The sequence below is a fragment of the Salinibacter grassmerensis genome (assembly GCF_947077765.1).
GTDB classification, from domain to species: Bacteria; Bacteroidota; Rhodothermia; order Rhodothermales; family Salinibacteraceae; genus Salinibacter; species Salinibacter grassmerensis.
In genome coordinates, this window is the sequence record NZ_CAMTTF010000003.1 from 57,672 (window position 1) to 173,014 (window position 115,343).

Below are 115,343 nucleotides of genomic sequence, written 5' to 3' on the forward strand. Positions count from 1 at the left end.
AGGAGACACTGCTCAGCCGCGAGCCCGGCGTCCTCTAGCAGTGACGGGACCGTGGCAAGGGAGTCGAAATGAACGGTGTAGCTCCGCTCATCAAGGTCAACAAAAACGGCCATGGACGCGAGAGTTGTTGGTGTGGGTCTCTCTTCTCTTCACGGACCGGCGGGGCGTGAGATTCCTTCTCCCTCCGGAATTTGATGAGTCTGGTCGTGTGTCTCCGGAGCGTTTCCGGTTCCGGGTCGATCGTGCATTCTGCCACGCAACAATTCCTCCTCCATCTGTATGGTGATCCCGTCGATCTTGGAGCACGCGCACACCCTCGCTGGGCGAGCAGTGGAGGAAGGCGGGGTTGCAGTAGACGCCACGGTTGGCAACGGACACGACACGGCGTTCCTGGCCCGGGCGGTCGGCCCGGACGGGTCTGTTGTGGGATTCGACGTACAGGAGAAGGCCCTCGCCGAAGCCCGAGAGTGCTTGGAGGCGGAGGCCCCCGCCGCATCTGTTCGGCTGGTGCACGCGGGGCATCAGACCCTCGCCCGACACTTAGATGAGGCGAAGCAGGGCCGGGTCGGCGCCATCATGTTCAACCTGGGCTATCTGCCCGGCGGGGACCACTCGATCACGACGCGTCCCGAGACGACCCGTCAGGCCCTGAAAGCCAGTGCGGAGGTGCTCCGGCCTGGCGGTGTCATCACGACGGTGGCCTACACAGGGCACGAGGGCGGGAAGGCAGAGGCCGAAGCGGTCGAGACCTGGGTGTCGGCGCTTCCACAAGAGCAGTTTCGGGCCCTGTCCTACCGATTTCCGAATTGGAGCAACGACCCGCCGCGTCTGTTTGCAGTGGAGAAGCGACGTGACGCGTAGACGTTGGCCGGGTTCGCTGCACCGGCGCCTGCTTCTTCCCTTACTCATACGACGGCCGCGCCATGTGCCTGATTCTCTTCGCAAACGACGTGCATCCGGAGTACCCTCTCATCTTCGCGGGGAACCGGGATGAGTTTTACGACCGGCCGACGGCCCCCGCCGCGTTCTGGGACGACGCGCCCCACGTGCTGGCCGGGCGAGACCGGAAGGCGGGAGGGACGTGGCTCGGCATCACGCGCCGGGGGCACTGGGCGACGGTGACCAACGTCCGGGACGAGCGGCCCCATCGGGAGGACGCGCCGTCGCGAGGGCGTCTCGTGGCGGACTACTTGCGGGACGAGCCCGCGCCGGATGCGTACCTCGAAGACGTTGAAGCGGAGGCGGATCAGTACAACGGGTTTAATCTGCTCGTGGGGACGGCCGAGAGCACATTCTACTACTCCAATCGGGACGGCACCCCGCGGCCCGTACAGTCCGGAATCCACGGCATGAGCAATGCGCAGCTCGACGATCCGTGGCCCAAAGTGGAGCGAGGCACTTCCCGTCTAGACACGCTCTGTAACGAAGACGAGCCTTCTGTGGAGGCTTTCTTCGATGTCCTCGACGATCGCCGACCGGCCCCGGACGAGAACCTTCCCCAAACCGGGGTGGGGCGTGAGACCGAGCGGATGCTCTCGCCGCCGTTCATCGATGGTGACGAGGCGTACGGGACCCGCGCCTCCACCGTTTTTCTTGTCCACCGCAGCGGGCACGTGACGTTTGCCGAGCGGAGTTTTGACGGCGGAATCTCGACGGAGACCCGGGACTTTACATTCGACGTGACCTCCCGCGTGGCGTCTTAGTTTCCATCTCCAGTGTGCATTCGCAGTAGGACTTTTTTCGTTTATGTCCGAAAAACTTCGATTTGAAAACGCGAATGGGAATACCCTGGCCGCACGGCTCGACCGTCCCGATGGCGAGTCGCCCTGCGCATTCGCGCTCTTTGCGCACTGCTTCACCTGCTCCAAGGATTTGCGGGCCGCCGGGGCCATCAGTCGGGCGCTGACCCGGCATGGCATCGCCGTGCTTCGATTCGACTTTACCGGGCTCGGGGAAAGCGAGGGAGAGTTCGCGGACACCAATTTCTCGTCCAACGTCGAGGATCTGATCGCGGCGGCCGATCATCTCGCCGAGCACCACGAGGCGCCTCGCATTTTGGTGGGCCACTCGTTGGGGGGCGCCGCGGTGCTCCAGGCCGCTCAGCGGCTCGATTCCGTGCAGGCGGTGTCAACCATCGGAGCCCCGTACGACCCCGAGCACGTCACCCGGCACCTCGAAGATGCGGTAGCGGACATCAAAGAAAACGGGGAGGCCCGCGTCCGCCTGGCCGGGCGTACCTTTACTATCCGGAAGCAATTCCTCGACGATCTGGCGGCGACGAAGATGGAAGACACCATCCGAACGCTCGACCGGGCGCTCCTGATCTTTCACTCGCCGGTGGATCAGACCGTCGGGGTGAACAACGCCGCCAAGATTTTTCAGGCCGCCAAGCACCCGAAGAGCTTCGTCTCACTCGACGATGCCGATCATCTCCTCACGGATCGGTCGGACGCAGAATATCTGGGGGTGGTCCTGGGAGCCTGGGCTGAAAAGTACGTCGACCGGTCCGCCTCCGAACCCGAAACACCGGACGGCGACGTGGTGACGCGTACCGAAGGGGCCTACCGCACCGAGATCCAGGCCGGTCGGCACTCTCTGGTTGGAGACGAGCCCGAAGGGGTGGGGGGCGACGACGAGGGCCCCACACCATATGGCTTTCTGCTGTCGGCACTCGGCAGTTGTACGGGGATGACCCTTCGCATGTACGCCGATCGCAAAGAGTGGCCCCTCGACGAGATCGTCGTCCGTCTATCCCACGAAAAAGTTCACGCAGAGGACTGCGAAAAGTGCGACACGGATCAAGGACAGGTGGACTGCATCGAGCGAGAAATTGAAGTCCGGGGCGACCTCAGTGATGCCCAGCGTGAGCGGCTTTTCGAAATCGCCAACAAGTGTCCTGTCCATCGCACCCTCCTCAGTGAAGTCGACGTTTCTTCTTCACTCCGAACCCGATCCGACACGCAGTAGCCGTTTCGGTGCGGCCGCCAATCAGCACGCCTTCGTCGAGAACTCATAAGAATCGAGCCCCGATTTGACCCCGATGGTCCGAACCCGCGGTGGCCTGCATCATATTAGGTCTTGCAATTAAAAACGGGACGTGGCGCAGCTCGGTAGCGCACATGTATGGGGTACATGAGGTCGCCGGTTCAAATCCGGCCGTCCCGACTTCTTGGGCCTTGAGGCCGTTTCTCCGGATCTTGCCGGCGGAACGGCCTTTTCTTTTGCGGGTTTGCCGACTGGCTCCGCCGGTGAGCCCCCGTTCAGTCAGAGAGTAACGCCGGGTTCGGGACCTCCCACCGACTCTTCTCGTCGCCATGCCCGATGATTTGGACACTCCCGCTCTGCGGCGGTTCGCGCGCGACCTGAGCCGGATCCGTGAAGACCGGGGTGTATCTCGTGCAGCAATTCAGGAGGAAACCCAGGTACACGCCTCGCACCTGAAGTCCTTCGAGGAGGGCGTTCTCCACGAAGAGGAGAGAATGAATGGCGTCTACCTGAAAGCGTTCGTCCGTGCCTACGCCGAGGCGATTGGGCTTTCCACGGAGACAGTCGTGGATCACCTGGAATCTGCGCTCTCCGGCACCTACGACGATCAGCTTGCTGCCGCATTTGTCAGTGTGCCACCGGCGGAAGACGAACCGGATGATCCTGAGACCTCCGCGCCCAAGTCCTCGGCGGAGGAAGAACAGGAGGCCGCCCCATCGCCGGGCCCGGTCGATGAGCCTGAAGATGCTTCCGAGGCCGCAGGCGGCGTCTCTCAGGGGGCGGCGTCCGAGCCGACCCAGGCGCCCCCTCAAGATGAGTCTCCAGCAGCCCACCCCCAGGCCCCAAACAGCTCAGGTGCGTCTGCTTCCTCGACGGACAGCGACCGTTCGTCCGGAGACTCACAGGAGGGGAAGCATTTTTCGGACCTGACTGAAGAGGAAGAGGCGAAGACAAGACGTAATCAATCCTCAATGTCCGAGCCCCCTCCGGCACGTCGCGCCTCCCGGACAGACTCATTTTCCGGGGACGTGCAGGAGTTTTTCGCGGATCATCGCGGCAAAGTTCTTTTGGCTGTTGGGGTTGCCCTCGTGCTCGCACTGGTGGGGGGACTGGGAATCTACCTCACGGGGGAGGACGCGACTTCTGAGGCATCATCGGAGGGCGAGACCCTAGAGGCTTCTCCTGCTGCTGAGGCCGGCCCGTCGGGGACCGAAGCCGCTGGCGATACGAGTACATCGCCGCCGCAACCCCCTCGGCAGCCCCCGGCCGACATCACGCTTGGCGACACCCTTCACGTCACGGTTCGTGCAACCGCGGACGTTCGGGAACTCCGGGTTCAGCAAGATGACAACCTCCGGCGGCCGTACTGGATCGAGGCGGGCGAGGCCCGCGTCTTTCCGTTTGCCGAACGGGTGACGCTCCAGAATCAGCTTGATAGCCTGGAGGTTCTTCTCGAAGGGTACCGGTACCCCATCACCTCGACCGACGAGCAAGGGCGGGTCATCATTCGCCGGGACACGGCCGAGCAGTTTGCAGATACCCTCCGTGGCCCCCCTCTCTCCATCCCGGAATCCCCCGACACGATCCGGGGCCAAGACTCGTTTCCAGATCCAGATACTACGTCCTCGGGGAGGGCTGGCGCGGAGTCCTGAGTGCTCGTGCGGATGCCCGAAAGGATCCTCTTTGTCCCTGTACGCATTCGGATTGTCCTTGGCATCACGTCACGGCCCGTCCCTCTGAACGTCGAGGGACGACGGTCTTCGTCATTGGTTGCACGGTCCACTATGGGACTTCTCGAGTTGCTCGGTTGGAGCCGGCGGACGCCTCAACCCGTGGGGCATGACCTCGAAACCGGGGACGGGTCCGAAGACCCTGAGGCCTGGAAGCGGTGGGCCCTGCGCGGAGGACTCTTTTTGGGCCTTGTGGCCCTCACTGTCGCGGCGTTCCCACGGGGCGATTTTTACGAGTATACGGTCGAGGTGGGCGACACGTGGCGACAGTCTACACTCAGCGCCCCCTTTAACTTCCCCGTGTACCTCGATCAAGAGCGTGTAGAGGCCCGGCGTGACACCGTTCGAGAGAATACGCCTCCGTATTTTCGCGAGGTGCAGGGGGCGTCACAGAAACTCACGCAAAACCGCGACACCCTGCGTGGCCAATTGGATCGTATTCTGGAGGCCTACGCGAGTTACCGCTACCATCAACAACAGGGAGAACGGGAGGCCGCCCGTCAAGACTCCCTGGACTACGTCCGGCGTCGCCGGAATGCTCAGGTCACGCTTAGCGCTTCGCAGTGGGAGTACCTAGCAGCCGAGTACGCGGAGGACGTGCAGAACCTTCGCTCCCCCTCTCGCCAGTCTGCCGACCAGCCGTCATCCCGTCTGCACGGACGCCTGCTTGACGCGGCGTTCGAGGTGGGCGGACAGCTCTTGAGTCTCGGGGTTATGAACCGGCCGCGCGATTCTGTGTTAACCGACGAGATTCTGGTCCGGAACCAACAGGACCAGACACAACGCAGGGTCCAAAAAGACAACCTTTATGGTCTCAACGAGGCGTTCGAGTACGCCGAGCGCCAGCTCCGCGAGAGGTTTTCTGCGAACCGGGAGCACTCCCGCGTCGCAGCCTCCTTCTTCCGGGCGATCTTCGTGCCGTCGCTCCAGTATCTCCGCGAAAATACGATGGAGGAGCGCGAACGGCGCGCCAAAAAAGTAACTGCTATCCAGGGAGGGGTGGAGGAAGGGGAACCAATCGTACGGACGGGCCAGCGAGTCACCCAGGAAATCAAACGCAAACTCACCTCCCTCGAACGGGCGAAGAGTGATCAGCTTGGGTCCAACATCGTCGTGAAACAGTTGAGTGGGGAGGTTCTCTTCACCCTTCTTGGCTTTGGGTTCTTCTTCTTTTACCTGTATCTCCTCCGGCCCGAGATTTGGTCCAAAAACCGGGACCTAATTCTGATATCGGTGGTTCTTGCGTTCATCACTGCCCTCTACGGGATCGCGATTCGGACCCCTTGGTCCCTGTACGTGGTGCCCGTGCCGCTCGCGTCGGTGCTGCTCACCATCGTCTTTAATTCTCGCATCGCCCTCATTGGGACCCTGGTGCTGGCCCTGACCGGGGGGCAGATGTTGGGCCTCGACCTCGAGTACACAATCGCCACCTTCTTTGCCGGCGCGTTCGGGATCTTCAGCGTCCGGGACATAAAAAATCGAGGCCAGTTTTTCGTGAGTGGCGGACTGGCATTCGCCGGGTATGCGCTCGTGCTCTTTGCCACCTGGCTGTACCTCGACCTCCCCTTTGGACGTGTGGCGCCCGACCTGGCCTACGCGGCGATCGCCTCCGTCATTACGATCACGGCGTCGCTGTTTTTGTGGGCCCTGGAGCGCACCTTCGACATCACCACGGACCTGACTCTGCTTGAGCTGTCGGACACGAACCGTCCGTTGCTTAAAGAGCTGAGTCTGCGGGCGCCCGGATCGTTCAATCATACGCTTCAGGTTGCCAACCTGGCCGAAGCCGCCGCCGACCGGATCGGGGCCCACGCGTTGCTGACTCGGGTGGGGGCGCTCTACCACGACATCGGCAAAATGAAGAAGCCGGAGTATTTCGTGGAGAACCAGCGCACGATGTCCAACCCCCACGACGAGCTGAAGCCTCGGATGAGCGCCCTCATTATCGCAAGCCACGTGAAAGAGGGGGTCGAAATGGGGCAGGACGACGGGCTGCCCGAGCAGGTGCACAAGTTTATCCCCATGCACCACGGGACGGCACGAATCGAGTATTTCTACCAGAAGGCCCTCAGCCGAGCCGAGGACGGGGACCAATCCGTTCCGGAATCAGAGTTTCGCTATCCGGGGCCCAAGCCCGACTCGAAGGAAACCGGCATCCTGATGCTAGCCGATTCCGTAGAGGCCGCGAGTCGGAGTCTTGATGATCCGTCCCCCCGTCGCCTCGAGAACCTCATCGATCTTCTCTTCAGTGAGCGGATTGATGACGGGCAGCTCGACAACACGGACCTCACGTTCCGTGATCTCCGGTTGATTAAGGACACGTTCCTGAAGATGCTGCTTGGCATCTACCACGTGCGGGTCAAGTACCCGAACCAAGAAGAAGAATCCGCTGAGCCGGACTTCGAGGTGGTGTCCCTGCGGGCGGATCGGCCGTATGTCAACGTCTCCGTGGCCTACAGTCAGGACGCATGGGGAAACTGGATCGAGCCCGAACCGTCCTCGCCGGAGCGTTCGCGCAAAGAGCCGCGCCCTCAACTCGCAGACGCGTCTCCTCACTCCTCCGCCTACCCGGACGCGGAGGGGATGCCGGCAGATCAGAACGGGAGGGAGGAGCCTCCAGTGACGGAGGAGACGGCCGGGACGGAATCTGGGGACGAGGAGGCGCCCCCACAGGAAGGATAGTGGACCGTTACGCCGGCACGGCGTCGGCAATGGCCTCAATCGAGTCCTTGCTGACCAGCAGCTTCAGTTCTTCGACATCGTGGAGGGACTCGTCTAGGTAAGGGCGAAGGCGGCGCTGACTCGCCGGGGTCGCGAGCAACAGGTCCGTCTCTTGGACAAAGCTCTGCAGGTGGTCCGCTTTGCGATCGATCGACGCGGCAATGACCTGCCCATCGTAGGCTGTGTGGGACCGGAGCTCTTCCGACAAGGGGGGGATGGTATCTTGGTAGCGCGACACCAGTCCGAGCGTCTCCCGGTCGCGAAGTCGAGCCACCGTTTCAAGAACGGGGGGAGGAAGGTGAGTCGAAAACCCCATCGTGTCCGTCCTTGAGAGTGTTTCCAAGATCTCCGCGAGGCAAGGGTACGGTGAGAAGGCAAAGTCCGCGTCCTTGTGGCGCTCAATTTGAGAGAGTGAGACCGGCAAAACGGTTTTTTGGAGAGCAGTGCTCAGCTGGTCTGCACACATCCGATTCAACTCGTCATGAGGGCCTACGGCAATAAGCTTGCGCTCCAGTCCCGCGTGGTCCAGCAGTGTGGCCTGTTCTTGGAAGAGGGACTCGATCTCTGTGTCACTAAGCCCCAATCCGACCAGTTGCTGTAGTGTGTCGTTGACGACTTTTGCCCCGCGTTCCATCCGTTCGCTCTTGGCCAGGGGCGTCCGCTCTCTGACGGTGTACCCACTTCCGACCTGAGAACTGAGAAGCCCCTCGTCTTCGAGCTCCTGATACGCCTTTCGAACCGTGTGAAATGAGATGTCGAGTTGATCGCCCAACGAACGAGTTGAGGGAAGCGTGTCGTTAACATTGTAATGCCCGGACGCGATGAGGTATCGGAGTTGATTGACGAGCTGCTCTCGGACCGACACGTTCGCGTCGGGGTCAATGTCTAAAGTCGACATGTCCGTTAACTCCGTTATTGCAAAGTAAAATAGGTTGCTCTTGTCCCAACGGCGCTTGGACGTAGGTGTATCGTTCACCTACGTGTGCGACGACGCCTCCTGGGGCCGAAACGACTCGCGCGCAGCGTCGCGGAGCGCCTCAAACCCCGGCCACTGAGTTGGCTGGAGTAGATATGTCGTGCGTCCCACCGCAAGTTCGACGTCGAATGATGTCGTGCGCACGTTGAAGACGGGCTTCCACTCTCGGGGGCGACCGACCAGCACGTCGTAGACACTCCGGATGGCCGCCTGGCCGGGGCGAAAGCTCACCTCGGCAGGGGTTCGGCTCAGGGAGAAGTGCGTCCACACCGTCGCTAGGGCGATGGCAGCGGGGAGCCCCCAGACGAGATACGCCCAAATGGGCTGTTCGAGGAGAGCCGAGGTGGTGGCGCCCACCATCAGCGGGACGGTACACACCCCGAGAGGAGGGCCCAAGAACCGTGTATAGACCAGTCCCCACGAGTCTTCTCCGGGATGGTGAGTGCTCTCAAAAACGGTGGCCACATCCATCGGGGCGGTACCATGAGGGATAGAATGTCGGTCCCTGGTCTTCTCGTCGACCCGGTCCTCCCGTTCCTACGCGACCGCACCGTCCCCGGCTTCTCGAGGGGCTTCTGTCGTCTCCGCAGCGTCGGGTTGATTCCAGGCGTATCCGTAGTGGGTGGGCGGGTTCAGGTTCTCTTTGATGGCGCGAGGGGAGACCCATCGCATGAGGTTGGAGGCAGATCCGGCCTTGTCGTTGGTTCCCGACCGTCGAGCTCCACCGAAGGGTTGCTCCCCGACCACCGCGCCGGTCGGCTTGTCGTTGATGTAAAAGTTGCCGGCGGCCTGTTCGAGAACGTCACTCGCCAACTTGATGGCCGCACGATCGCGCGCGAAGATCGCGCCGGTGAGTCCGTACGGGGAGGTCTCATCCACCAGGGTGAGGGTAGAAGCAAATTCTTCGTCCGGATACACGTAGACCGTCGTCACGGGCCCGAAGATTTCCTCGCACATGGTCGTTTCTTTCGGGGCGTGAGCGCGGATGATCGTCGGCTCGATGAAGTACCCGGTTGAGTCGTCATAGTCTCCCCCGTAGATAACCTCGGCGTCGTCGGACTCACGGGCCTGCTCGATGTAGCCCACAATCTTGTCAAACGCCCGCTGGTCGATGACCGCATTCAGGAAGTTGGTAAAGTCTTCTGGCGGGCCGACGTTGACTTCGTCCAACTGGGTCGTGAGTTCGTGCCGAACATCCGGCCAGATCGACTCGGGCATGTAGAGCCGGGAGGCGGCGGAGCACTTCTGCCCCTGATATTCGAATGAGCCGCGCAAAATAGCAGTTGCCAGCTGCTCGACGTGGGCTGAAGGGTGCCCGACGATGAAGTCTTTGCCCCCCGTTTCCCCGACAATGGTCGGGTAGGTCCGGTACGTGTCCAGGTTGTCGCCAATCGTGGACCAGAGGTGGTCAAACGTCCCGACCGATCCCGTGAAGTGGAGGCCCGCAAAATGTTCAGACTGCAGTGCGGGTGTGCCCACTGCCGCGCCGTCGTCGGCCGGCAGCATGTTGATCACGCCGGGGGGAAGGCCTGCCTCCTCTAGGATCTTGTAGAAGAAAAACGCCGAGTACACGGATCGAGAGGCCGGCTTCCACAGCACCGTGTTGCCCATCAGGGCAGGGGCCGTCGGAAGATTGCCCTGGATGGCAGTGAAGTTGAAGGGCGTGACGGCGAGCACGAAGCCTTCGAGCGGCCGGTACTGCATCTGATTCCAGATGCCCTGCGAGTCATTCGGCTGGTCGCGGTAAATCTGTTCCGCGTAGTGGACATTAAACCGGAGGAAGTCGATGAGCTCGCAGGCCGCGTCGATCTCGGCCTGGTGGATGCTTTTCCCCTGTCCCAACATCGTCGCCGCGTTGAGGGTATCCCGGTAGGGCCCGGCAATCAGGTCGGCGGCGCGAAGGAAAATGGCAGCTCGATCCGAAAAGTCCATCGCGGCCCATTCGGCCTTCGCCTCCATGGCCGCGTTGATCGCGTCGTCGACGGCGTCGCCCCCAGACTGGTGCACCTCCCCAAGCACGTGCTGGTGATCATGAGGGGGAACGACCTCGGAGGTCGAGCCCGGATACACAGGGGTTCCCCCAATGAAGGCAGGGATTTCGATGGTCTGGTTTTTCAGTTCCCTGAGTCGCTCCTGAACGGACCGACGGTCTTCTGATCCGGGTGCATAGGAGCGAACCGGTTCGTTCTCTGGGGAGGGCGCTTCGGGATATGCGTTCTTCATGGGAGAGGGGTAAGAGCAATGGACTGTTCGAGAAACGTAATCTATGCCTGAAATACGGGAGGGAGACTGTTCATGTTCGTCCCCGGTGGGGCTGGATCTTCTTTCCGGCAATCCTGTAGCGGAAACGGATTTGAACTGCTACTTCGCGTCTGCTCCCCACACCGGTTCATTCTGGTTCGTGCCCGTTCGCTTTGAGCGCTTTATGTCCCTCCGGTACCTCTGGGGGGCTGAGGGACGAGAAGAGGGGCGGAGCTTTCTGCGATTTATTATTTATGTGGCTGTCGGGGGGGTCACGCTGGGGGTGGCCGCGCTCCTCCTTGCCCTCGCAATCGTTCGTGGGTTCAGCGAAGAGATTGAAGAGAAAATCGTGGGGTTCGGAGCGCACATTCAGGTATCCAGCTACGTCCAGGACGAGCCGCTGGACCAAGGTGAGTCGCTTCGGAGCCAGCTTCGTCAGATGAAGGGCATCTCTGCGGTCTCTCCGGTGGTTGAACAGCCGGTGCTGCTCCGCCGCTCGGAGGATGCAATCGATGGGGTGGTGCTACTGGGAATGGACCGGCTTCCCTCGTACCTGGAGCGACGGGTTGAGGTCGGGGATTTTGACGTTGACGCCGAGGGGGGAGACGAGCCAGGCCTCGTCGTGGGACGGGAGATGGCCACCCGACTCGGCCTATCGGTTGGGGACCGTGTAACCGCGTTTTCCCTGCAGCAGGGGGAGAGTGGTATGTCAATGAGGGAACAGCGCCCCCGCGTCAAGCAGTTTCGGATCCGCGGCATTTACGACACGTCGCTGCAAGACATCGACGATGTATATGTCTTCAGCAATACCTCTGTCGCCCGGCGCCTGGGAAACGTGACCGCTCCGTCCGTCAGCCGGTTTAACGTTACAGTGACCGACCCATCCCGCATTGATTCGCTGGCGGCGCAGATTGAGAACCGGTTCGGCTTTCCGGTGTCCGCTCGCACTATTTATCAGCAATACGCAGGGCTCTTCGCCTGGGTTGACCTGCAACAGAGCATCATCCCGCTTGTGATTGGGGTCATTGTCATCGTTGCCGCCTTCAACATCGTTGGGACGCTCTTGATGCTGATCCTCGAAAAAACCCGTGAGATTGGCATTCTCAAAGGCCTAGGCACCTCGGGCCGCACGCTGAAGCGACTCTTCCTTGTTTTGGGCCTCTTAATTGGCACCGTCGGGACGAGTCTCGGAACGGTCCTGGCGCTCACCTTCGCGCTTCTGCAACAGCACTTCGGATTGATCTCGCTCCCCGCCGAGGCATACTACATGACTACAGCGCCGATTGGTCTGAACCCACTCGACTTTCTGGTGGTGGCGGTCGTGACCATCTTCCTATGCGGGGCGGCTGCCTACATCCCTGCACGAGTGGCCGCACGGGTTGAACCCGTGAAGGCCATCCGCTTCGAATAAACAGACGCACCCAGCTTTACTCGACTCTTCTTCAACGATCCGATCCTCCACATGAGCACGACTCACCCGCTTTCCAAGGGAGACCGCGCCCCGAACTTTACGCTCTACACGGACGAGGCACAGCCGTGGGAACTGTCCGATCATCTCGATCAGCCCGTCGTCCTTCTGTTCTTCCCCGGCGCGTTCACCAGTGTGTGCACGACGGAGTTGAATGCCGTAAACAATGACCTCGGCTCATTCGACCCGGCACACGTCGTTGGCATCTCGACGGACTCTCCGGCCGTTCTTTCGGAGTTCCGATCCACGCAGCAGTTTGACTTTCCTCTCCTTAGCGACCACGACGCGGAAGTCTGTGCAGAGTACGGGGCGAAGTACGATCAGAATTTCACCGATATGGAACTGGACCGCGTCGCCAAACGGTCGGCCTTTATTGTTGACGAGGCAGGCACGATCCAGTACGCCGAAATCCTTGATGATGCGGGTCAGCACCCGGACTTCGATGCCCTGAAGGAGACCGTTCAGCGATTACATGAGTAGGGCACCGGCTGGAGACCTTAACGTCTGTTATTGCATGACGCCATGTGCGAACAACAGTGCCAACAGGCCTTGATCTCACCCAGTTGGACCACTACACTAAAAGACATCCACTCTTCCTTCACTGCTCATGAGGGAACTGGAGAGACGGTGTCCTCTGTGGCCTGCGCCGTTGAAATGGGCTGGAGGGTCCAGGGCGCAGGCCCGTTGAGGCATCGGTCCGTATGTCCCTGTCCTAGTGTCTAGTGCCCGTGAGAGCTGCCTATCTCCAATTTGCCCCGGCGTATCTTGAGGTGGATCAGAACCTTGCCGCGGTCGAGTCGCTACTTCGTTCCGTGGAAGCAGATCTGATTGTTCTGCCCGAGTTGTTTACGTCCGGGTACTTCTTTCAGTCAAAAGACGATTTGGAAAAGGTTGCCGAGCCGATCCCGAACGGGCAGTCCGTGGCTGCGCTGCGGTCTTGGGCCGACGCGCTCGGGGCAACGCTCGTGGCGGGGCTGGCGGAGCGGGACGGAGACAATTTTTACAACAGCGCGGTGATTGTTCGGCCCGACGGTCGGGTAGACACGTACCGCAAGGTTCACCTCTTCTACGAGGAGACGACCCTGTTCGAGCCCGGGGACCTGGGCTTTCGGGTCTTTGAGGTGGACTCCTCAGCGGGGACATCGTACCGTCTCGGGGTCATGGTCTGCTTCGACTGGTATTTTCCCGAGGCAGCCCGCACGCTTGCTCTCAGAGGGGCAGACGTGATTGCACATCCCTCGAACCTGGTCCTTCCACACTGTCCCGATTCCATGCCGGTTCGGGCCCGTGAGAACCACGTGTTCACCATTACGGCCAACCGGCACGGACGAGAAGAAAAGGAGGGGGAGTCCCTCCGCTTTATTGGGATGAGCGAAGTGTGTGGCCCCTCGGGCACCATTTTGACGCGGGCCGAAGAGTCGGCGAACGTGGTGGGGATTGTTGAGGTTGATCCACACGAGGCCCGGGACCGTGGCATCAATGCCCACAACGACGTGCTTGGGGACCGTCGCCCCGATACGTACGCCACAGATCCGATGGGGGCGACGGTAACGCCGAGCGGTTAGTGTGACCCTTGAACGACGTAATCCCCAAGAGCCGAATGAATGCGGTCTTTGGGGGCGGAATGGGTGTCTGGCTCGAAGGTCTGGCCCGTGACCTTCTCAAACAGTTCCACGTAGCGCCTTGTCACCTTTGCCCGGAATGCATCCGGGAGGGTGGGCATCTCGTCGTCGGCCCGGCCCTGGAACTCATGATCCATGAGCCATTCCCGGACGAATTCCTTTGAGAGTTGTCTCTGCGGACGGCCTTCAGCGAGCCGGTCCTCGTAGCCATCTGCGTAGTAGTACCGGGAGGAGTCGGGCGTGTGCACTTCATCGATTAGCGCGAGATCTCCGTCGGGCGTGCGTCCGAACTCGTACTTCGTGTCGACAAGAAGGAGGCCCTGCTCCGTGGCCATCTCGTGTCCGCGTCGGTACAACGCAAGGGCCCACTCTGCGAGCTGGTCGTAGGTTGCCGGATCAAGGCCGGTGTCCGAGAGCGCCTCTTCTCGGGTCACGTCCTGGTCATGGCCCTCCTCGGCCTTGGTAGTGGGGGTAAGGATTGGTTCGGGCAGCCGCTCGCTCTCGCGCAGTCCATCCGGCAAGCTCTGCCCGCAAAGGGTCCGCGTACCCCGGTCGTATTCTCGCCAGGCGTGTCCGGCCAGGTACCCCCGAACAACAAACTCGATGGGGATGGGAGTGCACTCTTTCGCGACAGTTACGTTGGGGTCCGGAACGGAGAGGACGTGGTTGGGGACAAGGTCCTTCGTGGCCTCGAAAAAGTAGGCAGCCGTCTGATTCAAGATTTGCCCCTTGAATGGAATGGTCTGAGGGAGGATGTGATCAAAGGCAGAGATCCGGTCGGTCGTGACCAGAATGCGCCGATCCCCCTGCTGGTAGTTGTCGCGGACCTTTCCGTGGTAGGTCTCTCCGAGGTCGTCAAAATCGGTCCGTTCGATCGTATGGTCTAACTGGTCTTCGATGAGTTGGTCGTCCATGGGGTGCTCCGCCACAGTTAAAGAGTGAGATGTAGGTGAGAGAAGGACTGCTCGTGTCCCGCCGCGAGATTCGCGCCGGTGTGTCGACGAGACATATTTTCAGAGGAGGAAGCTAGCTGGGACGCTGGCTCGATTTCCGAACGTGGAGTTCCGGCTCTACCAAGCGGGAGGTGTACTGCTCAGGACCTCGTTTTTCCAATCGGTCCAGGAGAAGATCGGTGCCCTCGTTCCCGACATTGTGCATGTTTTGGGCGACGCTACTCAGCCCGATGAACCGGCTTACCTTGATGTCGTCGTACCCGACAAAGGCAAAGTCGTCGGGCACTTCAAACCCTTCTTCCCGGAGTGCCTGCCATGCGCCGATTGCCTGGACATCGCTGCTGGCAAAGGCGGCCTCGACGGGTTCGTCGAGGGCCAGGAGATCCTGCATCGCCTCGTAGCCGGATTCCTCGCTGAACCCGTCGTGCTTGCTGGTGTGACCGTGCACCACAAGGTCTGAATTGAACTCGATCCCCGCGTTTTCCAGTGCCTGGCGGTACCCAGCGATCCGTTCGTTGCGGACATAGGTATCGTGGGGGGTCGTGATGGCGCCGATCCGGGTGTACTCCTGGTCGATGAGGTGGTTGACCGCAAGCTCGGCACCGGGCTGTTCCTCCCAGTAGAAGGAATCAAAGCCGTCCAATTCAGCCCCGACGAGCACCACCGGGCCTCCGAGCATCCGCAACTCGTCGGCGAGTTCCTCGTCCGGCGTGACGCCCACAAGCAAGAGCCCATCCATGGCCCCGCCCTCGAGGAAGCTCCGCAGGGAGTGCTTGGGGGCTTCCCATTCCAGGTCGCAGAGCAGCAGGTCCACGTCCTCCTCGTCGAGCCGATCACGCACCCCCTTCAGAAGCTCATTGTGAAAGGGCGTCGTGAAGGTGGGAAGCGCCACGGCGATTGTTCGCGTGGAGCGTTGGGCAAGAGACTTCGCAGTCCGGTTTGGGCGGAACTGAAGCTCCTGAATGGCCCGCATCACCTTATCGCGGGTCTGCTCGGCCACATCCTCCGAATCGTTTAGCACTCGCGAGACGGTTGAGATGGCCACGCCAGCATGATCGGCGACATCGTAGATTGTGGCCTTCGACTGACTCGGATCGTCCTTTGCGTCCTTGGGCATGAGAGTGGTACCGTGTTTGAAAGGGAGGAGGGGCCGAGGGGAGTTAGTCTTGTACCTCAGCCATCGTTGGTTCCTCTTCTAGGGTCTTAAAAAAGGTGGCGTCTGGGTTGTCCCCTTCGTCCTGCTGGCGAGCCCGGAGGGCTTCGGAGACGCGGCCCTTGGCCTTCTGCAACGCTGGTTCTAACTCCATGCCGGCCTGGAGGTTGTGGAGAAACGGTAGCAAAAGCCCGCTTGATGCTCCGTGGTGAGACTCAAGGTTGTCAAGATATGGGGCCTCAAAGAGGGCAAAGTCGTCCCCGTCGAAGAATAGGTCTAGCGCGTAGTCTGGGGCAGACCCTTCCTGTTCGTAGAAGTGCGTAGGAAGCTTTCCACAACGAATCAGAACGTGTTCGGCTCCTTGCTGGGCGATTCGCTGGGCAGCTACCTGAGCATCATCTAGACTGGGAATTTCCATGCCGGCAACCAGGGCGGCATCTGTACGCCGGATCGTCACCAAGTCTGGTTCACTGAGGCGTTCGACGATCGCCTCTAGTCCTTCCTGTTCTACGACGTCCTCGCCACTGGGACCGCTCACCGTGAGGTCGTAGACGACCGGTCCCTCTAGAGAATGAAGATGGTCGAAGACCCGGTCTACTGTTGGAGTGGCGCCGATAATGCCTACCTTGGCACTGGTCGGATTTCGGGTTTCGAATAGGTGCTCCAGCTGTGCGGACACTGTGTCCGTCGGGACGTCGAGCACGTCAGTAACTACGCCGTCCCCGGCGACGACATGTGAGGTGCAAACCGGATACGCGGTACCAGAAAGTGCCTGCGCGGCAAGGAGATCGGCGCTCAGGCCACGAGTAATACTGGGGTACGAAGCCCCAACGACAATTGGGTGGAAGCGCATGGACGGTTCTGTATGTCTGAAGGCGCAATTACAAACCACGTCTACACTCAAAAGGGCTTTTCTCTACCATCGGCAACCCCGAACGTTTGGGATGCACTCCCTGAAACCCCCGAGGCCGTCGAGTAAAACCATGCCTTCGATCATAATTCACGCCCTCCTTGAGCTGTTCGTCAGGTTTTGTTATTGCAATTGGAGATAAATTTTGAAATCGGCAGCAGGGCCCACCTTGCCCCGTAACAGTCTCTCCAAAACCGTGCGTCGCGGAACCGGTTGATCTAGAGTCGAATTCCAATGACCCTTCCGAACAGAGGCTTGCTGGTTCACGCAAGCCGAAAGCAATTCCCCTCACTCCTGTCTCGGTTCACCCACTCCCGATATGGAAATACCTTCCGTCGATCGGTTGACGAGTGCCCGCATTCCCACTGTAGATGGTGAGTTTTCGCTCTCCCTATACGAAAACAGTAAGGACGACAAAGATCACTTGGCACTCGCGTGCGGGGACGTAGAGAATGGCGAGGACGTTCTAGTGCGCGTACACTCTGAATGCTTCACCGGAGACGTTCTTGGGTCCCTGCGCTGCGACTGTGGGGAGCAGCTTGACGCATCGATGCGACGGATTGCGAAGAACGGCCAAGGGATCCTTATCTACCTCCGCCAGGAGGGACGTGGAATTGGCCTCCTCAGCAAGCTTCGCGCCTACAATCTCCAGGACGATGGGTACGACACCGTCGAGGCGAACCGAATCCTTGGGCACGGGGCCGATGAGCGTGACTACGCCATCGCTGCGCGAATCCTTGATGACCTGGGAGTGTCGTCCACTCAGATCTTGACCAACAACCCGCAGAAGATCGAGAGCCTCGCGGAACATGGGGTTGAAATCACAGAACGGATTTCGCTTGAGCCCCATGTGAACCGGCACAATGCGGAGTATCTCCGGACGAAGGTGAACCGGATGCGTCACATCTTGGACCTGGGGCCCGCGAACGGGCACGCCCAAGGCAACGCCCACGGGACTTCTCTTCGTGACTTGAAGCAACGGATTGATCGGCACTTCGCAGAGGAGGGTCAGCCGTTCGTGACGGTGACGTACGCGCAGAGCCTGGACGGATCGATCGCTTCCGAGTCGGGCACACCACTTCCCATCAGCAGTGAACAGGCCCTTCAGTTCACACACCAGCTCCGTGCGCTTCACGACGGCATTCTTGTCGGTATCGGAACCGTGCTCTCCGATGACCCGCGCCTCACTGTTCGGCGGAACGACGGGACACATCCGGTTCCGATCGTGCTGGATTCGTCGCTTCGCTTCCCGCTCGATGCGCAGCTTCTTACGGGTGACGGCCCGGATCCGCTTATTGTGACGAGTCCCGAGGCCGACGCGGACCGCAAAGAGCGACTTGAGGCGCGCGGGGGCACCGTCATTGAACTGTCCTGTGGACCCGAGGGGGGGATCTGCGTCAAAACGCTTCTACGCACCCTTGGCGACCGAGACTTTTCCAGTGTGATGGTGGAAGGGGGGACGAGCATTCTCACCTCTTTCCTGCGGCGTCGGTGTGCTCAGCGCGTGATTGTGACCATGGCCCCGATGTTTGTGGGCGGAACGCCGGCCCTCTCGTCTCTCTCCCCCGAAGACCAGGACACACACGCTCGGTCTGACTTTCCCCGGCTGGACAACATCCAGCAGCGGTGGTATGGAGAGGATTTGGTTTTGGAGGGCGACCCTGTGTGGCCCGTCGCATCTGAATGAACGGTCTTCCCCGACGCTTTCCCAACGCAGTTAGGAAGAGATCCAGTCCATGGCAGATGCGACCCGCCAGCGGGTTCAGTTCACAGCACCGGGGGAGGTTGAGGTCGTGACTGAGTCCGTTCCGGATCCTGCGCCCGACGAGGTGGTCGTGCGTACGAAGTGCTCGGCCGTGAGTCCCGGCACCGAGCGGCTTGTGTACGAGGGACACGTTCCGGAAGACCTCGCGGCCGATACCACGATTGAGGCGTTCGAGGGTGCCGATTTTTCCTACCCGATTTCTTACGGATATGCCTGCGTCGGGAAGGTCGAGACTGTAGGCAGCGATGTCGACAGCGAGTGGGAGGGATGTACTGTCTTTTCGTTCCAGCCCCACGTGTCGCGGTTCGTAACGTCCCCAGACACCCTCATCCGCGTGCCTGACTCTGTGTCCGTCGCGGACGCTGCACTGATCCCGTCCGTGGAGACGGCCGTGAATTTAGTCATGGATGGGCGGCCCATGGTCGGGGAGCAGGTTATCGTGCTCGGTCAGGGCGTCGTGGGACTGCTCACCACCCAGCTATTGTCTCGGCATCCGCTCGGTGCACTCTGGGCCGTCGAGCCGTCGGCTCCGCGACGGGCCCTATCGGCATCGTTGGGGGCGACGGCCGTGGCGTCTTCGTCGGAGCTGGAGCTGGATCCGCAGACCGACACCCCCAGCTCGGACGCCTCGCGTGCCGACCTGATGTTTGAGCTGACGGGGCAGCCATCCGTGCTGAACGATGCGGTTCAGGGTACGGCATTTAGCGGGCGCATCGTGGTGGGGTCCTGGTACGGCACCAAAACGGCCCCCCTTGACCTCGGGCGTCACTTCCACCGTTCCCGGATACAGATCATTTCCAGTCAAGTTAGCACCATCGCTCCGTCGCTCCGGGGCCGATGGACAAAAGACCGACGCATGTCCGTGGTGCTCGACCTGTTGCCCACCCTTACTCCGAGCGACCTCATTTCACAGGCGTTTTCCCTCGACGAGGCCCCTGCAGCATACGAGCAGCTCTCGACTGATCCCTCGATGCTCCAGCCCGTATTCGAGTACGACTAAACCGTTTTCTCCTCACTCCTACGGCATTGCCATGTACGAACTGATGGTTCGCCGCGACTTCGTGGCGCAGCACTATCTCACCGTCCCCAACTGTGGCCCCGAAAACGAGTGGCATTCGCACCACTTTGACGTTGAGGTCGCGCTGGAGGGAGGCACCCTCAACGAACACGGATACCTTGTCGACATCGTGGAGGTGGAAGAGGTCCTTGAGTCTCTCGTGGACCGGTATGAAGACGCCACCCTGAACGACCTGCCCGAGTTCGAGGGACTGAACCCGAGCATCGAGCATTTTTCCCGCATTTTCTGTACGGCACTGACGGAGCAACTGGACACGACACAACTGGAGACCGTCACCGTGAAAATCTGGGAGGACGATACTGCGTGGGCCTCTTACACGGCGTAACCTTTTCCACCTACCACTTCTGTCTGTGACTGCTCCGGACGCGTACCGCCTGTCCCGGTATCTGAAGGCGAAGAAATCCATTGACGGCCGTGCCCTCAATCGTCGAGTATGGTCCCGTTTCATAGAGGAGCTTGACGGTGCCTCGTCGCTTCACATTTTGGAGGTCGGGGCCGGCGTCGGGGCCACTGTGGAGCGCATCGTCAATGCCCTGGACGTGCACACCGAACAGACGCTGCGGTATACGCTCGTAGACCGGAATCCGGCGGTGCTTGAGACAGCGTCGTCTGAACTGCGGACGTGGGCGGAGCAGCACGGATTCGAGGTTTCTGGCCGCTCTCCACAGGTCTGGTCGGCGGACGGCGAATCCGTTGTTCTCGAGCTGGTGACGGCGGACCTATTTGACTTCGCCGAGGCGCACGACGGAGACCGGTTCGACGCAATTGTCGGGCAGGCCCTGTTCGACCTGCTGAGAATCACCGACGCGATTCAGACGCTGCGGCCGCTGCTCCACGAGGGCGGCCTGTGGTATCTGCCAATCCATTTCGATGGCGTGACGGCCTTCGAGCCCCCGCACGACTCTGGCCTGGACAGACGCGTTGAAACCCTGTACCACGAGAGCATGACGACCGATCAAGACGACGGCCGAGCGGGGGACCAGTCGGGGCGTCGCCTCTTGACGCACCTCCAGGATGCAGGAGCATCCCTTTTGGAGGTCGGAGGGTCGGACTGGATTATCTGGCCTCAAGACGGGGAGTACCCGGCGGATGAGGCGTACTTCCTCCACCACATTCTGCATTTCATCGAGAACGAGCTCCGCGGGCACCCGGCACTCGACGATGACGCGTTTGCGAACTGGCTGTCAGACCGCCGCCGGCAGGTTGAAGACGGACAGCTGACGTATATCGCCCACCAACTGGATGTGCTTGCCCGGAAAGGGTAGACATCGCTACCCGTTGAAGTCCGGCGCTTCGTCCACGTAGTAGGAGGAGGACTTGCCCGGCTGGGCGTGGAGATACGTCTTCGTCGTCTCGATGCTCTCGTGGCCCAGCGTGTCGCGGACGAGCTCCAGATCGGCTCCCTTCTGCAGCGCGTGAGACGCGTGGGCGTGTCGGAACCAGTGGGGGGACACCTCAGAGGTCATGATTGCCTCTCCGTCCTCGTCGCGCTTCACGGCGCCACTCGGCCCCGTCTTCTCGGTGAGCTTGACGCCGGCCCGCACGGCTGCCTTCTTCACGATTCGCCAGATTTGGGATCGCGAGAGGCACCCGCCTTTCTGTGATCGGAAGACGGGATCGTCCGTGGCTCCGTAGCCCTCAGATTTCTCGTTTTCGCGCAGACGAATGATTAGGCTCCACACCTTGTTGTACAAGGTGACGGCGCGGGTCTTACCGCCCTTTCCGAAGAATGTGACCTGTCCGCCCGGCCGTGCGTCCGGCCCGTTCAGGTCCGGTCGGTCCTTCAGGTCGCGCCAGCGTAGGTCCTCGACGTCCGAGATGCGCCCGCCGGAGGCGTAGAACAGGCGGAGCAGCACGTGATTGCGCAGGTCGCGCTCGTCGCGCAGGAGGGCCCACAGGTCCGCCTCCGACAAAATCCGCTCGGCGCGGTCGTTTCGGACGGATGGCGTGGAGAGGGCGGCCCCGACGTTGTGGGCGAAGTACCGGAGCTTCGTTCCAAACGTGAAGAGACTCTTGACGGCCGACAACTTTCGCTTCTGCGAGGACCGGGCGTATCCGTCTTCTTTGAGGCGCTCACGGTACTCCTGCAGGTGGCCGAGCGTCACGTACCGGAGAGGAAGGTCTACAAACTCGACGAATTGTTCGAGGTCGCGGGCGTATCCTTCCTGAGTCCGGGCGCTTTTCTCGGCGAGCCAGCGCTGCACGAGCACCTCGTCGGACTCAATCGAGCACTGGGCATCGGACGGGGCATTGTACGGACGATTCTCGTTGCCTCGCTGAGAGACATTTTGAAGCGAATCCTCCGCGTCAGTGTCCTGCGTGAGTTGAGGGTCTGAGTTCTGTCTCGAATCGGACATGTTGCAGGCGATGGTTCACGAGGATAGAGGCAGGAAGAAGGATCGGACGCTCACGTCCGAGAGGCGCCGGCCCGTGTCTAGATCCAGATGATTGACCCCAGGCAGAAGCATCCGCCGAGCACGGTCAACATGAGACCGGAGATCAGGTCCGGCACGTGGGTCATCAAAACGCTGTCTTCGCTGGTCCTCGAGTCTCCAGTGAGTCCCTTTCTCAATAGGTCGACTCCGAAGAAGAGCCAAACTCCACCGATGGTGTTCATACACAAGAAGACAACTGGATGCTCCACGAATTCATCACCGCCGACTTGGCTGTCTGAGGCCATCGGAGAGGTCATTACGCCGAACAATGTAGGAGGGCGCAGTCGCTTTTGCACATGGGCCGTTCAGTGATCTGCATTGACCACATCAGCAACTCGTGCAATGCACAGCAGCAACATAGACCGATGGCCGCAAAAACGCAACATAACGCTTATTATGTACCGTTATTACAGAGGAGCACTTTGAGACCTGTACGCGGTCCCTAGCCGTCTTTGAGCACCCCCGACACGTCCATCTCAATGTACGCCGCCGCGCTGTCTTGGAGCGTGCCCCCGGCGGTGTCCGTGTCGTGAACCTGAGCTGCCGCGGCCGAATTCCCGAACCGTCCGTGAGCCTGAATCTGCGCGAGCGACGCACCGCCATCGGCCGCGAGACGTAGCCCGGTGCGGCGCAACGCGTCGATCGTGAGCGGGCCGGCCCCAGCGGACTCTCCGGCTCGCCGGACGATCGTGTACAGCGCGTCTGCCGATAGAGGCTCCCCGTGGTTTCGGTTGCTTGCTGACCGCCACAGCGGTCCTGCGGTCACCCCGAACTGGGCTTTCACCTTGTCGACTATATCGACCACCTGATCGGGAATGCGAACGTATTCGGCTCCCGCGTCCGCGTTGCCCACCTCGAGAATCCAATGTCGGCCCAGGGGCCGGATGTCTTCGACCTCAATTCCCGCGACCTCGCTCCGTCGCAGGGCCAAATGGACGATTATGAGGATAATCGCCTGATCTCGAAGTCCAGCCTCTTCGGACGCGCCGGCCGCCTCCAGTACGTCACGCACCTCCAGCTTTGTCAGCACACGCTCGGATGAGGACGCGTTCTCTGGAGGCATCGGCTCTACGTCGGGATGACGGGCGGGGTTGCGGTCGTGGACGTTTTCCGTCATCGCCCAATCGAAAAACGAGCGGAGTGCTGCGAGACGCCGCCGTTGAGTGCCTGCTGCGAGGTTGAGGTCACGCATTGTTCGGACGAGCGCGCGGATGTCCTCGTGCGTGACTGCCTGCACGAGGTCGGCCTCTACGTCTTGCTTCTCCGAAAAGAACGTACGCAGGTCCGTCCGATACGCTCGGCGGGTTTGGTATGAGGAGAGGCTGTCTAAGAATGAGTCGAGAAGATCCATGTGAACGACCTGTACCTACGATAAAACATTTCACAACGCACACATCAGACAACGATAACAAAATTTATCATGTACAAACGCCAGCACGGCCCTGATGAAGCAAGAGCCGTACTGGAGAATCTAGTCCGCAGGACTTTATCCGGTCTCGGTCGCCGTGACGTCTGCCTCGTATCGGAAGATGGCCGCGACACTACGGCCGCCCGGCATTTCATCGGGAGACAAAACGTGCACCGAGGCCCCACTCAAATAAGATTTGAGGGCAGCGTAGTTCAGAAGGTCTCCGTCCCCGGGCTCTTGCGATTCGTGCACCCTGACCGTGTTGCTATCGGGATCAAACCGTCCCCATCGATACTGACCTTGCGGAACGAAGAGCGTGTCCACACGGCCGTACGCGCAGGCAGGGACAATTTCGTGAAAGTCGTCGGAGGCAAGGTCCGCGTGTTCGTGGTACAGGTCCTCAAAGCGGTCGAGCTTCTGTTTCTGTACGGTCTGTAGGACCGACTCGACCACCGACCACGCTTCACGGTGTAGCTCTTTCAGCTCCAGCTGCTCTGGGTTTCCCGCGATGATATTGTCGTCCACGAGGTGCGGAAAGTTGTTCACGCTCTTGTAGAGCGGGAGGTACTCGGACACCCCAGCCAGGACCAGCGGGGCCTCCTCGCCTCCAATAAAGTCCGTCACGCTCTCGTCGATGCGTCGGAAGAATCGCTTGAGCTGGTCCTTAGGCTCACGGCTCTGGTCTTCGGAGGATCCGTGCCCGTGTTGCATCTGGCTGGCCTCCCCCCCATCCGGCGAAGACGGTGCTGCTTGTGTGTGCGATTGAAGTCCTTGCTCGGGGGGCTCCTCGTACTGCTGGACGGCCGTTACGATGTCGGAGGGAATCTCGGCGGCCTCCACCTCACTGATGGCCTGATGCGTCCCCTGATAGAGCCGGACGTCGTTTTGGCTCAGCGCAAGCAGGTAGTAGCGGCTGTTGGACGCGATCAGGGGAAAAAGGGGTTTTAAGTGAAAGCGATCCTCAACGATGGCCACCTCCTCGAACGGGAGCGGAAGGCGGTAGAACTCGGACGTATCGGTGGTCAAGAACACCGCGAGCCCCTCGCTCAGCTCGCGCCAAAACCCAGGCCGGTCGAGCAGTTGGCGAGCCTCTCCCAGAATATCGTCAATATCGGATTCTCGGTATTCCTGCTCACGGAGCTGATCCCGGACGTCCCGGAGGAGGTTTTTAAACCGGGTTGTGTTTTGGGACCAGTCGGACCGAAACCGATGCGTTGGCATGTAGATCGAAATGCAAAGATCATCGTCCAACTGGGCAAGGCGTTTCAGCTCATCGCGGTTAAAAAGGTCCATGAGCGCAAACAGGAATGATGAGGAGTAGACGAGGGAGTTGGGACGGTGCAGGGACGCGCCCTGGGCTACCGGGCAGGTTCTTCCCGCAGCACAGCACGGACGGGGGCCGCATCGCCCTCCATAATTTTGAGCGGCAGTGCAATCAACTCGTAGCGTCCTGGCGGCACGTCTGCTAGGACGAGCCCTTCGAGATTTACGATGCCAGTGTCCAGCAACGCACGGTGAGCAGAAAGGTCTGTGCTGTCGAGCGGATCAACAGACGGTGCGTCCGTCCCCACCAGCACGGTACCGACGTCTGAGAGAGCATGAATCGTGTCCGGATGAATTGGAACCACGGCGTCGGGCCACTCGTCGGCCGCAGAGACACTGTCGGAGGTTTTGAACAGAACCCGCTCCACTCCCGTCTCGTCAAACTGCCTGACATGCTCTGGACGTATCGACGAGGCGTCCTCTTCCACCTCAACGACCTGTGCCGGCCCGATAAAAGCGTTTAGCGGCAGGTCATCGGTCGTGTCGCCGTGATTATCGACGTGAAGAGGGGCGTCGACGTGAGTCCCCGTGTGTGTGCTCAGATGGATGGAGCCCAGATTAACGGATGCCCCGTCTTGATCGAGACGAACGGTCCAGTCCCACTCGACCGCCTGATCACCAGGCCACACGGCCGTTGCCGGAGAGATGCGTTGGGAAATGTCGATGGGGGCCATTCGGCGGAGAGGACTTACGCAGATTCTCGTTCGGGGAGGTCAGGGGTCCGAACTGGCCCATCGTGCTGTGGGCGGCGGTCCCCCGAGAATGAGGGCGGCGGCGGCGCTGGGTGCCATCGCGGCCCACCCGGAGGCCCTCCCGACGAGCCCGAATCATCGCTCCAAATGAAGTGCCACAGGAGCGTCCCGAGGATGATCGGGCCGAAGGCAACGAAGAAACTAAGAACCTGGTAGATCCAGTTCATGGCCGGCGAGCAGAGGTATATGGACTGGGGCCGTGAGCGAACGCCAATCGTCACGTGGTACAGAAACTTCACTACGCCTTAATGGTCACGCACAAACGACACAACGGTTTCGGAAACTATCCGCCCGCACCGTGAAAATGACGTGCCTGGGCGTTTTCTTATAGTACTGTTTCATTCCCCGTAGTACATCTACTTTTATGCCCACCGACTACGACCTAATCACCATTGGGGCAGGACACAATGGACTGATCACGAGCGCCTACGTAGCGCAGGCTGGCTACCGCGTCGCGGTGTTCGAAGAACGAGAGATGGTAGGAGGGGCGGTGTCCACCAAGGAGCTTTTTCCAGGGTACCAGATTGACCTCGGAGGGAGTGCCCATATCCTCATCCGGCAAACCCCCATCGTTGAGGAGCTCGAACTCGAGCAGTACGGCCTCACGTACATCGAGCTCGACCCAATGTTTGTTGCGCCGTTTCCCGACGGCGACGTGATCTATTTCTATCGAGATCTGGATCGCACCGTCGATCACCTTGAACGACTCTTTCCCGGTGAGGGCAAAGCGTACCGCAAATTCGTGACGGATTGGATCGGGTTTGCCCGCACCATGCGGGACATCTTTCTTACCTCCCCCAGTCCCTTACAGCTCGGGAAGAAATTCATCAGTGGGGCAAGCTCTCCCCTGTCCTGGCAGGAGGAGTTGCGTCACATCCTGCGCCCGTATCAGGAGGTTCTTGGCTCCTACTTTGAGGAAGAGAAGCTGCAAACGGCGATCGCCTGGATGGCGGCCCAATCGGGCCCCCCTCCAACCGATCCCCTAACCGGGCCCTTTGCGCTGTGGCACCCGCTGTACCACGAAGGAGGTGTGGCACGCCCTGAAGGGGGGTCTGGCGAGCTCACCCAGGCACTCAAGCGTCACATCGAGGCCCACGGGGGCGACATTTACACCGATGCGCCCGTCGAAAAAATCCTGGTCAACCACGAGAACGCAGAGGGCATTCGGGTCAACGGGACCTCCTACACCAGCCGGGCCGTGTGCTCGGCCACTCACGCAAAAGAAACGTTCGATCACCTCCTCCCTGCCCGGCATCGCCCGGACGAAGCCGATGGGCTTCGAATTGGAAATGGATTCGGGGCGATGATGCGTCTGGCGCTCGACGAGCCCGTGTCCTACGAGGCAACCTCAGACGACCAGAAGGCGCGAACGGGGCTACAGCTGCTCTGTCGTGACATGACGCAGCTTCGAGGCGCCTACGGGGATCATCTGGCCGGCCGGCCGGCGCAGGACCCTCCTCTGATCGCGATGACATTCTCCGCGGCAGATGATACACTTGCTCCTCCAGGGGGAGAGGTGCTTTGGCTCTGGGGGCAGTACTTTCCCTATGAGTTGGCCAACGGGCACGAATGGCCGGACATTGCTGAAGGGGTCGCGGACACATTGCTCACGCAATTCGAGCAGTACGCACCCGGGACGCGAGAGTCGATTGTCGGTCAGTTGTTTCAGCATCCAGAGTGGCTAGAGAAGCATCTGGGGCTGTACCGGGGAAACGTGATGCACCTTGAGATGAGCATTGACCAAATGTTTTCGGCGCGCCCTCTATTCGGGTCTTCGAACTATCAGGGGCCTGTAGACGATCTTTTCCTGACGGGTGCGAGTACACATCCGGGTGGGGGAATCATGGGAGCGTCCGGGCGCAATGCCGCGCGTGTCGTGCTGAAGAACGTAGCGTGAGTGATCATCCGCTCCAGATCAGATATCAATACCGCTGAATGAGCTACCTTTCGTTCCATCTGGTCTTCCTGGTGCCTCCGATCCTCCTAATGGTGGCGTTCCACCGGCGTCCGAGACAGATGGAGAACGACCTGCGAGTCGACTTAGCGATTCCAATTGTCTGCCTGATCGCGTTCACCTACACGACCCCCTGGGACAACTACCTCGTTGCCCAGGAGGTGTGGTGGTATGGCGCCAACCGGGTGGTAGGGACCATCGGGTATGTGCCCATTGAGGAATACATGTTCTTCGTGCTACAACCGATCCTAACTGGGCTTTTTCTCTACCAGTACCTGTACCGGGTCTCGCCGACGACGAGCACGTACTCCTCGACGGCATCTTGGGGCGGAGCAGCAATTTTCGGCGGAATTACCGGGCTCGGGGCGTTCTTACTCATGGACGGCCGCCCGTCAACGCTCTATCTCGCCCTCATCCTGGTGTGGGCTCCACCCATCCTGGCGGGCATGTGGCTCTACGATGGAGAAACGCTTTGGGCCTTCCGCGGCAGTGTATTTACCACGACGGCTCTTCCGACGGCCTACCTTTGGGTGGCGGATGCGGTGGCGATCCACTCTAAGATTTGGACGATCTCGCCGGAGTTCACGATTGGCGCTTCGGTACTCGGATTGCCCCTGGAGGAAGCATTGTTTTTCCTGTTCACGAACCTCCTAGTCGTGCAGGGAATCCTCCTACTTTTGTATGGGTCGCACAGGGCGGTCACCCCCCAACAAGAACCACGCATTTCTTCATCCTGACACGTAACTTCTCCCTCACAATTTGCGGGCCGGCTATCTGTGATTTCATTGGAAGTCGCGGAGGATGACGCTTATCGTTTGACTAGTGGTTCCCAGTTTTTCACTCGCTAACAGGAGCATTCGCGGTACCGCTTCCGTCAGCAAAATAGCTGGGATGACTCCGGGCGCCTCTGCAAGGCGTTCGGGCTCACTCACACTATCACCCAATCAACCGAGACATACCTTATGCTACAAGAACTTCCTGCACTGACGCCGGGCCAGTATAGCCTGGTGTTCAACATGTTCTCTTTCACCGTTGCGACCATGACGGCGTCCTTCGTGTTCTTCGTCCTGGCTCGCAAGAACCTGGCGCCGAAGTATCGGATCTCGATGATGGTTTCGGCCCTAGTGGTGTTCATTGCCGGGTACCACTACTTCCGAATCACAAGTAGCTGGGAGGCCGCCTACACCCTAAACGCCGCGGCTGGCATGTACGAACCCACCGGTGAGCTCTTCAATGACGCCTACCGTTACGTAGACTGGCTCCTCACGGTGCCGCTGCTGGTCGTTGAGCTGGTGCTCGTCATGGGCCTGCCCAAGAACGAGCGTGGCCCGCTGGCTGCGAAGCTTGGCTTTGCCGCGGCGCTGATGATCGCGCTGGGCTACCCCGGAGAGGTAAGCGAGAATGCGGCTCTCTTCGGTACCCGTGGTCTCTGGGGCTTCCTCAGCACCCTTCCCTTCGTTTACATCCTGTACGTACTGTTCACTCAGTTGGGAGACACAATCCAGCGACAGAGCAGCCGCGTGTCGACACTTCTCGGCAACGCCCGGCTTCTGCTTCTGGCTACTTGGGGCTTCTACCCAATTGCGTACATGATTCCGATGGCATTTCCTGAGGCGTTCCCGAGCAACACGCCGGGAACCATCGTGGCCCTTCAGGTCGGATACACAATCGCAGATGTCCTTGCGAAGGCCGGATACGGTGTGATTATCTACAACATCGCCAAGGCCAAGTCCGAGGAGGAAGGCTTCAACGTGAACGAAATGGTGGAGCCGGCCACGGCCAGTGCGTAACGCACTAGTCCTCCCCTTCTGTTGAAGGGACCGGAATACTCGCCCGCCGTCGGAAAACTCCGACGGCGGGTTTTTTATGTGGATGCCCTGCGCCAGCTCCGAAAACATCTCCGAGGATCAGTAATTGGGGGAGTCCTTCCGTTGCTTGTAGACTCAACTAACAACGAAATGGAGACACTGCCCGAGCCCGATGCATCCGACCCTATTCTCGCCATTACGGGCCCCACGGCCGTCGGCAAGACGGAGCTGAGTCTCGACGTCGCCGATCGGCTCGACGCCGAGATTATCTCTGTTGACAGCCGACAGGTGTACGAGGAGTTGACAGTCGGCACCGCAAAGCCGTCTTCGGATGCGCGCCGCCGCGTGCCGCACCACTTCATTGGGGAGCGATCTCTTCACGAGCCCTTTTCGGCCGGGGCGTACGCGGAAGCGGCCAACGACCGCATTCAGGAGATTCTTGCGCGGGGCCGCCGCCCACTCGTCGTGGGGGGAGCGACGCTGTATCTGCATGCCCTCCAGTACGGGCTGGCAGACATACCGGACGTAGACGATGAGGTCCGTGAGCAGCTGAAGCAACGGCTGGAGACTGAGGGCCAGGACGCCCTCTATGAGGAGCTTGAACAGGTAGACCCCAAGCAGGCCGCCGAGACCGACCCGACGAAGACTCAGAAGGTCATTCGAGCCCTTGAGGTGTACCACGGCACCGGAAAGACACTCTCCTACTACTATGAAAACCAACCGGAACCGCCGTTTGGCTACGTCACCGTCGTCCTCAATCGAGACCGGGAAAAACTCTACGATCGCATCAACCGGCGCGTCGATCAGATGCTCGACGCGGGTCTTCTGGAAGAGGTTCGTGACGTTATGGACATTGACGGCGTACAGCTGGACGAACCACCGCTGAGCACGATTGGCTACCGGGAGCCCATCCAACACCTCAAAGGCGACATCGACTACGACGAGATGGTGCGTCTCGTCAAACGCAACACGCGGCGGTACGCCAAACGGCAGCTCACGTGGTTTCGGCGGTACGATGAGTACCACTGGCGAGCCGCGCCCGAAACCAGTGCAGAGGACCTAATCGCAGCACTGGAAGACGCATTAGGAGATAGTCACTCCGCAGCGGAGGACTTCATGCGGTAGCTCTCCGACATGTCCTGCCGAATATCCGGAGTGCAGACCCGGACGAGGAATACCAGTGCAGCGCCGCCCCACCCCATCCAGATCCAGACCCAGTACGGTCCGTCCACGTAGAAGAGGTATGTCCCGATCGAGCAGACGCCCAGCCACAGCCAGTGCCACGTTGGCCGTGGTCCCACCACCCCGAGCGCGATGACGGGCAATAGGTACCACGGATGAACGGTCGTGCTGAAGACAAACAGTGTGCCGATGAGTACAAGGCACGCGCGCCGAAAAGACCACTTATGCCACGCATCCAGCCCGTACAGGACAGGAAGCGATGCGAGGAAAAAGCCTCGGAAGACTGGACCAATCGTCTTACTCCAGTCCGCCCCGGTCCAGGCCCAAAGGGCATGCTTGATCGCATAATACGGCCCCGCATTAAACTCAAATAGCTCTGCAAACAAGTCGACCGACGCTTTGATGTGGGGCAGAGCATACGGGGCCGCGTACGGAAGGCTGACGCCCACCACGAGCAGTGCTCCTGGCCAGACGGCCCGCCATCCAAATCGGCGAAGCAAGAACGGGCCCAGCGCGAACGGATAGATCTTAACGAGCCCCGCCCCTGCAATGGCCAATGACGCACACACCCCACACTGGCGGCGAACCGCCCATACTGCCGTCAAGAGCAGGAGCACCACGAGGGCTTCGGTGTGGCCCTGGCCGGCCGTCTCGATAAGTACCAGGGGGTTCCACGCGTAGAGCAGAACATTTCGAGCGGTCGTCAAGCGGGCGAGGACAAGGACCCCCCCAAACTCAACCCCAGCGAATAGGGCCTTCAGCACATAGTACGATGTCGTCCAGTTCCCGTCGTAGAACAGTCCCCCGAGGGCAAAGAGAAGCTGCGAAAGCGGAGGATAGACGCTGTAGTACTCCTGGGAGTTGAGGTTCTCATAGAGCGTCGTGTCCTGGAAAGGAGCAAGGGCCGGATCTGACGGGACAAACCGGTACGGATTGATTCCCTCCCACTGAAGCCATCCATCCCAGACGTAGCGGAAGAGGTCATCGGTCAACCCTGGCCCGACCGGCAAATAAGCGATTCGGAGGAGCAGTGCTCCCCATAACACGGCCCGCACCGATAGGGTATCACGACGCCAAAGGAGCAACAGCCCCGTGCTTCCCAAGAACGATGCCCCGACCAACACGGGCCACGTGGGACGAAATGAGGCCCAAAGCGGCCCTGACAACAGCACGACTCCGGTGCACAGCAAGAGCGCCTGGGTAGAAAAACGGAACTGACGACTACCCGGCATAGGGGTTGAGGGAAATCACAAACCGGAGAGAAGCCCCCGCACGTTTAATTAGTGAGCCTCTTACCGCTGGCTGTTACGTGGGGTACACTGCGCAGATTTGGCCTCTTTGTACCCATTAACTTATTTGCACACTGCAATAACAGTGTCAAAATGCAGCCCTTCACAAGGTAAATAGCTCTTTCGGGCTATGCGTCAGGTTCTCGCACCCTTCTTCTCGAAGGACAACGATGTCCTCAATTCGCACGCCGTATTGCTCTTCCGGAAGGTATACTCCGGGCTCGATCGTTACACAAGCACCTGCCGGCAACACCTCATCTGCCGTGTGCGAGACACGGGGCCACTCGTGTACCTCAAGCCCGAGACCATGACCCAGCCCATGAGTGAAGTGCTTCGCCAGTCCGACCGCCTCAAGAGACTCTCGGGCCACAGCATCCAGCTCCTTGCCGGTCATGCCGGCTCGCGCGGCATCGAGCGCCGCGTGCTGAGCGTCCAACACCGCGTCATAGCCTCGCCGGGCCGCATCATCCGGTTCGCCCAAAGCGACCGTTCTCGTCATGTCGGACGCATACCCGTCTCGGAAACATCCCATGTCGATGACGACCATGTCGCCCTTCTGTACAGGGCGGCTTGTGGGACGGGCATGGGGGCGTGCGCCATTGGGACCCGAGGCAACGATGGGGTCAAATGCCATTGATTCCGCCCCCTTCTTCAGATGGCGATACACAATTTCCGCCCCAATCTCCCGTTCCGTCATCCCCGGTTCGACGAGGTCTATAATCTCTCGGAATACGGTTTCGGTAATCGATTGCGCCGCGGATATTTGGGAGACCTCGTCTTCAGTTTTGGGCCCAATGAGCCGGTTTAGTAGGTTTGTCTTCGGAAGCCACTCTACATCCTCATGCTCTTCCGCGAGGGCATCGCGACGAGCGACGCTGACGTGATCGGCCTGAAAGGCCACGCGCGAAAACGGCTTCAGAAGGCCCTCTTCCTTCACGCGCTCCGAGAGCCCGTTCTGGGCCACGTGGACATCGGCCCCTTCCACCTCCGACCGGGCCTGGTCTGTGTAGCGCCCATCCGTTATGAAGGAGGCCGATTCGGGACCGACAATCAACAGGCCACTGGATCCCGTGAAGCCACAGGCCCATCGGATGTTTGGCATTGCGGTGAGAAAGACGGCGTCGGCCTGAAGGTCGTCGAGGCGACCTCGAACACGAGAAATACGATCGGACATACAGAAGGTAGCGGTACAAGCAACCGGGAGACGCGGAGGACCAATGCCCTACTCCTTGGAGGATCCGGAGTAGTAGTTGGGAGATTCCTTCGTGATCTCCACGTCGTGCGGATGGCTTTCTCGCAGCCCCGCGGCGGTGGTACGGACGAACTGGGCCGACTCGTAGAGCTCCTGGACCTCGTCGCAGCCACAGTATCCCATCGCGGCCTGAAGCCCGCCCTTCATCTGGTGGATCACCTCACTCAAGGTTCCACTGTACGGCACGCGTCCTTCTATGCCCTCCGGCACCAGTTTACGGAGCTCGTCCTCGGCGTCCTGGAAGTATCGGTCTTTGCTTCCGTCCTGCATGGCCTCCACCGAGCCCATGCCGCGGTAGCTTTTGTACTTTCGCCCCTCGTAAATAATCGTCTCACCGGGACTCTCTTCAACACTCGCAAAGAGGCTTCCGATCATGACCGCACTGGCGCCGGCCGCCAGCGCCTTGGGGATGTCCCCGGTTTGCTTGATGCCACCGTCGGCGATGACGGGAACGCCATCGGGACGTGCCTCCTCGGCACACTCCATGATGGCGGTGAGCTGCGGCACCCCAACCCCAGCCACCACGCGGGTCGTGCAGATTGACCCGGGGCCGATGCCAACCTTCACACAATCCACCCCGGCATCGATGAGCGCGCGGGCCCCGTCGGCCGTGCCCACATTGCCGGCCACAATTTCGACCTCGCTCCCAAACCGTGCAGACACCTGCCGGACCGTTTCCAAGACGCCCTCGGCGTGGCCGTGCGCGGTGTCGACGACCACGAAGTCGACCCCGACCTCTACGAGGGCTGCCACCCGGTCCATGACGTCGGACGTCACCCCTACGGCCGCCCCAACCCGCAACCGGCCGTGCTCGTCCTTGCAGGCATTCGGATGCTTGCGGCGCTTGCGAATGTCTTTGAAGGTGATGAGGCCCTTCAGGTAGCCCTCATCATCCACGACCGGGAGCTTTTCAACTTTGTGCGCCTGTAGGATCTCGATCGCCTCATCCAGGGTCGTTCCCACGGGCACCGTCACCAGATCGTCAACGGTCATCATTTCCCGAATGGGCGTGTCGCCGTCGAGCTCGAACCGGACGTCCCGGTTCGTCACGATGCCCACGAGTTTGTCCGACTCGTCCACGACCGGGATGCCCCCGATGGAGTAGTGCGCCATCATGCTGCGGGCATCGGCCACCGTGTCGTGGGGCGAAATCGTGATCGGGTCGAGGATCATCCCATTCTCCGACCGCTTCACGCGCCGCACCTCGGCGGCCTGGTCCTCAATGGACATGCTTTTGTGAAGCACCCCGGCGCCCCCCTGGCGGGCCAGCGCAATGGCCATGTCCGCCTCCGTGACCGTATCCATGGCCGCGGACAGGACCGGAACGTTGAGCTTAATGTTTTGGGTCAGCCAGGCGGAGGTATCTGTCTCGCGTGGCATGACCTCGGAATGGCCCGGCACGAGCAGAACATCGTCGTAGGTCAGACCTTCCGTCTTTATTTTGTCGCTGGTTGCGGTGTCGGGGGTGCCGTTCGTTACCGGTTGGGACATCGGGAAAGAAGATTATTGAAGATCAACACGTTGGTAGAGCTCGCGGACTTCCTCCGGCTCTAGCCGGCGCCACTCGCCACGTTGAAGAGGACCGGTGGTGAGCGTGGCGTACTTTGCCCGCTCCAGCTGCACGATGTCGTGCCCGAGCGCCTCCATCATACGACGGATTTGGCGGTTGCGGCCTTCGTGCAGTTCGAGGGCAATGTCGGTTTTGCGCTGCGGATCGAGGTATGCGACTTGATCGGCCGCCGCGTCCCCGTCGGAAAGCTCCACGCCTCGCTTCAACTGATCGAGCTGATGGGGCTTTACCTGATCCTGCAGCCGCACATAGTAGATCTTGGGAATCTCGTACCGAGGATGCATGAGGCGATGGGCAAGGTCCCCATCGTTGCTCACCAGAAGCACCCCAGTGGTGTTGCGGTCCAGCCGCCCCACGGGAAACAGGCCAGATGGATTGTCGTCCGGAACGCCGATTACATCGAGAACCGTCTGTCGATTTTTCGGGTCGTCGGTGGTGCTTATTGTGTCCTTCGGCTTGTTCACGAGGAGGTACTCAAACTCGAGAGGGTAGACCTCCTCCCCATCTACCATCACGGTCTGCCCCTCCTGCACCCGGGTGCCGTGCTGGTCCACCCGTTCTCCGTCAATTTGGACCCGACCCTGTTCGACCAGATCGTCTGCGTCCCGACGCGAACATACACCTGCATGCGCAATGTATTTGTTGATCCGCATGCCTTCTCGGTCGGAGGAATCCGTGGCCATAACGTAGGGACTCGTTCATATTAGGTAACGGGCGGGAGGTCGCCTTCTACTCGGAAGGACGGTCATCGGAGAAATCGGCATTGTCGGCGTCCAGCATATCGACCGAGATTCCCTCCTCCCGGTCAAGTTGCAGGAGCTTGGCTCGCTCGTCGTCGAAGGCCGGGTCATCAAGTAGGTCTTCCACCTCTCGAAGGGACGGGAGGTCGTCGAGGGCGTCGAGGCCGAACTGCTCGAGAAAGCGGTCGGTGGTGCCATAAAGCAGAGGGCGCCCTACGGAATCCGCCCGCCCTTCCACACTCGCCAAATCCATCTCCAGCAGTTTCCGGATCGCGTAGTCCGAATTGACGCCGCGCACAAAGTCGACCTCCGGCCGAGTGACCGGCTGGCGGTAGGCGATCACCGCCAAGGCTTCCATCAGAGAGCGCGAGAGGCTGGTTTCCTGCTCCTCCACGTAAAAGGTTTTTGCGTAGGGCGAAAGGGAGGCCCGGGTCACCATCCGGTACCCGCCCGCCCAGGACTTCACCGTGAAGGCCCGACCGTGCTCCTCGTACGCTGCGTTAAGCCGATCGAGGGCCGAGGCGATGTCGTCCTCGGACGGCGCTGAGCGGCCCGTCACGTCGGCCACGATCGTCGCGATGCGGGCCGCCGACACAGGCTCATCGGCGGCAAACAAAATCGCCTCCGCGGCCTCTACGAGCGTGTGGTCGTCTGCCGCCGCCGGATGGTCATCACGGTCGGGGGAAGGCGCCGGGGCGTCCGGGGACCCTGGAGACGCATCGTCAGGCATAAGCTACGGCAAGTCGACCAGACAGAGCACGTTCTCGCACACCCTACCTTACTGTGCTATTTCCTACGTGATAGACTGAAAAGTAGACGGGAGCCCGTCACCGGAGCTTGAGGAATCAGGACGCGATGGGGCGTCGGCGGGAGGCTCTTCCTCTCCACAGTACGCCTCGAATGCTTCCACTAGATCTCGGGCAATGACATCGGCATTGCGACCCTCAATGTGCTTCCGCTCCACCACGTACACGGGCTGGCCGTCCCGAAGAAGAGCAAAGAACGGCGACGATGGCGGGATGCCCACGAGGTGCTCTCGGGCCCGCTCCGTGGCCTCGAGATCCTGCCCGGCGAACACCGTGGCATAGTGGTCTGGATGTTGATCGGTCGCATCTTTCGCCTTGGCGACGGCCGGTCGGGCGTTGCCCGCGGCGCAGCCACAAACCGAGTTAATCACGAGCAGCATTGTCCCGTCCTCCGCCTGATCGAAGGCGGCATCGACCTCGTCGGGCGTGCGCAATTCCTCGACACCGAGCTGGGTCAATTCCTTGCGCATTGGCTCAACCATCTGCTTGGGGTACGGCATAAGGGGGAGGACTCATTCCTTGAGGTAGAGACACGAAGTCCCCCAGCGGTGACCTGGAGGATATGGTGATGGCCTGCTACGATGAATCCAGCCGGGTGATCCCTCCAGGGCCCCGAACGAGCAGGCTTGATCCTGACTTGGCAGGCCCGCGAATGGCGAGCAAATTCCCCTCCAAGCCTCTCTCTTCTGATCTACCTACACCCGGGCCTTCTCGCCTCATCCTGTGCATCGATTCGCCGATCCGCACCGCTACGGATATCTTCCACGGGGGGCTCGTAAAGAATCCACGCCCCACTATCGCTGCATCCTCACTGGACGTACTAGGCACCCTCACCTCCCTATGAAGCTAATTATTACGCACGCCCTCTCAGAAACCGGCTCCGAGTTCCACAAACAGAAGTTGTATCACGTCCCCGAAGAGACCGTCCGACAGATTGCAAGCGACTTTGAGTCATTTTCGAATGCATCTCCTCGTTCGGAAACCCACGGGGAGATTTCGCCCTGCACAACCTACGAATACGACCTCGAGGCTCCCCAGTCTGAGGACAACGACCAGGCGGACGGCAGCGCACGAACCGAGAAAGCACGGGCCGCAGCAGACGACATAGCCTCCCAACAAAAGGGAGTTCTTACGGTCGACTTTCGGTCGGTCGTCGCGGTTCAAGGGTATCACCATCTTTCATAACAACTGACTGATAACAGCTGACTGGATGTATCCGCACGACACAGTGACTTACACCTTTTCAGACGATGGCAGACGAGCAGGAAGCGGCGAATGCATGGCTTCTCGATATGGACGGCGTACTGGTGCATGAGGAAGTTGTCCTTCCTGGTGCGCAGCAGTTCATTGAGCGGCTTCGGGAGAAGGAGTTGCCTTTTCTCGTGCTCACCAACAATTCCATCTACACCCGGCGCGACTTATCGGCCCGCCTCGCCCGCGCCGGGCTGGACGTGCCGGAGGCGCAGATTTGGACCTCGGCCGTCGCCACCGCACAGTTTCTCTCCGACCAGGCGCCCGAGGCGTCGGCGTACGCCGTTGGGGAGGCCGGGTTGACGACGGCGCTCCACGAGGTAGGCTACACGCTCACGGATGCCGACCCCGATTTCGTGGTGCTGGGCGAGACCCGCACGTATTCGTTTCAGCACATCACGGCGGCCGTCCGACTCATCGAACAAGGAGCGCGCTTTATAGCCACCAACCCGGACGTCACGGGCCCGTCGCCAGAGGGGCCGCTCCCGGCCACTGGCTCTGTCGCCGCCCTCATCAGGGAAGCCACTGGGCAGAAGCCCTATTTCGTTGGCAAACCCAATCCGATCATGATCCGAAGCGCATTGAATCAGATCGATGCGCACTCGGCCACCACGGCGATGGCGGGGGACCGCATGGACACTGATGTCATGGCCGGCATGGAGGCCGGGTTGACTACACACCTGGTGCTGTCCGGATCAACGCGACGCGAAGAGATTTCGGAATTCGCCTACCGGCCGAGCAACGTGGCCGAGTCGATATCAGAGTTGATCGAACGAATTTGACCGACCGGACCTACGAGATTGGATTCTCTCGTACGCTAAAAGACTCATCGCGCGCTCAATGCGTGAGCAAAGAGACGCGAATCCGTAATCCGTATCGGACCGCTCAGAACCCACGTTGCCTCCACAACCCAACGACATGACACCCAACGACATGACGGCTCAGAGATAGCGTGACTTCTGAAGTTTGTAGGTCGTACGCCCAAGAGGTGACAGAATGTGGAGTCGAATTGCAAAGACGTGAATCCTTTTCCCCTCTTGATTTAGACCGTCTGGACCCCTCTGCACTCGGTAAGCGTATTTAAAAGTATCGAATTGCAATAACGGAATATAAAACATAAATGGGCTGCGGTTCATGTAGCCCGGTGTCCGGAAAAATAATCGCCATGGGCGCCCGGCCGAAACCATTTACGTGTTCTCTTCGCCTGGCGCTTCCACGTCGATTCCCGTCACCTCGAACCGAGCTCCACCTGCCCTGCCATTGGTCGCCGAGAGGGTTCCCCCATGAGCCTCCGCTATGGACTCTACGATTGAGAGCCCCAGCCCCGTCCCCTCGTCCCCCGAAGAATAGCCCGCCTCAAAGACCGCTTCGTTCTTGCCCTCGGGAAAGCCCGTGCCGTCATCTTCTACGTAAAACCCGCCCGGGCATCGGCCCACCTCAACCGACACCGTTTCCCCACCATGCTCCACGGCATTCCGGAATAGGTTTTCCAAAAGTCGCCGGAGCCGGTCTTCGTCGCACCGAACACGAGGGGGATCATCGAAGTGGAGGGTGGCCTTGCTGGTATCAACGTGGTCCCAACTCGTCTCGGCCAGGGACGCGAGGCTGAAGGTCGACAATTCTTCGGCCCGGATGTCCCGCCCGCCCCAGGTAAGGGCAAGAACATCTTCAATAATAGCGTCCATGCGCTCGAGGGCGCGCTCGACGGCCACCAAGTGGTCGGGGTCGGGGGCCTCTTCTTCCTGTGCCAGTTGAAGACGCCCCGTCGCCACGTTCAGTGGATTTCGGAGATCGTGCGACACCAGGCCCGCAAAGCTATCGAGACGGGCATTCTTCCGTTCGAGCTCTTGTTCTCGCTCCACACGTTTGGTGATGTCTCGGCCCACCCCTACGATCCGCTCAACCTTTCCGCCGACGAGAACCGGCGCGAGGCTCGTTTGCCACATTCGAACCTCTCGGCCCATGGCGATCTCCTCTTCGTAGGTGACGGGTGTCTTCGTCTCCACACAGCGGTGAAAGTTGGCCGTGAGTTCGCCCCCTGGACCGGCCCCGAGGACCTCACTCGGCGTCTTGCCCCGAACCTCTTCGGTCGTGAGACCGGTCATGGCTTCGTACGAGGAACTAAGCCGCTCGAACCGAAACTCGGCCTTCGGCCCGGTCCCCACCACGTCCGCGAGGAAAATGGCGTCCGTGACGTTGTCGAGCGTCGTTTCGTACTCGCCGGCAATCTCGCGGAGCTCGCGCTCCTGAGCCTTGCGCCCAGTGATATCGCGGACGATCCCCACGATATGCCCCTCTTGGGCCAGGGTCAGTGAAACTTCTTGCGGAAAGGTCGTGCCGTCCCGACGCTGTCCCAGGGCCTCCCCGCGCCACGATCCCTCGGCGCGAAGAACTGGAAACGCACGCTCTTCCAGCCGAGTCTGCTCACTCTCTTCGTAGCACATCCGCCACGTATTCTCCAGGAACGCATCTGGAGACTCGTAGCCATAGATGTCGGCGTGGGCCTGGTTGACAAACCGGTACGTCTCGTCCGGGCCCAGGATTGCCATGCCGTCAATCGATGTCTCCATCGCGGCGCTTCGTGCCCGCAGTTTCTGCTTGTCTCGCTTCCGCTCGTCAATGTCCAGGTGAATTCCGGCGGCTCGCGTCGGTGTGCCCTGCGCGTCGCGCTCAACGGCCCGACCGACCGCTCGAATCCATTTCCAATCTCCGCCCTTGGTCCGCATCCGAAGCTCTTGCTGGTAGAAATCGGTCGTGCCCGCGAGGTGCGCGTCCAGAGCCTCTGCGGCTGCGGATAGGTCATCGGGATGGACCAGTTCTTCCCAGATCTCAAAGCGAAAGTCCAGTTCCTCCAGCGAGTAGCCGAGCATTTCGGCCCACTGTTGATTGAATATGACCTCATCGGTCTCAATGTCCCAGTCCCAGGTACCGAGCCCCGCCCCGCCGATGGCCAGTTCGAGACGTTCACGGAGGGACTGTAGCCGCTGCTGCTGCGTCTTCCGCTCGGTAATATCCTGAAATGTGCCCCGGATCCTGGCAACTTCGCCGTCTTCCATTTGGGGCGTGCCCCGGGCACGGACCCATCGGTCCCCCGTGTGCTCATGTTTGAGGCGCAATTCTTCGTCGAAGGGGATGCCCTTTTCAACGGCACGGTCGAGTATCTCTTCGATCAGGGATTGATCATCGGGATGGTAGAACGACACCGCCTCGTCGACGGTTGGCTCGTAGTCGGGCGGAAGGCCATGGATCTTTCGCACCTGCTGGGTCCAGAACAACTCCTCCGAGAACACCCCATACTCCCAGGCGCCAATGTCCGCCAACCTCTGAGCACGGGCGAACAAATCGTTCTGGCGCTCCAGTCGTCCGCGGACAAAGAATTGCCCGCTCAGAGCGATGCCTTCGACGGAGGCCACCGCCGCCATTCCCCCAGTCAGGACCAGTGCCTCAGGGGGCGGGATCAAACCGAAAATGGTTCCCGAAACGCTAGCCAGAATGCCAATCCCTAAAAACCGCCACACGGGCCGGTTCGACTCGGCCCCGAGCGCGACAACACACGGAAGCGTTCCGTACAGGAGCAATAGCCCCACGTCGTAGTCCGCGGAAAAGCCATTGAGGGCGGCGATCGTCCCCAGTCCCACCATCAGGACGTAGGCCACTCCTCGCATCCACTCGGGATGCCAATACCGCACTACACCTGACACGTAGGAGGCTCCCAGAAGGCCAAGAAAGACTCCCCCTCCCCCCCCGAAAAACGACAGGAGGTCGACCGCCGACGGGTCAACAGCAGCGAGGAGACAACCCGCGAGGCCCATGAGAACGGCCCCAATCAGCGACAGGAGGCGGTGAAGCAGAACGGCCGACCGTTTTTCGACGGGGAACTCCGCGTCGTCAGGCCAGAGAAATGACTGGTATGACCAGGATGCACGCGTCATACTGCAACGTGTCCGGTGGGGGCCATTCAGTGGAGGTCATCTTTGGCGATGACCTAGAAGGCGTTCCCGGATCGACCAGGCTCAGCGCGCTCTAGGCTGTTTATCCGGCAGGTGTTAGATATAACACACGAACTAATCCGCAAGAACTATGCGAGGCCTATTACCCTCACACGCACGCCATATGAAAACTGGTAAGCCAAAACGACGCAATCGAACCTGTGACACCGCATTACGCGGAACCTCATGGGTGTTTCTTTGACCAGAGCAGGGCATCCTCAGAACGGGGACTGACCCAGCCAAGCAAGTGGGCTCAACGGACAGTTGCTGTGGGTCGGCTCAGGGGCACAGATATCTAGGACCCGCCTCACGGAGTTAGACCAGTGCGACCGGGTACGTTCACACGTATTGAACGGAGGGAGTAGAAGACGAGGGCTCACATGAAGTCTCGTCGCAGGAAGCGTTTACGTCACACCGGGGTCACAACTCGTCTTAGGAGGTAGGGATTGATTGCAACACACAGGGGACACCTTTTACGACGCACAACCGTCTTTTCGCCACGAAAACAAAGCGATCGACATGGAAGCAACTGAGACGAACTCGGCCATGGAGTCAACCAGATCTCCCAAATCGGCTGCCCAAGAGAGCATCCAGCGCGCGCTCGACCAGGGCGTAGAGCAGGAGCAGATTCACCGGCTTCACCAGTGGGCCACCATGCTGAACGAGCTTTACCACGAAGAAGATCGGGACACCTGAGGCCCAATGCGAGGCCACGCATGGGGCGTGAAGCACAGGCACCCGGGGATTACTGGGCAAATCCCGACCGAGTCGCTCCAACAGGTCGTCTCTTGTGTCGCCTCTCTTCTGTTTCTTCGAACGGCGAAGTTCGGTTGATAACTCAATTTCTGGATCCACCTCTCCCCCGGCCTGCAGGCGCCTCTTCGGGCCCCACAGCCCCCTGACTTCGACTGACCATGCGCACCTCGTCTCCGGCGGGAGAATCAATGAGTTCCTTCAACGCATCGATTCCAAACTCTTCTCGTAACTGACGCACACGATCCGAGTTGTACTGGACACTGGCGGTTCCTCTCATGTCGAGGGAGCCTCCGTCATGAAAGACCACGCTCCCATTGATGTCGGGCGTTCCCTTACTGGCCTCAAAGTCCCCCTTTCCGGTGACAAAGACCATCCCCTTCCATTCTGAATTCCCCGTCATGGTAAGGGAGCCCCCGTCTACATAGAGGATTCCCGTCCCTCCCGATTTCCCGGACAGTTTGCAGCCGTTCTCCACTTTCACGACCGCAGGATCTTTAGGGCTTCCCACAGAGCTTTTGCCCGTACAAAGCTCACTCTCTTCGTGGGTCGCCTGGTTTTGGACAAGGTCTGAGAGCTCCGCGTCGAGCGGCTCGAGGTCGATGTCTGGATCATGGACCACGTCACAGTCTCCCCCGATGCCCTGAACGTCTGATCCTTGACGTCCGCAAAACTCCTCCCTCATCGTCGCCTCGTCTCCAGACTCAGAAAGGCTTACTCCATTCCGGTCCTGCTTTCCGGCCGCGTCGTTGCCAGAGATAACCGGCCCCTTTCCCCCACCTGAAAGGCTGGCCGACCCGAGAGACCCATCGAACGTGAGGGCACTGAACGATCCATTTGGCTCCAGCGCCGCCTCTCCACTGATGGCATACTGCGGGCACTCCGTGCAGCTGCATCCGTCTGCCCCGTATTGGCCGACCGCACGGACCTGCACGGTGTCTCCCGACAGCGGGCTCGTGGTGAGTTCAAAGGTTCCGCCCTCAAGCTGCTCGCACTGATTCAGCCCGACGTTGAGCTGTCGTTTTACCTCGCTCACCCCCGATGCATACGCCGACCGGGCCATCTGGCGGGCGACGATGAGTTTCTGCCGGTCCGCCAGTTCGTTTCTCGCGTCCACCTGAGCACTCTGAAATTGTCCGGCGTACATGCTCAGTGCTGCTGAGGCGCCGATCGTGATCAGAAGAACATACTTTCCCATAATCTTTCGGGAGACCTAGCAGGCAACGAAGCATGGAGCATATTTTGCAAATTGCATGCCAACCGTGCAGAATCATTCATATGAGGAGGGTGGTCCACAGGGGCTATTTTGCGTAGTGCCCAAGTCTATCCAAGCCAGTCTTGAGGGGCCTCACGGAAATGCGACCTCGGCGTCGGGACACGTGTATGCAGATCCGTCGGCAAGACGCGACGGGGCTCATCTCCGCAAACCCGCTGCGTGTTCATTGTATTCAACGGCGGCACGGAGCGCATAGACGGTGAGGTTTCACTGCTCCTCCCGTTTTCGACTGCTTCTTTTGGTGCACTGTCACGCCGAAATCTTGAGACCTGGTGACGCCTCGGGGAAGGCCTGTGCAGAAGTGAAGGGTGCGGATCACAGTCTCTCTGATGAAAAGAACTCCGGGAGCCAGGCGGGCCGATAGGGGCTGTCGGAGATTCTCGTGGCTGACCCACGCTCTCGGCCAAAGTGAACATGTCCGGTAAAAATTATCCGGACTCCTCTCGTACACCCAGTCAAAGAGGTATATTTTGGTCGGCATTCTTTTTGTGTCATCTTCAACTACTCTGCTCTCTCAGGTATCTGGTTTTTCTTTTTTCTGTATTGGTCTTCCCAAATACGAACTCGGGTTAAGTCCCCCGCTTTTCGACGTATATTTCTCTTGCCCAAAAATCTAGTCCCATGGGAAAGTACATACTCCTAGTCGTATTTGCCGCGGCGGCAGGCCTAGCAGCATTGGGCGCCCAATCGAACAGCACCGCCCAGGATTCCAGCGCAGAGCGGAGCGAACGGCAGGGCGTCGTCATTGCCCGTCAAATTGCTCGCTCGGTGTTTAACGACGGCGTCAGTGAGGTGGAGCGTACGTTCGACACGATCGGGGACACGGTGAAGGAGGGCACGCACGAGCAAGGAACCTACCGGCTTCAGTTCGACGCCGCCTCCACTGGAGGCGGGAAGACCGTGGACCTCACCGCCGAAGGCACCTATGGGGAGCACACCTACCAGATTCAGGCGTCGGTGCGCAAGGACACAACCGTCAGCTCAGTGTTCAATGCCATTACTGCGAGCACCCCCGTGAACTTCTCGGTACAAGGGGGAGGCTGCAGCGGAGGGCCGTGCGTCTCCGGACTCGACGCGGGAGGGCGGACAGATCGGCATGGCATTACGCTACCGCACGGGGAGGATGCCGGGGCAGTCTGTGACGAGTTCCACGGGGGAAGCTACGACAGCAACACAGAGACCAATGTCGAGGGCACCGGTGGGGGGTGCGACGTTCAGGTCCGAACGTCGGCCCACGACGACTGGGTCGAGGACCAGATGGATCAGATGGGGCAGACGATCCAGGACGCGATTGCGGCCGGGGACTCCGACGTGACTGAGTGCACCGGCTGTGACCTGAAGAACTTCAGTGATTCGCAAAACGACGGCATCCTCTATGTCACCAACGGGGAGTTCACGGTCAGTGGAGACCGGCAGTGGAACGGACTTGTGTTTGTGGCCAACGGGGGGACAATCCGGTTCAACGGGGGCGGAGACTCGCGCAACATCAATGGAGGGCTGGTGCTGCAAGACTGGGCCACGTACGAGCAGGATAGCAAAGACGAGTTCAGCATGAATGGTGGAAACGCCGTCAAATTTAACTCCGACCAGCTGCTGAAGTACATCGGTACCCTCCCTTCAATAGAGTCAACGACGACCGTGGTCACCGACCGGAACAGTCGATTGCTTCGGGCAGGAGAGTAAACCATGCGAGCATCATCCCTCCCTTCCTTTTGAATATAACGTTGCCGGGCCTCTATGCAGCAGACGCTCCTTGCCCTTCTGGCGCTTTTGGTGTCGATGTTCCTGTCCTTCGGGCAGATGCAGTCGAGCCTCCGATTTCAGGACCAGTCCGTCCGGGGAGAAATCGAGCAGATGGCCCTGGGCGTTGGAATGCAGACCATTGAGGTGGTGCGGGCCCGAGCGTTCGACGGTGCAGTCTTGGGAACCGGTGAGGACGTCGTTCTCAACCCCTCATCTTTCTCGGACATCCCTGCTGGCCTGAGCAAGGACTGCCGGCTCCACCCAAGCCAGGACGGTGGGAGCGTCCAGCACTGCCAGGCGATCGAAGAGTTTAACGAGACGACCGGGACGGTGCCGTTTCCCTTGGCGGACGATTCGCTGAAGTTTTCGGTGGAGGTGGAGGTGCAATACGTGTGCGCAGATCTCCAACCGTGCAGCGGACCGACCGGTCGAAAAAAAGTCAACGTGTTCGTGCAGGACGTGGCTCCAGACGGCCAATCCGCAGCTCTTGCTGAGCCCATCCGGTACTCAGAGGTCTTTGCCTACCCGTAGGGCCGAATGGGGGCCTTCCGTTCACTGCATCCGCTGAAATAGCGATTCGTCATGGCGTTTCTCTACGACAACCTGACGGCAGTCGTGGTCGGGACGACGGTGCTACTCATCCTGGCAAGCCTGCAGCTGCGGGCCATGGAGCTTAGCACAGCGGCCTCTGGTCAGGAGGCAGCCCTCACCCAATCGGAGGAGATTGCAACCTGGATGGAGGAGGACTTGGAGAGCATGGGACGTCACATCACGACGGCCGACACCGTGTTCGGGGGGGTATCACGGACAGACGACAATGCATCCCCGACGGACTCGGTCTTGACGAATCTATCGTTCCGGTACAAAAGCAGCACCGGAGGAGCCATCCAGACCGTTCAGTACGACGTATCGGTGGTGGAAACCGACACGGTTGAAGGCAAGGAGCGCACCCTGTATCAACTATCGCGCACCAAAGGGGGGACGAGTGCGGGCCGGACCCCAGGAATGCTCGGCTACATTGACATTCAGTTTCTGGATCAGACGGCCAAGGCCATTTCTGCCCCCCATGCCAACGCAGGTCAGATCAAAGCACTCCGGGTACACTTTTCGGTGATCCTCCCCTATCGGAACAGCAGCAGCGGGGTTAAGGAGGTTCACCGGATGGTGGCATTTCCCTACACCCCTGCTCACGGCTAACCCTTGGCCGCGGGCGGAGCAGAACGTGTTGGCTCGGCGAAAAGAGTCTCCAGCGAACGGCATCGCCAGGACGCGTTGGCACCTCGCCGTCTGGCGACGGTGCACACCTCCATGACAGAGGTTCCGGTCGCTGATTGCTCAGGGGGATGGAGACCTATCGTACACCCAACGAGAGACGCGCCCAGCGTCTACAGGGCGGACTGGCACCTAGCCGATGAGTCTTTCTCTTTTGGGTAGCAAGAAGGGGCAAAGACCCTCACTACGTCTTTGCAGTGCGCTTCGGGTCGTCGGATGCACACTGCGCAAAGACGCAGTGAGGGTTTAGGAGTCCTTATCGCGAGAAGGAGCGAAGTGATCGCCCTCTCGATGTCGCCCGACGGGGCGAAAAGGCTCCGTTCATGGCCGCGATGCTCCGCGGTTCTCGGAGACACTCGTCTACTCGATGTTCACGTCGGCCCCGACCCGGTCTGCAAGTGCCTCAAACTGTTCCCTCGTCACGGCGATGAACACCCGATCTACACCCGTCAAGTCGTGCTCGTCGGACTTGATTCGATTCGTGCTGCCCCCGGGTGCATCGGTTCCTCTGTTTCCGTTGACCGAAATGAACGTCTCGACAGGGTCGGAGCCGTCCACAGCTTCGACGATGGCCTCGCGGGAGGTCTCGAGTGCCCCGGCAAAGGTGGTGGCCATTCCGGTGTAAAACCCTCCATATTCTCGCAGGGACTTGTCCTTGCTGCTACTGAACTTTTCGTCGGTGTGAGCTCGCGCGGACCTGTTTCGCATGTGGCTTTGGGTTGGTTATAGAGACGTTGTATCTAACTCACGGGCTCGAGGGCGACTTTGGTCTCGCTGAGCCGTAACATTGATGGACAGAGTCAAGTCCCAAGGGCGCCGATGGGGGTCCCCCATCTCGGGCCACGGAAGCTTCCAGCTTCTACTTGACACTTGAACCCCTGCTGATGGGCCGAAGACGAACGCCGTGGGGAACCTTTTCACATCGGTGGCCAACACGAAAACCGTCCCGGTACATTCCGAGACGGTAGCGGCTCCATGGAGGGGACCGATTCAGTCTTCACTTGGGCAGTAGGCCCGGGGGGATTCGAACCCCCAGCTCACGGATTAAGAGTCCGTTGCTCTACCAGGTTGAGCTACGAGCCTATCTAGAATTTTCTATCACGTAGGTACCCCGGGCCGCCCGGAAAGTTCGGCGTGCAGCTGCGCGCTGGTGCGCCACATGTGGCTTTCCACTGCGTTTCACAGCTTCGCGGGGTCTACCCGAGAGGAAGCAGCACGCAGGAGGGGCAGCTGAACGGCTCCGTTGGGCTTCGTAGCAGGTATCGGTGACAAGTCCGGGGTACCAACTGTACGTCTGGAAGGACCGTTACACGTCCAACTCGTCCGCCTCGGCGGCGTGCTGCATGATGAACTTGAAGCGGGCCGAACTGTCGCGCCCCATCAGTTCAGTGATCGTCTGCTCCGTCACCATGCGTTCGGTATCGGGAATGCTTACCTCGAGCAGGCGGCGCCCCTCGGGCGAGAGGGTCGTTTCGTTCAGCGTGTCGGGCATCATCTCCCCCAGTCCCTTGAAGCGCTGAATATCAACGTTGGGGTTGCGCCCGTCGCTCCGGATCTCGTCCAGAATCTGCTCCTTATCGGGATCGTCGAGCGCCCAGTGGGTTTCCTTGCCCGCCTCGATGCGGTAGAGCGGCGGCTGGGCGATGTGCACGAATCCGCCTTCGATGAGGGGCCGCATGTACCGGTAGAAGAACGTGAGCAGGAGGGTCGCGATGTGGTGGCCGTCCGAGTCCGCGTCCATCAGGAGAATAACCTTTCGGTAGCGGAGGTCGGAGAGGTCCAGCGCGTCGCCGATGCCGCAGCCCAGCGCCTGCACGATGTTGGACAATTCCTTGTTGTTCTGCACCCGATCGAGGGTGGCCTGCTCGGCATTCAGCACCTTTCCACGAAGGGGCAGAACCGCCTGCGTCTCTCGGTCGCGGGCCTGCTTGGCCGACCCCCCGGCCGAGTCGCCCTCCACAATGAAGAGCTCGCACTCGCTCGGGGTGCTCGACGAACAGTCGGCCAGCTTGCCGGGCAGCTGTAGGCGCGACTTCGAGCTCGAACGCCCACTGCCGCCCCCGGATGCGGAGCGACGGGCCCGGCGGGCCTTCGCCGCCTGCACAACCCGGGACGCAATGGCCTCCCCCGTCGACGAGTGGTCGTTCAGGTACTGCTCCAGCTCGGTGCGAAGTGCCCCCGAGACCTGCGACCGAACCGACGGGTTGTTGAGCTTGTCCTTCGTCTGTCCCTGAAACTGCGGGTCCACGTGGAACAGATTTACGATTGCCACGAGCCCCTCGCGGGTGTCGTCGCCCTTAATCTCCAGTCGGTGCGGCACGAGGTCGTGCGTGTCCATGAACGACCGGATCACGGACCGGATGCCGCTCTTGAGCCCCTGCTCGTGGGTCCCGCCGTCCTCCGTCGGAATGCCGTTGACGAACGTGTGGAGCTGCTCCTTCGGCGCGTCGGTCCACTGGAGCGCGATTTCCAGGCGTCCGTCCTCGTCCAGGTCCTCGGCCTCCATCATGAAGACGTCGTCGTGGATCGGGCTCACCTGGAGGTCTTCAACCAGGTAGTCCAGGTATTCCTGGATACCCCCCTCGTGGTGCAGCTCGTGCCGCTCGCCGCTCGTCTCGTCCCGGAAGATAATTTTTAGGTCCCGGTTTAGGTACGTCTTTACCTCCAGGTGCTCCCGGATCCAGGAGGGGTCAAACTCGACGGACTCGAAGATATCCGGGTCGGGCCGGAAGTAGATGTCCGTCCCGGTCCCGCGCGCACTGTCCTTCGAGAGGTCCAGGCCCGTCACCGGCGTGCCCTGCCGGAAGCGCTGCTTGTACTCTTTCCCATCGCGCTTGACGGTCGCCACGAGCTCTTCCGAGAGGGCGTTCACGACCGACACGCCCACCCCGTGGAGGCCGCCGGACGTGATGTAATTGCTCGCGTCAAACTTGCCGCCGGAGTGGAGCGTCGTGAGAATCAACTGGACGGTGGGCACGCCCTTCTCGGGATGATCGTCCACCGGAATCCCACGTCCGTTGTCGGACACGGAGATGCTCTCCCCGTCCTCGTGCAGGACGACTTCGATCCGGGAGGCGTAGCCGTTCGTGGCTTCGTCGACGGCGTTGTCCACTACCTCCCAGAGGATGTGGTGCAGGCCGGGCCGCCCCGTCCCCCCGATGTACATGCCCGGCCGCTTGCGGACCGGTTCGAGGCCTTCGAGGACATCAATGTCTTCGCCGGTGTACGTCTTGGGCATATGCTGAAATTCGTCGTTCTGAGGAAGCGGATGTCTCGCGATCGCGGTTCCGACGGCTACGTGGTCTCGTTCAGGGACACTTCGACGGGCTCCGGGAAGACCTCTGCGAAGTAGCCTCGCTTGATCACGAGCGTGCCCTTCGCGCCCCGATTCGTAGCGTCGAACTTCGTCGTGCGCACGATCTCTTCCCGCCCGTTGTTCGTCTCCACGGCAAGGCCCTGTCGGGCGCGCCGACTAAGGGTGAAGTCAAGCACGCGATCGTTGTCCTCAAGCCGGATGGCGCGCACGCCTTTAGCAGGTCCCTTGTACACCGATACCTGATGGACGGGAAAGACCAGCGCGCGCCCATCATGAGAGGCGAGGCAGATGTTTTCGTCGCCCCGGGCGAGGTGAACGCGCGCCACCTCGTCTTCGTCCTCCAATCGCATGTACTTGCGGCCCGTGCTGATCGAGGGCTCGAGGTAGCCGTCCAGCGTAAAGCGGGTCGCCTGCCCGCTCTTGCTGAGGGCCACGACGTAGGGCTGGTCCGGCGCGTCGGGATCGTCCGGGTCGAAGAGCTCCCCTTGCTCGCTCGGCTCGGACGGAACCGGATCCGGCAGCGCCCGCTCGTCGAAGCTGACCACGCCCACCACGTGCTCCCCATCGTCGAACGAGAACAGCTTCTGTACCGGATCGCCGTACCCGGTCGTGCTGGGAGTTTCCGTGATGCGGGTGGTGTAGCACGTGCCGTAGTTCGTAAAGAAGCCGACAGTGGCGCGGGTCGACCCCGCCAGGGCCCATCCCACCTCGTCCCCGTCCCGGGTCCGGATGGCGTCGAGGTCCGAGTAGGTCCCCTGCCGTTTCACCCAGCCGTCCCGCGTGACAATGACGTGGACATCCTCGTCGACGATGTAATCCTCCTCGGTGTACTCCATGTCCGCCTTCGGCCCGACGAGGGTACTGCGGCGCTCGTCCGTATACTGGTCGCGGATGTCCTGAAGCTCCTCTCTGACCATGTCCCAGCGCGCGTCCTCGTCGTCGAGCAGGCGACGGATTTCCTCCGCCCGGGCTCGCTTCTCCCCCAGTTCGTCCCGGATCGCCTCCATCTCCATCTGTGAGAGCTTATAGAGCTGCGTCTCCAGAATCGCATCGGTCTGCTCCTCGCCGAGCTGAAACCGGTGCATGAGCCGCTGGGCGGCGTCGGCCTTGTTCTTTGAGGCCCGAATCATCTCGATGGCCTCGTCGAGGGCGTCAAAGATCGTCTCGAAGCCCTCCAGGATGTGGATCCGAGCCTCCAGTTCCTCCAGCTCGTTCTGCAGACGCCGGGTCACGACGTCCAGTCGGAAGTCGAGAAAGTACCGCAGGATGGCACGGAGATCCACCTGCTTCGGGGCCTTGACGTCCGTGCTCTCAGTCGGCACGAGGCAGGTGAGGTTGACGTGGAATCGCTTCTGGAGCTTCGTGTGCTTGAAGAGGTAGGCCATCGCCGCCTCCGTATCGGAGCCCCGCTTCAGCTCTAGGACGATGCGCACGTCGTCGGTCGACTCGTCGCGCACGTTCGACAGCTGCGGGACGTTCTCCTCGGCGATGTGGTCGGCAATCTCTTCGACGATCTTGCTCTTGTCCACGCCGTAGGGCACCGACTCGAGGATGGCGCGGGTCTTTCCCTTCGTCCGGTAGGCCCCACGCATCTCGATCGTCCCGGAGCCCGTCTCGTAGATCTCCGTAAGTTCGTCTTGTGTATTCAGAAGGCGCCCCCCCGTCGGAAAATCCGGGCCCTGAATGTGATCGCGGACGAGGGTCGAGGTCTCCACCTCGGGCTCCTCGATCATGTGGAGGGCCGCGTCGACCACCTCTCCGAGATTGTGCGGTGGGATGTTCGTCGCCATTCCGACCGCGATGCCACTTGCCCCGTTCACCAGGAGATTGGGGACGCGGGCGGGAAGCACGACCGGCTCCTCCAGCGAGCCGTCAAAGTTGTCGCGGTAGTCGACCGTCTCGTCGCGGAGGCCCTCCAGCATCTCCATGGCCAAGGGTTGGAGCTTGGCCTCCGTGTACCGCATCGCCGCCGCACTGTCGCCGTCAAGCGACCCGAAGTTGCCGTGTCCGTCGACGAGGGGCGCCCGCAACGAGAACGACTGGGCCATGCGCACCATGGCGTCGTAGATGGCCTTGTCGCCGTGGGGGTGGTACTTTCCCATTGTCTCCCCCACGACCGTCGCGCTTTTGCGGTGCCGCTTGGACGGGTACAGGTTCAGGCTATCGAACATCGCAAAGAGGATGCGACGCTGCACCGGCTTCAGGCCGTCACGGATGTCCGGCAGGGCCCGGCTGGTGATGACGGACAGGGCGTAATTGAGGTACCGCTCGCGGGCGGTCTCGTGAAGCGGAATCGTCTCAGTAACAGGCATCAGCGGCGTTCAATAACGGATGTGAGCAGCGCACACATAGTTTACCCACACGTTTTCGGAGATACAACTGCCACTGACAGGCGTTTCGGGAGATTTGACCGTTTTCCATCGGGCCACTGCTGGTTGCGCGCCTCACCGCGTAAACAATCCTGACACAGAGGGACGTTCATCCGCCAACCGCCGTTCCGAAAGACGTGTACCGACACGCACCGGAAAGACCTCCCTGATTGTAGACGAAAGTGACATTTTTTCTTTCAATAACGGAAACAAATAGGTGGGGCTCAGCGGATCCTTATCTGGAGTCGCCCACCGTCGGTTGCCGCCCGATCAGTAGTTCAGCGTAAAGTAATCGCCGTCCTGGTCGGGATGGAGATGCAGAAGATCGGCCTCCGTGAGACGGAGCAGCGTCTGGGACGCTCGCTCCGGTGAAATGTCGGCTAGCTGAGCCAACTGCGACACAGAGATGCGGCCGTAGTCATCCAGGTAACGCATGAGCAGGGACTCCGTCTCCCCAAACTCGAACGTCACCCCCACCTGGTCTTCCTGCTCACGGAGCTCCTGAATGGTCTCGGGGCTTGCCTCAATGCTGCTGGCATCGACCCGCACATACGTTCGTCCGTTCTCCTCAGGGGCCTCCTCGTCGGGCACCACGACGTGGGGCTTGGTGCTGCTTTCGGGGATCGTCACGACGAGCACGTCGCACCGGGGCTCCACCACAATCCGCTCCGTCTCGTACTCCACAACGGGTCGGGAGTGGGCGTTCACGGCCTGACGGAGGAGAAACTCCTGTTCGGACGTGTGCTCCAGCCCCATGATGGTTCCGTCGTCGTTGACGCCGAGCACAATGCGTCCACCGTTGGTGTTTGCCAGCGCCACCACTTCCTTCGCGATGCGCTCGGGCCGGGGGGCCCGGCGCTTAAACTCCACGCTGATTCCCTCCCCCAAGTCGACGAGCTGTTCCAGTTCTCGACGCGTCATACCAGTCGTGCAGGCGAACGATGAGTAGGTGCAGCCGGGCCGAAGAGGCGAGACAACAGCCCTCAGGGGGGAGCAACGAAGAACACTAAGGTCAAGAGACGTTCTGAAGGCTCTGTGGCAGCCAATGCTCTCGCTTGGCCGATCGCGTCATGAGCTCGTCCACCATGTCTTCGGGCCGCTGATCCTCGAACAGAACACGGTGGACCGCCTCGGTGATGGGCATCTCGATGTCGTAATGGCGCGCGAGATCTTGAATCGACTGGGTCGTCCGGACGCCCTCCGCCACCATGTCCATTCCCGACTCGATCTCTTCAAGCGTCTTTCCTCTTCCAATTTGCTCGCCGAGGTGGCGATTGCGGCTGTGCTGGCTCATGCAGGTCACGAGCAGATCCCCGATGCCCGCCAACCCAGCGAACGTTTGGGGCTTGGCCCCCATCGCAATCCCGAGGCGCCGCATCTCGGCGAGGCCACGAGTGACGAGGGCCGCCTTGGCGTTGTCCCCGTATCCGACCCCATCCCCCATCCCCGCCGCAATCGCGAGGACATTCTTCGCAGAGCCCCCAATCTCTACGCCCACCACGTCGGTGTTCACGTATACCCGAAGACGGTCGGTCATAAAGGCGTTCTGGACCCACTCGGCCCGCGGTTCGGTGGGGGCGGCCGCAACCAATGTGGTCGGTTGGTTTTCGGCCACCTCCTCCGCGTGACTGGGCCCGTAGAGCACCCCAATCTGTTGGGCCTCCATCCCCGTCAGTTCATCGGCCAGAACCTGCGACATCGTCTGCAGGGTGTCGTTTTCGATTCCTTTCGCCAACGACACCACGGTCGTCCCCGGGCGAGTGAGCGGCGCGATGCGGGCCGCCACGCTGCGCAGGTTCTGCGAGGGCACCGCCACGGCCCACAGGGACGAGGCCCCCGCGGCGGCCTCAAGGTCCGACGTCACGTGCACGGACGATGGGATCTCAATATCAGAGAGGTACGTCGGGTTGTGGTGCGTTGCCCGCATCCGCTCGACCGCTTCGTCGCGGCGGGCCCAGAGGGTCACGTTGCGCCCCGCAGCGGCGAGGTGAACAGCGAGGGCCGTTCCCCAGCTTCCGGCTCCGAAGAGCGTAATCGACGTCGACATGAGAAGTCGTCTGAATGCAAAGAATCGGGCGCGGGGCCGACGGCTTTCAGTCCAAAATGGGCCCTAGGCAGGGACGCCCCCTGCGGCAGATGTACTGAAAGGGGCGCCGGGACCTTCGTCAAAGTTCTCCACGCCCCCGCATGCCCTGGGCCGGCTCGAAGGAGCTAATCTGGCTTTCGGTGCCGTTCAGGAGGCGCTGAATGTTGGACCGGTGCGCCACCACAATGGACAGCGCGAGGAGCCCCCCAAAGACGAGCAGGCTCGGGTCGAGGTCGGCCCCAAACCCGAAGCGGCGAAAGGCCACAAGGGTCGGAAACGCCACGGCGGCGGTGATTGAGGACAGCGACACGTAGCGAGAGGACAGCAACACCGTCACGAAGACCGCAAGCGTAATCGCCATGGTGAGGGGCGTGAGCGCAAAAAGCATCCCGGCGGCCGTGTTTACGCCCTTCCCGCCCTCGAACCGGGCAAAGATGGGATACATGTGACCGATCACCGCCCCAAGTCCGGCGAGCAGTCCCAAGACCACGAACGGGTCTCCCCCAAACAGCGACAGGCTGGGCGGGATGGGATCAATGCGGATCACCGATGCCACGACGCCCGCCGCGAGGAAGCCCTTCCCAAAATCCACGACCGTCGCCAGCGCGCCCGCCTGCCACCCCACGACGCGGAAGGCATTGGTGGCCCCGCAATTATGACTTCCATGATTGCGGATGTCCACCCCGTGTAGGGCCTTGCTCGACCACAGCGCGCCGGGAACGGACCCCAGGAAATAACTGATGAGCAGTATGACGGTCAGCGACCACATGTCGACACCCCAGCAGCGGTGAGCGGATTGAGAGTGCGGCGCGAAGGCAGGACCGAGGTGCGTCGACGCGCCTCGGGAATTTAGTGCCTATCGTATCTCTTATTTGACGCCAAATGTTCCGGGGGAACCGGTCGATCCATCCCGGTACTTCACCTCGAAACAGCTAGGAGGAGGCCTCTGCGTCATCAATCCGGCCCATTCGGATCGGCGATTCGCCGACCGCCTCCAGTTTATCAACGGCCCGAGATACATCCTCCGCCCGCACCACAGCCACCAGACCGATCCCGAGGTTAAAGGTTTGCCGCATGTCGTCTTCCGGCACATCCCCGAGCTCTTGAATCAACGAGAAGATGGACGGGCGATCCCAGGCGTCGTAATCGACTACCGCTGCACACGCGTCCGGCACCACCCGGCGAAGATTGTTCGGAAGCCCCCCACCGGTGATGTGCGCGAGTCCACGGGCAAGACCGGCCTCCGCGAGCGCTCGGATCGGGCGCAGGTACGACCGGTGAACGCGAAGCAGCGCCTCTCCCACCGACATCCCTCCCAGTTCGGAGGGGCAATCGTCTACGGTGAACGCGTCGAAGAGAACGCTCCGGGCGAGGGTGTAGCCGTTGGTGTGGACGCCGGTCGAGGGCAGCCCGAGGAGCACGTCCCCGGGGGCTACCTCGTCCCCCGTCACGATCTCGCCCTTGTCCACGAGCCCGACGACCGTCCCCACCAGATCGAAGTCGCCCTCGCCGTACACATCCGGCATTTCCGCAATCTCTCCGCCCACCAACGCGCATCCATTCTCGTCACAGGCCGTCGCGAACCCCCCCACGACCGCCTCCGCCGTGTCGGGCTCAAGGGCGCCTACCCCGTAATAGTCGAGAAAGTACAAGGGCTGGGCCCCACACACGGCCACGTCGTTTACGCAGTGGTTCACCAAATCCTGCCCTACCGTATCGTAGCGCTCGGCGCGGGACGCCACCTTCAACTTGGTGCCCACCCCATCGATGGACGAGACGAGCACTGGCTCGTCCATGCCCTCCAGGTCCGGCTCGAAGAATGACCCGAAGGCCCCAATGTCGGCCAGTACGCCGGGCGTAAAGGTTTCTTGCACGCTCGACCGAATGCGGTCGACCGTTTCTTCGCCGGCTTCAACGTCAACACCAGCCTCTTTATAGGTTGTCATGGTCTTACACACTGTGATTTGTAACGTACCGCGGTTGGTTGGGCGCTATCGGCGGCCGAAGAGCATGAGCAGATACACCTCCAGCCGACGGAATCGCGACAACTCGACGGGGGCCGACCAGAGGTCGTAATCACGTCGATCCAATTCGTCCAGCAGAGCGAGGGCACCGTGCCAGTACCGAAGCAGAGCGTAGCGCTTCCGAACCCCAAGGTCTTCGGCCAACGATCGGCCTCGCTGCAGGGCGTCGCGCACCCGGACACTCTGCTTCCAGAGCAGCCGACGGGCTCCCTCCGTAGCCGGCCCCGTTCGGAGCTGCTCCACCGTGACATCGTACTGACGGAGCTCTTCAAGTGGCACGAAGAGACGTCCCTGTGCTAGGTCGGCGGGCAGCCGGAGGAGATGCGTCAGGTGAAAAAACCCACGGGCCAGTTCGTCGACCCACCCAGTCTGCACAGAATTGGTCAGGCCCGCCAGGTGCCCAAGAAGACGGGCATGGGGCGCGGCCCAGAGCCGGACGAAGGTCTCCAGCTGATCGGAGTTTTGGAAGCGGGTCTTCCCCACGAGCAGACGTGCGGCTTCAACCTGCGCCCCAAGCCAGTCCAGGGTCAGGTCATGGGTCTCACACGCCTCGTAGGCGGCGGACGCGGTCTCTTCAGGCATTCCCCGGAGCGGCTGGGCCGCCTCCGCCCGTGCTCGCTCCTCGTCAAAATAGGCCTCCACGTCTTGGCCCGCTGGCACCGTCGGGCTCTTAAGGGCCGAGTGCCAGTGCCAAAACGCCCGCGCCGCGGGGCGGCGGCGCGCAGACCAACCGTCGTAGAACGGGCGGGGCAAATCCGTCGTATGATCGTCACCCATCCGAAACCGAAAAGTCCGTCGCACCAAAGTATACGATCAGAGCACCCCCAAATACGGAACGGGGAAGCCACTGCGGGCTCCCCCGTCCGTCTCATTGCTAAGCCAGAGCGACGTTACGCTTCCACGCCGGCGAACTCCTTCTTTACCACGCTAATCTGGCTCCCCTCGAGCACCATTTCGAGCTCTCGGTCGGACAGGTCGTGCTCCACGACGTAGGTCTCATCCTTGTCTGCGTTCGTGACCTCCACGTCCGTTCCGGACTGCACCTGATCGCGCAGGTTGCGGAGCTGCAGGGTATCGCCCTGCTCAATGCTGTCGTAGGACTCGTCGTCCTTGAACAAGAGCGGCAGGATTCCGAAGTTGGCCAGGTTCTGCCGGTGGATTCGGGCGTAGCTCTTGGCAATCTTGACGCGGGTGCCGAGCCAGCGCGGCGCGATGGCGGCGTGCTCCCGGCTCGACCCCTGCCCGTAGTTCGTACCGCCGACGACGGCAAAGCCATTCTCTTGGTGCTCCATGGCACGGTCGAAGAAGCTCTCATCGACCTGCTCGAAGACGAACTCCGAAATCTTCGGGATGTTGGAGCGGTAGGGCAGAATGCGTGAGCCAGCCGGCATGATTTCGTCGGTAGAAACGTCGTCGCCCACCTTCAAGAGAACCGGCAGGTCAAACGAGTTCTGAAGCGGCTCAAACTCGGGCAGCGAAACGACGTTCGGGCCCTTCTCGAGGTCGACGTTCTTCGCCTCCTCCTCGCTCAGCGGCTCCACGAGTTGATCGGTGTTGACGCTGATCTGATCCGGCGTCTCCGCGTCCGGATACTCCATGTCGTAAAGGTCTGCCAGATCGCGCGGGTCGGTAATCTCGCCGGTGAGCGCCGAGGCAGCGGCCGTCTCCGGGCTCACGAGGAATACCGCGTCTTCCTTCGTGCCGGAGCGGCCTGGGAAGTTGCGGGGCACCGTGCGCACCGAGATCTGACCGGTGGCGGGCGCCTGGCCCATGCCAATGCAGCCGTTGCAGCCGGCCTGGTGGATGCGGGCGCCGGCGCGGGTCAGCATCTGGAGGTGCCCGGAGTTCATCAGGTTCTCCAAGATCTGCCGCGAGGTCGGGTTCACGTCGAAGGACACCCGGTCGTGCACCTGGTGGCCATCCACAATCTCGGCGGCGCTGGCGAAGTCACGGAAGCCAGGGTTGGCGGAAGAACCCACGTAGCTTTGGTAGATCTCCTGACCCTCCACCTCTCGCACCGGCACGACGTTGCCCGGGCTGCTGGGCTTCGCGATCTTCGGCTCCAGCTCCGAAAGGTTGATCTCTTCGTACTCGTCGTAGTCGGCGTCCTCGTCGGCCTGGATCTCCTGGAAGACCTCTTCGCGGCCCTGGCGGCGGAGGAACGCCCGCACTTCGTCGTCGGACGGGAAGACCGTGCTGGTCGCACCCAGCTCCGTCCCCATGTTGGCGATGACGTGCCGGTCCATGCAGCTGAGGCTGTCAAGGCCTGGGCCATAATACTCAATGACCTGCCCCACGCCTCCATCCACGTCGTGACGCTCCAACATGGTGAGGATGACATCCTTTGCGCTTACCCAGTCGGGCAGTTCCCCGGTGAGCTTCACACCCCAGACCTCCGGCATGTTGATCGTGTACGGCTTGCCGGCCATTGCCATGGCGACATCGAGACCGCCGGCCCCGATGGCGAGCATGCCGATGGCGCCCGCGGCGGGCGAGTGACTGTCGGAGCCAATCAGCGTCTTGCCCGGCTCTCCAAACCGCTCCTGGTGCACCGGGTGGCTCACGCCGTTGCCCGGGCGGCTGTACCACGCGCCAAACTTCTTGCAGGCGCTGCGCAGGAAGAGGTGGTCGTCCGGGTTCTTAAAGTCGGACTGAATGAGATTGTGATCGACGTACTGCGCCGAAAGCTCGGTCTGGACGCGGGGAATGCCCATCGCCTCAAACTCCAGCATCACCATCGTGCCGGTGGCGTCCTGAGTGAGGGTCTGGTCCATTTCGAGACCGATTTCCTTCCCCACCTCCACGTCCTCGAAGCTTCCGTCAGCGAGATGGCTGTCGATTAGCTTCTCTGCAACATTTTTACCCATAGGTCTAAAAGTAATGGTCAAGCAAAGTAGTCACGGATCGGCAAATACCACCCTCCAGCTATACTAGAATAACAGCCTTACTCCGGAGTTTACACTCCAGCACGTAAAATTTGTGTGCCCAACTCAGAGTGCATCATGAGTGGAATATCTTTACCTGCTGAGGAACCGCCCGTTCCTCACCCCTGGGCTTCCTGTTTCCAGGGGGGGTCTTCATCGTTGAGGAAGGCTTCGATGCCCGCCTGACAGTCGTCCGTGCCACGGGCAAAGGCATTCATCTGTACCGCGTAGTCGAGCGCCTCGTCGAGCCCCATTCCGGGCACCCGCGCAAGCATCTGCTTCGTGAGCGCCACCGCCGAGCCGCTCGTTTCCCGCGCAAGTTCGTGGGCCAGATTGCCCACCGCCTCGTCGAGCTCGTCTTCCGAAACGACGCGGGTGACCAGTCCCATCTCCGCGGCCCGGGACGCGTCCACCAGACGCCCCCGGAGTAGCAGGTTTCGAGTCTGCGTCTCCCCCAGTTTCCGCCGCAGAAACACCATCACGATGGCCGGCACAAACCCGATGCGCACCTCCGAGAACCCGAGCCTCGCCCCCTCCGACACGTATGCAAAGTCGCAGACGGACGCGAGCCCACACCCGCCCCCGATGGCGTGGCCGTTGACCTTTGCAATAACGGGTATCGAAGACTGGTAAATCCGGCGGAAGAGCTCCGCGAGGTGGCGGGAGTCTTTCTGGTTCGCCGTCGGCCCCGCTTCGCGCATGGCCCGAAGCGAGGACAGATCCGCCCCGGCGGAAAAGGCCGAACCGGCCCCGGTCAGCACGATGGCGCGGAGGGACGCGTCCTCCTCCGCAGCGTCCAGGTCGTTCTTCAGCGCCGTCACCAGTTCGGCGTTTAGGGCGTTGCGCTTGTCGGGGCGATTGAGACGAAGGGTACGAACAAGGCCGTCGGTCGACGTCTGGATGAGATTGGGCATTCGTGAAAATCGACTGGTGTCGAGAAATGTAGAGCCTGGAAGTGCCTCCCTCCGCCTGTCTAGACGGGGATCCTACGCGAATTCGTCGGCCAGATAAAACCGGTAGATTGGCCAGACGTCGAGGACGAGATCGAGCGCGCGGTCGACCAACTCCGCCCCAAGGTCGAGGGTCTCTTCGCGACCAATGTAGTGGCGCACGTGAATCCCGTTCGCCCCGTCCACGCTGTCCGGAACGTGGTCTATGGGGGCCTCGAAGTCAGTTTTTGTCTTGCTTCCGCCCGACCTGCCGTGCGTCTGGAGCCGCCAGTCTTTTCTTTGCAATAACGGGTTTACAAGGTCGAGGTAGGTGCTGGGGGCACCCTGGATCCGCGACTTTGCCTGGGCCAGCAGGTCCGTTGCGTGGGATCCGACGTAGATGCCCACCGCAAATCCATCCGGGGAGACGCGGTGGGTGATCTGGACGTCTTCGAGGCGGCGCGTCTCCGGCCGATAGAAAGACATCCACAAATTGTCGTTGCAGCCGCCGGCCCCAAAGTCATTTTTGAGCAGGCGGCTGAAGACGTATTTCTCGGTCTCGAACCCGAGCCGGTTCGGGAGCACCCAGTTCACCACCAGATCATCGCGGTAGCGCCGGAAAGGATCTTTTAGGTGGTCCGTGACTCCCGGCTTCTCCTTTTTGTACTGGTCGATGTGGGGCTCGGCCCGGAGCCGATCCAGCATCGCGAAGACCTTTTCGGACCACCCCTCGAACGACCGATCGAGGGATTCCGGGCGGCGCATGGCATCGAGGGACTTTCGCGGCGGGTTGATGGCCGCAGTGGACGGCTCGTCGGACATGTGGTACGGGAGAGATATCGGACGACAAACGCGTCGCTCGTACGACCCGTTGCGGCCAACGTTCAGGCCCTGCTCGCGACCTCCGCCTCGCGGCCCTGCAGGTACGCTTCCGCCGCTTTCACCAGCGGTGCGCTGCCAATAAACAATGGAGTGCGCTGGTGGAGGTCATCGGGGGGAAGGTCGAGAATGCGCTGGTGGCCCGTGGACGCCCGCCCCCCAGCCTGCTCCACGAGGAAGGCCATGGGATTGGCCTCGTACATCAGGCGCAGCTTTCCCTTCGGATGATCCTCTGTGGCCGGGTACATGTACAACCCCCCCGTCAACAAATTCCGGTGGAAGTCGGACACGAAGGAGCCGATGTAGCGAGCACGGACGCGCTGCCCCGTGTCCGGGTCCTTAGTCTTGAGCCACCGCAGAAACGAGCGAAGCTCCGCCGAGAAGTCATCAATATCGGCCTCGTTGATCGAATACATCGCCCGCTCCTGCGGGATCTGGAGGTTCGGATGCGTCAGCAGAAACTCCCCAATGCCCGGATCCAGGGTAAAGCCGTTGACGCCGTTGCCGGTCGTGAAGACAAACATGGTCGACGAGCCGTAGGCCACGTACCCCGCCGCCACCTGCTCCGCGCCCGGTCGAAGGGCCACATCGAGGGCATCGTTCTGCTCAACGTCTTCGGGGAGGGTGTAGACGCTGAAGATCGTCCCCACCGATGCATTGACGTCCGTGTTGCTCGACCCGTCGAGCGGATCGAAAAACACCGCGAAGCGCTCTTGGAAGTCGCCCCGCGGCGAGAGGGAGATCGTTTCCGGCTGCTCCTCCGAGCCGATCAGACAGCACTCCCCGCCCCGCCGCAGGGCACGTTCGAGCTCCCGATCGGCAATCTCGTCGAGTTTCTTCTGCTTCTCGTCCTGCACGTTCACGGTCCCACTCTCCCCCATGACGTCGAGAATGCCCGCCCGCCGAATGTTGTGGTTGATAATCTTCGCCGCCACGCTGACGTCGCGCAGGAGCCGTGAAAACGCGCCGGTCGATTGCGGGAAGCGCCCACGACGGTCGAGAATGAACTGCTCAAGCGTCATGACCGATTCCAGGGCACCAGACGGGGCTGGGCCGTCCGACGGGGCGTACGACATGGAATGAGCAATCTGTGTCAACAAGAACGAGGACTCGGGGGCTGCCGCTTGCCGACCGGCGACACGCTGCCCTACTGCTCCAGGGTGGTCGGAAGCCAGTTTTCGTGCTTGGCCGAACGGGTCATGAGGCGTTTTACCATCTTCCGGGGGCTCTTGTCGTCGAATAGAATGGCGTGAACGGCCTCTGTGATGGGCATCTCCACCCCGTGGTGCTTCGCCAGGTTGTAGACGGAGCGCGTCGTCCGCACCCCTTCCGCAACCATCGCCATGTCGTTGAGGGCCTCGTCGAGGCTCTTCCCCGTACTGATCTGCTCCCCCAGATACCGGTTGCGGCTGTGCTGGCTCATGCAGGTCACGACGAGATCGCCGATGCCCGCCAGGCCCGCGAAGGTTTGCGGATCGGCCCCGAGGGCCTGTCCCAGACGTCGAATCTCGGCCAGGCCGCGCGTGACCAGTGCAGCTTTGGCGTTGTCCCCATAGCTCACCCCGTCGGCAATCCCCGCGGCGATGGCGAGGACATTCTTGGCAGAGCCCCCAATTTCGACCCCGAGCACGTCCGTGTTCATGTACACGCGCAGGCGCTCAGTCATGAACACTTTCTGGATGTACTGGGCCTCCGCCTCGTCGGGGGCCGCCGCCACGACGGCCGTGGGGCGCCCCTCGGCTACCTCCTCGGCGTGGCTGGGGCCGTACAGCGCCCCGATCTGATCCGACGGCACCGACTCGAAGACATCGTCGAGGACCTGGGACATGGTGAGCAGCGTCTCGTTCTCGATGCCCTTCGACAGGGCCACGAGCCGAACGTCCGGGTGCACGTGCCGGCGGAGATGCTCGGCCCGCCCCCGGAGCTGCTGGGACGGCATGGCCATGCCCCACAGATCAGATGCCTCCGCGGCCGTCTCCAGATCGGTAGTAATGTACACGGAGGACGGAATGAGCAACTCGGGGAGGTACGTCGGGTTGTGGGAGGTGCGGCGAATTTCTTCGGCCACCTCGGGACGGCGTGCCCACAGGACAACGTCACGTCCCGCCGACGCCAAGTGTACGGACATGGCTGTGCCCCAGCTCCCGGCACCGAACAGCGTGATGGAGGACATAGATCGGGAATGAACGGGTGATATGGTCTGAACGTCCCTCAGTCGCGAGAGACGACGGAAGCGCTTCCTATCGGACGCAAACGTTAATCCAAGAGGTCCATCTGATACTGCTTGGGGGTTACGCCCTCATGCTCTTTAAACATGTCGATGAAGTGGCTGGTGCTACTAAAGCCCAGGGCGTGACTCACATTGGTCACGGTGTTGTCCGAATCCGCCAGCAATTCTCGCGCCCGAACGACCCGCTCCCGCGTGATGTACTCCAGCGGGGACATGTCGAATTCGTCGCTGAAGTGCCGGTAGAAACTGGACTTGCTCATGCAGGCTTCCTCCACCAGCTCATCAATCGAGATGTGCCGGTCGAGGTTGTCCTGAATGTACTGCACGGCCGCGGCCAATCCGCCGGCAGACGTATTTCGGGGAAGCTCCCCGACGAGAAGAGGACGCGAAGGGGTCTGGAGCATCTGAATGAGCAGCTCCATCGCGTTCAGGTCGATCAGGCGGTCGCGGTTGGGCGGGTCTTCCCGGAATAAGTACGCGACCATTTCAAGCACACGGGCAATTCCCTCGTTTCCCTCCACGTGGAAATAGGCGCGCTCGTCCCCAGACCCTCCCTGAACCGTGGCACCCGACGGCACATCACTCGCGACGCGATCGAGAATGGAGCGGACCTGCGACCGATCGACCCGCAGCACCACGTACCGGGTCGGAACCTCGTCGGCCGCAGGAAAGTCGACCGTGATTGTCTGAAGCGGAGGCACGACCAGCGACTCGCCCGCCTGGACGGCCAATTCCTCCTCCCCTTCCACGTCTACCTTTGCCGTCCCGTTGACCAGTCCATAATATGTAAGGTGTGGGGCTCGGAAGGACACGTCGCGAGCCGGCTCCTCCACGACATAAAAGGAGAGTCGTGCCTCATCACCGCCCACGCCCAATCGATAGTTGACAAGGGATTCGGACGCCTCCCCATACGGAGTTGGCCGAAAAGATCGGGACATATTCCTGAAGGTGCATGAATACAGTCGTGAGCACCAGTTCTCGATGCGGAGCCCAAGTCGGTGGCCAGCGCCTTTTCCGATTCATCGGACAAACGGTTCGATAGAAACGTCAAACTGTCCCCAAAGCGGATTCGAGAAGATATACGGACCCGCCGCACAAAAGCCAGGGGGGCGTCCGATTTGGGAAGATGGAAGCATTTTCTCGGAAGATCACACTACCGACTCGGAAAAGCGCTTCCTATACTTCATTTGCGATGAAATGGTGGGCACGAAGTCCAGCATGTGCCGAATCGTAACAGTTTCCCCGCTCGGGACCCCTCTTCAGCAAAAGCCCTTCCACCATTCGGTCCGAGTTTGACCGCGTGGTGCAGGCACCGCAGCGTGCAGGTTTTTCCGCACCGGGCTGACTTCCAAAGACGTCACTCAACCGATGCAGTACATACTCGCGCTTGATCAGGGGACGACGAGTTCGCGGTCCATTCTTTTCGACGCACAGGGGCAGGTACAAACCGTTGCCCAGAAGGAGTTTGAGCAGCACTACCCGAAGCCTGGATGGGTGGAGCACGACGCGAATGAAATCTGGTCCACCCAGATGGGGACCGCCTCAGAAGCCATGACCCGGGCAAACGTTGAGGCCGAGGACCTGGCGGCCATCGGAATCACCAACCAGCGCGAGACAACCATCGTGTGGGATCGGGCCACCGGCGCCCCAATCCACAACGCCATCGTCTGGCAGGACCGGCGCACCTCGGGGCTCTGCGACCGGCTCAAAGATCGAGGGCACCTGGATCTCATTCAGGAGAAGACGGGCCTCATCATTGATGCATATTTTTCCGGGACGAAGATCAAGTGGCTGCTGGACAATGTGGATGGAGCCCGTGAGCGCGCGGAAAACAGCGAGTTGGCGTTCGGCACGGTCGATAGCTGGCTCGTCTGGCGCATGACGAACGGCAAGCATCACGTCACCGACGCCACCAACGCTTCGCGAACCCTTCTCTACAACATCCACGAGGGGGAATGGGACCCCGAGCTCCTCGACATTCTCGACATCCCCCGGTCTATGCTTCCCGAGGTGCGGGACAGCAGCGAGGTATACGGCACGACCCGGAGCGGCCCGTTCGACGATGAGGTGCCCATTGCGGGCATCGCGGGGGACCAGCAGGCCGCACTGTTCGGCCAGATGTGCACCACGCCGGGCCTCGGTAAGAACACATACGGCACGGGGGCCTTCCTCCTCCAGAACACCGGCGAGACGGCGGTGACCTCCGAGCACAACCTGCTCACCACGATCGCCTACCAGATCGACGGCACGACGTACTACGCACTGGAGGGCTCCATCTTTGTCGCTGGGGCGGTGGTGCAGTGGCTCCGCGACGAGCTCAAGATCATCCGCGAGGCCGCGGAGGTCGAGCGCCTCGCCCGCACCGTGGACGACAACGGCGGTGTCTATTTTGTGCCGGCCTTCACGGGCCTCGGCGCCCCCTACTGGGACCAGTATGCCCGCGGCACAATCAGCGGGCTAACCCGCGGGGCGAACCGCGGTCACCTCGCCCGGGCCGCCGTTGAGAGCATGGCCTACCAGGTGGCCGACGTGATCGACGCGATGGAGGCCGACTCCGGCATCGAGACGACGGAGTTGGGGGCCGACGGGGGGGCGGCGGCCAACGACCTCCTTCTGCAGTTCCAGTCCGACATTCTCGACATCCCCGTGGTGCGCCCCAAAATCCTGGAGACCACCGCCCTGGGGGCGGCCTACCTCGCAGGCCTTGCCGTCGGCTACTGGGACAGCCAATCCGAGATTCAGGACCAGTGGGAGCTGGATCAGATGTTTACCCCTTCGATGCCGCAGGATCGCGTCGAAACGCTGCGAACCGGCTGGTCGAAGGCCCTGGACCGTGCTCGGGCCTGGGAGTCCCCCGACTCGAGCGAAGCCCCCACTCACGCCCCCGACGTCTCGACCAACGATACTTCGAACGCCCCCGCACCCGAGGAAACCCCGGCTGCATCGTAGCCCCTCCACCGATCCTCGCCGTCGCGGGCCCTCTCTCTCAGAATTCCACTGATCCGCCCCATGGGCATTCGTGTCGAAAACCTCCACAAGTCGTTCGGGACCGAGCAGGTGCTGAACGGGATCACCCTGGACATTCCCGACCGGAGTTTCTTCAGTGTGGTGGCCCCAACGGGCGCCGGCAAGACCACCCTGCTCCGCATCATGGCCGGGATCGAGTCCGCCGACGCGGGCACGGTCCACTACGACGGCGAGGAGATGACCGACGTGGCCGTCCAGGACCGAAGCGTCGGGATGGTCTACCAGGAGTTTATCAACTACCCCTCCCTCACCGTTCGCGAAAACCTCGCGTCCCCCCTCCAGGTGAGCGACGAGAACTACTCGGCGGAAGAGATCGACCGGCGCGTGCAGGAGACCGCCGAGATGCTGAAGATCGACCACATTCTCAACAACCTGCCGGAAGAGGTCAGTGGCGGCGAGGCCCAGCGAACGGCCATTTCCCGGGCCCTCATCAAGGAGCCCGACTACCTCTTCATGGACGAGCCGCTGGCCAACCTCGACTACAAACTGCGCGAGCAGCTGCGCAGTGACTTCGAGCGCCTATTCTCCGAGCAGGACACGACGGTGATCTACGCGACCCCGCAGGCCGGGGACGCGCTCGCGATGTCGACGCACATCGGCTTTCTCCACGACGGCACCATTATCCAGAAGGCGCTGCGCGACGAGATCTACTACCGGCCGCGCTACCTGCCGGTGGCCGAGTACTTGGGCGAGCCCCCCATGAACATCGTGCCGGTCACGCTCGTCCAGGAGCCGACCTCCACCGACCGCTACTTCGAGGTGGACGACGACACGCGCATCCCCGCCACAGGCTTCGACTCCCTCTCCCCTGGCGAAACCTACCACCTCGGCTTCCGCCCACAGGACATGACCCTCACGGAAAACGGGGCCGAGGCGTCCGTCGCCCCGACCCTCTCGTTCGTAGAGACGGTCGGGTCCACCAGCACCCTGCACATGGACTTTCAGGGCCGGGAGATCTACGCGCTGCACCCCAACCCGCTGCACCTGGAGACCGGGGCGTCGATTCCGTTTGCGCTCGACCCCGAGAAATTCTACGTCTACGACCCCGAGGCGGGCGACCTGATCGCCGCGGGCGACAAAATTCCCTCCTTCTCATAACGTCGACGCTGGTACATGGCTGAGATCGAAGTTCGTGACATACGACACGTCTACGATGCGGGCACCGCGGACGAGACGGTGGCCGTCGACCACGTAGACCTGACGCTGCAGGACGGCACCGCCAATGCGCTACTGGGGCCCTCGGGGTGTGGAAAAACCACCCTCCTCCAGATCATCTCCGGGCTGCTCCAGCCCACCGAAGGGCAGGTGCTCATCGACGGCGAGGACGTGACCGAGAAGCCCCCGGCCGAGCGCGACATCGCGCAGGTCTTCCAGTTTCCGGTCATCTACGACTCGATGGACGTCTACGGCAACCTCGCGTTTCCCCTCCGAAACGGAGGCACGCCGGAGAACGAGATCGAGGAACGCATCCAGAAGATCGCCGACCTGCTGGAGCTCAACGACATTCTGCACAGCAGCCCCTCGAACCTCGGCCCCGAACTGAACCAGCTGGTGGCCCTGGGCCGCGGCATCATCCGCGCGGACACCTCCGCCATTCTCTTCGACGAGCCGATGACGGACGTCGAGCCCGCCCGGAAGCTGACCATCCGCCGGCGCGTGAAGGAGGCCCAGCAGGAGTTCGAAATCACGGCGCTCTACGTGACCCACGACCAGCACGAAGCACTTACGTTTGCTGAGCAGGTGGCCATCATGCAGGACGGGCGCCTCGTGCAATACGACAGCGGCGAAGCCCTCTACCAGAACCCGGTCAACACCTTCATCGGCCACTTCATCGGGAGTCCCGGCATGAACCTGCTCGAGTGCGGCCTAACGGAAGCCGACGCGGCGCCGCACGCACAAATCGGGCCCCACACAATTTCGGTCTCCGAGGGCATCCACGACGAAATCGATCTGAGCTGGAAGGATTGCCAGATCGGAATCCGCCCCAGCTCCGTGACCGTCCAGGTGGCCGACCCGAAAGAAGACACGCACTACATTCCCGCGACGGTCGATCAGGTGGAAATGGTCGGCGGCTACCAGATTCTGACGACCCGCCTCGACGACACCGACGTGGAGGTGAAGGCCCGCGTGGCCCACGACTTCATGATCGAAGAGGGCGCCTCGATCTGGCTCAGTTTCCCCCCCGACGCGGTGCAGTTTTTCCACGAGAAACAGGCCGTGCACGCCCAGTAGGCACCGCTTCCGTGATTCCCGTTAGGACCTTTGTACTCCAATGAAACAACGTCCCTGGCTCTTTCTGCTGCCGGCACTGCTCCTGGTTTCGATCAGTGCCTTTATCCCGCTCATCACAGTCATCAACTATTCCCAGTTGACCCTGCTTCCGGGCACCGAGCCCTACTTTGCGGGTCTCGAGAACTTCGTTGCGGTCCTGGAGGACGAGGCGTTTCGCGGCGCACTGCGACGCCAGATCATCTTCAGCTTCCTCGTGCTCATCACCGAGATTCCGCTTGGTCTGGGGCTGGCCCTCTGCATGCCCAAGGAGGGCCCAGGGGTCGGCCTCAGCCTCGTGCTTCTAGGCATTCCGCTGCTGATTCCATGGAACGTCGTCGGGATCATCTGGCGCGTGTTCACCCGGTCGGACATCGGGGTGCTCCCCGCCGCCTTCGACGGGCTCGGGTACTCATACAACCTCAGTAGCTCCACGCTTGATGCCTGGTGGACCGTCTTGGCCATGGACATCTGGCACTGGACCCCCCTGGTGGTCCTCATCTGCTACGCCGGCATTCAGGCCATCCCCGAAGAGTACTACATGGCCGCCAAGATCGACCGGGCGTCCCCCTGGAAGACGTTTCGGTACGTCACGCTGCCAAACCTACGGGGGGTCCTCATCATCGCTGTGCTGCTGCGGCTGATGGACTCGTTCAAGATTTACGCCGAACCGTTCGTGCTTACGGGCGGCGGGCCCGGAAGCTCTACAACGTTCTTAAGCACGTACACGTCACGAATGGCCATCGGAGGATTTCAGATGGGAAGAGGCGCGGCAACGTCGCTGATCTACTTCTTCATCGTAATCCTTATCTCCTTCGTGATTTACATCGTCATGCTTAACCTCGGACAAGGTGCAGGTGGTGACCAATGAATAAAAAGTATTATCTCATCCTGTTTTTGGTATTCATCATGATACCAATTTACTGGATGGTCAACATGTCGTTTAAGCCAAACTCCGAAATCCTGAGTCGGCTGACGCTTTACCCCCACGAATTCACCCTTGCGAACTACGAGGAGATCCTCACCTCGGAGTTCTGGCGGGCTGGGTACATCAACTCCATCGTCATGGCCTCCATGAACGTGGTGTTCGTGACCATCACGGCCCTTCCCGCCGCCTACGCCTTTTCGCGCTGGGACTTTCGGGGCGACAAGCACCTGTTTTTCTGGTTCTTGACGAACCGAATGGCCCCGCCGGCGGCCTTCATGGTGCCGTTCTTTATCCTCTACTCGAACCTGAACCTGATCGACACCTACTGGGCGGTCGCGCTGGCACACTGCCTGTTCAACCTGCCGCTGGCCATCTGGATTCTGGAAGGGTTCATGTCCGGCATCCCGAAGGAGATCGACGAGATGGCCTTCATCGATGGGCACAGCTTCACCAGCTTCTGCTGGAATATCTTCCTTCCGTTGATCAAACCCGGCATCGCCGTGACGGCGTTTCTGACGTTCATGTTCTCCTGGGTCGAGCTGCTCCTCGCCCGCACCCTCACAAACGAGGCCGCACAGCCGATTACGGTCACCCTGACCCGGAGCCTCGGCGCTGGTGGCTGGGACTGGGGCGTACTGGCCGCGGCGGGCGTCATCGCCATGATTCCCGGGGCCATCATCGTGTACCTTGTCCGTGACCTTTTGGCGACGGGCTTCTCCATGGGCCGCGTGTAGCGGAATCGCCGGCCTCCCCGACCTCTGCTTCATTCGACCCCACTGGTCCCCATGCTCTCTCTTCCTCCCGACTGGATGAACTGGACGTCCCCGACGCTCCTCTTCCTCGGGTCCATCATTCTACTGCTCACCACCCTGACGATTTGGGACATGAAGAAGCCTGGATGGGCGCGCCAGGGCCTCCTCCCCATTGCGACCACCCGGGGAGACCGCTTCTTCATGGGCCTGCTGATGACAGGGGGAATCTTCTGCCTGTGGCTGTATTTTGTCGGGCCGACGGCCGTGTGGGCGGTGCTCCTTCTGGGCATCCTCTCCATCATCGGCACCATTAGCTTTTTCTAGGGCGACCCGCCGGGGAGGCCACTTTGGGAAGATGGAATCATTTTCTAGGAAGATTAGACTATCGATGAAGAAAAGCGCTTCCTATCCTTCACTTTAGATTGACGAAGGCAGCAGCGACCGTCCCTGCTTAGCTACGGAAGCGCTTACGCCGCCCTCGACCGGATCGCATCCGCAAGGGGCCTGCTCTTCGACGCTTGACCGTCCTCAACGACTTCTTTCATTATCAACGGTGGCTTTGCTATGAGCACCTTCTACCAACCCCACAAGCCGCGCCGGGCCTGGCTGATGCCAGTGGCCCTCTGCGTCGCGGCCCTCCTCCTCCAACCCCTTGCGTCCGCGCAGGCGCAGGACTTCCCCGATGAACCCAACTATCCCGACATCACACGGGAGGAAGCTCGGGAGTATGCCCAGAGCGAATACGGCCCCATGAACGAACGCAAGCGGGCCGCCGTCAAGTATGCGTTCGAATTCCAGCCATCGGTGCTCACCCTTCGGGAGCAGATCGACGAACTGATGTGGTTCGCGGAGAACGCCGAGGAGCTTCGCGGAACCGACGTCGAGTCGGTTGCCGAGACGATCAAGACGCACACTTGGGAGTCGGAAACGCTCGCTCAGGCCTTCACGGAGATCACGGGCATCAACGTGACGCACAACATCATCGGGGAGGGCGACCTCGTTGAGAAGCTGCAGACGCAGCTCGCGTCCGGCCGCAGCGTCTACGACATCTACGTCAACGACGCTGATCTTATCGGGACGCACATACGCCTGCAGAGCGCGGTCAACCTTACCGACTACATGAACGGGCCGGGCAGCGAGTTTACGAACCCGACCCTCGACCTGGACGACTGGATGAACCCGGAGTTCGGACAGAACTTTGAGGGCGACCAGATCCAGCTCCCCGACCAGCAGTTCGCGAACCTCTATTGGTTCCGGTACGACTGGTTCACCGACCCGGATCTCAAGGAGCAGTTCCGGAACGAGTACGGCTATGAGCTTGGGGTCCCCCGCAACTGGGCGGCCTACGAGGACATCGCCGAGTTCTTCACGGATTCCGTCTCTCCTTCCGACGTAGGCGCGGAGACGGACGGCATCTACGGCCACATGGACTACGGACGACGTGGTCCGTCCCTTGGCTGGCGCTTTACGGACGCCTGGCTCTCGATCGCGGGCGCTGGCGATACGGGGCTTCCCAACGGTCGTCCCGTGGACGAATGGGGCATCCGGGTGGAGGACCGCATCCCGGTCGGCTCTTCGGTAGATCGCGGCGGCGCCACGAACAGCCCCGCGGCCTACTACGCCACCCAGAAGTACGTAGACTGGCTGGACGACTACGCCCCGCCCTACGCCTCGTCCATGAGCTGGTCGGAGGCGGGCCCGGTGCCCTCTCGCGGCAGCGTGGCGCAGCGCGTCTTCCAGTACATTACCTTCCTCTCGGCCGATCCCTTCACCTCGCCGGAGTCGGCAGTGACGGACGACGAGGGCAATCCGAAGTGGCGCATGGCCCCCACGCCGCACGGCCGCTACTGGGATGAAGGCATGAAGGTCGGGTACCAGGACGCCGGCAGTTGGACCATTCCGAAGCAGACGACCGGCGACAAGCGACACGCCTCCTGGATGTGGGCACAGTTTGCCTCCTCCAAGACCGTGTCCCTCAACAAGTTCAACGTGGGCACGACGCCTGTTCGGAGCTCCACGGTGAACTCGGAGTACTGGCAGGAGCGCGAGGGCGACCTCGGCGGCCTGATCTCCTTCTACACCTCCCCCGTGGAGGACCAGTGGACGGACTCAGGAAAGAATGTGCCGCACTACCCGCTGCTCGCGGAGCAGTGGTGGAAGCAGGTATCCAGCGCCGTGAGTGGCGAGAAGACCGTCAAGCAGGCGATGAACGACCTTGCGAGCATTCAAAACTCGCTGATGCAGCGCCTGCGGATGTCAGAGTACTCCCCGGAGCTCAACGAAGAGCGCACCCGGGAGTACTGGCTCAATCAGCCCGGTTCGCCGAAGGCTGAGCGCCCGCCGGAAGAGCCGGTGACGGTACCGTACGACGAGCTCATTCAAGAGTGGGAAAGTGAGTAAACTCTCCCCTAGCCGGAGCACGCCCCGGCCGCAGTGCCAACCACGAGCCGCTGGCTCGAGCTGCGGCCGGTGCCTTCCGGCATCATGAACGACAACACTTCGACCCGTCTCTCCGGACGCACACCTCGGTTCCTCCCGGAGAGGCTGAGTGTATTGCCAGGCACACCCCCATTTCACTGCGGGGACCCAAACCGTGCCTGCTTTCAAAACCAATCACCAATCCACAACATCTCCCATGACTCAGTTTACAATTTCACGAACCACAAACACTCTTTTTCAATGGCTGACCGCTAGTGCCTTCGCCCTTCTGCTGCTCGTGGCGACGGCCGTGCCGGCCCAGGCGCAGATGGAAGACGGCGAGCTACCAGAGATTGATTTTAGTGTCAACCTGATGCAGTCGGCACAGGTTCTTTCGGTAGACGGCCTGGATAACACTGCGTCCGGTTTCCATGCCGCACGCGCCGGGGTCAACGCAAACGTGCAGTTCTCAGAGAACGTGAGCGGACTTCTCATGCTAGAATCCGAGCCGAATGACTTCGGCGGCGCCTCCGGGGCGAGTCAATTCCAGCCGCAGGTCGATTTTATGGTTATGAACCTGCAGGTGAGTGAGGGGCTGACGGTCCAGGCCGGAACGCCGGTGACCGGTCTGCTCAATTTCCGTGGCTTCTCCGACGGCCCGAACGTTCAGGGCAATCCGCTGATTGGCAACTCCCCGGCCGACAACATTACGGCGGGAGAAGGTGTGAAGCTGATCGGATCGTTCGACGAGTTTGGCTTTGACTTCACCGTGAACCGAGGCTTTGGCGAAACCGTCAGCAATCCGGAAGGCGGCGGAACCGGCCTCAACTACATCGGGAAGGTCCGGTACACCGGATCCGAAGACGAGATCTTTCAGGTCGGTGCCGGAGCCGCGATCCAGTCTGGGACCCAGGGTATTGTCTTCGCTAACGGAGACGGCGAGAACTACTACCTGAATCTGCCGGTTGAGGAGCAAGCGGTTAACCCTGAAACGGGCATCATTGAGGGTACAACTACGCGTTCAGCCATTTCCGCGCGGAATACGCACGCTGCCCTTCCCAACGGAGGTGTGATCGCACAGGCCGACGCCAAGATTACCCCGGATCCTTTGGACATCGACCTCTGGGGCGGATTCGCGAATGAGAGCGACCCGGACGACACTGCTGTCTTCGGCGGCGTCGGCGCGAAGGTGGATGTCTCAGAGAATTTCTACCTTGCCGGTCGCTTTACGATCGTCAACGATCAGGAAGCGCCGGACGGTGCGGACGCCAACCTGACTCGCTTTCAAGGTGGGTTTGGGTGGATGATCTTCGACCGCGCTCTCCTGAAGGTTGAGGGGGTAACCCAGACGCACGGAGACACCGGCGTTACTCGCCCGGCCGATGCCGACAGCTTCGGTGGCGTCTTGACGGAACTCTCCTTCAGTTTCTAACAGCATAAAGTCGGTACATTACTGAACGTGCTGAGTATGATGTAGACGCTCAGTCGGCCTGGGGCCGCCACCTGCCGGTGGGGGCCTCAGTGCTTTCACTCCCCTATTGGGGCCCGCGCGGCGGGGGTTCTCCCCCTCCGGTCGAGGGGTCTCCCTCCAGCAGCGTTGTCTGGGGGGGCTCTCCGAGGCCCACTCGCTCACTCTGTTGTTTTTTGCGATGAATCTCATGGACCGCACACAAGGCATCGAGGCACTGAAGTCCCGCCAAAAGCCCTGGGACTTCGTCATCATCGGCGGGGGGGCCACCGGGCTCGGCTGTGCCGTAGACGCCGCGGCACGGGGCTACGACACGCTCCTACTTGAGATGCACGACTTCGCGAAGGCGACCTCCAGCCGCTCGACGAAGCTCGTGCACGGCGGCGTCCGGTACCTGGAGCAGGGGAACGTGTCCCTCGTCCTCGAGGCACTCAAAGAGCGGGAGCGACTTCAGGACAATGCGCCGCACCTCGTGAGCAACCTGTCCTTCGTGGTGCCTAGCTACAAGTGGTGGGAGGCCCCCTACTACGGGATTGGGATGAAGGTATACGACCTGCTCGCGGGCAGCCAAAACTTCGGGCGGTCTCAGTACCTCAACCGAAGCCAGACGATCGATCGCCTCCCCACCGTGGAGACCGATGGGCTGCGCGGCGGCATTCTGTACTTCGACGGGCAGTTCGACGACACCCGGCTGGCCGTCAACATGGCCCAGACGGCCGAGGACCACGGCGGCGTGCTGCTCAACTACATGAAGGCGGCGGACCTGACGAAAACGAACGGGCAGGTGGATGGGGTGGTCGCCGAGTGCCAGGAGACCGGTGCCACGTTCGACATCGAGGCGCGGTCCGTCATCAACGCCACCGGCATCTTTACGGACACCATCCGGCAGATGGACGACCCGACGGCCGAGACCACCCTCCGCCCCAGCCGCGGGACCCACATTGTCCTGGACAAGTCGTTCTTGCCGGGCGACAGCGCAATCATGGTCCCGAAGACGGACGACGGGCGCGTCCTCTTCGCGATCCCGTGGCACGACCGAGTCGTCGTCGGTACAACCGAGGCCGAGGTGGACGAGGTAAGCATGGAGCCCACGCCCGGCCACGAGGAGTTGGACTTCCTTCTGACCCACGCCCAGCGGTACCTCAAGAAGGACCCGGGGCCGGAGGACGTGCTGAGCGTCTACGCCGGCATTCGTCCGCTGGTGGCCCCCCCGGGGAGCAACGGGGACACCTCAGACATTTCCCGCAAGCACCAGCTCAACGTCTCCGAGAGTGGACTCGTCACCATTTCGGGGGGCAAGTGGACCACCTACCGCAAGATGGCGGAGGACACGATCGACGAGGCGGCCCGCCACGCGGAGCTTGCCCGCCGGCCGTCCAACACGGATGATCTCCGCCTGCACGGCTGGCATCAGGACTCCGATCAGTTTGGCGATCTGGCCCTTTACGGCGCCGACGCCGAGGAGCTGGAGGCCCTGATGGAGGAGCACCCTCGCCTCCGGGAGCCCCTCGACGAACGGCTTCCCATTCGGGCCGGACAGGTGGTGTGGGCCGCCCGACACGAGATGGCACGGACGGTGGAGGACGTTTTGGCCCGCCGGACGCGCTGCCTCCTGCTCAATGCACAGGCGAGTATCGACGTGGCCCCGCAGGTCGCAGAGCTGATGGCCGAAGAGCAGGACCTTCCCTCCGCCTGGGTCGAAGATCAGGTGGAGGCCTTCACCGAGGTGGCCAGCCAGTACCTGATGCCCTCCATCCCCGCGTAGGTGAGCCGCATCAAGCACTGAACAGAGAACGGGGGCTGGCAACCCTTCCCGTGCCGAAGCCCCGGCCCGACGATGTCGGGTCGCCGGGGCCGGAGCACTTTAGCGTTAGGGATTAGCGTTGGGGATGCCGCATTGATGTCCAAAAGTACTTGCGCACGAAAGGCGCAAGTCCAGGGTCGATCGAGGTGAAAGACCCTGCCTTCTGTCTTCAAAATGGTTCGTCGAGGCGGCTTCTAGAACGCTCTGAGCCCCGCGCTATTCTGGCAGGGCCCCATCTCCCGACACCTCAGAGCGTCCGGGCCCACCTGGGCGCTGGGTGCCTTCTGGTTGTTCCTGATCGGGCGCTTCGTCCACGGAGGCCGGGACCTTTTCGCCCGCCGCGGATCGGGGCTGCTCAAGAGCGAATTGCCGGACCCGGTCTTCCAGATCTTCGGTCAGGCGATCCAGGTTGGTGGCAATGTCGGATACCTGCGTGACGCCCGCCGCCGACTCCTGGGCCGCCGTCGAGATCGACTGTACGCTTCGGGCAATCTCCTTACTGGTGGTGGACTGCTCCTCGGAGGCCGCTGCAATCTCTTCGGCCTTTGCCTCCACCTCTTCGATCGAGGCGACGATCTGGCCGAGCGCCTCGCTCGCCTCCTCCGACAACTCGATGCCCTCCTCCGCGTCACGACTGCTCTGCTGGGCCGCCTTTACGGCCTGGTCGATCTCCGACTGGACCTCGCCAATGATGTCGGCGATCTCGGAGGTGGCCTGGTCGGTCTCGTCCGCGAGTTCGCGCACTTCCTCGGCCACCACGGCGAACCCCTGCCCCGTCTCGGTCCCGGAACCGTCCCCGCCGGCCCGGGCCGCCTCAATCGCCGCGTTTAGGGCCAGCAGATTCGTCTGGTTCGCAATCTCGTCGATGGTCTCGACGACCTGGCTGATTTCATCGCTGGACGCTTGCAGGCGGTCAATGGTGTCGGCGGTGCCCTGCACTTTTTGGGCAATGTCCTTCATCTTGCCGGTCGCCTCGGAGACCACCTCCTGCCCCTCTCGGGCCTCGCGCCCACCGGCCTGGGCAGACTGAGCAACAGACTGGACGCTCCGTGCATTTTCGTTGATCGTCTGGTTCAGCTGCTCGACCGCCGCGGCCACCTCCTCGGATTGCGCGGACTGCTCCTCGGCGGACGCAGCCATTTGATCGGACGACGTGCTAATCTCTTCGGCGGCCCCCTTGGCCTTGGTCGTTGCACTCATCACATCCTGCAACGTTGAGCGGATCGCCCCGACCGCGCCCCCAAGCTTTGCCCGGAGCCGCCCGGTCATTTCGGCCGCCTCCTCCGTGTTCTCGGTCGGGGTCGTTGGCGCCTCCCCCACAAAGGAAACGGTGAGGTCTCCGTTCTCGAGGCGCTCAAGGCGACCGTCCAGGTCCTCGATCTCCAAACGCAGGAAGCTGCTTACCTCCTTGGCGGAGTCTGCCAGGCGGGTCGCTTCTTCCTTCTTCTCTTGGGCCTCCTCCTGCGCTTCCTCAAGGTCGGCGAGAATCGTCTCAAGCTCTTCGTTCTGAGCTTCGTTCTCCAGTTCCGTCTGGGCCCGGTTTCGCTGCGCCCGGAGGGCCTGCAGGCATCCGAGCGTCAAGAATCCGACCTCAAAGACGACCCAGGCGCTGTGCTCCGCCGCCATCCAGGGCGCCGAATGGGTTACTCCAAACATCGACATCGGCGCGACGATGCCACGAACAAAGTGGTCGACGGCCGTCACAAGTGCAGCGGTCACGAGCACCTTCCAGTCGTAGTAGAGCCCCAGGAAAGCAAGGGAGACGAAGATGTGAAAGTGCATTGCGATGCGCCCGGCCACGAGATAAATCAAAAGGCCCGACATCAGAAGCTGGGCGGCGCCTATGAGGTTACGGGTCACCTCGGAGGAAGGCCGAACCCACCCGGCAATGGCCGGGGGAAGGGAAATCAGTCCCCCGAGCAGAACGGCGGTGAGCACGTAGCCGCCAACGGCACTCTCGGCTCCGGCCCATGCCTCCGCCGACGCCACACTGGCCAGAACGATTGACAGGACCCACTGGATCACCAGAAGTGCGGCAAACTTTCGGCTGGTCGCCTTCCATCCAGCCCGGAGGTACTGCAGCGTTCGTTCTTGCAGATCATGATCATCGATCGTCGGGCCCGTCCCCGTCTCCTTAGTTGCTGTTTGGGTATGCATGATAGGAAAGTACCCTCGTCGAAAACCACCCATTGACCTCCTACGGCCCCAAAAGGCCTAGTGGGACGATCCAACGAGCGTCATTTTTGTACAGGATGATGCGCGAAGTAAAATTTTCTGTATGAGTTCATTAGACGTTATCGGCGGCTCACCCTTGACTTGTTGCCGGCAATGTGCGCGTGACGAGAATTTCAATTTTGGTCACGCATACAGGCCAGGCCTGGCACGGGTGGCGGCCGTCTCTCCTGCGGACAGCCTCCGCACCCGGAGCGGCGTGCCGACGTTTCGTTCTCCGCGTCTCCGGTCCAGTCTGACCCTCTTCCCGGGCTCCCCGACACAGAAACGCCCGTCCCGGAAATGGAACGGGCGTTGGAAGAACGTCGCGTCGCATGGATGCAGGGCGTGGACGGGGGGCGACACGCCCTGGTTGGGGCCCTGCCCCGTCCGCTACGTCCGCGACCGGGCGGCCTCGTAAACAAGGAGGCCCGCCGCCACAGAGACATTGAGCGACTCGGCCGGCCCGCGCATCGGAATGGAGATGAGTTCGTCGCACGCCTCGGCCACCCTGGGCGCCAGGCCCGCCCCCTCACTTCCCAGCACCACCGCCACGGGTCGGTCCCAGTCGGCGTCCCAGAGCGGTGCCTCGGCGGTCCCCTCCGCGCCGTAGACGAAGTAGCCCCGCTCTTTGAGCTGGGTCAGCACGCGCGGCAGGTCGTCGGTCCGTGCAATCGGAATCCGGGGCGCCGTTCCGGCGCTCGCCTTGATCGCGGCGGCGTTCAGGGGGGCCATCTCGCGGGTCGGCACAATGACGCCGTCGGTGCCGGCCGCCACCGCGCTCCGCAGCATCGCCCCAAAGTTGCGAGGGTCCGTCACCCGGTCGACGACGAGGAGCATCGGCTGGGCGGTCTGCACCGCATCCCAGGTGGGCGCAATGTCGGAGAGCATGTCGTCCACCTCCTGGTACCGGATCGGGGCCGTAATGGCAACCACCCCTTGATGGGTAGCCCCGTCGGACTCGTGCCGCAGCCGGGCCTCGGGGACGTACTGCACCGGCGTTCCGCGATCGTCGGCGATCGACCGAATGGCCCCAATCTGGGCGCCGTTTACGTCCTGCTTCAGCATGACCTTTTCGATGCCCAGGTCATCGCGCTTCAGGGCCTCCAAGACAGGACCGCGTCCGATGAGGGTAGAGGTGTCGGATGTGCTCATATTTGGTTCGGGAACGACTGGTGTACGGATACAGATGGGGCGACGAGATGCCCCGCTGGGCAGCCGTCTGAATCAGGCAACAGCGGGCGAAGGCCGTGGTTCGGGCCCCCCTACGCTTTTCGGGGTGTTTTCGCGTCGTGCCGAACGGGGCCCCCAGCCGCACGTATGGATACCCTCTTCTTTCCCAACAGCCCAATTCAATGCCTGTCCCCTCCCCCGGCCGCACCGCGGTCTTCGTCGACGGCTGCCGGCTTCCCTTCCAGCGGGCCGGCACCGGGTACGCCGACCTCATGGCCTACGACATGGGCCGCATGGTCCTGCGGCACCTGCTCACCCGGACCGGCCTGCCCCCCGACCACGTCGAGCGCGTCGTGATGGGCACGGTCGTGCAGGACGTCAACACGAGCAACGTGGCGCGGGAGTCGGCCCTCGCCGCCGGCATTCCGAACCACGTGCCCGCCTTCACGGTGACGATGGCCTGCATCTCCAGCAACCAGGCCGTCACCAGTGGCATGGACCTCCTGCGCACCGGACAGGCAGACGTCATGATCGCGGGCGGCACCGAGACCCTCAGCGACCCGCCCGTCCGGCTGAAGCGGCCCGTCCGGAAGCGGCTGTTTCAGGCCCGCAAGGCCAAGAGCACGGGCGACTACCTGGACCTGCTCGACGGCCTCAGCCCCGGCGACCTGCTGCCCGAAACGCCGGCCATCGCCGAGTTCTCAACCGGCGAGGTGATGGGCGAGAGCGCCGACCGGCTCGCCGCGATGTTCGGCATCTCGCGCGAGGACCAGGACCGATACGCCCTCCGCTCGCACGAGCGGGCCGCCGCGGCCCGGGACGACGGGCGCCTCGACGAGGAGCTCGCCCCCGCAACCGTCCCGCCGGCGTTCGACCCGATCACGACCGACAACGTGATTCGGGATGACACCTCGATGGAGCAGCTCCACAACCTGCCGCCCGCGTTCGTCGAGCCCTTCGGGACCATCACCGCCGGCAGCTCGTCGGCCCTCACCGACGGCGCCTCCGCGACGCTGCTGATGGCGGAGGAAGTGGCCGAGGCCCAGGGCCTTGCGCCGCGCGCCGCCCTCCGCACCTACACCTACGTCGCGCAGGACCCCGAGACGGAATTGCTCCTGGGCCCGGCGTACGCCATCCCCGAGGTGCTCGACGAGGCCGGCCTCGCGCTCGACGACATCGACGTGATCGAGCTCCATGAAGCCTTTGCCGGCCAGGTGCTGGCGGTCCTCGAAGCGCTCCGCTCCGATACGTTTGCTGCGGAGCACCTAAACCGGACCGAGGCGGTCGGCGCGGTCGACATGGATCGCCTCAACACCCGGGGCGGCTCCCTGTCGCTGGGGCACCCGTTTGGGGCAACCGGGGCCCGCCTCGTGATGAGCGCGGTGAACCGGCTCCACGACGAGGACGGCCGCTGGGCCCTCGTCGCCGCCTGCGCCGCCGGCGGACTGGGGCACGCCCTCCTCGTCGAACGGAGGCCTTCCTAGCCCGCTCTCAGCGCTCCCCTCCTTCTGTCTCCAACGCCCTACCCCCATGCCGAACGCCCTCTCTGTGCCCACGGACCTCCTGACCCTGACGGTGGACGAGACCGGGGTGGCCACGCTCGAGCTCGACGCCCCCGATGCGTCAGTCAACAAGATCTCCTGGGCCACGCTGAACGCGTTTTCCGACGCCCTGGACGTAATTGAAACCCACGCAGACCTGTCCGGGCTGGTCATCGCCAGCGGCAAGCCGGACTCGTTCATCGTTGGGGCCGACCTGTCGATGCTGCAGACGTTCGAGATTCCGGCGGAGGCGCGGCGCCTGAGCCGCGAGGCCCACGCCCTTGGGGAGCGGGTCCGAAGCCTCCCGGTGCCGACCGTGGCCGCGCTTCACGGCCCGGTGATGGGGGGCGGCCTGGAGCTGGCGCTCAACTGCGACTGCCGCGTCGCCTCCACCGCCGACGCGACCAAGATGGCCCTGCCGGAGGTGCAACTCGGCCTCCTGCCCGGCGGGGGCGGCACCCAGCTGCTGCCGCGCCTCGTGGGCGTGCAGCGGGCTCTCGGGCTCATGCTGACCGGCAAGAATACGTATCCGAAAAAGGCGCGGCGCATCGGCCTGGTCGACGGCCTCATCCACCCGCCCGGCCTCCGCGAGGCGGCCCGGCAGGCGGCCCGTGAGTTGGCGGCGGGCACCCGCACCGTTGAGCGCGATGCTCAGTCGCTCGGGGACCGCCTGCTGGAGGGCAATCCCGTCAGCCGGCGCGTCATCTACCGGCAGGCCCGCACACGGACCGAGAGCCGCACCCGGGGCAACTACCCCGCACCGCCCCGCATCATCGACGCCGTGCGCACGGGGATAGAGGAGGGCCTGACGACCGGACTCGACACGGAGCGGCAGCACTTTGGCGAGCTCGTGTTCACGCCCGAGTCGCAGGCCCTCGTGTCGATCTTCTTTGCCAAGCGGGACGCGGAGACGCACCCGCAGTCCGAACAGGCACGCCCGGTCGACACCCTGGGCGTGCTCGGGGCGGGCCTCATGGGCAGTGGCATCGCCCAGGTATCGGCCCAGAACGGGCTCGACGTCGTGCTCAAGGACCAGTCCCTGGCGCTCGCGGCCGAGGGGAAGAAGGCCATCTGGGCCGCGGTGACCGCGCAGAAAGAGAAGGGCATCATCAACACGTTCACGCGGGACCAGATCGTGGAGCGGGTCGCCCCCACCGCCGACTACGCGCCCCTCCGGACGGCCGATGTCGTGATCGAGGCCGTGCCGGAGGACCTGTCGATCAAGCACGCGGTGCTGTCGGAGGTGGAGGCGGTCGTCGACGCGGACACGGTGCTGGCCTCCAACACCTCCGCCCTGCCGATTGCGAAGGTCGCCGAGGGCGTGGACGACCCATCCCGGGTGCTCGGCATGCACTACTTCTCCCCCGTCCCCGACATTCCGCTGCTGGAGATCGTCGTCACCGAGGAGACCTCCGACGAGGCGCTGGCCACCGCGTACGCCGCGGGCCTCGCGCAGGACAAGACCGTCATCGTGGTGAACGACGGCCCGGGCTTCTACACCACCCGCATCCTCGCCCTCTATATGAACGAGGCCCTGCTGCTCTTCGAGGCCGGGGCCGAGATTGAGGCGGTCGACGAGGCGATGAAGGACGCCGGGTTCCCGATGGGCCCGTTTGAGTTGTTCGACCTCGTGGGCCTGGACGTGGCGGCCAAGATTACCGACGTCATGGGCGAGGCCCTCTCGTCCGAGCGCGTCGACATCAGCGACCGTGCGGGCCGGCTCGCGGAGGCCGACCTGCTGGGCCAGAAGACCAACCGCGGGTTCTACGAGTACGACGCGGACGACGACGCCGACGACAAAGACCCGCAGGGCGTCAACGACGCGGTGTACCATCATAGCGACGCCTCCACCCGCTCGACGCCGCCGGCCGACGCGGTTCAGGATCGGCTCCTCCTCATGATGGTCAACGAGGCCGTGCGGTGCCTCGAAGACGAGGTGCTCCGCGCCCCCATCGACGGCGACCTCGGGGCTGTGTTCGGGCTTGGCTTTCCGCCATTTCTCGGGGGTCCCTTCCGCCACGTCGACCGTACGGGGGCGGCCTCGGTCGTAAACACCCTTCAGCGTCTGGCCGACCGCCACGGCCCTCGCTTTGCCCCCGCCGACCGCCTCCAGACCCACGCCGATCAGGACACGACCTTTCACACATAGTCGCATGGCGCCTTCCATCTCCGACCTCAAGGACGCCCTCTCCGCCCCCGCTGCCTACCCGCACGACCCGGACCGGATCCAGTTCGAGCAGACCCACATCTCCCTGGTCGCCCTCGCCCCGCCCCAGGTGTACAAGATCAAGAAGCCGGTCTCGCTCAAGTACCTCGACTTCTCGACCCTGGAGCGGCGGCGGCACTTCTGCGAGCAGGAGGTCCGCCTTAACCGTCGCCTCGCCCCCGACACGTACGAGGGGGTGGTGCCCATCGTGGACACCGACGCAGGCCTCCGGGTAGACGGCGACCCAGACGCAGGGCCCGTCGTGGAGGTGGCCGTGGCGATGCGCTACCTAGACCCGGATCAGTTTCTCGACGCCCGGCTGGCCCGCGGGGCCGCGTCGGCCGCCGACATCGACCGGGTCGTGCGTACCCTCTGCACGTTTTACGAGTCGCGCTCCTCGACGCCCGAGGTGGCGGAGGCGGGCCGCATCGACCGGCTGCGATCGGTGACGGAGGGGAATTTCGCGGAGGCGGAGGGGCACGTTGGCCACCTGCTCTCGCGCCCGGCCCACGAGGCGCTCCGCTTCTATGCCGACCGCTTCTACGATCAGCACGCCGCCCGCCTCCACCGACGCCGGGCTGGGGGATGCATCGTGGAGGGCCACGGCGACCTGCGGCTGGAGCACGTCCACCTCACCGACGACCGCGTCGCCATCTTCGACTGCGTGGAGTTCAACGACGAATTTCGGCACCTCGACGTGGCCAACGACGTGGCGTTCCTGGCCATGGACCTCGACCGCAAGGGGCACCCGGACCTCGCCCGGCGTTTCGTGAACCGGATGGCGGAGGGATTGGACGATCCGGGGCTGCCCACGGTAATCCCCTTCTACAAGAGCCAGCGGGTCCAGGTGCGGGGGAAGGTGCACGGGCTACGGGCCAACGAAGCGGAGATCCCCCCGGCCGAGCGGGACCGCAGCCGCGCCCAGGCCCGGCACTACTACCAGCTGGCCCTCCACTACGCCGTGGCGGGCCCCGAGCCGCTCGTGGTGGTGGTCATGGGCCGCCCCGGCACCGGCAAGAGCACCCAGGCCGAGGCGGTGGCCCGCGCCCTGGGCTGGCCCCACCTCGCCTCCGACCGCATCCGCAAGGCCCACGCCGGCGTCCCCCAGCACGGCCGGCCCGACGCCGCCACCCGCGAGCGCCTCTACACCGACGCCGCGACGGAGGCCACCTACGCCACGCTCCGCACCCGTGCCCTGCAGCGGGCCCGCCGCCACCAAAGCACGGTGCTCGACGCCACCTTCAGTCGCCCCGCGCAGCGCGACAGCCTCCGGACCGCCCTCCGCGCCGCGGACGTGCCGTACGTGTTCGTGGAGGTGATCGCCGGGGACGGGACCCTCAAGAAGCGCCTGCGCGAGCGCTCCGCCAAGGACGCCACGGCCTCTGACGCCCGGGCCACCGACTTCGAGATGCTCACGGACCGCTACGAGGCGCCCACCGCCCTGGAAGACCCGCGTCACGTCCGTGTCGGGACCGAGGGCGCCCCCGACCAGACCACACTCGACATCCTGAAGACGCTAATTCGGCTGGCGGACTGAGGCGGTCCGCAGGGCGCCCTCCGTACCGTTTGGCTTGATCCGTACGACGAAAATCCGTAAGGTGTCTCGACGCAGGAGGATCGGCATAACGTTGTTATGTGGATCGGTTCGGCATAATGCTTCTGTTGATTTTATAACCTACAGGGAGGCAATTATTTGTCACAATTCGAGACCCGTATTATGCCGATCGGCATAATGTGATATGGCGGAATGGATCCATATAAGATATATTATAGCGCCAGATCTGTGCTGATGTAATGAACAAACATGGACTATCTCGCACGATACCAGCTCAAGTAAAGCGAGAAGTACGCAGGGCCTGTGGTTTTGGATGCGTTATCTGTGGGACAAGCATTATTGAGTACGAGCATATCGATCCTCCATTCGCAGAAGCAAAAGAGCATGACCCTGACAAGATTGCGTTGCTGTGCCCTCAGTGCCATGCAAAAGTGACTAGAGGTTTTTGGTCGAAACAAGCAGTCAAGGAGGCAAGGCGCGATCCACACTGTCTCAAAGAGGGGTACGCGAGTGAGTTCATTGATGTCGGGCGACAACATCCCAAGATAGAGTTTGCCGGCGTTACACTTGTTGAGTGTGATATACCTGTTCAGGTCGGTGAGAAACCTCTTTTTCAAATCAAGGAAGCTGAAGAAGAGGGTGGACCATTTCGGTTGAGTGCAAATTTTTCTAACTCAAACGGGAAGACTAGTTTACAGATAAAAGATAATGAATGGAGGGTATTTACCGGAAATTGGGACGTTGAAGCAGTAGGAGGTACCATCACCATTCACGATGCTCCCGGTCAAATTTCACTTCAGCTCTCAATATCAGGCCGTGACACGGTTGCGGTTCAAAAACTCGACATGAAGCTAAACAGAATGCATTTTCATGGGAATACAGATAATCTCATAGTCGAATCCCCTGATGGCAGAAATTTGAGTTTAACTAATTGTATTGCTAGCAACTGCCATATTGGCCTGGCCCTATAACACTTCCACTACACCTGAACCCGGGCTGCTGCCGCTTTCAAGCGGTTCCGGTAAGGCAGTTCGACTTCGCTGATCGAGAGTGGCCATGCAAACGAATGGATACTTCGTTGTACGTTTCAGTTCGAGCGGCACTGAGAGCAACTGAACAGTTCCTCGCCCGGGTCGGGTGAGTTTCGTCATTATGCCAACTCGCGCGTGACAATGAGGTCGACACTTATCTCAGTCCCTGTTTTTAAACTTCTCTCTACGATGCAGAATCGGTTCATCAGTGCGTGGATTGGTGTTCTTATTTACAAAGCGATCGCCTGGTTAATTTCCCCAGAGGCTTACGCGTGGAGTGACGAGCCGCTTAGGGCGCTTATCATTGCATTTTTTGTGACAGCGGTTCTAGAGATACAAGACTGGTGGCTCAGCGAGAGCAATACCACGGACAGTAAGGTCGAGTCCAGTGAGGCAATTTAGCCACAGGAGGCCGTACGAAAACGAGCGCAACTTCTCACCCGAATGGACAACTTAAGATAGGAGGATTCCGTGGATATCGGAAAGTTGAAGCAGAGCACGGCATAACTCTCTATGTAGCTGACGAAAAGCGCGGGCCGTTTTGCCTCGTTGGTCCGAAGGGCGCGCTTCCTCTGCTCTATTCAGGTGATGTGCCGCGACTTTTCGCAAGCTAATCTACGCCGTTATGCAGACGACATAATCTCCCCATCATGACCGGCTCTCGTTATTTTCTACTTTTCGTTCTTGGAGCTTACATGCTTGTGGCAACTAGATGTGACTCTAGGAGGACTGCTGGGAGCTGCCAGGTAGAGTGGAAAGATCCGCTACTTCGTATCACAGAGGGTAAAGGCACAAGCTCGGGTGAATCGATTCCCGAGCTAATACTGACCGACATAACACGGGACGGATCAGAAGTGCGGGTTCCTCTACTATCCCTTCGCTCAGGAGCGACAGCCTTGAACGAAGATAGCCTCCGCTGCTCAATTCCTTGCGGGTTTGCTAATGACGAAGGCGAGTATGCTTTTGTGGTTTCAGCTGAGGACTACCAGTCCAAAGAGGTCAACCTTGGAGAGGTAGAATACGACGAACGGGAAGAAAGAGGCCCCTGTCCAGCCATTATATTTCGGGGAAGTCAAGAAGTGCAGATTTCACTTTCAAAAAAATAGCGTCTCCATAACCCTCGATGTAGCTGACAAAAAGTCCAGGCCGTTTTGTCCTCCTGAGATGAAAGTTGCATCTTGTGCTTAAGCAGTCCATGTGCCACGACTTTTCGCGAGCTAATTTCCGCTGTTGTACGGCGTAAATCTTCACTTTCCCATCACTAGAGTGTCAGGAGCCTCCATGCGTCGCGCATGGCTTTCCCACTCTTGACTTTGTTGAACCCCTTTCCATATCAGTGCGCTCGCCTGTGACCTTCTCCATGCCAATTCCGAGCAGGACCCAGTCTTTGGCTGCAGGCAGGCGTTCGGGACAGGGCGAGGTGCTGGTGCCACGATCTCCTCGACGCCGCAGAGTGAACTGTCAGACCTCGGGCTCAGGGGACGTAAGGACCCCGAATGCTGCGTCCTTGTGGGACCTCCCCGCAGCCAACTCGATGCGGCACGCACCGGACCGCGCCTGGCGTTCGCGGCCCGTGATGGCCAGTCGAGATTTTCGACGACCGTTGAGCGGGCACGACCGGAATTGCTTTCCGAATCTCTTAGAGACCGCGTGCAGGCCCAACGGCAATGGCGCTGTGGGTCGCATCCCCTACACCGCGGCCAGGTCGAGCGCAGCCTCCGACGAGATGACCTGCACACCGGCCTCGTTCATCTCGTCCCAGGCCTGCGCCAGCGAGCCGTTTTGGTCAATGCCACGGGTCGCGTCCTCAATCACGTACACGTCGAACCCTTCCTCGCGCCCGTCCACGGCCGACCACTTGACGCAGAAGTCCGCGGCGAGGCCGCACAGGTAAAGCGTGTCGATGCCCCGCTCGCGGAGGTAGCCCGTCAGGCCGGTCGGGGTCGCGCCGTCGTTTTCGTAAAAGGCGGAATAGGAGTCGATCTCGGGTCGGAACCCCTTGCGGACGATCAGCTCCGTCGGGGTGGTGTCGAGGTCCGGGTGAAACTCGGCCCCCTCCGTGCCCTGGACACAGTGGTCCGGCCACAGCACCTGTTCGCCGTAGTCGACCTCGATCACGTCCATCGGATCGTGGTCCGGGTGCGACGAGGCGAACGACTGGTGCCCGGCCGGGTGCCAGTCTTGCGTCTGGATGACGTGGTCGAACCGGGCGGCCAGCTCGTTCACCGTCGGGACGATGGTATCCCCCTCCGGCACCGCCAGGGCGCCGCCGGGGCAAAAGTCGTTCTGAAGGTCGACGATAAGGAGTGCGTCCATGGGAAATGGGGCGTCGTTGGTTCGAAAACGTCCGCGCGTGGATGTCGGGAATTGTGGGCTCCGAATGCCACTCGTTCGAATCCCGGCCGGGCCGCATTGTTGCCGGCCGCGCCGCGGATCACGGGCCTCGGGAGACAGGTTCGAGGGACCCGTTCTTATACGACTCTCGTCCCCTATGATGCTCGATTCCGCTTCTCCTCCGGCCTCTGCCAGTACCGACGAGATCGAACGCGTGTTTGCGGCCCAGCAGGCCCACGCCCCGGCGGTCCGCGCCACCTCCGTCGACCAGCGCCGGGACAAACTCCGGCGCCTCTGCGATGGACTCCGCACGTACCGGACCGACTTTCAGGAGGCCATCCACGCCGACTTCCGGAAGGCCCCGGCGGAGGTAGACCTCACGGAGATGAAGCCCCTGCTCGACGAGGCCCAGTTCGCGATCAGCCACCTCGACGACTGGATGGCCCCGGACCGGCGCAGCCACCCGGCCTTCTTTGCGGGGACGCGGTCGGACATCCACTACGAGCCGAAGGGGGTCGCACTGCTCCTCTCCCCCTGGAATTATCCCCTCACGCTCACGCTCGGCCCGCTGATCGGCGCCATCGCGGCGGGCAACTGCGCAACGCTCAAGCCCTCCGAAAAGACACCGCACACGAACGTCGTCCTCAAGAAGCTGATCGGTGAGTTGTACGAGGAGCGGGAGATCGCCCTGCTGACCGGCGCGAAGGAGGTCGCGCAGGGCCTCCTGAAGCAGCCGTACGACCACGTGTACTTCACCGGCAGCCCGCGGGTCGGTCGGCTCGTGATGAAAGCCGCGGCGGACCACCTGGCGTCCGTGACACTGGAGCTTGGGGGGAAGTCGCCGGCGATCGTCGACGAGACCGCCGACCTCGACCTCGCGGCGGAGCGCATCGCCTGGTCGAAGTTCACGAACGCGGGCCAGACCTGCATCGCCCCGGACTACGTGCTCGTTGACGCCCCCATGCACGACGCCCTGGTCGCCCGCCTGATCGACACCGTGGAGCGCTTCTACGGCGCGACGGCGGCGATGCGGCGGGGCAGCGACGACTACGCCCGCCTCATCGACGACGGCCACTGGGACCGCGTCGTGGGGCTCTTGGAGGACGCCGTCTCGAACGGGGCCACCGTGGCCTTCGGCGGGCACACCGACGCCGAGACCCGATACGTGAGCCCCACCATTCTGACGGACGTGCCCCTGGAGGCCTCCGTCATGCAGGAAGAGATCTTCGGTCCCCTTCTCCCCGTGATTCCGATCTCGTCGCTGGATCAGGCGGTGGGCATCGTCAACGAGCGGCCCAACCCGCTGTCGATGTACCTCTTCAGCGAGCGCGACGCGATGGTCAAGACCGTTCTGGGACGCACCACGGCCGGAAGCACCTGCGTCAACGAGGGCTTTTTCCACTACGCCAATCCCAACCTCCCCTTCGGCGGGGCCGGTCACAGCGGCATCGGGCGGGGACACGGCGAAGCCGGATTCCGGGCCTTCTCGAACGAGCGGTCGGTCCTGCGGCGCCGGTACGGGGCATCGCTCGTGCAGGCCGTCCTCCCTCCCTTCACGGATCGCAAGGAGAGCTTCTTGGCGGCCCTCCTCCGGTATTTCTCTGGGCCCTAAATCCGGGGCTCAAAGGCCTTTGGCGCAGCACAGAACGGGGCCGGGGTTCTAAACCCGGCTTGGAGCTCATCCCTGCACGGTCGACGCACTCACTACGGCTGTAGGGGGTTTCAGTTAGCCCGCTCGTCGCTCTCCTCCACTGCCAAGCGGGGCGCACAGTCGCTGACCAATTGCCAGCTCTCCCCTGTTTTTTCTCCTTCGATGGGGATAGAAATTCAAGCCGAGGAATCGCAGTTGGGCCGACGCAGCTTGGGCCGGTGTTCGTGCACTCTTGCCTCACCTCTGCATCCGGCCGTGCCGGCCGAAGGGAGCTCGATCCGAACAGGTTGTTGGACCCACTGATGCGGGACGTTGCCCCTTGACACTGGGGCCCTCTCCCAACCCCTCCACTGTGAAGCGGGTACGGTTCGACTCCAGAACAAAAAAGCCTCCTTGTGCCCATCGCCGCGGAAGCAGTGCAGACGCGCGCGTCCCTCGGGGCAACGATGTTGCCCCCTGCAGTCGACTGCGGTCCCGTGGGCTCCTGTCACCTACACGGTTGGCGCCCCATCTCCGGCCCGTCCCCCTCCCGATACGGCCCCGTTTCGGTCCGGACGACCGGACTCAACAGGAGCACCCGAGCTCGTGGCATTTTCAGCAACGGTAAATTGCTGGAGCCGCCGCTGTAGCTTCTCGGTGACGTTGTCCAGGTCGCCCGCAGTGTCGGATACCTCGGTCACCCCCGCGGCCGACTCCCGTGCGGCCGTCGAGATCGACTGTACGCTCCGGGCAATTTCCTTGCTGGTGGTGGACTGCTCTTCGGACGCCGCCGCGATCTCATCCGCCTGGTCCTCAACCCTCTGGATCGAGGAGACAATCTCTTCTAAGGTGCTGCTGGCCCTTCGGGACAGATCGATTCCTTCCTGCGCGTTCCGGTTGCTCCGGCGGGCTGCTTCTACGGCCTGGTCGATCTCGGATTGCACCTCCCCGATGATGTCCGCAATCTCCGACGTTGCCGCGTCGGTCTCGTTGGCGAGCTCTCGGACTTCCTCGGCGACGACCGCAAACCCTTCGCCTGTCTCCCCGGATCCCTCACCGCCGGCGCGGGCAGCCTCGATCGCCGCGTTCAGAGCCAGTAGATTCGTCTGATTCGCAATCTCGTCGATCGTCTCGATCACCTGACTGATCTCTTCGCTGGAGGCCTGAAGCCGGTCGATGGTCTCGGCGGTGCTCTGGACCTCCTCGGCGATCTCTTCCATCTTCCCTGTGGCCTTAGAGACAATCTCCCGGCCTTCTTGGGCCTCACGGCTCCCCTGACTGGCCGCCTCCGCGACCGACTGGACGCTCCGGGCATTCTCGCCAATCGTCTGGTTCAGCTCCTCGACCGCCGCGGCCACCTCCTCGGATTGGGCGGACTGCTCCTCGGCGCTGGCGGCCATCTGGTCGGAGGAGGAAGAGATTTGGTCGGCTGTTGAGGCGGTCTGCTCGGTCGCCGTCTTTACGTCACTGAGAATCTGCTGGACGCTTCCGACCGCCCGGTTGAACCCGTCGAACAGGCGGCCGATCTCGTCCTCTCGGCCGGTGTGAACCCGAACGGTCAGGTCCCCCTCCGAGAAGCGGTCCATGGCCTGAAGGATTTCCTCAACGTGACCGGAGAGTGCTTCCTTTTGGCTGCGAAGCTTGCTTGTGGCCTCCTCCACCTGCTTCTCGACCGAGCGCTTCTGCTCTTCGAGCTCCTCGGCCATCTTCTCAGCATCGGCCTTCTGAGCCCGGGCCTCTTCGGTAGCGGCTTTGGCATCTTCCATCGCCTGCTCCTGCCTGTTTTTGAAGACCAGAGCCAGTGCAGCAATGATAATGGCAAGTCCCCCGTACGATACAGCTCTATGCTCCGAAATAAATGCTTCGGCCGTACCAGTTGGGAATGCCATAGCACCTGTAGTATCTAGCACGTGAACAAGGGCAACTTCTCCAATAGTAGCTCCGGTTATTAGCCCTGCAAACCATCTCTCTGCCATCAGAAGACCCATGAGTGGAGCAACGACAAGCCAGGGCGTCGTGCTTGAGGAGATTCCGCCGTCTACCCAAACAAGCGAAGACATCATTACCAGCGTGATGACAGCAGTGAGCTTGGCCCCAACAGATGGAGCCGCCCCACTTTTGATTAAAACAGGAACGAAAGCGTAGGCCACCGTACCGCTCCATAGCACTGCAATTCCGGCATAGAACTCCCACCGGACGTACAGGGCCGAATAGCTGATCGACGCGGCCATGATGGCAAATGCCATCGCAATCGCCAGGTACCCAAGACGACGCTCAGAGGACCCTTCTGGAAGCGAGCTGGGGAGGAATAGATTTACAAAAGCAGTCATTTTATCGACCTATCTGCAAGGAGAGCACAGACTCAGGGATTCAAAGTGTTTGCTCATGCTTATCGACCTCCTAACACGGGATTTAAAGTTATCCCTCTAGCCTTGCCTCAAGACCCTGTGTCTTACACCACGTTTTCCATTTTTGTAATACACTAGCGCTCTATTTCTACCTGATATGGATTTCGTCTTGCGATTCAAATGTGGCGATTACGAAAGTTCTTTTACTATCAAATAATTGGACATCGTTGGGCTCTTCCGTTTTTTCGGAGGAGGAGGCCCACAAACACGACCCACCGATTTCATCTGGGGCGTATTCTTCGCCGCCTATCGCGGCTCACTGGCCGCGCCTGCCCTACCGATTGCGGGCTACCACCGCACTGGCCAACACATTTTCCGCACGCGTGGCGCATGAGAACCCCCCTTGCGTCCTGGAAACCTGCAGGGAAGTAGGTCGCCACAGACCGGCCCACATAAGACCTCCAGTTGACGAGAGAAATCTCCTCAAGGCATTCGGGCTCGCCCTCGTTTTGCATCTGAAAACGATCGTCCCGATACAGGTCTCCGCCCATGATCACGGCGTCTGGAAGGACGGCGTGATCGGCTTCGTTGAAGCAGGTAGGAACGGCTAGGCCGCCCCACGGAAGGTCGGTGATCGATTCCCGAAGTGGGCCGTGTAAGCAGGTGCCTCTTGGCTTCTTCTCGCTTTTCACCCCCGATGCCTGACCCCGGCGACGTACTGGACGGCTACCGCCTGAATGCGGTCATCGGCCGGGGCGGCATGGGCACCGTGTACCGGGCCACGGACCAGGCCCTCGAAAAGACTGTCGCCCTCAAGGTCATCGCGCCGCACCTGGCCGACGATCCCACCTTCGTGCGCCGGTTCCGGGAGGAGGCCAAGGCGCTGGCCCGCCTGGACGCGGACGGAATTGTCGACGTATACACCCTCCGCGAGACGGAGGAGGCCCTGTTTTTCGTGATGGAGCATATCGAGGGGCCTTCGCTACAGACCGTGCTGCGGCGGCGGGGCCGGCTGGAGCCCCCACAGGCCCTGTCGCTCCTTCGACAGGTGCTCACCGCCGTGGGGCACGCCCACGCCTCTGGGGTGCTGCACCGCGACCTCAAGCCTAGCAACATCCTCATCGACGCGGACGGGCAGGCGGTGATCACAGACTTCGGGCTGGCCAAGATTCTGGCCTCCGACGCCGACCTGACGGCAACACATGACCAACTGGGCACCGTCGCGTACATGTCGCCGGAGCAGGTGAAGGGCCTCCGGAACGTGGACACGGCCAGCGACCTCTTCGCCGTCGGCCTCATTGCCTACGAGGTGTTGACCGGACAGCTTCCCTTCGATCGGTCCGGGACCGACTTCGTCGTCCAGCGGGCGATCGTGGACGCCTCCTTCCCCCCTCCCTCGACCTATGCGCCGGAGGTGCCCCCGGCGGTGGAACAGGTGGTACTCGATCTGTTGTCGAAGGACCCGGCCGCTCGGCCGCCCGACGCCCAGGCCGCCCGAACCCGGCTGCCCATCCCACAGACCGCGGACGAGGAGCCGCTTCTCACGCCGGATACCCCACCCGCCCCCGACGTCGGCTTCACGGCTTGGCAGTGGGCCGGCTTGGCGGCGGGGACCCTGCTGATGCTAATGGGCACGTACGCCGGGGTGCGGGGCACCCTCGGCCTGCCGATTCTCTCCACTGCGGGCCCGGCGCCCTCGGAGACAACCCGAACGGCGGCAACCCCGGCCGGCCCGTCCTCCGCAGAGCAGAAGAGCACACCTGAGGCGAACGACACAGGGCTCTCCTCGCGCACCGGACAGGATCCCTCGACGGAGACGTCTTCGTCCGTAAATCCGTCGTCCAGCGACGAGGCGCCGTCGGATGAGTCGGATCCAAGCGCGGCCGCCCCATCGGAGGACTCGACACCCCCGGGCGCTTCTACCGACAACACGTCCGGAGCAACGTCCGCCCCCGACGACGAGCCGTCTCCCCCACCCGAGCCGGCGACGGGGGCCATTACGGTCCGGTCGAGCCCGGACGGAGCGACGGTGCGCCTGAACGAGCAGACGATTGGGCGCACGCCACTGACGATTGATGACCTGGCGCCCGGCACGTATCGTCTCCTCCTGGATCGGAACGACCACCGCGCTCAGGAGACGACCGTCCCGGTAGCGGGAAACGACACCACGGTCGTGTCGCCGACACTCCCCCCTCGGCCCGCCGTGGTGCGGCTGGGCGCCCGTCCCGACGGCACGGTGCGCATCGATGGCACTCCACAGGCCCCCACGGCGGACGGGCTCGTCGTGGACTCGCTGTCCCCGGGCCCCCACCAGATCACAATCACGTCTACGCTTGGCCGCTGGGCGATGGAGGTGACGCTCGATCCAGGGGAGACGTACGAGCGCACGATCGACTTCACAGAGCGCGTCGAGAGCGCAGTGACGGCCCGCGCGACGGGCGGCCCCCCGCTCCCCAACGCCACCGTCACGGTGAACGGCGATACCGTCGGGTATACGCCACAGCGCCTGCGGCTGCGGGTGGGCGAGCGCACCATCCGGGTCATGAAGGACGGATATATTCCTGCCGAACAGACGGTCCGGGTCGAACCGGGCATGGAGACGCCGCTCGTGTTCGAGCTCGCCCCGGAGCCCGAGTGACTCGCCTCTCCCACGGCTACTGCATCACAACGAGGCGGCGGGTCCGTGTGACGTCGCCGGCCTGCAGGCGAAGCAGGTAGGCCCCACTGGAGAGAGAGCCCCCGGTGTCCTGGCGGGTCCAGGCATAGGTGTGAGTGCCGGGCGCAACGGACTTGTCGTCGATGAAGGTAGCCACGCGCCGCCCCAGAAGATCGTACAGCTCCAAGGTGGCTCGGGTGCGCTTGGGGACCTGGTACCGGAAGGTGGCGTGGCTGCGCACCGGATGGGGCACGCTAGGCAGGAGTTCGACGCGCTCCGGCCGATCAGCATTTCGGCCGAGTCGCCGCTGCACCGCCGCGGTGGGCCCGACGAGAATCCGCAGGGACCGTGCGTCGGTCGCCTCGGCTGCCGGGAACTGATACGTCGGCGTCTCCCGCAGATTCTGCGTCTGATCCAGAACCGGGTCCACGAGCCACACCGACTGATTGTCGGGCACCGACGAGACGTCCGCCGCACGTATGGTGACTAGGCCGGACACGTTGGTCCGCACGTCGGCCGTCCAGGTACGGACACCGCCGCCTGTCGAGCGCATATCGCGCCAGAGCCCACCCTCCTGCGACGGGGCGCGAAAGCTGAGGGAGACGTAGTCGCCAATGGGCGGGGGCTCCCGGCCGTCTGCCGCCTCCACTCCATCCGTTGCGTTCGGGGCCGTGCCAAACGTGTTCGTCGGATCGCGCGCCTGCCCCACCCGAGCCGATAGGCCAACCGCCCACCGTGCGTCCAGGGTCCGCATCGACGACGCCGTGGCGGACGTTTCCTCTGGGCTCGGGTCAATGACAAGCGTGCCGGCCTGGCCGTCCGAGAGCCGGACGAGGTATCCCCGGTAGGGCTCAAGCACACCGCCCTCCTGATTGACGAAAGTGCCGTTGTAGCCAAATACGTCTTGGAGGGCGCCCGCTGTGTTCTCCACCCGAACCTGACTCAGCGGTACCTCGAAGGCGAATGGATTGCCGACGAGGTTCCACCCTTCCTCCAGCGGAATCTCGAAGGGTTGATCGGTGCGGATCGACGTCCCCTCGACCGGCGTCAGCGCCCCGCCGGAGCGACGGATGAACCAGAGGCCGTCGCCCGAGGGCAAAGACGCACTCAGGCTTCTCTGCTCTGCGTAGTCGCCTCCTGCCCCGTCAGTGGTGTAGAGACGCCACTCCGCTGGATCGTACGAGCCAAGGGACGAGAACAGGTTTGAGAGCTGCGGGTCATCGAGCCTACCGGGAAACGATACGATCCGGTAGGCGGTCTCGGCTGAGCCGCCCGGCTGGGAAAGCGGCTCGGTATCCGCCGTTACCCGGATCGAGGCGACGCCCTGCGCCGGCGCCTGCACCAGATTTCCGCCCGCATCCCGGGTTTCAACGACGAACTCGATGCCACGAAGGGTGGCCTGTTCTCGAGGGATGGTCGCTGCAAGCGCTTCCCCGTCTTCTTCCATCGTCGTTGACGAAAACGAGTCGGCGCCCCCCTGTCGGTACCGCAGACGCACGGATTCCTCGGACGGCACATTGGTGGCTTCTACTCTTATCTCAACATCCTCTTCTTCTGCGTCGACCGGCTCCGAAACCGGGACCGTCGGCTCCACAATCTGAAGGGTCACCGGGGGGTAGGGCGTGGCCGACGCCTCATTTGAAAACGACGACTCCTCCGTACGTGCGCTTCCACACGTCGTGGGGGTGTCTTCCGTCTCCGCAGCCTCGGCCGTCACGCGGTAATAGTACGTCTCGCCGTTGGTCAGGCCGCTGTCGGTGTACGAGGGATCCTCTTCGCTGACCGCGTCCACCTCGTCCACGCGCTTCCCCGTCAGATCTCCGGGGTTGTCGTCCGGAATCGATTCAGTGTCCCGGTATACGCGGTAACAGACCAGCGTCGTGCCGTCGTCCACCGTCGGGGCGTTCCAGGTTAATGTGCTCCTCTGGTCCTCCGGAGCGGCGTCGAGCCCCTGTGGCACCTGTGCTGCGGCTCCCAGGGGAACCATCACCAAAACAAGGATGAGTAACCGACCGGTCATGCAGGCCAAGGGTGGGTTAGCAGTACGTGTGAGGATGAGAGGCTTTTCTACTCGGGGAGCGGCTGCGGGGGCGGCAGTGGCTCCGCCCCGCCCCCGGAGTCGTCCCCTCCAAGCAGCAGCACCGCGGCCGTACCGAGGGCCGCCGCCGCAGCCCCGAGCGCCCACCGGACCCACCGCCGGTTTCCATCCTCTTCAGACTCGGCCCGGGCCCGCCGCTGCCTCTTCGCCCTCTCCACGAGGGAAACGAAATCAGGCCGGTCTTCTGATGGATCCGGCGCGAAGTCCGGGCGCAGGTCAAGGAGGCTTTCGACGGCCCGGCGGGCCGCTGCCTCGTCGTTCTGACCAAGATGGACAAAACTGAGCAGCCGGTACATGCGGGCCCGTACCGAGTCCGGCAGCGTCCGCTCCTGGGCGCACGGCCGAAGGCGAGCCACGGCGGCCTCGAATTCGGCCGCGAAATATGCCTCTTGCGCCTGTGCAAAGCTGGTATCACAGGCGGCAGGATTCTGAGCCTGGGCCGGGGACACACCACCCAGCAGGAACAGTCCCCACACGATCAGACAAGCCCAGACAGGGAATGAACCGGTCCACCGCATACGTCCAATTGAGACGGCCAAATGACGTTTTGTGTCAACGAGCGGATTATACAAGACACCGCGGGAGAGGGTTGCAGCCTTCACCGTCTCAATTTCTCGGGCGTGTAGAGGTGCTCCTTAGTTGCCGACGCCTTGTTCGAGGAGACACCGAGCCCCAAGGCCGTTTCTTCGATCTTACTCATCCTGATCGCCCGTGATGGGCATGGTCTCCTCCAGGTACGAAGTGCCGCTCCGCTGTACAGCGACGGACTGACCGCGCGGATCGAAGGTGAGCGACGGATGTCCTTCTTCCGAAGGCCAGCGGAATTCGATCTCTGCCTCGCCCTCGTCACCCCCCACGTCGAGCTCGCCGCGCGTCGTATCGGCGACCACGACCTCGTAGGTGCCCGTCGCCAAGTCCTCGACCTCGATCGCGAACGCTGCCTCATCGGCTTCCATCTCGAACTCCGCCTCGCCAGAGGCATCTGAGTCCGGACCGGTATTGTTGAGGTCAACTTCGATCTCGACCTCGTCTTCGTAATTCTCATCTTCTCCGTCCTCGTTCTCATTGTCGGTGCTCGGGACGTCTGCTTCCAAATACGGAGTGTCATCCTGCTGCACCTCCACGTGCCGGCCACGCGGGTCAAAGTTGAGCGACGGATGGCCGTTCTCGGACGGGCGGCGGAATTCAACCTCCGCTTCACCCTCTTCACCCGTCACGTCCAGCTCACCGCGCGCCGTATCGGCGACCACGACGTCGTAAGTGCCCGACGCCAGGTCCTCGACCGCAACCTTGAATTCCGTCTCGTTGGCCTCTTTCTCGTACTCCACTTCGCCGGAGGCATCTGAATCCGGGCCGACGTTTTCCAGGGCCGTCTCAATTTCAATCTCGTTTTCGTCCTCTTCATCCTCCTCTTCTTCGTCTTCCTCCTCTTCGTCCTCCCTCCCATCTCGGTCATCGTCCTCGAAGCCCTCGATGGAAGACTCAATGTTCTCTTCAATGAGTTCTCCGAAGGAGCCCCCCACCGGATTTACGAGCGTGCTATCGGCCCGCCGAAACCAGGCATCGACGTTGACTGAAAACGTAACGTTGTTTGCGTTGTCCGCAGTGACCTCTAGGGGCGGTTCGAACGCAATTTCCCGCTCGGCGTTGAGGTCGCTGGCGAACGTGAAGTCTTGAGCCGCCCCTCCGCTCGGTGTGTAGCGTCCCTGGACCCGGATGCTCGCCTCCAACGGAAAGTCCGTCCCCTCCAAGAAGTCGGGCGTCGAGGACTCCGCCTCGGGCTTGTGCACCTCAAACTCGACGTCGTCCCAGCGGCCCGCGGGCAACGTCGTGTCGACAACCACAGCGGGGGCGTCTCCGTCGAGCGGAAGCGAGACGAGAACCGGGCCGGACTCGACTTCGGCGCAGTTGTCATCGTCCGAGTTGGGGCGGTCCTCCGAAGAGCAATTTTCGTCGCCGTTGGCGCGGTCTAGCTCAATCTCGCGGACAACCATCTCCACCCGGTCGAGACGAAGCTGATTCCCGTCCGGATCAATGAGGGTTCGCTGGCCCGCTGCGGCCTTGCTGGTCGATGCGGTGCCCCCGGCCGCAGTGCCGTCCGAAAACGCCATCGAGACGGGCACCTCCTCCTCGGACCCGTCCGGCCCCGCCACGGTGCTTCCGTCGCAGGCCACGAGGCCCAGAACGAAGCCGGCCAGGATCAAGGGCCCGCCAAGGGAGCGCAGCAGATTCAAAAGGGACATGTTGGGGTGGACGAAGCTCAGGGACATAAGCATACCTTCAAGTTGGTGCGTGGGTCGTGGACTGCCTTCGTGCAGGCGTGTCACTCTACACAATGATCAAGCCCCGCGCCACTTCACGTTTTCTCTATACTCATTCATTAACGCTCAACACAAGGAGCGCCCTGAGCAGTCTTAGAGGGGTAGAGCCCGGCGATCTTGGCTAGGCTGTGCAAGGGTTTTGTGTCGGCATTGGACGACTTGTGTTTCACCGGTGTGTCTCGTGATACATCTCGCTTTCGCGTACGAGAAGACCCTGCGGGCAGAGGGTTCATTTCTTCGATTCCGGACGCCGTAGAATGGAGAGGCGAGCGGACCAACTGCCCCACGATTCGAATAGGACCGACGCTATTCAGCGCAATCCCTCGGCCAATATGTCTTTCCGGCGCAAAATTTTACTGGTGGTATTTGGGCTCGCCGTTGGGGCCGTGGTTACGGGGGGCGTCGCGGGGCTTACCCTCTGGTACGTACAGGTCGGGGCGGCCCCATTTTTGGCGGACGCGCCCGAGCTCAACGCCCTGCTCCGCCGGAGCCTCTGGCTCGTCGGCGGCGTCACGGGCGTCCTCGCGCTTGGGGCCGCGGTCGCGGGACGGTGGCTGCTCGCGTCGTTCCGGCAGTCCCTCCAGGTCCTCCGGGACGCCGTGGAGCAGGTCCGCACCGGTCGCCTCGATGCCCAGGTCTCGGTCGACCCGGACGACGAGCTCCGGCGACTGGCCCAGGCGCTGAACCGAATGACCACCACGCTCAGCCAGCAGACGGTCTCGCGGGACTATCTGCAGGCTGTGCTCGACTCCATGGCGGAGCTGTTGTTCGTGGTCGATCCCGACGGACGCATCCGTCGGGTCAACGCAGCCGCCGCAGAGGCCCTTGGCCGCTCGGCGTCGGCCCTGCGCGGAACGGCCCTCGACGATCACTTCAACACCGACCCGCTGACGTCCTCCGCGGAGGGCGCGGTCGAGCGCATCCTCGCCCCAACGAACGGCCCCGAGCGGCCCGTGCTCGTCTCGCGGTCGGCCCTTGAGCGGACGGACGCCACGCAGGGCACGCTCGTGTGCGTGGCACAGGACATCTCGGAACGGAAGGCCACCGAGGAGAAGCTGCGGCGCTCCCTGGAGGAAAAGGAGGTTCTCCTCCGCGAGATCCACCACCGCGTCAAAAACAACCTGCAGGTGATTTCGAGCCTGCTGAACGCCCAGGCCCGCGACGTAGAGATCTCATCGGTCGAGGACCGGTTCGCGGAGACGCAGGACCGCATCCGCTCCATGGCGTCCATCCACGAGCAGCTCTACCAGTCCGGCGACCTGGCCCGGGTCGAGTTCGACGCGTACCTTGAGGGCCTTCTGGATGACCTCTTCCGGTCGCACCGGACCGACCACATCGATCGCACCCTCGAGGCCGACGCCCAGCCGCTTTCCGTGGATCAGGCCATTCCCGCCGGCCTCATCGTGAACGAGCTCGTCACCAACGCCCTCGAACACGCCTTTCCAACGGGTCAGTCCGGGACCGTCGCCGTCACATTTTACGCCGATGAGGGCACTGCACGGCTCGCCGTGGCGGACGATGGCCGCGGCACGGATGGGCTCGACGAGAACGGAAGCCTTGGGCTCCGGCTGGTTCGAGGGCTGACGCGCCAGCTTCGGGGCACCCTCTCCACCGACCTCGACGACGGCGTGACCGTCACGATCACGTTCCCCACGAATCCGTCCAGCTGATCCATGCCTCCCCCGCCCCGCATCTTGATCGTGGAGGACGAGTTTGCCGTCGCCATGGAGCTGGAAGATCACCTGGCGGAACTCGGCTACACCGTCGTGGACCACGTGATGACCGGTGCCGCGGCAATCGACCGGGCGGCAGAAGCCGAACTCGACCTGGTGCTGATGGACGTACACCTCGACGGCCCAATGGATGGCGTGGAGGCGGCTCGCACCATACGGGAGGCCCATCCCCTGCCCGTCGTCTTCGTGACCGCCTACAGCGACGATGAGACCCTTCAGCGGGCAACCAACACGACGCCGTTCGGCTACGTCGTGAAGCCGTTCAACGAGCGAGAGATTTACGCCGCGGTGGAGGTGGCACTGCAGACCCACGCCCTACAGCGCCGCGTAGAGCGGGCCCACCAGGATCTCCGGCAGCTCCTGAACGGGCTTCGGCAGGGCACAGCGCTTACCGACGCCGGGGGACGCCTTCGTTTTCTGAACGATCCGGCCGCCCGTCTGCTCGATGTCTCTTCTGAGGCCGCTACCGACGCGCCGTGGGCTGACCTTCTCCCCGTCGACGACGAGACGCTTGAGGCACTCCGGGCCCGGATGCAGGGCACGGCCGACGCCGACGAGCCCGTCACCGCAACCCTCTCCCACGACGACGGCACGTCATACCGCGTCGAGATCGAGGTTCGCCCTGACCCGCGCGATGATGACCGTCACATTCTGGTGTTCTACGACGTGACGGAGGTCCACGAGCTCCGACGCATGCTCGACGACCAGTCCCGGTTCCACGACCTCGTGGGCAAGAGCGCCCCGATGCAGGACGCCTACGAACAGATTCGGTCCGTCGCCGAGGTCAAAACCACAGTGCTGATCCAGGGCGAGACGGGCAGCGGGAAGGAACTCGCCGCCCGGGCCATCCACGACGAGAGCCCGCGGGCGGAGGGTCCGTTCGTCACCGTCAACTGCGCCGCCCTCAACCCGGACCTCGCCGGCAGCCGCCTCTTTGGGCACCGGGAGGGCGCCTTCACGGGGGCGACCGAGGACCGGGAAGGATACTTCGAGGCAGCCGACGGAGGGACACTTTTTCTGGACGAGATCGGCGACGTGCCGCTCGACGTGCAGCGTCAGCTCTTGCGGGTGCTCGAAGAGGAGGCCGTCACACGGCTCGGGGAGACCGAAGCACGGCCGGTGGACGTCCGCATTGTGGCCGCTACGCACCGCAGCCTCGACGATGAGGTGGAAGCCGATCGGTTCCGGCAGGACCTGCTGTACCGGATTCGAATCGCCCGCGTCCCCCTCCCGCCCCTCCGCGAGCGCCGGTCTGATCTGCCCCTCCTGGTGCGCACCTTCCTCCGCGAACTTCGGGCCCGCACCGGAGCGGAGGTCGATCGCGTCGGCGACGAGGCCCTTCGCCGCCTGCTCAACTACAACTGGCCGGGCAACGTGCGCGAGCTGCAGAATGCACTGGAGGCGGCCCTCATCCGCGCGTCCGGCGATGTGCTTCGGGCGGACGGCCTGCCCCCTGAAATTCGGGAGGCGTCCCCCTCCCCTCCGTCGGCCCCTGAGGAGGCCGAGCGCATCCGGGCGGCCCTTGAGCAAACCAATGGCAACCGCACCGAGGCCGCCGAGCTCCTCGGCATCAGTCGGGCCACCCTGTACCGCCGCCTCGACGAGTACAACATCGAGTAGTCGAGACGGGGCCGCGACGCTCGCCTGGCTTATTCGTCGAGCACTTCCAGGAGGCGTTCAAAGTCGGCCGCCGTCAGCTTCTGCTCGGCCCGTAGGCGCTCCAGAGACTCCCGCACGGCCGCCACGTCCGTCGCGTCCGGCTCCGCCGCCGGCGCGAAGTCGATGTCCCGAACCATCGCCGTGTCCAGAAAATCGGCGACGTAGGACGCGGCCTTCGGCGTGCCCGAGAAGTCCATCGTCAGCTCGAAGGTGGCCCGCCCGCGGTTGACCGTGAGGTCTACCACCTTGCCCCCAAGGCCAAACAGGCGGCTTTGCGCCGAGACCTTCACGAGGTCCGGATAGCGCACCGTCTGGGTGGCCTGCAGGTCGTTGTTCTGGAAGACAAACCGGTCGGGGGTAAAGACGGCGCCGTCGCCCCCCGTGCCACTCAGGGTCGCGTCGTACAGCGCCAGCACCTCGGCCCGCTTTACCTCGGTCGCGTAGTCGGAGAGTGCGTTGTCGAGACGATCCGACGGCAGGTTTGGCGTCACGAAGAGCCCCATCTGCGGGGCGTGTGGCAGCCGGTCGCGGAGCAGCGCTTCCATCGGCGGGACGAGTAAATTGGGGAGACGCACACGGGTCGTGCTGTCGGGGCCACTCGCTCAGGGCGCCGTGGCCATCGTAGCGGTCTCGAAGAAGCCCAGGGTGGTTTCGAGGACGCCGCCGAAAAACACCCCGAGCACGACGAGCGCCACCGCACACACCACGAGCGTGCCCGTCGCCGCCACTGTGGCCCGGGGGAACGCAGCCGCCCGGACGGGGTCGGTCGCCTCTACGTCGTCGGCCGACTGCATCCAGAAGACGTACACGACACGCAGGTAGTAATAGGCGCTCGTGGCGCTCATGAGCACACCGATCACCACGAGCCAGGTGAGGCCGGCATCGACGGCCGGGGCAAACACGAGGTACTTGCCGATGAAGCCCCCGAGCGGCGGAAAGCCAATCAGGCTGAGCATGAAGACGCCCATCGTGCTGCCCAGAACCGGCCGGTCGTTGGCGATGCCCGCCAGGGACGACAGCGTTTGTTCGCGGCCCTCTTTCCCGTCCCACTCCAGCATTGCCATCACGCCAAAGGCCCCGATGTTCATCACCGCGTAGACCAGCAGGTAGAACAGGGCGCCGGCGTATCCGGCCGACGTTCCCGCCGAGAGCCCGACGAGCACGTATCCGGCGTGCGCAATGGACGAGTACGCAAGCAGGCGCTTGACGTTGGTCTGGGCCAGCGCCATCACGTTTCCAATCACCATCGTCAGCACCGCGACCGCGGCCATGGACAGTTGCCACTCTCCGCCCGGCACGGCGTGGACGAGCACCAGGATGAGGGCGGCGAACGCCGCGGCTTTCGTCGCCGTCGACATGTATCCGGTGAGGGGAGTGGGCGCTCCCTGATACACGTCCGGGGTCCACATGTGGAAGGGCGCCGCGCTCACCTTGAAGAAGAACCCGACCAGGAAAAGCGCGAAGCCGCCCCAGAACAGAAGCCGCGTCGAGAGTGTCCCCAGCTCCGCCGCCGCCATCGCCGGCAGGGCCATCGTCCCCGTGGCCCCGTACATGAGCGCAATGCCGTACAGGAAGAAGCCGGTCGAGAACGCCCCGAGCAGAAAATACTTGAGCGCACTCTCCACCGCCCCCTCATCCTCCCGAATAAACCCGGTTAGCACGTAGAGGCACACGGACATCGTTTCGAGCCCGAGGAAGATGCTGATCATGTTGTTGGCGGAGCCGAGCATAATCATCCCGACCGTACAAAACATGATCAGCGCGTACACCTCTCCGTAGTCGTACCGCAGCTGGTTCAGGTACGGCACCGAGATGAGGATCGTGGCCAGGCCCGTAAGCAGGATGATGAGGTTGATGAACGCCACAAAGCCCCCCGTTCGGAGGGTTTCGAAGAACACCGTGCTCTGAGGGGCCCCAAGATGCGTGACCTCCCAGACTGCAGAGACACCGAGCGCCGCCACGCCGAGCCAGGGAATGGCCGGGTGGTCGTTGCGGAAGGCATCAAGGACAATGATCGCAAGCCCGGCCAGTCCGACGACCGACATGGAAAAGGCGGCCGGCAGATCGGTCACGAGCGCCGGGAATGCAGTCGACAAATCCATAAGCTAAATCCAACCGTTCATTACGCAAAAATAGCCCGCTGCCTCCCACACGGCGATTCCTTCGCTCCGCGACGAAGCTGCTACACCTACGCGAGGTCCTCAATCTGCGAGGCAAGCTCCACGTCCATTCCCGTCACCTTGCCCCCCGCGTCGTGGGTCGTGAGGGCGACGGACACGGTGTTGTAGACATTCTCAAGCTCAGGGTGGTGCATCATTTCCTCGGCGTAGAACGAGAGGCGCACAATGAAACTGACGGCCTCTCGAAAGTCAGAAAACTCGTACGTCTTGTGGAGTTTGTCATCGGCGTGGGACCATCCGTCCAGGTCCGCCAGGGCGTCGTCGATCTCGTTGTCGGTAAGGGGCTCGTCTGAGGGCATACGTTTAATCTGATACTCCGAAAAGAGATTGAAGAGGCCGTCTTTCTGAAGAAGCGCTGCGGGCCACAAACGGGGCGACCGCCACGACCGGTTCAGGGCGAGGCCGACGGGACGTCCATGGATCCGTCCTGGGTCTCGAGCGGGGCCGTCGGCACCTGGGTCGGCTCGTCCGCCGCGGCGGCGGCCTCACTTTCCATTCGCTCCACCGCGGCTCGTTTTTGCTCGACCGTCTCCAGGAGAAATTCGGTGGTCGGGGCGGTCTGCCGCAGGAACGGACCCGGGTAGAAGCCAAGGACGAACATAAGCACGATGAGCGGCACCATCAGCCCGAACTCACGGGCATTCAGGTCCGGCATCTGCGCATTCGCCTCGTCGGTGAGCTCGCCGAAGAAGGTGCGGTAGACCATGTGGAGCAGATACATCGCCGCCAGGATGACGCCGGTCGTCGCGACGGCGATGAGCACCGGACTGTCAATCACGGTGCTCTTGAAGGACCCGAGCAGGATCAGAAATTCGCCCACGAACCCGTTCAGGCCCGGCAGCCCGGCCGAGGCGAGCACGCTAATCACCATGAACGTCGTGAGCACCGGGACGGACGTCGCCAGCCCCCCGTAGTCGTCCATCAGGCGGGTGTGGCGCCGCTCGTAGAGCATCCCGACCAGCAGAAAGAGCGCCCCGGTCGAGAGGCCGTGGTTGACCATCTGGATCACGGCCCCCTGCATCGCCTCCGTCGTGAAGGCAAACAGCCCGAGCACGACGAACCCGAGGTGGCTGATGGAGGAGTACGCCACGAGGCTCTTCGCGTCGTCCTGGACGCGGGCCACCAGCGCCCCGTAGATGATGCCGATAATGGCAATCACCGCGAAGAGGCCGGCGTAGCTCTGGGCCACGTTCGGGAAGAGCGGCAGGCAGAAGCGCAGCAGGCCGTACGTCCCCATCTTCAGCAGCACCCCGGCCAGGATCACCGAGCCGCCCGTGGGGGCCTGCACATGGGCGTCCGGCAGCCAGGTGTGCAGCGGAAAGAGCGGCACCTTGATCGCGAACGAGAAGGCGAAGACCCCGAAGAGCCAGCCCTGCACCGCCAGCGGAATGTTGTACTCCAGCAGCGTGTACCAGTCGGTCGTAAACACGCCGTTGTTGACGGCGTCCCCCGCCGCGTAGCCCAGGTACAGAATGCCGACGAGCATCAGGAGCGACCCCACGAGCGTATAGATGACAAACTTCACCGCCGCGTAGATGCGCTCCTTGCCGCCCCAGATTCCGATGATGAAGTACATCGGAATGAGGGTGAGCTCAAAGAAAATGTAGAAGAGAAAGAGGTCGAAGCTTGTGAAGACCCCCGTGATGCCCGTCTGCAGCAGAAGGAGCAGCGCGTAGTAGCCCTTGTGCTTCTCGCCGATGTAGGTCCACGACGAGAGCACCACGATGGGCCCCAGGAGCGTCGTCAGCATCACGAGCAACAGGCTCAGCCCGTCGACGCCCACGAAGTACTTGATGTCGTACCCTTGCGGCAGCCATCCCGCCCATACGTCCGCCAGCTGTGGACCCAGGGCCGTGCTCACCGACGGATCGTAGCCCACGAAGAGCCCAATCGAGAGCACAAACGTGACGGTCGTGGTCGCCAGGGCCGTCCACCGGATCGCGGAGGCGCGTCGCAGAAAAAGCGTGAGCAACGCGCCGGCGGCCGGCAGGAAGACGACGAGGGATGTGAGGTAGGGAATGTTCATCAATCGTAGCAATGCCTAATCGGCAAAGAAGGAATCACCAGGGATGTCTGCGCTCATGCGACGATCACGCACGGCCGACGTCGGGGACCGGCCAGGGGCAACCGTTCAGCGTCGCGTCGCCCGCTCAAGCACCGTACATCAACAGCCCGACCAGGAGCGCAGCCCCGACGGTCAACGCCAGGGCGTAGTTCTGGACGAGGCCCGTCTGGACCCGGCGCAGCAGGCCACTGGCATTCTGGGCCGCGCCGGCCACCCCGTTGACGGCCCCGTCCACCACGGTCGTATCAAACGCCGCCAGGCCCTTGCGGGCAATGCCGTTTATGAGGGAGTCCACGACCACTTCGTCGTAGAATTCGTCCCAGTAGTACGTGTCCGTCCAGGTCTGGTAGACCCCTTGCAGCTGTCGCTTGAGGGCGGCGTCGTACTCCAGCCCCTGCGCCCCGTAGACGCGCCAGGCGTAGTAGACCGTGCCGACCGCGATGGCCGAACTCAGCAGGATAAGCCCCCACTCCAGCGCCAACGGCACGTGGCCGTGCACCGACGCCTCCGCCACCGGCCCCCCGTACTTCGCGCCGAGGTAGTGGTGAATCCAGTTGAGATCGCCCCCCTGGATGACGGCGGGCAGCCCAATGAAGCCGCCGACCATAGAGAGAACGCCGAGCGTCCAGAGCGGCCCCGTCATCGTGGAGGGCGACTCGTGGGGACTCAGTTGATCCGGGAGCGGCCACCGGGGCTCCCCCTCAAAGGTGAGCATGTAGGAGCGCATCATGTAAAACGCCGTGAGCACGGCCGTCAAGACCCCGACGATCCACACCGCCATGGCGTAGGTGTACCCGTCATAGCCGTACTCGAAGGCCTTGAACAGGATCTCATCTTTCGAGAAAAACCCGGCGGTCAACGGAATCCCCGAGATCGCCAGGGTCGCCAGAAGATACGTCGTTCGCGTGGCGGGCATGTACTCGCCGATTCCTCCCATCGTGCGCATGTCCTGCGGGTCGAAGTCGCTGGTGTCCCGCCCCTGCTCTTCCAGGCCGTGCTCCACCTCCTCCATCCCGTGAATCACGCTTCCGGAGCCGAGGAAGAGGCACGCTTTGAAGAAGGCGTGCGTGATCACGTGAAAGATCGCCACGAAGAACGCCCCCACCCCCGCCGCCATGAACATGTAGCCCAGCTGCGACACCGTGGAGTACGCCAGGACGCGCTTGATGTCGTCCTGCGCGATGGCAATCGTGGCCGCCATGAGGGCGGTGGCCGCCCCCACGATGGCGACAATCATCATGACGACCGGCGCGCCCAGCACGAGCGCCGACAGACGCGCCAAGAGGTAGAGCCCGCTCGTCACCATCGTGGCCGCGTGGATGAGGGCGGACACCGGCGTGGGACCCGCCATCGCGTCCGGCAGCCACACAAAGAGCGGAATCTGCGCGCTCTTGCCGGTCGCCCCCACGAAGAGCAGGAATACGATCCAGTTGAGCGTCGCCTCGGGAAGGGCCGGCCCCTCCGCGAGCAGCACGTCAAAGCTCAGCGAGCCAAGCTGCTGAAAGACCAGAAACATGGCCACCAGGAAGGCAAAGTCGCCCACCCGGTTCACGATGAACGCCTTGTTGGCGGCGGCGCTGTTGCTAAGGTCCGTGTACCAGAACCCGATCAGCAGGTACGAACACAGGCCCACCCCTTCCCACCCCAGAAACAGCACAGGCAGGTTGTTCGCCAGCACAAGGTTGAGCATGGCGAAGATGAAGAGGTTGAGGTAGGCGAAGAACCGCCAGTACCCCGCGTCCCCGTGCATGTAGCCGATCGAGTAGAAATGGATGACGCCCCCGACCCCCGTCACGACCCCCGTCATGAGGAGCGAGAGCTGGTCGATCCGGTAGGCGAACGACAGGTCCAGGTCGCCCGCCGCCATCCAGGTGAAGTAGTCCGCCACAATGGGCTCGCCGCCGAAGGTCACGAACAGGTAGACCGTCAGGACGAACGGAATCGCCACGACCGCCGTGCCGACCGTCCCCAGGAGCGTCTCCCGGGTGCGGAGGCCTTTTAGAAAGAGCGGCGCCACGCCATTCAAGACCGCCCCGGCGAGCGGCAGGAGAAGAACGAGGCGAAGCAGATCGGCAGAGGTCATCAACGCGACAAGGTCCGATGTTCAAAACGGGCGCAACAGAGGCGGGGCGTGGCGGCTAGTGCTTGAAGAGGTTGATCTCCGTGATGTCCACCGTCACTTGGCTTCGGAAGACGGCAATCACGATCGCGAGTCCCACCGCGGCCTCGGCCGCCGCCACCGCGATCGAGAAGAAGACGAGCAGCTGGCCGCTGGGGTCGCCCATCGACTGGCTAAACGTCACCAGCGTGAGGTTGACCGCGTTCAGCATTAGCTCCACCGACATCAATACCACGATCGCGTTTCGACGGAAGAGCACCCCGAACGTGCCGATGGTGAAGAGCACGGCGCTCAGGGCCAGGTACCAGTTGGGAGCAACTTCCATGGCGGGAGAATCAATACTGGGTTACGGGATGTCGTGTGCAGCGGCCGTTGGGGGGCGGGGATTCATGTCCCCTCCTCCCCCACTACCTGGAAACCGCGGCTACTGAAACCGGCGCTGGGCAAGCAGGACAGCCCCAACGGTCGCGGCCAGCAGCAAGATGCCGGCCACCTGCAGGTGGAGCGCGTAGCGGGTGAACAGGATTTCGCCCAGGCTCGCCGCGCTTCCCGTCTCCGCCGCGGCCGCCGCCCCGATTGGGTCCACCCCCAACTCAAACTGCAGGGCCACGACGTACAACAGTTGGCTTAACAAAACGAGCCCAACCGCGAACCCCCCAATGCTGGCCCACTCAATCTCTTCCAGCTCGGGCATGGCCGAGAGGTTGAGCAGCATGATCACGAACAGGAAGAGGACCATGATGGCGCCGGCATAGACAAGAATTTGGATGACGCCAATAAACGACGCGTTCAGCGTTAGATACAGGCCGGCGATGCAGAACAGATTGAGCACCAGCCAGAGGGCGCTCGACACCGGATTGCGGGCGATAATCATTCCGAGCGCGGCGGCCACCGCGACGGTCGCCAGCAGGAAAAACATGGAGGGTGCGGCCATAAGCCCGAGTGTCCTAGCGGAGAAAACCGTCCTGTGCGAAGAGGCTCGGAGCGCGTTTCCGGACGGAATGGAACGAACCCGTGATTGTCTACCGGACGCAAAGTAACGCGCCACCGACGTAGGGGCAAGATACGGGGCGGTTAATCATGCATGAATTGAAATCAGGCCCTTCCCCTCCCGGGACCCTACGAACGCACCCGGCCCTGCGACTGCAAAGACGGTTCGGGGACCCAGGTGGAGGCGGACTCGCCGTTCGCATAGATCGGAATTTCGGTAGGGGTGACGTACAGGGCCCGCTCGAACGCGTCTTCGAAGAGGCCCCCATTCGTCTCAGCCGCCCATACCTCGAGCTGAGGGTCCGCCTTGGTGGCCACCAGCACGTGGAGGGCCGCGTCGGTGAGCGATGTGCGCAGCGCCACCACGTTCTGAAAGTGACTCCGATCCAGGTTTTCCGCGACGCGTAGCAGGGCCGCAAGCTGACGGGCCCGCCGCCGACGCTCCGGGGACAGGCGGTCGAAGTGCTCGTGCGACGCGTCCGGCACGGCTCCGCGGTGATACCGCGCTACCAAGGCCATCATCGTCACCTCCTCGGCCCGAAAGCCCTGAAGGTCGGCGTGCTCGATGAGGTATCGAGAATGTTCGTGGTGCTCGTCGTGCGTCACGAGATAGCCGATGTCGTGAAGCAGGGCCGCGTACTCTAGAAGCTCCACGTCGCTCGCCGGCCCATCGTAGAGGGGGCGGCAGACGTCAAACAAAAAGGTTGCCGTGGCGGCCACGTGCTGGGCGTGTTCTTCCTCCCACTGAAACCGGTAGGCCATCTCGTGCACGCTGCGCCGCCGGGGATTCCGGAACCGCGCCATGCGCTGGAGCCGGTCACTGTTTGCGTCCAGGAAGTGCACCACCATCCCCTCCCGGAGGGCATTCGACGACACCCCAAAGTGACGCACCGAGGGCAGGCCCGTGCAGACGGTATCGAGGAGCACAGCCCCCGCCCCAATCTGATCAACCCGCCGCGGCTCGATGGCTGGATGGGCCGTCCGCTCGTCGGCCGCGGCCTGCATGACCCACCGGAGGGCCGACCGTACATTCTCGATGGGAAACGCCCGTTGGAACGGCGAACGGGCCGGCGTGTCTTCCATCTCTAGCGTCACCCGCGCCAGGCTTTTCATGGTGCCCGACGACCCTACGATCCGGGTCACGCCGTGCTCTCGGCAGGCCGCCAGGACATCCTCCAGTACGCCCTTACAGTGGGCCCGCAGCCGCGCCTGCTCGTCCTCCGACATCGGGTCCGTCGCAACAAACTGCTCGGTCATGCGGGCCGCCCCAAGCTTCAGACTCGTGCTGAAAACCGGCGTGTCGTCGTCCACGACAATAAACTCGACCGACCCGCCGCCGATGTCCATCACCAGCGAGGGATCATTGAACTCCTTCGTCCGGCTGACGCCCTGAAAAATGAGATGGGCTTCTTTTTCTCCGCTGATGGGCCGAATGCGAAGCCCCAATTCGTCGTGGGCTCGCTCGATGAAGTCGCCCCCGTTGGTCGCCTCCCGAATCGCACTGGTGGCGAACGACAGGTATTCACGCGTGTCCCACCCATCGGCCAGCAACTTGATGCGGGTGAGGGCCTGCAGGCCCCGCTCCATCGCGTCTTCGGGGAGGCGGTTGGCGTCCAGCCCGTGCTCCCCGAGGCGCACCATCTCTTTCAGCCGGTCGACCACCTGGTAGCTGCCGTTCGGGTGGACGTCCACGATGATGGCGTGGAAGGAGTTGGTCCCGAGGTCAATCACGCACACTCGGACCGGCGACGCTGCCCCGTTGGCCCCGTAGGTGGTCTCCGGAATGAGGGTGCAGGCAGCGCGCTCGTGGGGGGAGGACATAAGCGAACACTCTGGCGGGAAAGCGAAAGAGTCAGGCAACTATCACGTACGAGAACCAAGCAACAGGGGTATATGTCCCTCGCAATCTTCAGTTCTCGGGAACAGCCTTCGTCTCATCCGTGGACGCTGCATCACTGCGCGGTGTGGACATCTATTTATCGTTTCAGCGTATTGGGATTAGAATTGATCAATTTATACCTTCATCGAACGAATTTCCACATTGAGATCCGCGTAATTTCATTCCCTTCTTCGCTGTATGACCGCGTCAATTTCAGGAACCGGGCATCTGCAAATCGAGGCAGGAACAGCATGCGAAATCTTTCTGGATGGTGAGTCACTGACGGCACTCGAGCCGGGGGACGTGGAGACCCTGGAGCTGCTCGCAGACTCCTACGAACTGACAGCGGAGCGCCAAGCAGGCCCGGTCTGGGAACGAACGGTTCGGATCGAGAAAGATACCCAGACCAGACTGACCATCCCCACCGCGGATACCAACACCGCCGCAAAGTCGACAGACGGGTCAGCACCGACCATCATTCGGCCCGGAAACGAACGTAGTGGCGGAGACTCCACGGAACAGAGGACGTCGTGGTCATGGATCGCCACAAGCATCGTTCTTCTGCTTCTGGCAGGCGTTGCGGCATATGGGCTTCGTCCCCAGTGGCCCGAATCCGTTGCCGACTACGCCCAAGAGATTGCCGGAACGTCTCGGATGTCCAGTCCAATTTCTACACCGGAGGATACCCCCACAGAAATACAGTTGGCCGAGCCGTCAGACGAACTCCGGGCGGTGATGCTGATAACTCAACCCGAAAATGGCTCTCTGACATTTGCTTCTGACAGCAGCACTGCTACATATCGCCCAGATCCGGACTTCTCCGGCACAGACGACTTCCGGTACGCGGCGCGTTACCCTGGACGACTGGATACGGTACGGAGCGTCGTGCAGGTAGTCCCTGTTCCGGATGCCCCTCAGGCAACGGACGATCGAGTCCAGACACTAGCTGGTGAGTCTGTCACGGTCGACCCGCTGCGAAACGACGGAGGCCCCAACTCAGACTCCCTCCAACTTGAATACGTGGATTCGGCCTCCAGTGGAGAAGTGAGTGTGTCCGCGGATAGCACTCGTATCACTTACACTCCTACTGGTGAATTCACGGGGACCGACACAATAGAGTACGGCGTTGCCGACGCGCGGGGTCAGACCGACGCGGCCGCCGTGACCGTGAAGGTAGAAGCGCCTGCCCCAACCCCGGCCGACCTTAACATAGAATGGAAGCGGATTACGGAAGGATCGTTTGTGATGGGGTCGGATCGAGGGAGTGCAGACACCCGTCCATCGCACCGGGTCGAAATCACGTCCCCATTCCGGATGAGTGCGCACGAGGTTACGGTCCGACAATTTCGGATGTTTGTGGAGGCGACCGGCTATGAAACAGATGCAGAGCGGCTCGGCGGAGCGTGGAGCGCAGACAACCGCGACAGCCTCCGGACCCCTGGCCTCACCTGGCGGAATCCTGGGTTCGAGCAGGCCGATGACCACCCCGTCGTGAATGTGAGTTGGAACGATGCGCAGGCGTTCGCGAAGTGGATCGGAGGCCGGTTGCCTACGGAAGCCGAGTGGGAGTACGCGGCCCGGGCAGGTACAACGTCCCCAAAACTACCGGGCGAATGGCAGGAGACAGCCTGGTACAGCGAAAACGCAAACGGGAGAACCCATCCTGTGGCTCAGAAGGAATCCAATGAATGGGGGCTCTACGACGTTCAAGGAAACGTGTGGGAGTGGGTCCAGGACTGGTACAGCCCCAACTATTACCAAAAAAGTTCTAAGAAGGACCCCAGAGGCCCCGAGTCCGGACAACTCCGAGTGTGCCGCGGAGGAAGTTGGCACAACGACACGTGTTGGCTCCCAACCCGGAACCGAGCCTCTCCCACCTACCGCGCCAACAATATTGGCTTTCGAGTTGTCCTGCCACTCGATGAAGCCCCTCCGAGTTGAGTCCAATCACTCACTACACTCTCCCCACAGATGCACGGGGCTTTCCGCACGGAACTGCAGAACGATGGAAGCGCCGTCTGTGAGTTAAGGCTTCCGTGGGGATGCCGCACCTGAAGGCACAGCCTCTTCCTCCGGACCGTTTCGCTGCTCTTCAGGAAGTGCCGACGTAGGCCCCTGCGGAATGTACTCTGTCTCCTCAACCGTCCGGTTAATGTAAACGACATCGTAGATCACCGAGTCACTCCGCACAACGTAAACCAGGTCTCGGGTTTGCACGGTATCGGGCGGCCCGCCGGGGGCGGCCTGGTACTGCATCGCCTGCGGGGTGTAATCCCACATCTCGAACGTAAACCCATTGGCGTCTTTCTCCAAAAGAAGACTGACGGCTTCGCCCTGGTAGTTTCGCTGTACCGTCTCAAGGACATCGGCCATGATTTCGTCCTCGGCCCACTCTTCGCTCTGGGGACGGCCCCGGGGAGGTTGTTGCGCTTCCCCAATGTCGGCGTCGGCAGTATCTGCCTGTGCAGTATCGGGACGGAAGGTCTCGGCGGGGGCATTGGCCCCGTCGTACTGGAACTCTGATTCGAGGCTCCAGCTGCGCATGATGTCTTGAACCCGCCCAGTAACGAGAGAGGGGTCAATGTTGAACGTCTCCCCGCTCGGGTACACCACCACGAGATCGTCGGGCCCGTATCCGTTCCCAGTCACGTCGACAACCTCAACTCTTCTGATCGAGTCTTTTGGAATCTGTGGGGTGATGATCAACTCAGTGAGCATCTCATCAATGGCCGCCCGGTCAGAAAGCTGTGCCACCGGACGAGTAACCTGGGTGAAGTCGGCCTGTCGTGCCTGCCCATGTGCCTCGCCTCCCCATGCCCCAGCTACACATCCGAGCACGAAGCAAACTAGCAAATAGCGAATAACATGCCTCATGGTAAACCTTGGATCGTTGATCAACTAGCGGCCGCCTGTTTTCGAATCTTCTGAACTACTTTCCGATATTTGATCGCCTCTTCTCGATTTCCGAGACGTCGGTGCTGCCGAACCAGATTGCGGTAGAGATCTAGCCGATCTTCCACCTCAAGCACGTCCGGCTCTTTTGCCGCCCGCTCTAGATACTTGACCGACTCTTCCACGTTGTTGCGAAGGAGCTTTCCAGACTCCAGCTCCGCAAGGGCCTGCCGTCCCCATTGCACCTCGGCGGACTGCTGAAAGTATTTGAGCGCCGTGCGAAGATCCTCATCCCGCTTCTCTCGGCCCAAGTTCAAGCAAATCGTACCGTACGTGTCGAAGTACCGCCGATACGTGGAATCTACTGGGGCACCATCCTTATTTACCTCGGTCCGGCGGAACAGTGCTTGGAGGCGATCGGCCGCCCGAGTCTGCTCTCCATTCTGGTATTCGGCTTGTGCGAGACGCCAGTCAACCTCATCACGGGCGGACTGGGTTTGGAGCCTGGGTTTCAGTTCACGAAAGCCCTGCACCGCCGCGGCGTAATCCCCTCGGCTCGCGAGAGCCGAGAGCGAGTCACGGGCAAAGCTAGCAGCGATATTCCCATCATCCCAGTTCACCCAGTCAACCCAGTTCTCCGCCGTGCTTTTCTGCTCGGAGGTTTCGGCGTACTCCAATGCCAACTCGTATCCTTCGAGCGCGGGGGTTGTATTTCGGCCAAAGCGATGCGCATCAGCCTCCGCTAATGCATACTGGAAGACCCGTGTGGAGTCCACTTGGCGCTCCTTCTGAAGAGACAGTTCTACCGACTCCAGATAGGTTTCTCGGGCTTTGCGATAGTTCTCCGCGGCCCGGTCGTACTGGCCCGTCTCGTAGAGATTGTTCGCAAGGTTTA

Annotated in this window: 92 protein-coding genes and 2 tRNA genes (2 of these 94 cut by a window edge); 42 read left to right on the top strand and 52 right to left on the bottom strand. The window is 62.1% G+C overall.

Going from position 1 to position 115,343, the window contains the following annotated elements:
- Positions 1-113, bottom strand: the beginning of a protein-coding gene (aroB, locus tag OJB03_RS07520) for a 3-dehydroquinate synthase (protein ID WP_263786293.1). Its footprint begins 970 nt before the window's first position; the window shows 113 of its 1,083 coding nt (coding positions 1-113); its start codon is at positions 111-113; its stop codon lies beyond the left edge, outside the window.
- Between the two features lie 166 nt (positions 114-279).
- On the opposite strand from aroB, the gene mnmM reads away from it, so the two are divergent.
- The 6 genes from mnmM to OJB03_RS07550 all read left to right on the top strand — a co-directional run bounded on the left by mnmM (position 280) and on the right by OJB03_RS07550 (position 7,397).
- The gene (mnmM, locus tag OJB03_RS07525) at positions 280-861 is read left to right on the top strand and encodes a tRNA 5-(aminomethyl)-2-thiouridylate-methyltransferase MnmM (RefSeq protein ID WP_263786294.1); all 582 of its coding nucleotides are present in this window, start codon (positions 280-282) and stop codon (positions 859-861) included.
- A 62-nt stretch (positions 862-923) separates the two neighbouring features.
- Positions 924-1,703, top strand: a complete 780-nt coding sequence (locus OJB03_RS07530) for an NRDE family protein (RefSeq protein ID WP_263786295.1) — start codon at positions 924-926, stop codon at positions 1,701-1,703.
- A gap of 43 nt (positions 1,704-1,746) precedes the next feature.
- Positions 1,747-2,967 (top strand): bifunctional alpha/beta hydrolase/OsmC family protein, encoded by a 1,221-nt coding sequence (locus OJB03_RS07535; RefSeq protein WP_263786297.1) that lies wholly within the window; start codon positions 1,747-1,749, stop codon positions 2,965-2,967.
- Between the two features lie 124 nt (positions 2,968-3,091).
- A tRNA-Pro gene (locus OJB03_RS07540) sits at positions 3,092-3,165 on the top strand.
- 149 nt (positions 3,166-3,314) lie between these two features.
- Entirely contained in the window at positions 3,315-4,637 is a 1,323-nt protein-coding gene (locus OJB03_RS07545) for a helix-turn-helix domain-containing protein (RefSeq protein WP_263786298.1), read from the top strand.
- Between the two features lie 132 nt (positions 4,638-4,769).
- Positions 4,770-7,397 (top strand): HD family phosphohydrolase, encoded by a 2,628-nt coding sequence (locus OJB03_RS07550; protein WP_263786299.1) that lies wholly within the window; start codon positions 4,770-4,772, stop codon positions 7,395-7,397.
- A 7-nt stretch (positions 7,398-7,404) separates the two neighbouring features.
- Here the strand turns inward: OJB03_RS07550 and OJB03_RS07555 are convergent, their stop codons facing one another.
- The 3 genes from OJB03_RS07555 to pruA all read right to left on the bottom strand — a co-directional run bounded on the left by OJB03_RS07555 (position 7,405) and on the right by pruA (position 10,635).
- A complete protein-coding gene (locus OJB03_RS07555; RefSeq protein ID WP_263786301.1) occupies positions 7,405-8,334 on the bottom strand; it encodes a GntR family transcriptional regulator in 930 nt (309 codons plus the stop codon).
- 78 nt (positions 8,335-8,412) lie between these two features.
- Entirely contained in the window at positions 8,413-8,883 is a 471-nt protein-coding gene (locus tag OJB03_RS07560) for a hypothetical protein (RefSeq protein ID WP_263786303.1), read from the bottom strand.
- A 66-nt stretch (positions 8,884-8,949) separates the two neighbouring features.
- Positions 8,950-10,635, bottom strand: coding sequence for an L-glutamate gamma-semialdehyde dehydrogenase (gene pruA, locus OJB03_RS07565; protein WP_263786304.1), 1,686 nt, complete (start codon positions 10,633-10,635; stop codon positions 8,950-8,952).
- Between the two features lie 178 nt (positions 10,636-10,813).
- Here pruA and OJB03_RS07570 point away from each other — a divergent pair, with 178 nt between their 5' ends.
- The 3 genes from OJB03_RS07570 to OJB03_RS07580 all read left to right on the top strand — a co-directional run bounded on the left by OJB03_RS07570 (position 10,814) and on the right by OJB03_RS07580 (position 13,686).
- Positions 10,814-12,064 carry an ABC transporter permease gene (locus OJB03_RS07570; protein ID WP_263786305.1) on the top strand — a complete coding sequence of 417 codons (1,251 nt, stop codon included), beginning with the start codon at positions 10,814-10,816 and terminating at the stop codon, positions 12,062-12,064.
- A gap of 51 nt (positions 12,065-12,115) precedes the next feature.
- A complete protein-coding gene (locus OJB03_RS07575; RefSeq protein ID WP_263786306.1) occupies positions 12,116-12,601 on the top strand; it encodes a redoxin domain-containing protein in 486 nt (161 codons plus the stop codon).
- Between the two features lie 242 nt (positions 12,602-12,843).
- Positions 12,844-13,686, top strand: coding sequence for a nitrilase-related carbon-nitrogen hydrolase (locus tag OJB03_RS07580; RefSeq protein WP_272507222.1), 843 nt, complete (start codon positions 12,844-12,846; stop codon positions 13,684-13,686).
- Here OJB03_RS07580 and OJB03_RS07585 read toward each other — a convergent pair.
- The 3 genes from OJB03_RS07585 to thiD form a co-directional block, all read right to left on the bottom strand.
- Positions 13,683-14,657: a phosphoribosylaminoimidazolesuccinocarboxamide synthase gene (locus OJB03_RS07585; RefSeq protein WP_263786308.1), complete on the bottom strand. Its 975-nt coding sequence runs from the start codon at positions 14,655-14,657 to the stop codon at positions 13,683-13,685. The two genes, OJB03_RS07580 and OJB03_RS07585, sit on opposite strands and share 4 nt — an antisense overlap.
- A 112-nt stretch (positions 14,658-14,769) precedes the next feature.
- The gene (locus tag OJB03_RS07590) at positions 14,770-15,813 is read right to left on the bottom strand and encodes a LacI family DNA-binding transcriptional regulator (RefSeq protein WP_263786309.1); all 1,044 of its coding nucleotides are present in this window, start codon (positions 15,811-15,813) and stop codon (positions 14,770-14,772) included.
- Positions 15,814-15,856: 43 nt separating this feature from the next.
- Positions 15,857-16,702, bottom strand: coding sequence for a bifunctional hydroxymethylpyrimidine kinase/phosphomethylpyrimidine kinase (gene thiD / locus OJB03_RS07595; protein ID WP_263786310.1), 846 nt, complete (start codon positions 16,700-16,702; stop codon positions 15,857-15,859).
- A gap of 376 nt (positions 16,703-17,078) precedes the next feature.
- On the opposite strand from thiD, the gene ribA reads away from it, so the two are divergent.
- From ribA to OJB03_RS07615, 4 genes are read left to right on the top strand one after another with little or no spacing between them, the layout of a single operon-like run.
- On the top strand, positions 17,079-18,446 hold the full coding sequence (gene ribA / locus OJB03_RS07600; protein WP_263786311.1) for a GTP cyclohydrolase II: 1,368 nt from the start codon (positions 17,079-17,081) through the stop codon (positions 18,444-18,446).
- Positions 18,447-18,495: 49 nt separating this feature from the next.
- Positions 18,496-19,524 (top strand): zinc-dependent alcohol dehydrogenase, encoded by a 1,029-nt coding sequence (locus OJB03_RS07605; RefSeq protein WP_263786312.1) that lies wholly within the window; start codon positions 18,496-18,498, stop codon positions 19,522-19,524.
- 31 nt (positions 19,525-19,555) lie between these two features.
- A complete protein-coding gene (locus OJB03_RS07610) occupies positions 19,556-19,927 on the top strand; it encodes a 6-pyruvoyl trahydropterin synthase family protein (RefSeq protein WP_263786313.1) in 372 nt (123 codons plus the stop codon).
- Positions 19,928-19,952: 25 nt separating this feature from the next.
- Positions 19,953-20,867, top strand: a complete 915-nt coding sequence (locus tag OJB03_RS07615) for a class I SAM-dependent methyltransferase (RefSeq protein WP_263786314.1) — start codon at positions 19,953-19,955, stop codon at positions 20,865-20,867.
- Positions 20,868-20,873: 6 nt separating this feature from the next.
- Here OJB03_RS07615 and OJB03_RS15760 read toward each other — a convergent pair whose 3' ends face one another.
- From OJB03_RS15760 to kynB, 5 genes are all read right to left on the bottom strand, one after another.
- Entirely contained in the window at positions 20,874-21,959 is a 1,086-nt protein-coding gene (locus tag OJB03_RS15760; RefSeq protein ID WP_423816367.1) for a tyrosine-type recombinase/integrase, read from the bottom strand.
- Positions 21,960-22,036: 77 nt separating this feature from the next.
- Positions 22,037-22,294 carry a hypothetical protein gene (locus OJB03_RS07630; RefSeq protein ID WP_263786315.1) on the bottom strand — a complete coding sequence of 86 codons (258 nt, stop codon included), beginning with the start codon at positions 22,292-22,294 and terminating at the stop codon, positions 22,037-22,039.
- Between the two features lie 185 nt (positions 22,295-22,479).
- Positions 22,480-23,388, bottom strand: coding sequence for a tyrosine-type recombinase/integrase (locus OJB03_RS07635; protein WP_263786316.1), 909 nt, complete (start codon positions 23,386-23,388; stop codon positions 22,480-22,482).
- 135 nt (positions 23,389-23,523) lie between these two features.
- Entirely contained in the window at positions 23,524-24,738 is a 1,215-nt protein-coding gene (locus tag OJB03_RS07640) for a baeRF7 domain-containing protein (RefSeq protein WP_263786317.1), read from the bottom strand.
- Between the two features lie 65 nt (positions 24,739-24,803).
- Complete coding sequence (gene kynB / locus OJB03_RS07645) at positions 24,804-25,442, bottom strand: arylformamidase (RefSeq protein WP_263786318.1); 639 nt, start codon at positions 25,440-25,442, stop codon at positions 24,804-24,806.
- Positions 25,443-25,884: 442 nt separating this feature from the next.
- On the opposite strand from kynB, the gene OJB03_RS07650 reads away from it, so the two are divergent.
- The 4 genes from OJB03_RS07650 (at position 25,885) to miaA (ending at position 30,407) form a co-directional block, all read left to right on the top strand.
- Positions 25,885-27,417: a phytoene desaturase family protein gene (locus OJB03_RS07650; protein WP_263786319.1), complete on the top strand. Its 1,533-nt coding sequence runs from the start codon at positions 25,885-25,887 to the stop codon at positions 27,415-27,417.
- A 38-nt stretch (positions 27,418-27,455) separates the two neighbouring features.
- Positions 27,456-28,211 carry a lycopene cyclase domain-containing protein gene (locus OJB03_RS07655; protein WP_263786320.1) on the top strand — a complete coding sequence of 252 codons (756 nt, stop codon included), beginning with the start codon at positions 27,456-27,458 and terminating at the stop codon, positions 28,209-28,211.
- Positions 28,212-28,436: 225 nt separating this feature from the next.
- Positions 28,437-29,264, top strand: coding sequence for a bacteriorhodopsin-like (locus OJB03_RS07660; RefSeq protein WP_263786321.1), 828 nt, complete (start codon positions 28,437-28,439; stop codon positions 29,262-29,264).
- 168 nt (positions 29,265-29,432) lie between these two features.
- Positions 29,433-30,407 carry a tRNA (adenosine(37)-N6)-dimethylallyltransferase MiaA gene (gene miaA, locus OJB03_RS07665; RefSeq protein ID WP_263786322.1) on the top strand — a complete coding sequence of 325 codons (975 nt, stop codon included), beginning with the start codon at positions 29,433-29,435 and terminating at the stop codon, positions 30,405-30,407.
- Here the strand turns inward: miaA and OJB03_RS07670 are convergent.
- From OJB03_RS07670 to OJB03_RS07695, 6 genes are all read right to left on the bottom strand, one after another.
- Positions 30,377-31,696, bottom strand: coding sequence for an MptA/MptB family glycosyltransferase (locus OJB03_RS07670; protein ID WP_480919089.1), 1,320 nt, complete (start codon positions 31,694-31,696; stop codon positions 30,377-30,379). The genes miaA and OJB03_RS07670 overlap by 31 nt on opposite strands.
- Before the next feature lie 160 nt (positions 31,697-31,856).
- Positions 31,857-32,927: a M24 family metallopeptidase gene (locus OJB03_RS07675; protein WP_263786324.1), complete on the bottom strand. Its 1,071-nt coding sequence runs from the start codon at positions 32,925-32,927 to the stop codon at positions 31,857-31,859.
- A 48-nt stretch (positions 32,928-32,975) separates the two neighbouring features.
- Complete coding sequence (gene guaB, locus OJB03_RS07680; protein ID WP_263786325.1) at positions 32,976-34,496, bottom strand: IMP dehydrogenase; 1,521 nt, start codon at positions 34,494-34,496, stop codon at positions 32,976-32,978.
- A gap of 12 nt (positions 34,497-34,508) precedes the next feature.
- The gene (locus OJB03_RS07685) at positions 34,509-35,258 is read right to left on the bottom strand and encodes a pseudouridine synthase (protein ID WP_263786326.1); all 750 of its coding nucleotides are present in this window, start codon (positions 35,256-35,258) and stop codon (positions 34,509-34,511) included.
- A 46-nt stretch (positions 35,259-35,304) separates the two neighbouring features.
- Positions 35,305-36,045, bottom strand: coding sequence for an SMC-Scp complex subunit ScpB (gene scpB, locus OJB03_RS07690; protein WP_263786327.1), 741 nt, complete (start codon positions 36,043-36,045; stop codon positions 35,305-35,307).
- A 63-nt stretch (positions 36,046-36,108) separates the two neighbouring features.
- Positions 36,109-36,621: a BrxA/BrxB family bacilliredoxin gene (locus tag OJB03_RS07695; protein ID WP_263786328.1), complete on the bottom strand. Its 513-nt coding sequence runs from the start codon at positions 36,619-36,621 to the stop codon at positions 36,109-36,111.
- 340 nt (positions 36,622-36,961) lie between these two features.
- Between OJB03_RS07695 and OJB03_RS07700 the strand changes: the two genes are divergently transcribed.
- Together OJB03_RS07700 and OJB03_RS07705 are read left to right on the top strand one after the other, a co-directional pair.
- The gene (locus OJB03_RS07700) at positions 36,962-37,306 is read left to right on the top strand and encodes a hypothetical protein (RefSeq protein ID WP_263786329.1); all 345 of its coding nucleotides are present in this window, start codon (positions 36,962-36,964) and stop codon (positions 37,304-37,306) included.
- Positions 37,307-37,371: 65 nt separating this feature from the next.
- Positions 37,372-38,154, top strand: a complete 783-nt coding sequence (locus OJB03_RS07705; protein ID WP_263786330.1) for an HAD-IIA family hydrolase — start codon at positions 37,372-37,374, stop codon at positions 38,152-38,154.
- Between the two features lie 405 nt (positions 38,155-38,559).
- On the opposite strand, the gene OJB03_RS07710 is transcribed toward OJB03_RS07705, so the two are convergent.
- A complete protein-coding gene (locus OJB03_RS07710) occupies positions 38,560-41,304 on the bottom strand; it encodes a PAS domain-containing sensor histidine kinase (RefSeq protein ID WP_263786331.1) in 2,745 nt (914 codons plus the stop codon).
- 576 nt (positions 41,305-41,880) lie between these two features.
- Here OJB03_RS07710 and OJB03_RS07715 point away from each other — a divergent pair.
- Positions 41,881-42,057, top strand: a complete 177-nt coding sequence (locus tag OJB03_RS07715; protein ID WP_263786332.1) for a hypothetical protein — start codon at positions 41,881-41,883, stop codon at positions 42,055-42,057.
- Between the two features lie 142 nt (positions 42,058-42,199).
- On the opposite strand, the gene OJB03_RS07720 is transcribed toward OJB03_RS07715, so the two are convergent.
- Positions 42,200-43,312 carry a hypothetical protein gene (locus OJB03_RS07720; protein ID WP_263786333.1) on the bottom strand — a complete coding sequence of 371 codons (1,113 nt, stop codon included), beginning with the start codon at positions 43,310-43,312 and terminating at the stop codon, positions 42,200-42,202.
- A 699-nt stretch (positions 43,313-44,011) separates the two neighbouring features.
- On the opposite strand from OJB03_RS07720, the gene OJB03_RS07725 reads away from it, so the two are divergent.
- From OJB03_RS07725 to OJB03_RS07735, 3 genes are read left to right on the top strand one after another with little or no spacing between them, the layout of a single operon-like run.
- Complete coding sequence (locus OJB03_RS07725; RefSeq protein WP_263786334.1) at positions 44,012-45,073, top strand: hypothetical protein; 1,062 nt, start codon at positions 44,012-44,014, stop codon at positions 45,071-45,073.
- 54 nt (positions 45,074-45,127) lie between these two features.
- Positions 45,128-45,664 (top strand): hypothetical protein, encoded by a 537-nt coding sequence (locus OJB03_RS07730; RefSeq protein WP_263786335.1) that lies wholly within the window; start codon positions 45,128-45,130, stop codon positions 45,662-45,664.
- Positions 45,665-45,715: 51 nt separating this feature from the next.
- A complete protein-coding gene (locus OJB03_RS07735; protein WP_263786336.1) occupies positions 45,716-46,330 on the top strand; it encodes a hypothetical protein in 615 nt (204 codons plus the stop codon).
- Positions 46,331-46,765: 435 nt separating this feature from the next.
- Here OJB03_RS07735 and OJB03_RS07740 read toward each other — a convergent pair whose 3' ends face one another.
- The 15 genes from OJB03_RS07740 to OJB03_RS07810 all read right to left on the bottom strand — a co-directional run bounded on the left by OJB03_RS07740 (position 46,766) and on the right by OJB03_RS07810 (position 64,100).
- On the bottom strand, positions 46,766-47,113 hold the full coding sequence (locus tag OJB03_RS07740; protein WP_263786337.1) for a hypothetical protein: 348 nt from the start codon (positions 47,111-47,113) through the stop codon (positions 46,766-46,768).
- A gap of 301 nt (positions 47,114-47,414) precedes the next feature.
- Positions 47,415-47,488 (bottom strand) — tRNA-Lys (locus tag OJB03_RS07745).
- A 223-nt stretch (positions 47,489-47,711) separates the two neighbouring features.
- Positions 47,712-49,643 carry a DNA gyrase/topoisomerase IV subunit B gene (locus OJB03_RS07750; protein WP_263786338.1) on the bottom strand — a complete coding sequence of 644 codons (1,932 nt, stop codon included), beginning with the start codon at positions 49,641-49,643 and terminating at the stop codon, positions 47,712-47,714.
- 56 nt (positions 49,644-49,699) lie between these two features.
- A complete protein-coding gene (locus tag OJB03_RS07755; RefSeq protein WP_263786339.1) occupies positions 49,700-52,033 on the bottom strand; it encodes a DNA gyrase/topoisomerase IV subunit A in 2,334 nt (777 codons plus the stop codon).
- Between the two features lie 327 nt (positions 52,034-52,360).
- Positions 52,361-53,011 carry an ATP-binding protein gene (locus OJB03_RS07760; protein WP_263786340.1) on the bottom strand — a complete coding sequence of 217 codons (651 nt, stop codon included), beginning with the start codon at positions 53,009-53,011 and terminating at the stop codon, positions 52,361-52,363.
- A 91-nt stretch (positions 53,012-53,102) separates the two neighbouring features.
- Positions 53,103-54,137, bottom strand: a complete 1,035-nt coding sequence (locus tag OJB03_RS07765; RefSeq protein WP_263786341.1) for an NAD(P)H-dependent glycerol-3-phosphate dehydrogenase — start codon at positions 54,135-54,137, stop codon at positions 53,103-53,105.
- A gap of 118 nt (positions 54,138-54,255) precedes the next feature.
- Positions 54,256-54,945, bottom strand: a complete 690-nt coding sequence (gene plsY / locus OJB03_RS07770; RefSeq protein ID WP_263786342.1) for a glycerol-3-phosphate 1-O-acyltransferase PlsY — start codon at positions 54,943-54,945, stop codon at positions 54,256-54,258.
- 163 nt (positions 54,946-55,108) lie between these two features.
- On the bottom strand, positions 55,109-56,122 hold the full coding sequence (gene purM / locus OJB03_RS07775) for a phosphoribosylformylglycinamidine cyclo-ligase (protein WP_263786343.1): 1,014 nt from the start codon (positions 56,120-56,122) through the stop codon (positions 55,109-55,111).
- Positions 56,123-56,167: 45 nt separating this feature from the next.
- Positions 56,168-56,977 (bottom strand): phytoene/squalene synthase family protein, encoded by an 810-nt coding sequence (locus OJB03_RS07780; protein WP_263786344.1) that lies wholly within the window; start codon positions 56,975-56,977, stop codon positions 56,168-56,170.
- 113 nt (positions 56,978-57,090) lie between these two features.
- Positions 57,091-59,067 (bottom strand): aconitate hydratase, encoded by a 1,977-nt coding sequence (locus tag OJB03_RS07785; protein WP_263786345.1) that lies wholly within the window; start codon positions 59,065-59,067, stop codon positions 57,091-57,093.
- A gap of 176 nt (positions 59,068-59,243) precedes the next feature.
- Positions 59,244-60,038 carry an enoyl-CoA hydratase/isomerase family protein gene (locus OJB03_RS07790; protein ID WP_263786347.1) on the bottom strand — a complete coding sequence of 265 codons (795 nt, stop codon included), beginning with the start codon at positions 60,036-60,038 and terminating at the stop codon, positions 59,244-59,246.
- A gap of 72 nt (positions 60,039-60,110) precedes the next feature.
- Positions 60,111-60,875, bottom strand: a complete 765-nt coding sequence (locus OJB03_RS07795; RefSeq protein ID WP_263786348.1) for a hypothetical protein — start codon at positions 60,873-60,875, stop codon at positions 60,111-60,113.
- A 62-nt stretch (positions 60,876-60,937) separates the two neighbouring features.
- Positions 60,938-62,008: a class 1 fructose-bisphosphatase gene (gene fbp / locus OJB03_RS07800; RefSeq protein ID WP_263786349.1), complete on the bottom strand. Its 1,071-nt coding sequence runs from the start codon at positions 62,006-62,008 to the stop codon at positions 60,938-60,940.
- A 71-nt stretch (positions 62,009-62,079) separates the two neighbouring features.
- Complete coding sequence (locus OJB03_RS07805) at positions 62,080-63,105, bottom strand: NAD(P)H-dependent glycerol-3-phosphate dehydrogenase (protein ID WP_263786350.1); 1,026 nt, start codon at positions 63,103-63,105, stop codon at positions 62,080-62,082.
- 83 nt (positions 63,106-63,188) lie between these two features.
- On the bottom strand, positions 63,189-64,100 hold the full coding sequence (locus tag OJB03_RS07810) for a helix-turn-helix transcriptional regulator (protein ID WP_263786351.1): 912 nt from the start codon (positions 64,098-64,100) through the stop codon (positions 63,189-63,191).
- Positions 64,101-64,530: 430 nt separating this feature from the next.
- Here OJB03_RS07810 and glpK point away from each other — a divergent pair, with 430 nt between their 5' ends.
- The 9 genes from glpK (at position 64,531) to OJB03_RS07855 (ending at position 75,788) form a co-directional block, all read left to right on the top strand.
- Positions 64,531-66,111 (top strand): glycerol kinase GlpK, encoded by a 1,581-nt coding sequence (gene glpK / locus OJB03_RS07815; RefSeq protein ID WP_263786352.1) that lies wholly within the window; start codon positions 64,531-64,533, stop codon positions 66,109-66,111.
- A 60-nt stretch (positions 66,112-66,171) separates the two neighbouring features.
- Positions 66,172-67,287, top strand: a complete 1,116-nt coding sequence (locus OJB03_RS07820; protein ID WP_263786353.1) for an ABC transporter ATP-binding protein — start codon at positions 66,172-66,174, stop codon at positions 67,285-67,287.
- A 15-nt stretch (positions 67,288-67,302) separates the two neighbouring features.
- Entirely contained in the window at positions 67,303-68,421 is a 1,119-nt protein-coding gene (locus OJB03_RS07825) for an ABC transporter ATP-binding protein (RefSeq protein WP_263786354.1), read from the top strand.
- Between the two features lie 40 nt (positions 68,422-68,461).
- Complete coding sequence (locus OJB03_RS07830) at positions 68,462-69,328, top strand: carbohydrate ABC transporter permease (protein ID WP_263786355.1); 867 nt, start codon at positions 68,462-68,464, stop codon at positions 69,326-69,328.
- A complete protein-coding gene (locus OJB03_RS07835) occupies positions 69,325-70,119 on the top strand; it encodes a carbohydrate ABC transporter permease (RefSeq protein ID WP_272507225.1) in 795 nt (264 codons plus the stop codon). The genes OJB03_RS07830 and OJB03_RS07835 overlap by 4 nt, the downstream gene beginning before the upstream one ends.
- A gap of 51 nt (positions 70,120-70,170) precedes the next feature.
- A complete protein-coding gene (locus tag OJB03_RS07840; RefSeq protein ID WP_263786357.1) occupies positions 70,171-70,461 on the top strand; it encodes a DUF2160 domain-containing protein in 291 nt (96 codons plus the stop codon).
- A 240-nt stretch (positions 70,462-70,701) separates the two neighbouring features.
- A complete protein-coding gene (locus OJB03_RS07845; RefSeq protein WP_263786358.1) occupies positions 70,702-72,537 on the top strand; it encodes an ABC transporter substrate-binding protein in 1,836 nt (611 codons plus the stop codon).
- Positions 72,538-72,730: 193 nt separating this feature from the next.
- Positions 72,731-73,987 carry a hypothetical protein gene (locus OJB03_RS07850; RefSeq protein ID WP_263786359.1) on the top strand — a complete coding sequence of 419 codons (1,257 nt, stop codon included), beginning with the start codon at positions 72,731-72,733 and terminating at the stop codon, positions 73,985-73,987.
- Positions 73,988-74,213: 226 nt separating this feature from the next.
- A complete protein-coding gene (locus OJB03_RS07855) occupies positions 74,214-75,788 on the top strand; it encodes a glycerol-3-phosphate dehydrogenase/oxidase (protein WP_263786360.1) in 1,575 nt (524 codons plus the stop codon).
- A gap of 255 nt (positions 75,789-76,043) precedes the next feature.
- Here the strand turns inward: OJB03_RS07855 and OJB03_RS07860 are convergent, their stop codons facing one another.
- A complete protein-coding gene (locus OJB03_RS07860; protein WP_263786361.1) occupies positions 76,044-77,984 on the bottom strand; it encodes a methyl-accepting chemotaxis protein in 1,941 nt (646 codons plus the stop codon).
- 447 nt (positions 77,985-78,431) lie between these two features.
- The gene (rlmB, locus tag OJB03_RS07865; protein WP_263786362.1) at positions 78,432-79,193 is read right to left on the bottom strand and encodes a 23S rRNA (guanosine(2251)-2'-O)-methyltransferase RlmB; all 762 of its coding nucleotides are present in this window, start codon (positions 79,191-79,193) and stop codon (positions 78,432-78,434) included.
- Positions 79,194-79,393: 200 nt separating this feature from the next.
- Between rlmB and OJB03_RS07870 the strand changes: the two genes are divergently transcribed.
- The 5 genes from OJB03_RS07870 (at position 79,394) to OJB03_RS07890 (ending at position 86,650) form a co-directional block, all read left to right on the top strand.
- Entirely contained in the window at positions 79,394-80,695 is a 1,302-nt protein-coding gene (locus tag OJB03_RS07870; protein ID WP_263786363.1) for an acetyl-CoA C-acyltransferase, read from the top strand.
- Positions 80,696-80,741: 46 nt separating this feature from the next.
- Complete coding sequence (locus tag OJB03_RS07875) at positions 80,742-82,901, top strand: 3-hydroxyacyl-CoA dehydrogenase NAD-binding domain-containing protein (RefSeq protein ID WP_263786364.1); 2,160 nt, start codon at positions 80,742-80,744, stop codon at positions 82,899-82,901.
- A gap of 4 nt (positions 82,902-82,905) precedes the next feature.
- Positions 82,906-84,495: a bifunctional aminoglycoside phosphotransferase/ATP-binding protein gene (locus OJB03_RS07880; protein WP_263786365.1), complete on the top strand. Its 1,590-nt coding sequence runs from the start codon at positions 82,906-82,908 to the stop codon at positions 84,493-84,495.
- Between the two features lie 257 nt (positions 84,496-84,752).
- Positions 84,753-85,484 (top strand): HNH endonuclease, encoded by a 732-nt coding sequence (locus OJB03_RS07885; protein WP_263786366.1) that lies wholly within the window; start codon positions 84,753-84,755, stop codon positions 85,482-85,484.
- 710 nt (positions 85,485-86,194) lie between these two features.
- A complete protein-coding gene (locus OJB03_RS07890; RefSeq protein WP_263786367.1) occupies positions 86,195-86,650 on the top strand; it encodes a hypothetical protein in 456 nt (151 codons plus the stop codon).
- 583 nt (positions 86,651-87,233) lie between these two features.
- On the opposite strand, the gene pncA is transcribed toward OJB03_RS07890, so the two are convergent.
- Positions 87,234-87,860, bottom strand: a complete 627-nt coding sequence (gene pncA, locus OJB03_RS07895) for a bifunctional nicotinamidase/pyrazinamidase (RefSeq protein WP_263786368.1) — start codon at positions 87,858-87,860, stop codon at positions 87,234-87,236.
- Between the two features lie 175 nt (positions 87,861-88,035).
- Here pncA and OJB03_RS07900 point away from each other — a divergent pair, with 175 nt between their 5' ends.
- Positions 88,036-89,490 (top strand): aldehyde dehydrogenase family protein, encoded by a 1,455-nt coding sequence (locus OJB03_RS07900; RefSeq protein ID WP_263786369.1) that lies wholly within the window; start codon positions 88,036-88,038, stop codon positions 89,488-89,490.
- 530 nt (positions 89,491-90,020) lie between these two features.
- Here OJB03_RS07900 and OJB03_RS07905 read toward each other — a convergent pair.
- On the bottom strand, positions 90,021-91,838 hold the full coding sequence (locus OJB03_RS07905) for a methyl-accepting chemotaxis protein (protein ID WP_480919090.1): 1,818 nt from the start codon (positions 91,836-91,838) through the stop codon (positions 90,021-90,023).
- A gap of 715 nt (positions 91,839-92,553) precedes the next feature.
- On the opposite strand from OJB03_RS07905, the gene OJB03_RS07910 reads away from it, so the two are divergent.
- Positions 92,554-94,494, top strand: a complete 1,941-nt coding sequence (locus OJB03_RS07910; protein WP_263786371.1) for a serine/threonine-protein kinase — start codon at positions 92,554-92,556, stop codon at positions 94,492-94,494.
- A 16-nt stretch (positions 94,495-94,510) separates the two neighbouring features.
- On the opposite strand, the gene OJB03_RS07915 is transcribed toward OJB03_RS07910, so the two are convergent.
- From OJB03_RS07915 to OJB03_RS07925, 3 genes are all read right to left on the bottom strand, one after another.
- Positions 94,511-96,532, bottom strand: a complete 2,022-nt coding sequence (locus tag OJB03_RS07915; RefSeq protein WP_263786372.1) for a T9SS type A sorting domain-containing protein — start codon at positions 96,530-96,532, stop codon at positions 94,511-94,513.
- Positions 96,533-96,579: 47 nt separating this feature from the next.
- A complete protein-coding gene (locus OJB03_RS07920; protein WP_263786373.1) occupies positions 96,580-96,966 on the bottom strand; it encodes a hypothetical protein in 387 nt (128 codons plus the stop codon).
- A gap of 336 nt (positions 96,967-97,302) precedes the next feature.
- Positions 97,303-98,880: a hypothetical protein gene (locus tag OJB03_RS07925; protein WP_263786374.1), complete on the bottom strand. Its 1,578-nt coding sequence runs from the start codon at positions 98,878-98,880 to the stop codon at positions 97,303-97,305.
- Between the two features lie 383 nt (positions 98,881-99,263).
- On the opposite strand from OJB03_RS07925, the gene OJB03_RS07930 reads away from it, so the two are divergent.
- Both OJB03_RS07930 and OJB03_RS07935 read left to right on the top strand, forming a co-directional pair.
- Positions 99,264-100,601 carry a sensor histidine kinase gene (locus OJB03_RS07930; RefSeq protein WP_263786375.1) on the top strand — a complete coding sequence of 446 codons (1,338 nt, stop codon included), beginning with the start codon at positions 99,264-99,266 and terminating at the stop codon, positions 100,599-100,601.
- A gap of 3 nt (positions 100,602-100,604) precedes the next feature.
- The gene (locus tag OJB03_RS07935) at positions 100,605-102,284 is read left to right on the top strand and encodes a sigma-54-dependent Fis family transcriptional regulator (RefSeq protein ID WP_263786376.1); all 1,680 of its coding nucleotides are present in this window, start codon (positions 100,605-100,607) and stop codon (positions 102,282-102,284) included.
- Between the two features lie 29 nt (positions 102,285-102,313).
- On the opposite strand, the gene OJB03_RS07940 is transcribed toward OJB03_RS07935, so the two are convergent.
- The 8 genes from OJB03_RS07940 to OJB03_RS07975 all read right to left on the bottom strand — a co-directional run bounded on the left by OJB03_RS07940 (position 102,314) and on the right by OJB03_RS07975 (position 111,498).
- A complete protein-coding gene (locus OJB03_RS07940) occupies positions 102,314-102,868 on the bottom strand; it encodes a hypothetical protein (RefSeq protein WP_263786377.1) in 555 nt (184 codons plus the stop codon).
- Positions 102,869-102,925: 57 nt separating this feature from the next.
- Positions 102,926-104,425, bottom strand: a complete 1,500-nt coding sequence (locus OJB03_RS07945; protein ID WP_263786378.1) for an NADH-quinone oxidoreductase subunit N — start codon at positions 104,423-104,425, stop codon at positions 102,926-102,928.
- An 86-nt stretch (positions 104,426-104,511) separates the two neighbouring features.
- Positions 104,512-104,802 carry a 4a-hydroxytetrahydrobiopterin dehydratase gene (locus tag OJB03_RS07950; protein WP_263786379.1) on the bottom strand — a complete coding sequence of 97 codons (291 nt, stop codon included), beginning with the start codon at positions 104,800-104,802 and terminating at the stop codon, positions 104,512-104,514.
- Between the two features lie 92 nt (positions 104,803-104,894).
- A complete protein-coding gene (locus tag OJB03_RS07955) occupies positions 104,895-106,529 on the bottom strand; it encodes a complex I subunit 4 family protein (protein ID WP_263786380.1) in 1,635 nt (544 codons plus the stop codon).
- A gap of 124 nt (positions 106,530-106,653) precedes the next feature.
- The gene (gene nuoL, locus OJB03_RS07960; protein ID WP_263786381.1) at positions 106,654-108,651 is read right to left on the bottom strand and encodes an NADH-quinone oxidoreductase subunit L; all 1,998 of its coding nucleotides are present in this window, start codon (positions 108,649-108,651) and stop codon (positions 106,654-106,656) included.
- A 55-nt stretch (positions 108,652-108,706) separates the two neighbouring features.
- Positions 108,707-109,012 (bottom strand): NADH-quinone oxidoreductase subunit NuoK, encoded by a 306-nt coding sequence (nuoK, locus tag OJB03_RS07965; protein WP_263786382.1) that lies wholly within the window; start codon positions 109,010-109,012, stop codon positions 108,707-108,709.
- Positions 109,013-109,111: 99 nt separating this feature from the next.
- Positions 109,112-109,621 (bottom strand): NADH-quinone oxidoreductase subunit J, encoded by a 510-nt coding sequence (locus OJB03_RS07970; protein ID WP_263786383.1) that lies wholly within the window; start codon positions 109,619-109,621, stop codon positions 109,112-109,114.
- Between the two features lie 185 nt (positions 109,622-109,806).
- Positions 109,807-111,498 carry a Ppx/GppA phosphatase family protein gene (locus OJB03_RS07975; protein ID WP_263786384.1) on the bottom strand — a complete coding sequence of 564 codons (1,692 nt, stop codon included), beginning with the start codon at positions 111,496-111,498 and terminating at the stop codon, positions 109,807-109,809.
- A gap of 712 nt (positions 111,499-112,210) precedes the next feature.
- Here OJB03_RS07975 and OJB03_RS07980 point away from each other — a divergent pair.
- Positions 112,211-113,497, top strand: a complete 1,287-nt coding sequence (locus OJB03_RS07980; RefSeq protein WP_423816368.1) for an SUMF1/EgtB/PvdO family nonheme iron enzyme — start codon at positions 112,211-112,213, stop codon at positions 113,495-113,497.
- Between the two features lie 84 nt (positions 113,498-113,581).
- Here the strand turns inward: OJB03_RS07980 and OJB03_RS07985 are convergent, their stop codons facing one another.
- Positions 113,582-114,310 (bottom strand): hypothetical protein, encoded by a 729-nt coding sequence (locus OJB03_RS07985; RefSeq protein ID WP_263786386.1) that lies wholly within the window; start codon positions 114,308-114,310, stop codon positions 113,582-113,584.
- 140 nt (positions 114,311-114,450) lie between these two features.
- Positions 114,451-115,343, bottom strand: the 3' portion of a protein-coding gene (locus OJB03_RS07990; protein ID WP_263786387.1) for a hypothetical protein. 637 nt of this gene lie beyond the right edge of the window; 893 of the gene's 1,530 nt are visible here — the last part of the coding sequence; its start codon lies beyond the right edge, outside the window; its stop codon occupies positions 114,451-114,453.

Excerpts from the sequence above, each read along its gene's own strand:
- mnmM (WP_263786294.1), top strand. The coding sequence starts at position 280 with ATGGTGATCCCGTCGATCTTGGAGCACGCGCACACCCTCGCTGGGCGA.
- OJB03_RS07530 (WP_263786295.1), top strand. The coding sequence starts at position 924 with ATGTGCCTGATTCTCTTCGCAAACGACGTGCATCCGGAGTACCCTCTC.
- OJB03_RS07535 (WP_263786297.1), top strand. The coding sequence starts at position 1,747 with ATGTCCGAAAAACTTCGATTTGAAAACGCGAATGGGAATACCCTGGCC.
- OJB03_RS07545 (WP_263786298.1), top strand. The coding sequence starts at position 3,315 with ATGCCCGATGATTTGGACACTCCCGCTCTGCGGCGGTTCGCGCGCGAC.
- OJB03_RS07550 (WP_263786299.1), top strand. The coding sequence starts at position 4,770 with ATGGGACTTCTCGAGTTGCTCGGTTGGAGCCGGCGGACGCCTCAACCC.
- OJB03_RS07555 (WP_263786301.1), bottom strand. The coding sequence starts at position 8,334 with ATGTCGACTTTAGACATTGACCCCGACGCGAACGTGTCGGTCCGAGAG.
- OJB03_RS07560 (WP_263786303.1), bottom strand. The coding sequence starts at position 8,883 with ATGGATGTGGCCACCGTTTTTGAGAGCACTCACCATCCCGGAGAAGAC.
- pruA (WP_263786304.1), bottom strand. The coding sequence starts at position 10,635 with ATGAAGAACGCATATCCCGAAGCGCCCTCCCCAGAGAACGAACCGGTT.
- OJB03_RS07575 (WP_263786306.1), top strand. The coding sequence starts at position 12,116 with ATGAGCACGACTCACCCGCTTTCCAAGGGAGACCGCGCCCCGAACTTT.
- OJB03_RS07585 (WP_263786308.1), bottom strand. The coding sequence starts at position 14,657 with ATGGACGACCAACTCATCGAAGACCAGTTAGACCATACGATCGAACGG.
- OJB03_RS07590 (WP_263786309.1), bottom strand. The coding sequence starts at position 15,813 with ATGCCCAAGGACGCAAAGGACGATCCGAGTCAGTCGAAGGCCACAATC.
- thiD (WP_263786310.1), bottom strand. The coding sequence starts at position 16,702 with ATGCGCTTCCACCCAATTGTCGTTGGGGCTTCGTACCCCAGTATTACT.
- ribA (WP_263786311.1), top strand. The coding sequence starts at position 17,079 with ATGGAAATACCTTCCGTCGATCGGTTGACGAGTGCCCGCATTCCCACT.
- OJB03_RS07605 (WP_263786312.1), top strand. The coding sequence starts at position 18,496 with ATGGCAGATGCGACCCGCCAGCGGGTTCAGTTCACAGCACCGGGGGAG.
- OJB03_RS07610 (WP_263786313.1), top strand. The coding sequence starts at position 19,556 with ATGTACGAACTGATGGTTCGCCGCGACTTCGTGGCGCAGCACTATCTC.
- OJB03_RS15760 (WP_423816367.1), bottom strand. The coding sequence starts at position 21,959 with ATGTCCGATTCGAGACAGAACTCAGACCCTCAACTCACGCAGGACACT.
- OJB03_RS07630 (WP_263786315.1), bottom strand. The coding sequence starts at position 22,294 with ATGACCTCTCCGATGGCCTCAGACAGCCAAGTCGGCGGTGATGAATTC.
- OJB03_RS07635 (WP_263786316.1), bottom strand. The coding sequence starts at position 23,388 with ATGGATCTTCTCGACTCATTCTTAGACAGCCTCTCCTCATACCAAACC.
- OJB03_RS07640 (WP_263786317.1), bottom strand. The coding sequence starts at position 24,738 with ATGGACCTTTTTAACCGCGATGAGCTGAAACGCCTTGCCCAGTTGGAC.
- kynB (WP_263786318.1), bottom strand. The coding sequence starts at position 25,442 with ATGGCCCCCATCGACATTTCCCAACGCATCTCTCCGGCAACGGCCGTG.
- OJB03_RS07650 (WP_263786319.1), top strand. The coding sequence starts at position 25,885 with ATGCCCACCGACTACGACCTAATCACCATTGGGGCAGGACACAATGGA.
- OJB03_RS07655 (WP_263786320.1), top strand. The coding sequence starts at position 27,456 with ATGAGCTACCTTTCGTTCCATCTGGTCTTCCTGGTGCCTCCGATCCTC.
- OJB03_RS07660 (WP_263786321.1), top strand. The coding sequence starts at position 28,437 with ATGCTACAAGAACTTCCTGCACTGACGCCGGGCCAGTATAGCCTGGTG.
- miaA (WP_263786322.1), top strand. The coding sequence starts at position 29,433 with ATGGAGACACTGCCCGAGCCCGATGCATCCGACCCTATTCTCGCCATT.
- OJB03_RS07670 (WP_480919089.1), bottom strand. The coding sequence starts at position 31,696 with ATGCCGGGTAGTCGTCAGTTCCGTTTTTCTACCCAGGCGCTCTTGCTG.
- OJB03_RS07675 (WP_263786324.1), bottom strand. The coding sequence starts at position 32,927 with ATGTCCGATCGTATTTCTCGTGTTCGAGGTCGCCTCGACGACCTTCAG.
- guaB (WP_263786325.1), bottom strand. The coding sequence starts at position 34,496 with ATGTCCCAACCGGTAACGAACGGCACCCCCGACACCGCAACCAGCGAC.
- OJB03_RS07685 (WP_263786326.1), bottom strand. The coding sequence starts at position 35,258 with ATGGCCACGGATTCCTCCGACCGAGAAGGCATGCGGATCAACAAATAC.
- scpB (WP_263786327.1), bottom strand. The coding sequence starts at position 36,045 with ATGCCTGACGATGCGTCTCCAGGGTCCCCGGACGCCCCGGCGCCTTCC.
- OJB03_RS07695 (WP_263786328.1), bottom strand. The coding sequence starts at position 36,621 with ATGCCGTACCCCAAGCAGATGGTTGAGCCAATGCGCAAGGAATTGACC.
- OJB03_RS07700 (WP_263786329.1), top strand. The coding sequence starts at position 36,962 with ATGAAGCTAATTATTACGCACGCCCTCTCAGAAACCGGCTCCGAGTTC.
- OJB03_RS07705 (WP_263786330.1), top strand. The coding sequence starts at position 37,372 with ATGGCAGACGAGCAGGAAGCGGCGAATGCATGGCTTCTCGATATGGAC.
- OJB03_RS07710 (WP_263786331.1), bottom strand. The coding sequence starts at position 41,304 with ATGACGCGTGCATCCTGGTCATACCAGTCATTTCTCTGGCCTGACGAC.
- OJB03_RS07715 (WP_263786332.1), top strand. The coding sequence starts at position 41,881 with ATGGAAGCAACTGAGACGAACTCGGCCATGGAGTCAACCAGATCTCCC.
- OJB03_RS07720 (WP_263786333.1), bottom strand. The coding sequence starts at position 43,312 with ATGGGAAAGTATGTTCTTCTGATCACGATCGGCGCCTCAGCAGCACTG.
- OJB03_RS07725 (WP_263786334.1), top strand. The coding sequence starts at position 44,012 with ATGGGAAAGTACATACTCCTAGTCGTATTTGCCGCGGCGGCAGGCCTA.
- OJB03_RS07730 (WP_263786335.1), top strand. The coding sequence starts at position 45,128 with ATGCAGCAGACGCTCCTTGCCCTTCTGGCGCTTTTGGTGTCGATGTTC.
- OJB03_RS07735 (WP_263786336.1), top strand. The coding sequence starts at position 45,716 with ATGGCGTTTCTCTACGACAACCTGACGGCAGTCGTGGTCGGGACGACG.
- OJB03_RS07740 (WP_263786337.1), bottom strand. The coding sequence starts at position 47,113 with ATGCGAAACAGGTCCGCGCGAGCTCACACCGACGAAAAGTTCAGTAGC.
- OJB03_RS07750 (WP_263786338.1), bottom strand. The coding sequence starts at position 49,643 with ATGCCCAAGACGTACACCGGCGAAGACATTGATGTCCTCGAAGGCCTC.
- OJB03_RS07755 (WP_263786339.1), bottom strand. The coding sequence starts at position 52,033 with ATGCCTGTTACTGAGACGATTCCGCTTCACGAGACCGCCCGCGAGCGG.
- OJB03_RS07760 (WP_263786340.1), bottom strand. The coding sequence starts at position 53,011 with ATGACGCGTCGAGAACTGGAACAGCTCGTCGACTTGGGGGAGGGAATC.
- OJB03_RS07765 (WP_263786341.1), bottom strand. The coding sequence starts at position 54,137 with ATGTCGACGTCGATTACGCTCTTCGGAGCCGGAAGCTGGGGAACGGCC.
- plsY (WP_263786342.1), bottom strand. The coding sequence starts at position 54,945 with ATGTGGTCGCTGACCGTCATACTGCTCATCAGTTATTTCCTGGGGTCC.
- purM (WP_263786343.1), bottom strand. The coding sequence starts at position 56,122 with ATGACAACCTATAAAGAGGCTGGTGTTGACGTTGAAGCCGGCGAAGAA.
- OJB03_RS07780 (WP_263786344.1), bottom strand. The coding sequence starts at position 56,977 with ATGGGTGACGATCATACGACGGATTTGCCCCGCCCGTTCTACGACGGT.
- OJB03_RS07785 (WP_263786345.1), bottom strand. The coding sequence starts at position 59,067 with ATGGGTAAAAATGTTGCAGAGAAGCTAATCGACAGCCATCTCGCTGAC.
- OJB03_RS07790 (WP_263786347.1), bottom strand. The coding sequence starts at position 60,038 with ATGCCCAATCTCATCCAGACGTCGACCGACGGCCTTGTTCGTACCCTT.
- OJB03_RS07795 (WP_263786348.1), bottom strand. The coding sequence starts at position 60,875 with ATGTCCGACGAGCCGTCCACTGCGGCCATCAACCCGCCGCGAAAGTCC.
- fbp (WP_263786349.1), bottom strand. The coding sequence starts at position 62,008 with ATGTCGTACGCCCCGTCGGACGGCCCAGCCCCGTCTGGTGCCCTGGAA.
- OJB03_RS07805 (WP_263786350.1), bottom strand. The coding sequence starts at position 63,105 with ATGTCCTCCATCACGCTGTTCGGTGCCGGGAGCTGGGGCACAGCCATG.
- OJB03_RS07810 (WP_263786351.1), bottom strand. The coding sequence starts at position 64,100 with ATGTCCCGATCTTTTCGGCCAACTCCGTATGGGGAGGCGTCCGAATCC.
- glpK (WP_263786352.1), top strand. The coding sequence starts at position 64,531 with ATGCAGTACATACTCGCGCTTGATCAGGGGACGACGAGTTCGCGGTCC.
- OJB03_RS07820 (WP_263786353.1), top strand. The coding sequence starts at position 66,172 with ATGGGCATTCGTGTCGAAAACCTCCACAAGTCGTTCGGGACCGAGCAG.
- OJB03_RS07825 (WP_263786354.1), top strand. The coding sequence starts at position 67,303 with ATGGCTGAGATCGAAGTTCGTGACATACGACACGTCTACGATGCGGGC.
- OJB03_RS07830 (WP_263786355.1), top strand. The coding sequence starts at position 68,462 with ATGAAACAACGTCCCTGGCTCTTTCTGCTGCCGGCACTGCTCCTGGTT.
- OJB03_RS07835 (WP_272507225.1), top strand. The coding sequence starts at position 69,325 with ATGAATAAAAAGTATTATCTCATCCTGTTTTTGGTATTCATCATGATA.
- OJB03_RS07840 (WP_263786357.1), top strand. The coding sequence starts at position 70,171 with ATGCTCTCTCTTCCTCCCGACTGGATGAACTGGACGTCCCCGACGCTC.
- OJB03_RS07845 (WP_263786358.1), top strand. The coding sequence starts at position 70,702 with ATGAGCACCTTCTACCAACCCCACAAGCCGCGCCGGGCCTGGCTGATG.
- OJB03_RS07855 (WP_263786360.1), top strand. The coding sequence starts at position 74,214 with ATGGACCGCACACAAGGCATCGAGGCACTGAAGTCCCGCCAAAAGCCC.
- OJB03_RS07860 (WP_263786361.1), bottom strand. The coding sequence starts at position 77,984 with ATGCATACCCAAACAGCAACTAAGGAGACGGGGACGGGCCCGACGATC.
- rlmB (WP_263786362.1), bottom strand. The coding sequence starts at position 79,193 with ATGAGCACATCCGACACCTCTACCCTCATCGGACGCGGTCCTGTCTTG.
- OJB03_RS07870 (WP_263786363.1), top strand. The coding sequence starts at position 79,394 with ATGCCTGTCCCCTCCCCCGGCCGCACCGCGGTCTTCGTCGACGGCTGC.
- OJB03_RS07875 (WP_263786364.1), top strand. The coding sequence starts at position 80,742 with ATGCCGAACGCCCTCTCTGTGCCCACGGACCTCCTGACCCTGACGGTG.
- OJB03_RS07880 (WP_263786365.1), top strand. The coding sequence starts at position 82,906 with ATGGCGCCTTCCATCTCCGACCTCAAGGACGCCCTCTCCGCCCCCGCT.
- OJB03_RS07885 (WP_263786366.1), top strand. The coding sequence starts at position 84,753 with ATGAACAAACATGGACTATCTCGCACGATACCAGCTCAAGTAAAGCGA.
- OJB03_RS07890 (WP_263786367.1), top strand. The coding sequence starts at position 86,195 with ATGACCGGCTCTCGTTATTTTCTACTTTTCGTTCTTGGAGCTTACATG.
- pncA (WP_263786368.1), bottom strand. The coding sequence starts at position 87,860 with ATGGACGCACTCCTTATCGTCGACCTTCAGAACGACTTTTGCCCCGGC.
- OJB03_RS07900 (WP_263786369.1), top strand. The coding sequence starts at position 88,036 with ATGATGCTCGATTCCGCTTCTCCTCCGGCCTCTGCCAGTACCGACGAG.
- OJB03_RS07905 (WP_480919090.1), bottom strand. The coding sequence starts at position 91,838 with ATGACTGCTTTTGTAAATCTATTCCTCCCCAGCTCGCTTCCAGAAGGG.
- OJB03_RS07910 (WP_263786371.1), top strand. The coding sequence starts at position 92,554 with ATGCCTGACCCCGGCGACGTACTGGACGGCTACCGCCTGAATGCGGTC.
- OJB03_RS07915 (WP_263786372.1), bottom strand. The coding sequence starts at position 96,532 with ATGACCGGTCGGTTACTCATCCTTGTTTTGGTGATGGTTCCCCTGGGA.
- OJB03_RS07925 (WP_263786374.1), bottom strand. The coding sequence starts at position 98,880 with ATGTCCCTGAGCTTCGTCCACCCCAACATGTCCCTTTTGAATCTGCTG.
- OJB03_RS07930 (WP_263786375.1), top strand. The coding sequence starts at position 99,264 with ATGTCTTTCCGGCGCAAAATTTTACTGGTGGTATTTGGGCTCGCCGTT.
- OJB03_RS07935 (WP_263786376.1), top strand. The coding sequence starts at position 100,605 with ATGCCTCCCCCGCCCCGCATCTTGATCGTGGAGGACGAGTTTGCCGTC.
- OJB03_RS07940 (WP_263786377.1), bottom strand. The coding sequence starts at position 102,868 with ATGGAAGCGCTGCTCCGCGACCGGCTGCCACACGCCCCGCAGATGGGG.
- OJB03_RS07945 (WP_263786378.1), bottom strand. The coding sequence starts at position 104,425 with ATGGATTTGTCGACTGCATTCCCGGCGCTCGTGACCGATCTGCCGGCC.
- OJB03_RS07950 (WP_263786379.1), bottom strand. The coding sequence starts at position 104,802 with ATGCCCTCAGACGAGCCCCTTACCGACAACGAGATCGACGACGCCCTG.
- OJB03_RS07955 (WP_263786380.1), bottom strand. The coding sequence starts at position 106,529 with ATGAACATTCCCTACCTCACATCCCTCGTCGTCTTCCTGCCGGCCGCC.
- nuoL (WP_263786381.1), bottom strand. The coding sequence starts at position 108,651 with ATGACCTCTGCCGATCTGCTTCGCCTCGTTCTTCTCCTGCCGCTCGCC.
- nuoK (WP_263786382.1), bottom strand. The coding sequence starts at position 109,012 with ATGGAAGTTGCTCCCAACTGGTACCTGGCCCTGAGCGCCGTGCTCTTC.
- OJB03_RS07970 (WP_263786383.1), bottom strand. The coding sequence starts at position 109,621 with ATGGCCGCACCCTCCATGTTTTTCCTGCTGGCGACCGTCGCGGTGGCC.
- OJB03_RS07975 (WP_263786384.1), bottom strand. The coding sequence starts at position 111,498 with ATGTCCTCCCCCCACGAGCGCGCTGCCTGCACCCTCATTCCGGAGACC.
- OJB03_RS07980 (WP_423816368.1), top strand. The coding sequence starts at position 112,211 with ATGTCCAGTCCAATTTCTACACCGGAGGATACCCCCACAGAAATACAG.